Source organism: Qipengyuania sp. MTN3-11 (genome assembly GCF_042851825.1).
GTDB lineage: Bacteria > Pseudomonadota > Alphaproteobacteria > Sphingomonadales > Sphingomonadaceae > Qipengyuania.
Genome location: NZ_BTGM01000001.1, coordinates 278,715 through 392,315, shown reverse-complemented (window position 1 = coordinate 392,315; position 113,601 = coordinate 278,715). Strand labels below are relative to the sequence as shown.

General features: G+C 66.9%; 104 protein-coding genes (2 of these 104 running past the window's edge). 51 read left to right on the top strand and 53 right to left on the bottom strand.

The features are described 5' to 3' along the window. Positions 1-554, bottom strand: partial view of a CDC48 family AAA ATPase gene (locus ACGHN1_RS01910; RefSeq protein WP_390547861.1) — the 5' end (the start) only. 1,783 nt of this gene lie to the left of the window's left edge; only the first 554 of its 2,337 coding nucleotides appear in the window; it begins with the start codon at positions 552-554; its stop codon lies beyond the left edge, outside the window. Between the two features lie 328 nt (positions 555-882). Here ACGHN1_RS01910 and ACGHN1_RS01905 point away from each other — a divergent pair, with 328 nt between their 5' ends. Genes ACGHN1_RS01905 through ACGHN1_RS01885 form a run of 5 tightly spaced genes read left to right on the top strand, consistent with a single transcriptional unit; the run spans position 883 to position 4,776 of the window. Next, positions 883-1,590 (top strand): CoA transferase subunit A, encoded by a 708-nt coding sequence (locus ACGHN1_RS01905; RefSeq protein WP_390547859.1) that lies wholly within the window; start codon positions 883-885, stop codon positions 1,588-1,590. Further along, a complete protein-coding gene (locus ACGHN1_RS01900; RefSeq protein ID WP_390547858.1) occupies positions 1,587-2,426 on the top strand; it encodes a hypothetical protein in 840 nt (279 codons plus the stop codon). The genes ACGHN1_RS01905 and ACGHN1_RS01900 overlap by 4 nt, the downstream gene beginning before the upstream one ends. Then, the gene (locus tag ACGHN1_RS01895; protein ID WP_390547856.1) at positions 2,416-2,952 is read left to right on the top strand and encodes a hypothetical protein; all 537 of its coding nucleotides are present in this window, start codon (positions 2,416-2,418) and stop codon (positions 2,950-2,952) included. Before ACGHN1_RS01900 ends, ACGHN1_RS01895 begins: the two co-directional genes overlap by 11 nt. A gap of 1 nt (position 2,953) precedes the next feature. Further along, complete coding sequence (locus ACGHN1_RS01890; RefSeq protein WP_390547854.1) at positions 2,954-3,613, top strand: CoA transferase subunit B; 660 nt, start codon at positions 2,954-2,956, stop codon at positions 3,611-3,613. Between the two features lie 5 nt (positions 3,614-3,618). After that, complete coding sequence (locus ACGHN1_RS01885) at positions 3,619-4,776, top strand: CaiB/BaiF CoA transferase family protein (RefSeq protein WP_390547852.1); 1,158 nt, start codon at positions 3,619-3,621, stop codon at positions 4,774-4,776. A gap of 3 nt (positions 4,777-4,779) precedes the next feature. On the opposite strand, the gene metK is transcribed toward ACGHN1_RS01885, so the two are convergent. The 6 genes from metK to hisS all read right to left on the bottom strand — a co-directional run bounded on the left by metK (position 4,780) and on the right by hisS (position 12,035). Then, positions 4,780-5,988 (bottom strand): methionine adenosyltransferase, encoded by a 1,209-nt coding sequence (gene metK, locus ACGHN1_RS01880; protein ID WP_390547850.1) that lies wholly within the window; start codon positions 5,986-5,988, stop codon positions 4,780-4,782. Positions 5,989-6,031: 43 nt separating this feature from the next. Then, positions 6,032-7,615, bottom strand: a complete 1,584-nt coding sequence (lnt, locus tag ACGHN1_RS01875) for an apolipoprotein N-acyltransferase (protein WP_390547848.1) — start codon at positions 7,613-7,615, stop codon at positions 6,032-6,034. Positions 7,616-7,646: 31 nt separating this feature from the next. Next, entirely contained in the window at positions 7,647-8,348 is a 702-nt protein-coding gene (locus tag ACGHN1_RS01870) for a DUF4167 domain-containing protein (RefSeq protein WP_390547846.1), read from the bottom strand. Positions 8,349-8,578: 230 nt separating this feature from the next. Continuing rightward, positions 8,579-9,397 (bottom strand): peptide chain release factor N(5)-glutamine methyltransferase, encoded by an 819-nt coding sequence (gene prmC, locus ACGHN1_RS01865; protein WP_390547844.1) that lies wholly within the window; start codon positions 9,395-9,397, stop codon positions 8,579-8,581. A gap of 28 nt (positions 9,398-9,425) precedes the next feature. After that, positions 9,426-10,493, bottom strand: a complete 1,068-nt coding sequence (gene prfA / locus ACGHN1_RS01860; protein WP_390547842.1) for a peptide chain release factor 1 — start codon at positions 10,491-10,493, stop codon at positions 9,426-9,428. Between the two features lie 267 nt (positions 10,494-10,760). After that, the gene (gene hisS, locus ACGHN1_RS01855) at positions 10,761-12,035 is read right to left on the bottom strand and encodes a histidine--tRNA ligase (protein ID WP_390547840.1); all 1,275 of its coding nucleotides are present in this window, start codon (positions 12,033-12,035) and stop codon (positions 10,761-10,763) included. Between the two features lie 80 nt (positions 12,036-12,115). On the opposite strand from hisS, the gene ACGHN1_RS01850 reads away from it, so the two are divergent. After that, positions 12,116-14,056 (top strand): M61 family metallopeptidase, encoded by a 1,941-nt coding sequence (locus tag ACGHN1_RS01850; protein WP_390547838.1) that lies wholly within the window; start codon positions 12,116-12,118, stop codon positions 14,054-14,056. Between the two features lie 82 nt (positions 14,057-14,138). Beyond that, positions 14,139-14,690: an inorganic diphosphatase gene (gene ppa, locus ACGHN1_RS01845; protein WP_390547837.1), complete on the top strand. Its 552-nt coding sequence runs from the start codon at positions 14,139-14,141 to the stop codon at positions 14,688-14,690. Here the strand turns inward: ppa and ACGHN1_RS01840 are convergent, their stop codons facing one another. From ACGHN1_RS01840 to ACGHN1_RS01830, 3 genes are read right to left on the bottom strand one after another with little or no spacing between them, the layout of a single operon-like run. After that, on the bottom strand, positions 14,691-16,076 hold the full coding sequence (locus tag ACGHN1_RS01840; protein WP_390547835.1) for a mechanosensitive ion channel domain-containing protein: 1,386 nt from the start codon (positions 16,074-16,076) through the stop codon (positions 14,691-14,693). Then, the gene (locus ACGHN1_RS01835; protein ID WP_390547833.1) at positions 16,076-17,422 is read right to left on the bottom strand and encodes a TldD/PmbA family protein; all 1,347 of its coding nucleotides are present in this window, start codon (positions 17,420-17,422) and stop codon (positions 16,076-16,078) included. The genes ACGHN1_RS01840 and ACGHN1_RS01835 overlap by 1 nt, the downstream gene beginning before the upstream one ends. Positions 17,423-17,478: 56 nt before the next feature. After that, a complete protein-coding gene (locus tag ACGHN1_RS01830; RefSeq protein ID WP_390547831.1) occupies positions 17,479-17,859 on the bottom strand; it encodes a hypothetical protein in 381 nt (126 codons plus the stop codon). A 189-nt stretch (positions 17,860-18,048) separates the two neighbouring features. Here ACGHN1_RS01830 and lptB point away from each other — a divergent pair, with 189 nt between their 5' ends. Together lptB and rpoN are read left to right on the top strand one after the other, a co-directional pair. Beyond that, the gene (gene lptB, locus ACGHN1_RS01825) at positions 18,049-18,867 is read left to right on the top strand and encodes an LPS export ABC transporter ATP-binding protein (RefSeq protein ID WP_390547829.1); all 819 of its coding nucleotides are present in this window, start codon (positions 18,049-18,051) and stop codon (positions 18,865-18,867) included. A 26-nt stretch (positions 18,868-18,893) separates the two neighbouring features. After that, positions 18,894-20,366 carry an RNA polymerase factor sigma-54 gene (rpoN, locus tag ACGHN1_RS01820; protein ID WP_390547827.1) on the top strand — a complete coding sequence of 491 codons (1,473 nt, stop codon included), beginning with the start codon at positions 18,894-18,896 and terminating at the stop codon, positions 20,364-20,366. On the opposite strand, the gene ACGHN1_RS01815 is transcribed toward rpoN, so the two are convergent. The 4 genes from ACGHN1_RS01815 to ACGHN1_RS01800 all read right to left on the bottom strand — a co-directional run bounded on the left by ACGHN1_RS01815 (position 20,363) and on the right by ACGHN1_RS01800 (position 23,212). Next, a complete protein-coding gene (locus ACGHN1_RS01815; protein ID WP_390547825.1) occupies positions 20,363-21,001 on the bottom strand; it encodes a hypothetical protein in 639 nt (212 codons plus the stop codon). The two genes, rpoN and ACGHN1_RS01815, sit on opposite strands and share 4 nt — an antisense overlap. A gap of 81 nt (positions 21,002-21,082) precedes the next feature. Continuing rightward, positions 21,083-21,709, bottom strand: coding sequence for a hypothetical protein (locus ACGHN1_RS01810; protein WP_390547823.1), 627 nt, complete (start codon positions 21,707-21,709; stop codon positions 21,083-21,085). A gap of 52 nt (positions 21,710-21,761) precedes the next feature. Continuing rightward, positions 21,762-22,577, bottom strand: coding sequence for a DUF1295 domain-containing protein (locus ACGHN1_RS01805; protein ID WP_390547821.1), 816 nt, complete (start codon positions 22,575-22,577; stop codon positions 21,762-21,764). Further along, complete coding sequence (locus ACGHN1_RS01800; protein ID WP_390547819.1) at positions 22,574-23,212, bottom strand: 1-acyl-sn-glycerol-3-phosphate acyltransferase; 639 nt, start codon at positions 23,210-23,212, stop codon at positions 22,574-22,576. The genes ACGHN1_RS01805 and ACGHN1_RS01800 overlap by 4 nt, the downstream gene beginning before the upstream one ends. 101 nt (positions 23,213-23,313) lie before the next feature. Here ACGHN1_RS01800 and ACGHN1_RS01795 point away from each other — a divergent pair, with 101 nt between their 5' ends. Further along, a complete protein-coding gene (locus tag ACGHN1_RS01795) occupies positions 23,314-25,029 on the top strand; it encodes a bifunctional metallophosphatase/5'-nucleotidase (RefSeq protein WP_390547817.1) in 1,716 nt (571 codons plus the stop codon). A 1-nt stretch (position 25,030) separates the two neighbouring features. Here the strand turns inward: ACGHN1_RS01795 and ACGHN1_RS01790 are convergent, their stop codons facing one another. Genes ACGHN1_RS01790 through ACGHN1_RS01780 form a run of 3 tightly spaced genes read right to left on the bottom strand, consistent with a single transcriptional unit; the run spans position 25,031 to position 27,470 of the window. Then, complete coding sequence (locus ACGHN1_RS01790) at positions 25,031-26,638, bottom strand: carboxyl transferase domain-containing protein (protein ID WP_390547815.1); 1,608 nt, start codon at positions 26,636-26,638, stop codon at positions 25,031-25,033. Beyond that, positions 26,635-27,348, bottom strand: a complete 714-nt coding sequence (locus tag ACGHN1_RS01785) for a TrmH family RNA methyltransferase (RefSeq protein WP_390547813.1) — start codon at positions 27,346-27,348, stop codon at positions 26,635-26,637. The genes ACGHN1_RS01790 and ACGHN1_RS01785 overlap by 4 nt, the downstream gene beginning before the upstream one ends. Further along, positions 27,339-27,470, bottom strand: coding sequence for a hypothetical protein (locus tag ACGHN1_RS01780; RefSeq protein WP_390547811.1), 132 nt, complete (start codon positions 27,468-27,470; stop codon positions 27,339-27,341). The genes ACGHN1_RS01785 and ACGHN1_RS01780 overlap by 10 nt, the downstream gene beginning before the upstream one ends. 57 nt (positions 27,471-27,527) lie before the next feature. Here ACGHN1_RS01780 and ACGHN1_RS01775 point away from each other — a divergent pair, with 57 nt between their 5' ends. Further along, positions 27,528-27,863, top strand: a complete 336-nt coding sequence (locus ACGHN1_RS01775) for a DMT family protein (protein WP_390547809.1) — start codon at positions 27,528-27,530, stop codon at positions 27,861-27,863. A gap of 4 nt (positions 27,864-27,867) precedes the next feature. On the opposite strand, the gene ACGHN1_RS01770 is transcribed toward ACGHN1_RS01775, so the two are convergent. After that, complete coding sequence (locus ACGHN1_RS01770) at positions 27,868-29,037, bottom strand: acyl-CoA dehydrogenase family protein (RefSeq protein ID WP_390547807.1); 1,170 nt, start codon at positions 29,035-29,037, stop codon at positions 27,868-27,870. Positions 29,038-29,186: 149 nt separating this feature from the next. Here ACGHN1_RS01770 and ACGHN1_RS01765 point away from each other — a divergent pair, with 149 nt between their 5' ends. The 4 genes from ACGHN1_RS01765 to ACGHN1_RS01750 are packed head-to-tail and all read left to right on the top strand — an operon-like array spanning position 29,187 to position 33,506. Then, entirely contained in the window at positions 29,187-30,707 is a 1,521-nt protein-coding gene (locus ACGHN1_RS01765; protein ID WP_390547806.1) for a sensor histidine kinase, read from the top strand. Positions 30,708-30,727: 20 nt separating this feature from the next. Beyond that, positions 30,728-31,207 (top strand): hypothetical protein, encoded by a 480-nt coding sequence (locus ACGHN1_RS01760; RefSeq protein WP_390547804.1) that lies wholly within the window; start codon positions 30,728-30,730, stop codon positions 31,205-31,207. Beyond that, positions 31,204-31,971, top strand: coding sequence for an ATP-binding cassette domain-containing protein (locus ACGHN1_RS01755; protein ID WP_390547803.1), 768 nt, complete (start codon positions 31,204-31,206; stop codon positions 31,969-31,971). The genes ACGHN1_RS01760 and ACGHN1_RS01755 overlap by 4 nt, the downstream gene beginning before the upstream one ends. After that, a complete protein-coding gene (locus tag ACGHN1_RS01750) occupies positions 31,968-33,506 on the top strand; it encodes an ABC transporter permease/substrate-binding protein (protein ID WP_390547801.1) in 1,539 nt (512 codons plus the stop codon). The genes ACGHN1_RS01755 and ACGHN1_RS01750 overlap by 4 nt, the downstream gene beginning before the upstream one ends. 6 nt (positions 33,507-33,512) lie before the next feature. Here ACGHN1_RS01750 and ACGHN1_RS01745 read toward each other — a convergent pair whose 3' ends face one another. From ACGHN1_RS01745 to lgt, 3 genes are all read right to left on the bottom strand, one after another. Next, a complete protein-coding gene (locus tag ACGHN1_RS01745) occupies positions 33,513-33,929 on the bottom strand; it encodes a DUF2147 domain-containing protein (RefSeq protein WP_390547799.1) in 417 nt (138 codons plus the stop codon). Positions 33,930-33,960: 31 nt separating this feature from the next. Next, positions 33,961-34,968, bottom strand: coding sequence for a class I SAM-dependent methyltransferase (locus ACGHN1_RS01740; protein ID WP_390547797.1), 1,008 nt, complete (start codon positions 34,966-34,968; stop codon positions 33,961-33,963). Between the two features lie 79 nt (positions 34,969-35,047). Beyond that, positions 35,048-35,944, bottom strand: a complete 897-nt coding sequence (lgt, locus tag ACGHN1_RS01735) for a prolipoprotein diacylglyceryl transferase (RefSeq protein ID WP_390547795.1) — start codon at positions 35,942-35,944, stop codon at positions 35,048-35,050. A gap of 177 nt (positions 35,945-36,121) precedes the next feature. On the opposite strand from lgt, the gene ACGHN1_RS01730 reads away from it, so the two are divergent. The 3 genes from ACGHN1_RS01730 (at position 36,122) to ACGHN1_RS01720 (ending at position 43,433) form a co-directional block, all read left to right on the top strand. Continuing rightward, complete coding sequence (locus ACGHN1_RS01730) at positions 36,122-37,813, top strand: class I adenylate-forming enzyme family protein (RefSeq protein ID WP_390547794.1); 1,692 nt, start codon at positions 36,122-36,124, stop codon at positions 37,811-37,813. A 21-nt stretch (positions 37,814-37,834) separates the two neighbouring features. Continuing rightward, entirely contained in the window at positions 37,835-40,594 is a 2,760-nt protein-coding gene (locus ACGHN1_RS01725; RefSeq protein ID WP_390547792.1) for a [protein-PII] uridylyltransferase, read from the top strand. A gap of 148 nt (positions 40,595-40,742) precedes the next feature. Next, positions 40,743-43,433, top strand: a complete 2,691-nt coding sequence (locus ACGHN1_RS01720) for a TonB-dependent receptor (protein ID WP_390549733.1) — start codon at positions 40,743-40,745, stop codon at positions 43,431-43,433. Positions 43,434-43,496: 63 nt separating this feature from the next. Here ACGHN1_RS01720 and ACGHN1_RS01715 read toward each other — a convergent pair whose 3' ends face one another. After that, positions 43,497-44,159, bottom strand: coding sequence for a YggS family pyridoxal phosphate-dependent enzyme (locus ACGHN1_RS01715; RefSeq protein ID WP_390547790.1), 663 nt, complete (start codon positions 44,157-44,159; stop codon positions 43,497-43,499). Here ACGHN1_RS01715 and ACGHN1_RS01710 point away from each other — a divergent pair. Beyond that, the gene (locus ACGHN1_RS01710) at positions 44,143-44,733 is read left to right on the top strand and encodes a thiamine phosphate synthase (protein WP_390547788.1); all 591 of its coding nucleotides are present in this window, start codon (positions 44,143-44,145) and stop codon (positions 44,731-44,733) included. The genes ACGHN1_RS01715 and ACGHN1_RS01710 overlap by 17 nt on opposite strands. A 33-nt stretch (positions 44,734-44,766) precedes the next feature. Further along, on the top strand, positions 44,767-47,094 hold the full coding sequence (locus ACGHN1_RS01705; RefSeq protein ID WP_390547786.1) for a DNA translocase FtsK 4TM domain-containing protein: 2,328 nt from the start codon (positions 44,767-44,769) through the stop codon (positions 47,092-47,094). Here the strand turns inward: ACGHN1_RS01705 and ACGHN1_RS01700 are convergent. The 5 genes from ACGHN1_RS01700 to ACGHN1_RS01680 are packed head-to-tail and all read right to left on the bottom strand — an operon-like array spanning position 47,091 to position 52,642. Further along, entirely contained in the window at positions 47,091-47,633 is a 543-nt protein-coding gene (locus ACGHN1_RS01700) for a GDYXXLXY domain-containing protein (RefSeq protein WP_390547784.1), read from the bottom strand. The genes ACGHN1_RS01705 and ACGHN1_RS01700 overlap by 4 nt on opposite strands. Further along, positions 47,630-48,781: a DUF2157 domain-containing protein gene (locus ACGHN1_RS01695; protein WP_390547782.1), complete on the bottom strand. Its 1,152-nt coding sequence runs from the start codon at positions 48,779-48,781 to the stop codon at positions 47,630-47,632. The genes ACGHN1_RS01700 and ACGHN1_RS01695 overlap by 4 nt, the downstream gene beginning before the upstream one ends. Positions 48,782-48,802: 21 nt before the next feature. Then, on the bottom strand, positions 48,803-51,316 hold the full coding sequence (ligD, locus tag ACGHN1_RS01690; RefSeq protein WP_390547780.1) for a DNA ligase D: 2,514 nt from the start codon (positions 51,314-51,316) through the stop codon (positions 48,803-48,805). Continuing rightward, positions 51,303-51,785 (bottom strand): MgtC/SapB family protein, encoded by a 483-nt coding sequence (locus ACGHN1_RS01685; protein ID WP_390547778.1) that lies wholly within the window; start codon positions 51,783-51,785, stop codon positions 51,303-51,305. The genes ligD and ACGHN1_RS01685 overlap by 14 nt, the downstream gene beginning before the upstream one ends. Next, a complete protein-coding gene (locus ACGHN1_RS01680; RefSeq protein ID WP_390547777.1) occupies positions 51,785-52,642 on the bottom strand; it encodes a Ku protein in 858 nt (285 codons plus the stop codon). The genes ACGHN1_RS01685 and ACGHN1_RS01680 overlap by 1 nt, the downstream gene beginning before the upstream one ends. A 135-nt stretch (positions 52,643-52,777) precedes the next feature. On the opposite strand from ACGHN1_RS01680, the gene ald reads away from it, so the two are divergent. Both ald and ACGHN1_RS01670 read left to right on the top strand, forming a co-directional pair. Continuing rightward, the gene (ald, locus tag ACGHN1_RS01675; protein ID WP_390547775.1) at positions 52,778-53,893 is read left to right on the top strand and encodes an alanine dehydrogenase; all 1,116 of its coding nucleotides are present in this window, start codon (positions 52,778-52,780) and stop codon (positions 53,891-53,893) included. Between the two features lie 77 nt (positions 53,894-53,970). Then, a complete protein-coding gene (locus tag ACGHN1_RS01670) occupies positions 53,971-55,686 on the top strand; it encodes a diguanylate cyclase (RefSeq protein WP_390547773.1) in 1,716 nt (571 codons plus the stop codon). Here the strand turns inward: ACGHN1_RS01670 and ACGHN1_RS01665 are convergent. From ACGHN1_RS01665 to ACGHN1_RS01655, 3 genes are read right to left on the bottom strand one after another with little or no spacing between them, the layout of a single operon-like run. Further along, the gene (locus ACGHN1_RS01665; RefSeq protein WP_390547771.1) at positions 55,671-56,084 is read right to left on the bottom strand and encodes an acyl-CoA thioesterase; all 414 of its coding nucleotides are present in this window, start codon (positions 56,082-56,084) and stop codon (positions 55,671-55,673) included. The two genes, ACGHN1_RS01670 and ACGHN1_RS01665, sit on opposite strands and share 16 nt — an antisense overlap. Continuing rightward, positions 56,081-56,698 (bottom strand): HAD family hydrolase, encoded by a 618-nt coding sequence (locus ACGHN1_RS01660; protein WP_390547769.1) that lies wholly within the window; start codon positions 56,696-56,698, stop codon positions 56,081-56,083. The genes ACGHN1_RS01665 and ACGHN1_RS01660 overlap by 4 nt, the downstream gene beginning before the upstream one ends. Then, positions 56,695-58,848 carry a S9 family peptidase gene (locus ACGHN1_RS01655; RefSeq protein WP_390547768.1) on the bottom strand — a complete coding sequence of 718 codons (2,154 nt, stop codon included), beginning with the start codon at positions 58,846-58,848 and terminating at the stop codon, positions 56,695-56,697. The genes ACGHN1_RS01660 and ACGHN1_RS01655 overlap by 4 nt, the downstream gene beginning before the upstream one ends. A 155-nt stretch (positions 58,849-59,003) precedes the next feature. Here ACGHN1_RS01655 and ACGHN1_RS01650 point away from each other — a divergent pair, with 155 nt between their 5' ends. The 6 genes from ACGHN1_RS01650 (at position 59,004) to ACGHN1_RS01625 (ending at position 64,855) form a co-directional block, all read left to right on the top strand. Continuing rightward, complete coding sequence (locus tag ACGHN1_RS01650) at positions 59,004-60,821, top strand: aminopeptidase P family protein (protein ID WP_390547766.1); 1,818 nt, start codon at positions 59,004-59,006, stop codon at positions 60,819-60,821. Positions 60,822-60,889: 68 nt separating this feature from the next. Further along, entirely contained in the window at positions 60,890-61,285 is a 396-nt protein-coding gene (locus ACGHN1_RS01645; protein WP_390547764.1) for a VOC family protein, read from the top strand. A gap of 10 nt (positions 61,286-61,295) precedes the next feature. Next, positions 61,296-61,694, top strand: a complete 399-nt coding sequence (locus ACGHN1_RS01640; RefSeq protein WP_390547762.1) for a cupin domain-containing protein — start codon at positions 61,296-61,298, stop codon at positions 61,692-61,694. Positions 61,695-61,890: 196 nt separating this feature from the next. Continuing rightward, positions 61,891-62,610: a hypothetical protein gene (locus ACGHN1_RS01635; protein ID WP_390547760.1), complete on the top strand. Its 720-nt coding sequence runs from the start codon at positions 61,891-61,893 to the stop codon at positions 62,608-62,610. Positions 62,611-62,667: 57 nt separating this feature from the next. Beyond that, a complete protein-coding gene (locus tag ACGHN1_RS01630) occupies positions 62,668-63,411 on the top strand; it encodes a response regulator (RefSeq protein WP_390547759.1) in 744 nt (247 codons plus the stop codon). A gap of 4 nt (positions 63,412-63,415) precedes the next feature. Further along, positions 63,416-64,855, top strand: coding sequence for an ATP-binding protein (locus ACGHN1_RS01625; protein ID WP_390547757.1), 1,440 nt, complete (start codon positions 63,416-63,418; stop codon positions 64,853-64,855). Here the strand turns inward: ACGHN1_RS01625 and ACGHN1_RS01620 are convergent. Beyond that, entirely contained in the window at positions 64,852-66,378 is a 1,527-nt protein-coding gene (locus ACGHN1_RS01620) for a helicase HerA-like domain-containing protein (RefSeq protein ID WP_390547755.1), read from the bottom strand. The genes ACGHN1_RS01625 and ACGHN1_RS01620 overlap by 4 nt on opposite strands. Positions 66,379-66,485: 107 nt before the next feature. Here ACGHN1_RS01620 and pabB point away from each other — a divergent pair, with 107 nt between their 5' ends. The 5 genes from pabB (at position 66,486) to ACGHN1_RS01595 (ending at position 70,405) form a co-directional block, all read left to right on the top strand. Continuing rightward, positions 66,486-68,324: an aminodeoxychorismate synthase component I gene (gene pabB / locus ACGHN1_RS01615; protein ID WP_390547753.1), complete on the top strand. Its 1,839-nt coding sequence runs from the start codon at positions 66,486-66,488 to the stop codon at positions 68,322-68,324. Further along, entirely contained in the window at positions 68,321-68,983 is a 663-nt protein-coding gene (locus tag ACGHN1_RS01610) for an RluA family pseudouridine synthase (RefSeq protein ID WP_390547751.1), read from the top strand. Before pabB ends, ACGHN1_RS01610 begins: the two co-directional genes overlap by 4 nt. Continuing rightward, complete coding sequence (arfB, locus tag ACGHN1_RS01605; RefSeq protein WP_390547749.1) at positions 68,983-69,387, top strand: alternative ribosome rescue aminoacyl-tRNA hydrolase ArfB; 405 nt, start codon at positions 68,983-68,985, stop codon at positions 69,385-69,387. Before ACGHN1_RS01610 ends, arfB begins: the two co-directional genes overlap by 1 nt. A 108-nt stretch (positions 69,388-69,495) precedes the next feature. Continuing rightward, on the top strand, positions 69,496-69,663 hold the full coding sequence (gene rpmG / locus ACGHN1_RS01600) for a 50S ribosomal protein L33 (protein ID WP_067682697.1): 168 nt from the start codon (positions 69,496-69,498) through the stop codon (positions 69,661-69,663). Between the two features lie 76 nt (positions 69,664-69,739). Then, positions 69,740-70,405 (top strand): outer membrane lipoprotein carrier protein LolA, encoded by a 666-nt coding sequence (locus tag ACGHN1_RS01595; RefSeq protein ID WP_390549731.1) that lies wholly within the window; start codon positions 69,740-69,742, stop codon positions 70,403-70,405. Positions 70,406-70,620: 215 nt separating this feature from the next. Here ACGHN1_RS01595 and ACGHN1_RS01590 read toward each other — a convergent pair whose 3' ends face one another. Continuing rightward, positions 70,621-72,048 carry an alkaline phosphatase gene (locus ACGHN1_RS01590; protein ID WP_390547747.1) on the bottom strand — a complete coding sequence of 476 codons (1,428 nt, stop codon included), beginning with the start codon at positions 72,046-72,048 and terminating at the stop codon, positions 70,621-70,623. A 108-nt stretch (positions 72,049-72,156) separates the two neighbouring features. Here ACGHN1_RS01590 and xth point away from each other — a divergent pair, with 108 nt between their 5' ends. The 3 genes from xth to ACGHN1_RS01575 all read left to right on the top strand — a co-directional run bounded on the left by xth (position 72,157) and on the right by ACGHN1_RS01575 (position 74,832). Next, positions 72,157-72,954, top strand: a complete 798-nt coding sequence (xth, locus tag ACGHN1_RS01585; protein ID WP_390547746.1) for an exodeoxyribonuclease III — start codon at positions 72,157-72,159, stop codon at positions 72,952-72,954. Continuing rightward, the gene (gene ribA / locus ACGHN1_RS01580; protein ID WP_390549729.1) at positions 72,951-74,021 is read left to right on the top strand and encodes a GTP cyclohydrolase II; all 1,071 of its coding nucleotides are present in this window, start codon (positions 72,951-72,953) and stop codon (positions 74,019-74,021) included. The genes xth and ribA overlap by 4 nt, the downstream gene beginning before the upstream one ends. A gap of 160 nt (positions 74,022-74,181) precedes the next feature. Beyond that, complete coding sequence (locus tag ACGHN1_RS01575) at positions 74,182-74,832, top strand: tetratricopeptide repeat protein (protein ID WP_390547744.1); 651 nt, start codon at positions 74,182-74,184, stop codon at positions 74,830-74,832. Here ACGHN1_RS01575 and ACGHN1_RS01570 read toward each other — a convergent pair. The 4 genes from ACGHN1_RS01570 to recQ all read right to left on the bottom strand — a co-directional run bounded on the left by ACGHN1_RS01570 (position 74,829) and on the right by recQ (position 78,875). Then, on the bottom strand, positions 74,829-75,812 hold the full coding sequence (locus ACGHN1_RS01570) for a right-handed parallel beta-helix repeat-containing protein (RefSeq protein WP_390547742.1): 984 nt from the start codon (positions 75,810-75,812) through the stop codon (positions 74,829-74,831). The genes ACGHN1_RS01575 and ACGHN1_RS01570 overlap by 4 nt on opposite strands. Positions 75,813-75,879: 67 nt before the next feature. Further along, positions 75,880-76,077 carry a toxin-antitoxin system HicB family antitoxin gene (locus ACGHN1_RS01565; RefSeq protein ID WP_390547740.1) on the bottom strand — a complete coding sequence of 66 codons (198 nt, stop codon included), beginning with the start codon at positions 76,075-76,077 and terminating at the stop codon, positions 75,880-75,882. Between the two features lie 18 nt (positions 76,078-76,095). Further along, a complete protein-coding gene (locus ACGHN1_RS01560) occupies positions 76,096-77,010 on the bottom strand; it encodes an SPFH domain-containing protein (protein WP_390547738.1) in 915 nt (304 codons plus the stop codon). 65 nt (positions 77,011-77,075) lie between these two features. Continuing rightward, positions 77,076-78,875: a DNA helicase RecQ gene (recQ, locus tag ACGHN1_RS01555; protein ID WP_390547736.1), complete on the bottom strand. Its 1,800-nt coding sequence runs from the start codon at positions 78,873-78,875 to the stop codon at positions 77,076-77,078. A 119-nt stretch (positions 78,876-78,994) separates the two neighbouring features. Between recQ and ACGHN1_RS01550 the strand changes: the two genes are divergently transcribed. Genes ACGHN1_RS01550 through phhA form a run of 6 tightly spaced genes read left to right on the top strand, consistent with a single transcriptional unit; the run spans position 78,995 to position 84,140 of the window. Continuing rightward, positions 78,995-79,291: a hypothetical protein gene (locus ACGHN1_RS01550; protein WP_390547735.1), complete on the top strand. Its 297-nt coding sequence runs from the start codon at positions 78,995-78,997 to the stop codon at positions 79,289-79,291. Next, the gene (locus tag ACGHN1_RS01545) at positions 79,288-79,503 is read left to right on the top strand and encodes a hypothetical protein (protein ID WP_390547733.1); all 216 of its coding nucleotides are present in this window, start codon (positions 79,288-79,290) and stop codon (positions 79,501-79,503) included. Before ACGHN1_RS01550 ends, ACGHN1_RS01545 begins: the two co-directional genes overlap by 4 nt. Then, positions 79,490-80,683, top strand: a complete 1,194-nt coding sequence (locus ACGHN1_RS01540) for an acyl-CoA dehydrogenase family protein (protein ID WP_390547732.1) — start codon at positions 79,490-79,492, stop codon at positions 80,681-80,683. The genes ACGHN1_RS01545 and ACGHN1_RS01540 overlap by 14 nt, the downstream gene beginning before the upstream one ends. Positions 80,684-80,687: 4 nt before the next feature. Continuing rightward, positions 80,688-81,932: a CoA transferase gene (locus tag ACGHN1_RS01535; protein WP_390547730.1), complete on the top strand. Its 1,245-nt coding sequence runs from the start codon at positions 80,688-80,690 to the stop codon at positions 81,930-81,932. Further along, positions 81,929-83,161 (top strand): acetyl-CoA C-acetyltransferase, encoded by a 1,233-nt coding sequence (locus ACGHN1_RS01530; protein ID WP_390547728.1) that lies wholly within the window; start codon positions 81,929-81,931, stop codon positions 83,159-83,161. Before ACGHN1_RS01535 ends, ACGHN1_RS01530 begins: the two co-directional genes overlap by 4 nt. 37 nt (positions 83,162-83,198) lie before the next feature. Next, positions 83,199-84,140, top strand: a complete 942-nt coding sequence (gene phhA, locus ACGHN1_RS01525; protein WP_390547726.1) for a phenylalanine 4-monooxygenase — start codon at positions 83,199-83,201, stop codon at positions 84,138-84,140. A gap of 72 nt (positions 84,141-84,212) precedes the next feature. Here the strand turns inward: phhA and ACGHN1_RS01520 are convergent, their stop codons facing one another. The 6 genes from ACGHN1_RS01520 to ACGHN1_RS01495 form a co-directional block, all read right to left on the bottom strand. After that, a complete protein-coding gene (locus ACGHN1_RS01520; RefSeq protein WP_390547724.1) occupies positions 84,213-84,488 on the bottom strand; it encodes a hypothetical protein in 276 nt (91 codons plus the stop codon). Positions 84,489-84,601: 113 nt separating this feature from the next. Then, on the bottom strand, positions 84,602-84,850 hold the full coding sequence (locus ACGHN1_RS01515; protein WP_390547722.1) for a hypothetical protein: 249 nt from the start codon (positions 84,848-84,850) through the stop codon (positions 84,602-84,604). A gap of 87 nt (positions 84,851-84,937) precedes the next feature. Continuing rightward, positions 84,938-85,204 carry a hypothetical protein gene (locus ACGHN1_RS01510; RefSeq protein WP_390547720.1) on the bottom strand — a complete coding sequence of 89 codons (267 nt, stop codon included), beginning with the start codon at positions 85,202-85,204 and terminating at the stop codon, positions 84,938-84,940. Between the two features lie 98 nt (positions 85,205-85,302). Further along, positions 85,303-86,097, bottom strand: a complete 795-nt coding sequence (locus ACGHN1_RS01505) for an undecaprenyl-diphosphate phosphatase (RefSeq protein WP_390547718.1) — start codon at positions 86,095-86,097, stop codon at positions 85,303-85,305. A 71-nt stretch (positions 86,098-86,168) separates the two neighbouring features. Then, the gene (locus ACGHN1_RS01500) at positions 86,169-88,364 is read right to left on the bottom strand and encodes a M13 family metallopeptidase (RefSeq protein ID WP_390547716.1); all 2,196 of its coding nucleotides are present in this window, start codon (positions 88,362-88,364) and stop codon (positions 86,169-86,171) included. 157 nt (positions 88,365-88,521) lie between these two features. After that, a complete protein-coding gene (locus tag ACGHN1_RS01495) occupies positions 88,522-90,330 on the bottom strand; it encodes an ABC transporter transmembrane domain-containing protein (RefSeq protein ID WP_390547715.1) in 1,809 nt (602 codons plus the stop codon). A 152-nt stretch (positions 90,331-90,482) separates the two neighbouring features. Between ACGHN1_RS01495 and ACGHN1_RS01490 the strand changes: the two genes are divergently transcribed. Continuing rightward, a complete protein-coding gene (locus ACGHN1_RS01490; protein ID WP_390547713.1) occupies positions 90,483-91,730 on the top strand; it encodes a polyhydroxyalkanoate depolymerase in 1,248 nt (415 codons plus the stop codon). A 51-nt stretch (positions 91,731-91,781) separates the two neighbouring features. On the opposite strand, the gene ACGHN1_RS01485 is transcribed toward ACGHN1_RS01490, so the two are convergent. The 7 genes from ACGHN1_RS01485 to ACGHN1_RS01455 all read right to left on the bottom strand — a co-directional run bounded on the left by ACGHN1_RS01485 (position 91,782) and on the right by ACGHN1_RS01455 (position 99,296). Further along, positions 91,782-93,092: a PepSY-associated TM helix domain-containing protein gene (locus ACGHN1_RS01485; RefSeq protein WP_390547711.1), complete on the bottom strand. Its 1,311-nt coding sequence runs from the start codon at positions 93,090-93,092 to the stop codon at positions 91,782-91,784. Between the two features lie 11 nt (positions 93,093-93,103). Then, a complete protein-coding gene (locus ACGHN1_RS01480; protein WP_390549727.1) occupies positions 93,104-95,098 on the bottom strand; it encodes a TonB-dependent receptor family protein in 1,995 nt (664 codons plus the stop codon). A gap of 110 nt (positions 95,099-95,208) precedes the next feature. Next, a complete protein-coding gene (locus ACGHN1_RS01475; protein ID WP_390547710.1) occupies positions 95,209-95,652 on the bottom strand; it encodes a hypothetical protein in 444 nt (147 codons plus the stop codon). Between the two features lie 244 nt (positions 95,653-95,896). Then, entirely contained in the window at positions 95,897-97,075 is a 1,179-nt protein-coding gene (locus ACGHN1_RS01470; RefSeq protein ID WP_390547708.1) for an acetyl-CoA C-acyltransferase, read from the bottom strand. Positions 97,076-97,170: 95 nt separating this feature from the next. Then, positions 97,171-97,620 carry a MaoC family dehydratase gene (locus tag ACGHN1_RS01465; protein WP_390547706.1) on the bottom strand — a complete coding sequence of 150 codons (450 nt, stop codon included), beginning with the start codon at positions 97,618-97,620 and terminating at the stop codon, positions 97,171-97,173. Positions 97,621-97,735: 115 nt separating this feature from the next. After that, positions 97,736-99,124, bottom strand: a complete 1,389-nt coding sequence (locus tag ACGHN1_RS01460) for a putative O-glycosylation ligase, exosortase A system-associated (RefSeq protein ID WP_390547704.1) — start codon at positions 99,122-99,124, stop codon at positions 97,736-97,738. Continuing rightward, positions 99,117-99,296 (bottom strand): hypothetical protein, encoded by a 180-nt coding sequence (locus ACGHN1_RS01455; protein ID WP_390547702.1) that lies wholly within the window; start codon positions 99,294-99,296, stop codon positions 99,117-99,119. Before ACGHN1_RS01455 ends, ACGHN1_RS01460 begins: the two co-directional genes overlap by 8 nt. Before the next feature lie 89 nt (positions 99,297-99,385). Here ACGHN1_RS01455 and ACGHN1_RS01450 point away from each other — a divergent pair, with 89 nt between their 5' ends. From ACGHN1_RS01450 to ACGHN1_RS01430, 5 genes are all read left to right on the top strand, one after another. Continuing rightward, the gene (locus ACGHN1_RS01450) at positions 99,386-100,633 is read left to right on the top strand and encodes a TIGR04063 family PEP-CTERM/XrtA system glycosyltransferase (protein WP_390547701.1); all 1,248 of its coding nucleotides are present in this window, start codon (positions 99,386-99,388) and stop codon (positions 100,631-100,633) included. 13 nt (positions 100,634-100,646) lie between these two features. Continuing rightward, complete coding sequence (locus tag ACGHN1_RS01445) at positions 100,647-101,516, top strand: hypothetical protein (protein WP_390547700.1); 870 nt, start codon at positions 100,647-100,649, stop codon at positions 101,514-101,516. A gap of 218 nt (positions 101,517-101,734) precedes the next feature. Next, positions 101,735-106,363 (top strand): glutamate synthase large subunit, encoded by a 4,629-nt coding sequence (gene gltB, locus ACGHN1_RS01440; protein WP_390547698.1) that lies wholly within the window; start codon positions 101,735-101,737, stop codon positions 106,361-106,363. 12 nt (positions 106,364-106,375) lie between these two features. Continuing rightward, positions 106,376-107,812 carry a glutamate synthase subunit beta gene (locus tag ACGHN1_RS01435; protein WP_390547696.1) on the top strand — a complete coding sequence of 479 codons (1,437 nt, stop codon included), beginning with the start codon at positions 106,376-106,378 and terminating at the stop codon, positions 107,810-107,812. A gap of 121 nt (positions 107,813-107,933) precedes the next feature. Further along, the gene (locus ACGHN1_RS01430) at positions 107,934-109,175 is read left to right on the top strand and encodes a carbohydrate porin (RefSeq protein ID WP_390547694.1); all 1,242 of its coding nucleotides are present in this window, start codon (positions 107,934-107,936) and stop codon (positions 109,173-109,175) included. An 18-nt stretch (positions 109,176-109,193) separates the two neighbouring features. Here ACGHN1_RS01430 and ACGHN1_RS01425 read toward each other — a convergent pair whose 3' ends face one another. Continuing rightward, positions 109,194-109,874 (bottom strand): uracil-DNA glycosylase, encoded by a 681-nt coding sequence (locus tag ACGHN1_RS01425; RefSeq protein WP_390547693.1) that lies wholly within the window; start codon positions 109,872-109,874, stop codon positions 109,194-109,196. Between the two features lie 82 nt (positions 109,875-109,956). Between ACGHN1_RS01425 and ACGHN1_RS01420 the strand changes: the two genes are divergently transcribed. From ACGHN1_RS01420 to ACGHN1_RS01410, 3 genes are read left to right on the top strand one after another with little or no spacing between them, the layout of a single operon-like run. Next, the gene (locus ACGHN1_RS01420; protein WP_390547691.1) at positions 109,957-110,589 is read left to right on the top strand and encodes a ribonuclease D; all 633 of its coding nucleotides are present in this window, start codon (positions 109,957-109,959) and stop codon (positions 110,587-110,589) included. Positions 110,590-110,616: 27 nt separating this feature from the next. Further along, entirely contained in the window at positions 110,617-111,291 is a 675-nt protein-coding gene (gene lptC, locus ACGHN1_RS01415) for an LPS export ABC transporter periplasmic protein LptC (RefSeq protein WP_390549725.1), read from the top strand. Then, positions 111,291-111,860 (top strand): LptA/OstA family protein, encoded by a 570-nt coding sequence (locus ACGHN1_RS01410; protein ID WP_390549723.1) that lies wholly within the window; start codon positions 111,291-111,293, stop codon positions 111,858-111,860. Before lptC ends, ACGHN1_RS01410 begins: the two co-directional genes overlap by 1 nt. Before the next feature lie 3 nt (positions 111,861-111,863). On the opposite strand, the gene ACGHN1_RS01405 is transcribed toward ACGHN1_RS01410, so the two are convergent. The 3 genes in view from ACGHN1_RS01405 to leuS are tightly spaced (at most 22 nt apart) and all read right to left on the bottom strand, a layout consistent with a single transcriptional unit that may run on beyond the window. Then, positions 111,864-112,901, bottom strand: a complete 1,038-nt coding sequence (locus ACGHN1_RS01405; protein ID WP_390547689.1) for a DNA polymerase III subunit delta — start codon at positions 112,899-112,901, stop codon at positions 111,864-111,866. Between the two features lie 22 nt (positions 112,902-112,923). Beyond that, positions 112,924-113,421 (bottom strand): LPS assembly lipoprotein LptE, encoded by a 498-nt coding sequence (lptE, locus tag ACGHN1_RS01400; RefSeq protein ID WP_390547688.1) that lies wholly within the window; start codon positions 113,419-113,421, stop codon positions 112,924-112,926. Next, positions 113,421-113,601, bottom strand: the 3' end of a protein-coding gene (gene leuS / locus ACGHN1_RS01395) for a leucine--tRNA ligase (protein ID WP_390547686.1). It continues 2,333 nt past the right edge of the window; 181 of the gene's 2,514 nt are visible here — the last part of the coding sequence; its start codon lies beyond the right edge, outside the window; the stop codon is at positions 113,421-113,423. Before leuS ends, lptE begins: the two co-directional genes overlap by 1 nt.

The following is a 113,601-nucleotide window of genomic DNA, read 5'->3' as shown; positions in this document are numbered from 1 at the left end:
GTGTTCTCGTCGATATGGACGATGCCCTTGGGGCTGGTCGAGACCACGTTGAGGCGAATCTGGGTGAGCGCATAGGCCGGGGCGTTGAACATCCGGCGGACCTGCGGCGGCATGTTCTGGACCGGCTGCTGGCCGGTGGTGGCGACGAGATCGCCCGCGACCACCGGCTTGCGGAAGAAATTGCGTTTGAGCGCCTGGGTGGGACCCTGGAGCCGCATCTCCCGGCTGGCAGGCGCAAAGACCACCCGCGTCGCAGGGCGCGATTCGGCGACCGAGATATGGACGTGCTCGCCCGATCCGCATTCGGCATTGTTGCGCTGGAGGCCGTCGAGGCGCACGACGTCGAGCGACTGGTCTTCGTCGTAGGCCGGCATCGCCACGGCGACGGTTGCGCGTTTGCCGACGATCTCGACCACGTCGCCCTCGGTGATCCCGAGCTTCTGGAAGGCCGAACGCGGGAGCCGGGCGATGCCCTGACCCGATTCTTCCTGCCTTGCTGCCGCGACTTGCAGCCTCACGGTCTTTTCGTCGCTCGCGACATCGGCTTCGGCCATGCGGAATTCCCGTCCTCGTTCTCGTCCAAGTGCGACACAGGTAGGAACCGCCGCCCTGCCTTGCAAATGAGCGGGGAGGGGCTGGGGTCCGATAATTCGCTTCGGACAAGAAAAAGGCCCGGCTGGATAAACCGGCCGGGCCTGAAAGTTTGGGAGAGGATGCCTGAAAAGGCACGCTCTATGTGCATGTGCAGCATCTTTTGTGCAAATGCGAAAAGAACATCGTCAGTTGCATGTCAAGCAACTGCATTGAAGTTTTCGCATTTTCAGAAGGGGTGACTTGCCCCGTGCCCCGGCCTAACAGCGGCGATGCCGTAACGGAGGTCCGATGAACAAGCTCTATCCCGATGCCGCCGCCGCCCTCGAGGGGCTGCTCAAGGACGACATGCTGATTGCCAGTGGCGGCTTCGGCCTGTGCGGCATACCCGAGCGGCTGCTCCAAGCGATTCGCGATTCGGGCGTGAAGGGGCTGACCTTCGCCAGCAACAACGCCGGGATCGACAACGAAGGCATCGGCATGTTGCTTCGCACGCATCAGGTCAGAAAAATGATCTCTTCTTACGTCGGCGAGAACAAGGAGTTCGAACGCCAGTTTCTTTCCGGCGAGCTGGAGGTCGAATTCTGCCCTCAGGGTACTTTGGCCGAGCGCATGCGCGCCGGCGGTGCAGGCATCCCTGGCTTCTACACCAAGACCGGCTTCGGCACGCAGGTGGCCGAGGGCAAGGAGATCAAGGAGTTCGACGGAGAGCAATATATTCTCGAGCGGGGGATTTTCGCCGATCTCTCCATCGTCAAGGCATGGAAGGCGGACGAGACCGGCAACATCGTGTTCCGCAAAACGGCGCGCAATTTCAACCTCCCCGCCGCCACCTGCGGCAAGGTCTGCATCGCCGAAGTCGAGGAGATCGTGCCGACCGGGTCGCTCGACCCGGACTGCATCCACCTGCCCGGTGTCTATATCAACCGGATGATCGTGGGCGCACCCTACGACAAGAAGATCGAATTCGTCACCACGAGGCAGCGCGAGGCCGCGTGATCCCGCGCCGCATCCTCGGCGCTGCGGCGCTGGTTCTTGCGGCGGGCTCGCTCGGCGGCTGCGTCGCCGCCGCGATCCCGCTGGCGGCTGCCGGAATGATGGCGAGGAGCCAGCTCGACGGTGGTAACGAAGTCGCCGAACCCGCGGTGCCGAAGAGGACGGCACTTGCCCCGTTGCCATCGGCGTCCCCGGTCTCCATCCCCGGCTACCGGGTGATGGCCGACATGACCGAGCTTCCGCCACCCTCGCCCGGCCCCGCGGGCTCCGGCGAGGCGGTAACCCGGTTCTCCGTTTACGCCCTACAACAGGCGATGCAGGACCCTGCGCGCGAGCCGCGCCTCGGCGCGCTGCTGGCCGAGCCCGGCAGTTTGCGGCCCGCCCGGCAGGAGTGTGGGACACGCCCCCCGGCCATCCTGATCGATGTCGACCCGGGCCGCGCCACCTTCGACCCGCTCGGCGCGCCGCGCCCGGCTCCCTCGCTCGCCCCGGCGCTACTGTCGCTGCGGGAACAGGGCGTCGCCATCGTCTGGCAATCGCGCCTCGGCGAGAATTTCGCCGAACCCGTGCGCGCGGTCCTGCGCGAAACCGGACTCGATCCGTTGGGCCGGGACCGCCTGCTGCTGGCGGATTCGGTCGAGGATCGCAAGCAGACGCTGCGCGACGATCTCGCCGCGAATCTCTGCGTGGTCGCCATTCTCGGCGACGAGAGGGCCGATTTCGACGAACTCTATCTCTATCTCAAGGACCCCGACGTGGCACTGCCTCTGGAGTCCATGATCGGCCGGGGGTGGTTCCTAGCCGATCCGATCATTGAGGAGGCCGGCAATGGCGGTTGACGTGAGAGCGATCGCGGCGCTGCTGTGCCTTGCATCGTGCACATCGGTGCAACAGGAGGGCGTGGCGCTGAACGGGATGACGACGGCCCGGTCCGGCGACCTTGCCGCAATCGACGCCGCGATCGACGGTGTCTACGCGGTGATTTCCGGTCCGGTGGGCCAGCAGCGGGACTTCGCGCGGATGCGGAGCCTCTTCATGCCGGACGCCCGGCTGAGTTCGATGACCGCTTCCGGCATTCGCGGCGGCACGCTCGAGGATTACATCGCCCGCAGCGGGCCGGGGCTGGTCTCCAGCGGCTTCACCGAGCGCGAGCTGGATCGCAGGGTCGAAATCTACGGCGATATCGCCCATGCGTGGTCGTCCTACGAGGGCAGCTTCACGCAGGGCGACGGCACGCGCGGCACGGTGCGCGGCATCAATTCCTTCCAGCTCGCCAGGCAGGACGGCCGGTGGCTGGTGCAATCGATTTTCTGGCAAGCGGAGAGCCCTGAATTTCCGCTGCCGCAGGACATGGACGGAGAATAACATGGCTGAGGAAACCACCGGCTGGGATCGCAACCAGATGGCCGCCCGCGCGGCCAGGGAGCTGGAAGACGGCTATTACGTCAATCTCGGGATCGGGATCCCGACGCTGGTCGCCAACCATATCCCCGAAGGCATGCATGTGACGCTGCAGAGTGAGAACGGCATGCTCGGCATCGGTCCCTTCCCCTACGAGGGCGAGGAGGATGCCGACCTGATCAATGCGGGCAAGCAGACGATCAGCGAACTGCCGCACTCCGCCTATTTCGACAGCGCGACGAGCTTCGGCATGATTCGCGGCGGGCACATCGATCTCACCGTGCTCGGCGCGATGGAGGTGGCCGAGAACGGCGACATCGCCAACTGGATGATCCCCGGCAAGATGATCAAGGGGATGGGCGGCGCGATGGACCTCGTGGCCGGGGTCAAGAAGATCATCGTGGTGATGGACCACACCGCCAAGGACGGCAGCCCCAAGCTGATCCCCGAATGCACCCTGCCGCTGACCGGCACCAATGTGGTCGACATGGTGATCACCAATCTGGGCGTGTTTCACCGCGCCGATCACGACAGCCCGTTCCGCCTGATCGAGATGGCGCCCGGCGTGACCGAAAGCGACATCGCGGCGCAGACCACGGCGCGCTACGAGGTGGCGCTGAGCTGAGCACGGTGACGGCGCGATGGCTCGACGAACCGCGCAACCCGCGATCTCCGCTCGCGGGAGTGAAAGTGCTGGAACTGGCGCGGGTGCTGGCCGGGCCCTTTGCGGGACAGATCCTCGCCGATCTCGGGGCCGACGTCATCAAGGTCGAGGCACAGGATGGCGACCAGACCCGCCACTGGGGCCCGCCGTGGATGGGCGTCGATGAGGAGCGGACTGCCGCCTATTACCACGCCTGCAACCGCGGCAAGCGCAGCGTGATGGCCGATTTCAACGATGGCGACGATCTCGGGCGGGTCGCGAAGCTCGCCGGCGAAGCCGATGTCGTTCTGGAAAACTTCCTCCCCGGAAAGCTGACCCGCTTCGGTCTCGACCATGCGACTCTCGCGCGGGACAACCCTGCCCTCGTCTATTGCTCCATCACCGGCTTCGGGCAGGACGGTCCACGCCGCGACGAGCCCGGATACGACTTCGTGATCCAGGCGATGAGCGGGTTCATGTCGCTGAACGGCGAGCCCGGGGGCGATCCGATGAAGTTCGGCCTGTCGATCTCCGACCTCGCCTGCGGACTATGGGCGGCGAACGCGATCCAGGCGGCGCTGCTGATGCGGCACCGGACCGGACCGAACCAAGGCAAGGGCCAGTGGATCGACATGAGCCTGCTCGACTGCTCGGTCGGCCTGCTCGCCAATCAGGCGGCGAGCTTCTTCGCCACCGGCGAGAACCCGCCCCGTATGGGGAACGCGCATGCCCAGGTCAGCGCCTATGGGGTCTTCCCGACGCAGGACGGTCCGGTGGTCTTGGCCCCGGCGAACGACCGCCTGTTCCGCAAGCTGATGACAGTGCTCGATCGCGACGACCTGATCCGGGACCCGCGCTTCGCCTCCAACGAATCCCGTATCGCCCATCGGTCGATGATCGACGCGATCATCGCAGAAGCGACGGCCGATTGGACGCGCGATGCGCTGTTGCGGCGCTGCGCCGAGGCCGGAGTTCCGGCGGGGCCGATCAACACGCTCGACGAAGTCTTTGCCGATCCCCAGGTCGAGGCCCGCGGAATGGCAATCGAACTCGGCGGCGTGCCGGGCGTCCGCAGCCCCTTCCGCTTCTCGCAGGCGGAACTCGCGCTCGACCGGCCCTCCCCCAAAAAGGGGGCGGACGGCTAGGCCTCAGCCCAGCGCCGCCTTCAGTGCATCGACCAGATCGGTGCGCTCCCAGGGGAAATGGTCGCCCTCGACGTCGCGGCCGAAATGCCCGTAGGCGGCGCTCTTGCGATAGATCGGCTTGTTGAGACCGAGGTGGGTGCGGATGCCGCGCGGGGTCAGCCCGCCCAGCGCATCGATCGATTTGATCGCATCCTCGAGCGCGGCGTCGTCGACCGTCCCGGTGCCGTGCGTGTCGACATAGATCGACAGCGGCTCGGAAATGCCGATCGCATAGGCGAGCTGGATCGTGCAGCGCCTGGCAAGACCTGCCGCGACGATGTTCTTGGCCAGATAGCGCGTGATGTAGGCGGCCGAGCGATCGACCTTGGTCGGATCCTTGCCGCTGAATGCACCGCCGCCGTGCGGCGCCGCGCCGCCATAGGTATCGACGATGATCTTGCGCCCGGTCAGGCCGGCATCGCCGTCCGGTCCGCCGATCTCGAAGGCTCCGGTCGGGTTGATATGCCAGACGGTCTCGTCGCTCAGCCAGCCCTTGGGAAGGACGTCGGCCACCGCTCGCTTCACATAGGCCTTCAGCTCGGCTTCCTTCTCGCCCTCGTCATAGCCCTTGGCGTGCTGGGTGGAGACGACCACGGCGGTGCAGGCCACCGGCTTGCCGTCGCGGTAGCGCAGGGTCACCTGGCTCTTGCTGTCGGGCTGAAGGAAGGGGGCCGCGCCGCTCTTGCGGTCCTGCGCCAGTCGGAAGAGAATCTTGTGGCTGTAATCAAGCGGTGCCGGCATCAGATCGGGCGTGTCGTCGCACGCGAAGCCGAACATGATACCCTGGTCGCCGGCGCCTTCGTCCTTGTTGCCGCTGGCATCGACACCCTGGGCGATTTCGCCGGACTGCCCGTGGAGATGGTTCTCGAAGATCAGCGTCTCCCAGTGGAAGCCGCCCTGTTCGTACCCGATCTCGCGCACCGTTTCGCGGACCAGCCGTTCGATCTCGTCGCGCTTGCCTGCCACCCAGTCGCCGTTCTCGTAGACGCCGCGGGCGCGGATCTCGCCGGCGAGGACGACGCGCTGAGTCGTCGTCAGCGTTTCACAGGCCACGCGTGCCTGGTCGTCATGGCGCAGCATGTAGTCGACAATGGCATCGGATATCTGGTCGGAAACCTTGTCAGGATGCCCCTCCGAAACGCTTTCGGAGGTGAAGAGATAGTCGGTGCGCATGCTGGATTTTCCGATATAAAGATGTCTTTATGTGTCGCTCGGACTAGCTTTTCGCGAGGCGTCTGGCAACCAGCGATGCGGCGATCAGGGCGATCCCCCAGACCAGCGTCAGCCAGTGACCCAGTCGCGCGAACCATGTCGGCGGAGCGGCCGGCGGGACCAGTCCGTCGATCCGGTCCGCGCGGCGCATTGCGATGTGCGAACGGACCACACCTCGGGCATCGATGACGGCGCTGATCCCGGTTGTGGTGGCACGCAGCACCGGTAGACCTTCCTCGATCGCTCGCATCCGCGCCTGGGCGAGGTGCTGCGGGGGACCGAAGGCACCGAACCAGCCGTCGTTCGAGGGGTTGAAGATGTAGTCGGGACGGTTCTCGCGATCCGCGACCTCGCCCGAGAACACGATCTCGTAACAGATCTGCATCCCGGCCCGGCCCCAGGGACCGAGGTCGAGCGTTTCCGGCCCCGGACCGGGAATGAAGTCCAGCGTCCCGGCAACGAGCCGCGAGAAGCCGAGCGGTTCGAGCAGGGCGCGCATCGGCAGGTATTCGCCATAGGGCACCAGATGCGCTTTCGAATAGCTCGGACCCAGCGCCCCGTCGGGATAGATCGCCGAAACGGAATTGCGGGCGCCCGTGGCCCGTTCGTAGCCGGCGACCTCCTCGATCTCGAGATGGACCACCCCGGTCAGCAGCAGGCTGTCCTCGCCGATCACCCGGCCGATGCGCGTGCGGGCGAAACCGGGATCGCCGCCCGCAGTCATCTGGTCATAGTAGCGCTGGGGATAGCCGGGCTCGAGATAGTCGGGCACCGCGCTTTCCGGCCACAGCACCAGCCGCGGGCCGTTCGCGTCCCGGCGGGGCAGGCTGAGCCGGGCGATGGTGAGGAACTGTTCTTCGAACTTCGTCGGATCGTTGAGCACCTCCTGCCGCAGGTCGGGCTGAACAAGCGTGAACCGCAAGGTGCCCTCCTCCGGCGCGCCGGCGGGCCAGTACATCGCGGCCGTGATCAGAGCGGCAAGCCCGGCCAGCGGCAGCCAGCGCCGGCGCAGCGCAGCCCACAGCAGCAGGCTCGCCAGAACCACCGCCAGGCCGGACAGCGCATAGGTCCCGGCAAGGGGCAGCAGCCGCGCCGCGCCCGGCCGGTCGAAGGGGCCGAGCAGCATCAGCGACAGCGGCCCCCAGGCATAACCGGTGAAGAGCCAACTGCGCACCCATTCGGCGGCGATCCAGGCCGCCCCCAGCGCCAGCCCGAATGGGAGAAGCCGTGCATCGGAACGCATGCCCCGCGCCAGCGCTGCGGCTGCGGCGGGGAATACGGCAAGGTAGAGCGAGAGGAGGGGCACCGCCGCCCAGCCCAGCAGTGCGGGCATTTCCGCCTGATAGGTGAAGGCGGTGGCGATCCAGTTGTTGGTGAAAGTGAAGTGCGCGACGCCGAACAGCCAGCCGCGCAGGAAGGCCTCACGCCAGCCGGTGCTCTGCCACACGAGCCACACGAGCCCCGCCACACCGACCAGAGCCAGCGGCCAGAGATGGAGCGGCGGGAAGCCGCAAGCCGCGAGCAGCCCGCACCCGATCGCGAGCCATCGCGGATGCCGTTCGGGGACCAGCGCGATCCGCTGCAACATGCGCTCGCCCCGTTGCCCGGTCAGTCCGTTGTCAACCGACCGCGCTCAGCTTGGAACCGGCCGCGGGCCGACGCCGGCGAGCCTTGGGCTTTTCCTCGTCGCCCTCCTCGTCGGAGAAGGACGGCGGCAGCGCAGCTGCATCGATCCCGTGGCCGCCATCTTCGGCAGCGCCGTTCGCTTCCTTGCGGCGGCGGGGCGCCCGCTTCTTGGGCGGCTCGGCGTCCGGCCCGCCGTCGGCCGCGAACGGGTTGTCTGCGGGCGCATAGCCCTCGCCCTCGGCGCGCTCCTTGCCCTCGCGAGGCGCACGGCGGCGCTTGGGCCGCTCGTCCTCGTCGTCCCGATCGTCGTCGTCGCTACGGGCATCGCCGTGCTGATGGTTGTTCTGACGGTCGTCGCGACGGCCACGAGGCTTCCTCGCGGGGCGGCGGTTGTCGTCGCCGTCATCATCGTCGTCGTCGTCCTGGTCCGACCCGTCCTGGCGCTTGCCGCGGGCCTCGTCCTGACGGGCCTTGTTGTCGGCGATGACGCGGAAGTAGTGATCCGCGAACTGCAGGTAGTATTCCGCCTGCACCCGATCGCCATTGTGCTGCGCGTCCTGGGCCAGCTTCTTGTACTTGTCGAGCAGCTGGGGCGCATTGCCGCGCGCGCGACTGTCGATCCGGTTGGCCTGGTTGCCGCCGCCCTGGTTGCGATTGCCCCGGCCGCGACGCCGGTTGTTCCGATTGTTGTTCAAGGGTATTCTATCCTTGTCTGTCGCGCTGTCGGCGGTTCCCCGACGCTTGCGCATGACCCCTTGCCGCGTGGGATCATCCCATCGCGGGTGCCCCTTGCCCTTCCCGAAGTTCGGCACGGTGCCGAGACAGGTCATGCAAATGTCGGAGCTGGACCGCAAGGTGGGCTGCACGCCCTGTCCACGGGTCCTGTCACCACGAGTTAGTGGGTCGAGCGCGCTTTGCCAACCCCCTAAGTCAGAACCAGCACGCGCTCCCGCCCGCCGAGATCGCGGCGTGCCGCGACCGCGAAGCCGTTGTCGCGGCCGATGGTGCTCACGGCTTCGGCCTGCCGGTGGCCGATCTCCAGCACCGCGATGCCCCCATCGGTCATCAATTCGCGCAATTGCGGAACGACGATGCGGTAATCGCCCAGCCCTTCCGGACCCGCGAAGAGCGCGCCAGCCGGTTCGAAGTCGCGAACGTTCGGTTCGAGGTCGGCTCCGTCCTCGACATAGGGCGGATTGCAGAGGATCAGGTCGAAAGCGCCGAGGCCGGCGGTCCAGCCTTCCGCGCGCCAATCGCGCCGTTCGAAGCTGGCGCGCGCCGCCATGCCCAGTCCGAGGGCATTCTCCCGCGCCACAGCCAGAGCGGGTTCGGACCGATCGGTGCCGATGCCCGCGGCCCCGGTTTCGGCCAGCACGCTCAGTAGCAGCGCGCCGGAGCCCGTGCCCAGATCGAGCACGCGCGATGCCCGGGGTGCGATTTCGAGCGCCGCATCGACCAGGACCTCGCTGTCGCTGCGCGGGATCAGCGTGTCTCGCGTCACCCGGAACCTGCGGCCGTAGAACTCCTGCCATCCCAGGATATGCGCGACGGGCTCACGTGCGGCCCGGCGATCGATCAGCCCGTCGAAACTGCCGGGCGCTCCCTCGCCCATCCCCCGCAGCAGCATGTCCGAACGCGAGATCCCGAGCGCGTGCGCCATCAGCAGTTCCGCATCGAGCCGGGCGGTGTCGCTGCTCGCGGCCAGCCGTCCGGCGGCCGCGCGCAGCGCCTCGGCGACCGTCATCGCCGCCGCCCTTGCCGCCGCATCGCCCTCACTCCGCCAGCGCCGCCAGCCGCTTGGCTTGGTCCTCGGCGATCAGCGCGTCGATCAGTTCGGCGAGGCCCGGCCCGGCCACGATCTCGGGCAGCTTGTGCAGGGTCAGGCCTATCCGGTGGTCGGTCACCCGCCCCTGCGGGTAGTTGTAGGTGCGGATGCGTTCGGAGCGGTCGCCCGAACCCACCATCGCCTTGCGTGCCTCGGCTTCCGCCCCCTGTGTCGCCTCGCGTTGCGCGTCGTAGAGGCGGGTGCGAAGGACCTGCATCGCCTTCTCGCGGTTCTTGTGCTGGCTGCGGCCGTCCTGGCAGGTCACGACCGTACCGGTGGGAAGGTGCGTGATGCGGATCGCGCTGTCGGTGGTGTTGACGTGCTGGCCGCCCGCGCCGCTGGACCGGTAGGTGTCGATCTTGAGATCGCCCGGATCGATCTGGACATCGACCTCGCCCGGCTCGGGCAGCACCGCTACGGTGGCGGCGCTGGTGTGGATGCGCCCGCCGCTCTCGGTCTCGGGCACGCGCTGGACCCGGTGGACGCCGCTTTCGAACTTGAGCTTGGCAAAGACCCCAGTGCCGGTGACGTTGGCGACGATCTCCTTGAAACCGCCGACTTCGGACGCGCTGATGCTGACCGGTTCGACTGTCCAGCCCTGCTCGGCGGCGTAGCGTTCGTACATGCGAAAGAGGTCGCCCGCGAACAGCGCCGCCTCGTCGCCGCCGGTGCCCGCGCGGATCTCGAGCATCGCAGGGCGCGCATCGGCGGCATCGCGCGGCAGCATGGCGACGGCGAGCCGGCGCTCGGCCTCGGGCAGGCGCTTGCGGATCCCCGCCAGCTCCTCTTCCGCCATCGCCTTCATCTCGGGGTCGGCGAGCATCGCTTCCAGCTCGGGCATTTCGGCGCGCATCGCCTGCACCTCGCCCGCGACCTTGGCCACCGGCTCCAGTTCGGCATAGTCGCGGCTCGCCTGGACGAAGGCCTCACCCTCGAGCGTGCCCGAGGCCATCCGCGCCTCGAGTTCGGCGAAGCGATGGGCGATCTGGTCGAGGCGTTCTGCGGGTATCAGCAAGGTTCGGGCTCGGTTGTCTGAACAGGTGTTACAGGTGTTACACGGTCCAAGGGAAGAAAGCGGGCGGGGTCGAAAAGGGGAGAGAAGCGGCTGTCAGAACTGATCCAAGGGCGATCATGGCCGACCCGTTAGCGCGCGAAGGGCCGAGTAGGAAAGAACCAACCCCTACGCCCGTCATCCCGGCCCCCGAGCCGGGATCCCGCTTACTTCTGTCCCGCCGTCAGAAGGAAGCGGGACCCCGGATCAAGTCCGGGGTGACGTCGTAATTTAGTTTCGCGGTTTCGCATCCAAACCCGGCAAACCTGCCGCTACAAGTTTGCTATGGACTTCTTCATCGCAGCGGATGAGCATATTGGGAACTCCATCCTTGTAGTCATACGAGATGATCGCCTCGGCTCCACTTTTGGCGGCTTTGTCGAAACGCTTGCGCTTGCTTCCGGTCGCCCAGACTTCCGCGCTCAGTCCGTTGCTGCGAAAAGTGGAAGCTGCCCTAGTAGCCGGCTCCAGCAAATCATCGTGTTCAACAACCAATGCGACATCGTAACCATCTTCACCCCGCTCCCCACACAGCATCGCGAGCCGCTCGATCCCCGCAGCCCAGCCGACCGCCGGGGTCGCCGCGCCGCCGAGGCTTTCCATCAGCCCGTCGTAGCGGCCGCCGCCCAGGATCGTGCTCTGGCTGCCGAGCTTGCCGGCGGCCTCGCTGCCCTCGTCGGGGATGAATTCGAAGGCGGTGTGGCGGTAGTAGTCGAGGCCGCGCACCAGGCTTGACGCGCGCTGCCACTTCACGCTTGCCGCATCGAGGCCGCCGGTCACCGCGTCGAAGAAGGCGCGCGCGTCGGCGGAGAGGAACTGGTCGATCTTCGGGGCGTCGGCGACGAAGCGCTGGTCGCGGCGATCCTTCGAATCAAGAATCCGCAGCGGGTTCTTCTCCAGCCGCTCCTGGCTGTCTTCGCTGAGCTCGTCCTTTACGCTACGGAAATGCTCGACCAGCGCGGCGCGCCAGGCCTCCCGGCTGTCGCCATCGCCCAGCGTGTTGAGGTGCAGCGTCACGCCCTCGATGCCGAGCTCGCGGATCACCTGGTCGGCCATCGCCAGCAGCTCGACATCGGCCTGCGGTTCCGCCGCGCCGATGATCTCGGCGTCGATCTGGTGGAACTGACGGTAGCGGCCCTTCTGCGGGCGCTCGTAGCGGAACAGGGGCCCATGCGTGGCGAGCTTGACCGGCGCGTGCTGCTGCCAGCCGTTGGTGAGGTAGGCGCGGGCGATCCCGGCGGTGAATTCGGGACGCAGCGTCAGTGATTCCCCGCCGCGATCCTCGAAGGAATACATCTCCTTCGACACCACGTCGGTGGTCTCGCCGATCGCGCGGCTGAACACTTCGGTGCGCTCGAACACCGGCATCTCGGCGCGGCGGAAGCGGTAGAGCTTGCGCACCCGTTCGAAGGTCTCGACCACGAAGGCGAAGGCTTCGGCATCGGGTCCGAAGATATCCTGCGTGCCCCGGATCGCCTGCGGCGTGGACTTGCTTGTTGCGGCCATGGCCCGCGCGCTTAATGGCGCCCGCCCCGCCGCGCAATGCCGCCATTGCCTCGCCGCGCGCGATCCGGCAGGGACGGGCCATGCGCATGTTCCCCTGGGTCGCCCCGCTCGCCATTCTCGCCGCTCCTCTCGCTTTGCCGCTGGCCGCGCAGGAGGCGGAGCGATCCTCGCCCCCCGTTACCGCAACGCAGGATGCGAGCCCGCTGCCGCCGACCCGCGACGTCGCCTTTCCCGGCACGATCCGCATCCACGTCGATGCCAGCGACACGCGCTCCAAGGCCTTCCGCACCACCCAGCAGATCCCCGTACCCGCCGGCATGCGCGAGATGGTGCTGGTCTATCCCAAATGGCTGCCCGGCAATCACGCCGCCTCGGGCCAGATCCAGCGCGTCTCCCGTCTCACCTTCAGCGCCGACGGCGCGCCGGTCGAATGGCAGCGCGATCCGCGCGAGCCCTATGCCTTCCGCCTCGCGCTGCCCGCCGGGGCGCGCGAGGTGACGGCGGAGCTGATCTACACCTCGCCGCTCGATCCGGGCGACTGGCGGGTGCTGATCACGGACGAGATGCTCAACCTCCAGTGGGAGAAGATGACGCTCTATCCTGCCGGGCATTACGTCCGCCGGATCGCGGTGGAGCCGAGCGTCACCCTGCCCGCTGGCTGGGAGGTCGCGGGGGCGCTCGAAGATGCGCGGCGGGAGGGCGACCGGGTGACCTTCGCCGCCACCGATTACGAGACGCTGGTCGATTCGCCGCTGTTCGCGGGCGCGCACCACCGGCGCTGGTCGCTCGTCGACGACGTCGATCTCGAGGTCTTCGCCGACCATGCGCGCGATCTCGAGGCCGACGACAAGGCCCTGCCCGCCCACCGCGCCATGGTCGCCGAGGCGCTGGCGACCTTCGGATCGCGCCATTACGACCATTACGATTTCCTGCTCGGCCTGACCGACCGGCTCGGCGGGATCGGGCTCGAACACCACCGCTCGAGCGAGAACACGCAGGAACCCGGCAATCTGCGCGAGTTCGCAAAATACACCTACGAGAACGCGCTGCTGCCGCATGAATTCGCGCACAGCTGGAACGGCAAGTTCCGCCGCCCGGCGGGGCTGTGGGCGCCCGACTATCACCAGCGGGTCGAAAGCGCGCTGTTGTGGATGTACGAGGGGCAGACGCAGTTCTGGGGCGTGGTCCACGCCGCGCGTTCGGGGATGATGCCCAAGGATCAGGCGCTGGGCTGGCTGGCGCAGCAGGCCGCCTATTATTCGGTCCAGGCCGGACGCGAATGGCGCAGCGTCGAGGATTCGACCTTCGATCCGATGCTCGGCTACCGCGCCGACCGGCCCTTCCCCTCGCTCAGCCGCAACCGCGACTATTACAGCGAGGCGGCGCTGGTGTGGCTGGAGGCCGACCAGATCATCCGCCAGGGCACCCGCGGCCGCCGCAGCCTCGACGATTTCGCGAGGCGCTTCTTCGGGATGCGCGACGGCGACTGGGGCGTGGTGACCTACGAGTTCGAGGACATCGTCGCCGCGCTGAACGCGGTCCATCCCTACGACTGGGCAGGCTTCCTCGACATGCGGATGCGCCAGGCGAGCCAGCCCGCGCCGCTCGCGGGAATCGAGAAGGGCGGATACCGGCTGGTGTGGAAGGACACGCCCAACCCCTACACCAAGGCGGCGGGCGACGGCGCGGCCGGCAATTTCTCCGGCTCGCTCGGCCTCTCGCTCTCGTCCGAGGGGCGGGTCGGCGGGGTGCTGTGGGGGCTGCCGGGGTTCGAGGCCGGGCTGGTCGAAGGAACCACGGTGGTCGCGGTGGATGGCATGGCCTTCACCCGCGAGCGGATGGCCGAGGCGCTGCGCGAGGCGGCGGCGAGCCGCGAGCCGATCGAACTGATCGTTCGCCGCGGCGATGCCTTCGAGACCATCGCCCTGCCCTATTACGACGGCGTCCGCTATCCTTGGCTGGAGAAGACCGGAAGCGGAACGACCGGGCTCGACCGCACGCTGGCGCCGCGGCGCAAATAAGCGCGCGGCGCTTGCGGGCCCGGACCCGAGCCTCTAGGGGCGCGCGGGTCCGGGGAGGGGCAACCTGCAACGCGAGTATCTGATGCGCATCGACAAAATTCCCATCGGCGACAATCCGCCCGAGAGCCTCAACGTCATCATCGAAGTCCCGACCGGCGGCGAGCCGGTGAAATACGAATTCGACAAGGATTCGGGCGCGCTGTTCGTCGACCGCATCCTGCACACGCCGATGCGCTATCCGGCGAACTACGGCTTCGTTCCGCATACGCTGAGCCCCGACGGCGATCCGCTGGATGCGCTGGTGATCGCGCGCAGCCCGTTCATTGCCGGCTGCGTGGTCCGCGCCCGGCCGATCGGCGTGCTCAACCTGGAAGACGAGCATGGCGGCGACGAGAAGCTGGTCTGCGTGCCGATCGACACCACCTTCCCCTATTATTCCGACGTCGCCGAGACCAAGGATCTGCCGAGCATCATCTTCCAGCAGATCGAGCACTTCTTCACCCACTACAAGGACCTCGAAAAGGAGAAGTGGGTGCGGGTCGGCGCATGGGGCGATGCCGCCGAGGCGCGGCGTATCGTGCTCGAAAGCATCGAACGCGAGAAGGATTCGAAGAATTCCGGCGTTGGGCGCTGATCACTCCACCGGGCGAGAGTGGTCGAGCAGGTCCTTTTCCCGACCCTCGCCACCTTCACGGCGTTCCTGATCGACCATCTCGGCAATCTCGTTCGCCGGTCGGAGATCTTCTTCGGATCGTGAGGTCGGCGTCGCTCGGGTGCGCGCGGTGGGTTCGTCCCGTCCGCGCGCGGCGTCGGCGATGTTCTCGAACGGCACGCTCGCCGACCGCGGATCGAAGCGCAGGCGGTAGATCGGTTCGGGCAAGCCGAAGCCCGCATCCTCCAGCGCCTGCTTGACCGCCGGGATCGCGCGGCTCTGCGCCTTCCACCAGTCGGTCCGTTCCTGATCGATCCACGCGAGGAAACGGATCACGACATTGCTGTCGCCGACCTCGACGATGCGGGCCTCGGGCGGCGGCTCGGCAAGCACGAAGTCCATCGCCGCCAGCGTCTCGCGCCCAAGATGCCGCGCCGCGACCGCATCGTCGTCGGCATCGACGCCCAGATCGAACTGGAACCGGCGCTGCGGATTGCGGGTGAAATTGGTGATCACCGCCTTGAACACCTGCGCGTTGGGAATCCGCAGATGGTTGCCGTCCAATGTCATCAGGATCGTCGCCCGGCTGGTAAGGCGGATCACCCGCCCCTCCAGCGCGTCGATCAGCACCCAATCGTTGGCGCGGAAGGGCTGGCGCAGGCTGAGCATCAGCGAGGCGACGTAATTCTCGATCGTGTCGCGCATCGCGAAGCCGAGCGCGATGCCGATCACGCCCGCCCCGCCGAGCACCGCGCCCATCAGCGCCCCGGCACCCACCATGTCGAGCGCGATCACCACCCCGCCGACGACGAAGACGAAGCGGATCGCCGAGGCGATCAGCTCGGCGAGGAAGGAATTGGGCGCGAGGCGGTGCCACAGCCCGGTCAGGCCCGCGATCAGATAGCCGAGGACGGCGATCGCCAACGCCACCAGGAACGCCACGCCGATCAGCGGCAGCAGCGCGAGGAAATCGTCGAGCCGGTCCTGCAGCCCGGCGACCCCGCCGAGCCCGGCATCGACCGAGATGTCGCGTTCGAGCGCGTTCTCCACCGTGACCACGCCGGTCACGCGCTCGGCGATCGCCTGCGCCCGATCGACATCCGCCGCCTGCGGCACCGTGCCTGTCAGCGTGACGACGCCCTGCCGGACGGCGACTTCGACATTCCGGAAGGCCGGAAGTTCGGAGAAGATGCCGCGCATCCGCTCGGCGATGCGGGTGTCGGCGCCCTCGTCCTGCGTGTCGGCGATGGTCTGGCCGGGGGTCGCGGGGGTCGCCTGCGTCTGGGGTGCGGGGTCCACGCTCGGCAACATCGCCATGAGCGGCGCTGCCCACAGCAGCGCGACGATGGCAAACCAGCGCGCCGGCATCAGCTGCCCGCCACCGTCATCCCGTCGATTCGGAGGGTCGGGACATTGGTGGCGTATTCGAAATCGAGATCGTTCGCGGGGGTGAGCGAACGGAACATGTCGAGCAGATTGCCGGCGATGGTGATTTCCGACACTGCCCCGACGCGCTTGCCGTCGACGATGCGGAAGCCGTTGGCACCGCGGCTGTAGTCGCCGGTGATGCCATTAACCCCCTGGCCGAAGACGCCGGTGACGTAGACCCCGTCGGCGATGTCGGCGATCAGTTCATCGGGCGAGACCAGGCCCGGCTCCATGTGGAGGTTGGCCACGGAAACCCCGCCACTGCCGGCGCCGCCGCGCGCCGCATGGCCGGTCATCGGCTCGCCGAGCTGGCGCGCGCTGGCGGCATCGGTGAGCCAGCCGAAGATGCGCCCGGTCTCGACCAGCGCGCGGGGCACGCAGGCCACGCCCTCGCCATCGAAGGCGCGCGAGCGCAGGCCCCGCCGGCGCAGCGGATCCTCGAGAATACGGATCGCGGGATCGAACAGCAGCTCGTCCCGGCGGCCGATCAGGAAGCTCGCCTTGCGCGCCACCGCCGGGCCGCTCATCGCATCGACCAGATGGCCGAGCAGGCCGTTGCCGAACCGCGGATCGAACACCACCGGCATCGGCTTGCTGGGCAGCGAGACCGAATTCAGCCGGGCCACCGTGCGCTCGCCCGCCCGCCGGCCGATCTCCGCCGCGCTCGGCAGATCGTCGCGATGTCGCGCGGTGCGAAAGGCGTAGTCCGTCTCCATCTTTCCGCCGCTGCCCGCAACGACGCTCGCATGGAGCGAATGGCCGGTCGCGCCGTAGCCCTGCGCGAAGCCGTGCGAGGTGGCGAGCGCGACCACCGCGCGGCTGAAGCCCGCGCCGCCGCCATTGGAATTGGTTACCCCTGCGACCGCCCGCGCCGCATCCTCGGCCTCCAGAGCGGCGGCACGCAGAGTCTCGGGATCGGGCTCGCCGGTGTCCGACAGGTCGAGATCGGGGACGGCGCCGGAGAACAGCTTGTCTTCGGGAGCGAGCCCCGCATGCTCGTCCACCGGGGCCAGCCGCGCCATCGCCACCGCGCGCTCGACCAGTTCCTCGAAGGCTGCGGCGGAGAAATCGCTGGTGCGGATCGAGGCGGACCGCTGGCCGACGAAGACCCTGAGCCCGATGGATTCGCTTTCCGAACGGTCGACCTCCTCGAGTTCGCCGAGGCGGACGGATACGCTTTCGGAGGAATCGGCGCGGGCCACGGCATCGGCGGCATCGGCCCCGGCCCGGCGGGCGCGTGCGACGAGATCGCCGCACCGCTCGAGCGCTGTATCGCTGTCGATCATGCCGGGGCGGTTAGGTCAGCGTCCTTGCCAAGGCAAGCGGCCTGCCGCCGCCCGGTTCAGCCGAAAGCCAGCGTGAACAGTCCGGTGAGGAGGAAGGGCAGGCCGATCGCCAGCCCCCAGAGCATCGCCAGATCGCGCCAGAACGCGCCGCGCAACGCGGGATCGCTCGCATCGGCGTCCGAAATCCCGAGCCAGCGCCGCTCGAACCAGCGGCAGGCCGGGATGATGCCCGCGACCAGCACGACGAGCGCGAGATAGGGAAGGATGTTGGGCAGACCATCCTGCAGGGCGTGGACGGTGACGAAGATCTGCAACGCGGTGTAGACGACCAGGGCGAGCGCGACATTGTCGCTCATCCACTTGCGCCAGTCGATCGGTTTCGCGGCATCGCCGCGGCCGGCATCGCTCTTGATGCGATCTTCGTATGCCTTCGCCATAAGCAGGCGTCTCCCCTTCGGCTCCTGTCCCGATTCCGCAATATTTCAGAAGTCTGCCGGCAAATCAAGCGCGCCGGGCCGGCGTGCCGCGGTGACACATGCACGAATCTTGCCAAAGCCATCGACTGGAAGGGGTGTCGAAGCCCTTCGGGGTTTTCACCCGCGTCCGCCGTGCTAAAGCCGCGAGCCATGAGCGAAGTCGATCCTGCCGACCTGACGAGTGCCGCACGCGAGCGCGAGGAGCTGGCCGAGGACGCGCTTCCCGATGCCGCGCCGCCGATCCCGCAGGGCGGGCTCGAAGTCATCTCGATCGCCAAGAGCTACGACAAGCGGCAGGTGCTCTCCGACATCTCGCTGAGCGTCGGCAAGGGCGAAGTGCTCGGCCTGCTCGGTCCCAACGGGGCCGGCAAGACCACCTGTTTCTATTCGATCATGGGCCTCGTCCGCCCCGATTCGGGCCGCATTCTCATGGATGGCGAGGACGTGACCAAACTGCCGATGTACCGCCGCGCGATCCTGGGCCTGGGCTATTTGCCCCAGGAAACCAGCATCTTTCGCGGCATGACGGTCGAACAGAACATCAATTGCGTGCTCGAGATGGTCGAGCCCGATCCGGATACCCGCGCGCAGGAACTGGAGCGGCTGCTCGGCGAATTCGGGCTGACGCGGCTGCGCGCGAGCCCGGCGATGGCGCTGTCGGGCGGGGAGCGGCGCCGCGCCGAGATCGCCCGCGCGCTCGCCGCCAAGCCCTCGATCATGCTGCTCGACGAGCCCTTCGCCGGGATCGACCCGCTGTCGATCAGCGACATCCGCGATCTGGTGAAGGATCTGAAGACGCGCGGCATCGGCGTGCTGATCACCGATCACAATGTCCGCGAGACGCTGGAGATCGTCGACCGGGCCTGCATCATCTATGGCGGGCAGGTGCTGTTCGCGGGTACGCCGCAGGCGCTGGTCGCGGACGAGAACGTCAAGCGGCTCTACCTCGGCGAGAGCTTCACTCTGTGACGGTTTCGCGCGACAGGATCTGATCTATGGCGCTGGCTCCGCGTCTCGACCTCAGGCAGACCCAGTCGCTGGTGATGACGCCGCAGTTGCAGCAGGCGATCAAGCTGCTGGCGCTGTCCAACCTCGAACTGGAAACCCATGTCGCCGAGGCGCTGGAGAGCAATCCGCTGCTCGAGATCGGCGAGGTCCGGCGCGAGGCGGGGGAGGACGACGGACCTCCCCAGGGCGAACACGAAAGCGATCCCGGCACCGACGGCGAGGCGGCGCTGGACATCGCCGACCACGCGCTCGACCCGGAACGGGCACCGGGCGACGGCCCGCCGGACGACGGCGACTGGTCGCGCGCCGCGGGATCGGGCGGCGGGGCGGAGGACCATCCCGACCTCGAAAACCGCGCTGGCGACGGGCCGACGCTGGCTCAGCATCTTTCCGCCCAGATCGGCGCGGTGGCGGGGGACGCGCGCGAGGCGCTGGTCGCGGCGCGGGTGGTCGGCGAGCTCGACGAGGCGGGATATTTCACCGGCGACCTCAGAGCGCTGGCGGAGGAGCTGGGCGTGCCGCTGGCCGAGGCGGAGCGCGGGCTCGAGCTGGTCCAGGCGCTCGACCCCACCGGCGTCGGCGCGCGCTCGCTGTCGGAATGCCTGGCGCTGCAGGCTCGCGAGGCCGACCGCTACGATCCGTGCATGGCCCGGCTGATCGACAATCTCGAATTGCTGGCGGCGGGCGACATCGCGCGGCTGAAGCGCATGTGCGACGTCGACGACGAGGATTTCTCCGACATGCTCGCCGAACTGCGGCGCTACGATCCCAAGCCCGGGTTGCGGTTCGGCGGGGGTGCGGAGGCACCGGTCGTGCCCGACGTGCTGATTGCTGCGAAGGACGACGGCAGCTGGGACATCCGCCTCAACGCCGACACTCTCCCGCAACTCGTCGTCAATCGCGAATATTACCTCGAGCTCAGGGACGGGTGCACCGACAAGTCCAGCCGCACGTGGCTGGGCGAGCATCTCACCGAGGCGAACTGGCTGATCCGCGCGCTCGATCAGCGGGCGAAGACCATCCTCAAGGTCGCGGCGGAGATCGTCCGGCGGCAGGCGGGGTTCTTCCGCGAGGGCGTCTCGGCGATGAAGCCGCTGATCCTGCGCGAAGTGGCCGAGGCGATCGAGATGCACGAGAGCACGGTGAGCCGGGTGACGAGCAACAAATATCTTGCCTGCCCGCGCGGGACCTTCGAGCTCAAGTACTTCTTTTCGAGCGGCGTCGGGTCGAGCGACGGCGAAGGTGCGTCGTCGCAAGCGATCAAGGCGCGGATCAAGGCGCTGATCGATGCGGAGGATGCGGCCAAGGTGCTGTCCGACCAGGCGCTGGTCGACACGCTGAAGGCGGAAGGCTTCGACCTCGCCAGGCGCACGGTGGCCAAATACCGCGAGGCGATCGGCCTGGGATCGAGCGCCCAGCGACGGCGCCAGAAGAAGCTCGCCGGGCTGCGGAGCGGCTAGCCCGGCCGCACCGGCCTGCCGAGCGGAGACTGCGAGATGGTCCCGCCCTCCTCGCCGAAAGCGGCCCCGGGCGTTGCCGACTGCGGAAGCTCGTCGGATCCGGTCCCGGCGTCGCGAACCAGTTCCTCGTAGAGCGTCTCGTAGTTCTTGACCGCGCGGCGCATCTCTTCCGTGGTCGCCGCATCCTTCTTGACCGCGACGTCGTGGCCTTCGCGGTAGTGGCGCGCCACCGTGCCGTGATCAACGGTCAGATCCTCGTATCGCCGATCGAAATCGCCGACCGGGAAACCTCTTGCCTCCATCATCGTACCGAGCAGGCGATCGCTCCGGAGGACGGCCTCCTGCGGGCTGTCGACGAACAGCGCCTTGGCCTCCTGCCATTCTTCGGAGAAGCGATCGCGCTCGGCGATCGTCAGCGGCCGGATGGCGAACTCGGCGACGCGTTTCTCGCGCTCTTCCAAGTTCCTTTCGGCCTCGCCGCGCCCGTGCTCCGCGACCGTCCGGTCGTATTCCTCGCCGAAGCGTTCGCGCAGATGCTCGGTGCGCTTGCGGCGGGTCACGTACCAGACGGCCACCGCCGACAGCACGAGGACCGCAGCCACGATAAGAATGAATGTCGTTTGGTCGCCTTGCATCGGGCCTGTCCTCTCGCAACCCGCCCGTACCGGGCATTGCAGAAGAATACGCGCCGCGCGCACCCGCGTTCCTCGGCTCGCTCAGGCGGCGCGGAGACCCTTCACGCCCTGGCTGCCGCCGTCCCGCGCGGAAAGCCCGGCGAACATGGTGTCGACGATCGCCGCCAGCTTGTCTTCCGACAGCCGGTGTTCGATCAGCGGCAGGAGATCAGGCACGGTGTAGCAGGCGACCATCTGGTTGATCAGCGTCAGCGCGCGGTCGATCTCCAGCCCGGCGAAATGGCCCGCGTCCTGCGCCTCGGCGATGAGTTCGCAGAGATAATGGTCGGCAAGGTCGATGTTGGTGCGGGCATGTTCGAAATGGCGCGTGCCGAGATCGCACATCGTCCGGTAGAACACCGGGTCGGCACGGAACAGGTCGCGGACGTGGACGAACCGCCGGGCGAAGAATTCGTAGAGTTTGCGGTTGACGGGGAGATCGCTGGCGAGAACCTCCTCCATCATTGCGTTGAGCGGGGCGAACCAGATCTCCGCGACTGCCTCGAACAGATCGCTCTCGTCGGGGAAGACCGCCTGGAGCCGATGGCGCGAAATGCCGGCCTCGTGCGCCAGCATTTCCGCCGAGGGCTCGCCGCCGGTGCGTGCGATGAGGTCCCACGCCACCCGGGCCAGCCGCATGCGCTCGCCTTGCCTGTCGTCCGCCGTCACCACGCCCTTCGCCTCCTGTCGCGCGGACAGATTAGAACAAGCGGTTTTCGGTTTAAAGACCCTCGTCGCCGATACGGCGCTTCGGCGGGCGCGGGAAGAAGGCCGACACGCGCCGCTGGTAATCGGCATAGTCGGGGCGGCTTTTCTCCATCCCCTTTTCGAGCAGCGCGGCGCCCGACCATTTCATCAGCGTGAAGGTGAGAAATATCGGCCCGATCACGGTCGCCGCCGCGACCCACCAGCCCGCGCTCGCCGCGGCGATCCAGATGCCCCACCACACGCAGGCGTCGCCGAAATAGTTTGGATGGCGGGTCCAGCCCCACAGGCCACGGTCCATCACCTTGCCCGCATTGGCGGGGTCGGACTTGAAGCGCGCGAGCTGCCAGTCTCCGATCCATTCGAAGGCGATGCCGACGGCCCACAGCGCCAGGCCGAGGAGCGCGAGACCGCTGATCTGCTGTCCGGTCCCCGCCTCGAGAATGCCGTATTGCGCGGGGCTGGAAACGATGAACAGCAGCACAGCCTGGGCGAGGAAGACCTTGACCAGCGCGGCGCTTGCCCAGCGCCCCTTCTCGCGATCCTTGCTGAGCAGCCGTTCGTAGCGCTTGTCCGGCCCTTCGCGCCGCCAGCGCAGGAACAGGTGGATCGCCAGCCGCAGCCCCCAGATCGCCGTCATCGCCAGGATCAGCGTGGCGAGGTATCCCGGTGCGGCGAGCTGGCGCCAGCTGATCAGCGCGAGCAGCACCATCCCCGCGCCCCAGACGCTGTCGATGAAGGAGACGTCGCGGATCTGCACCGCGATCACCCACAGGATCAGCATCACGCCGAGCAGGATCGCGGCATTGGCCAGCAGCGCTTCGAGGATCATTCGCCCGTCTCCATCGGTCTTTCCATTTCCTTCAAGGTCTGCGCGCTCCTTTCCAGAGCGACGAAGCGATCGCAATCGGGACGTTTCTCCCGGTAGAATGCCGCGAGCCGGGCAAGGTCGGCGCGGTAATCGCCCGTCGGCATCATCGCCAGGCCGATCCCGCCGCGCATCGTGGCGTTGTTCACCCAGGCGGGAACGATCGGCACGCCCGCGGCCATGGCGATGTGATAGAAGCCGGTGCGCCAGCTGCCCTTGAAGGTGCGCGATCCCTCGGGCGCGATCACCAGCGCCAGATCGTCCGCCTCGGCGAAGGCACGCGCCAGCTGCTCGACGTAGTTGCCTTTTTTCGAGCGATCCACCGGCACCCCGCCCATGTCGAGCATGAAGCGCCGCTGCGGCCCGTCGAACAGCGACTGCTTGCCCATGAAGCTGGGCCGGATGCCCAGTTCATGCGTGGCGCCGATGAAGAAGACGAAGTCCCAGTTCGAGGTGTGCGGCGCGCCGAGGATGACGAATTTCCGCGCCGCCGGCGGTTCTCCCTCGATCCGCCAGCCCTTCCAGCGATAGAGCGCGATGAGGCCGCGCCGGACGATCCGCGAAAGCAGCGATGGCTGACGGTTCGCGCGTCCCGGCACGATCTCTCCTCTTCCCGGCCAGGACTTAACATATGTTCTGGCGATGACGAGACCCTTCGCGAAGACTTGAATCCGTCATCTGCCCGGCGCATCGCGCGGGCATGATACGCAAAGCTGTTCTCGCGCTCCTCGCCCTGCCGCTGGCCGCCTGTGCGACCGCCCCGCCCGCCGCCGTGGCCCCGCCGATGGATGGGAATGCGACGGTCACGGTCGGGATCGTCGGGCTGAACGATTTTCACGGCAATCTGGAACCGGTGCAGCGCGCCCTGCCGGTCGAGGATGAAACCGAGGTCCAGGCAGGCGGTGCCGCTTATCTCGCCAGTGCCATCGACGCGCTGCGCGCGCGGCAAGAACACAGCCTGGTGATCTCCGCGGGCGACCTCATCAGCGCCAGCCCGCTGGTCTCCTCGCTGTTTCTCGACGAGCCGACCGTCGGGGCGATGAACCGGATGGGCCTCGATTTCAACGCGGTGGGAAATCACGAATTCGACCGCGGCTGGCGCGAGCTCGTTCGGCTGGCCGAGGGCGGGTGCGCAAAGCTGACCCTGCGCGAACCCTGCGCGGTCGAGCCCGATTACGCCGGCGCCGAGTTCGGCTTCCTCGCCGCCAATGTCCGCGCCACGCCCGCGATGGGCCGGGGCGAGACGCTGTTCCCCGGCACCGCTATCCGCCGCTTCGGCGAAGGCGAGAATGCCGTCGCGATCGGCATCGTCGGGCTGACGCTGGAAGGCACGCCCGGTCTCGTCACGCCCCAGGGGATCGCGGGCCTCACCTTCGCCGACGAGGCGGAAACGATCAACGCCGCGATACCCCGCTTGAGGGGTCAGGGCGCCGACGCGGTGGTGGTCGCCATCCACCAGGGGCTCGCGCCCGACGATCAGCCCGATGTCTTCGGCTGCGCAGCGATTTCGGGCCCCTTGCGCGAAATCCTCGACCGGCTCGATGGCGGCGTCGACGTGGTGATCTCCGGACACACGCACCGGCCCTATGTCTGCGACTACGCCAGCGTCGATCCCGCGCGCCCGATGCTGGTGACCAGTGCGGCATGGGGCGGACAGATGCTGACCGATATCGTGCTCACCATCGATCCGGCGCAGGACCGCGTCGTCGCCAAGCGAGCGCGCAATCTGGTGGTCGCCAACGAAGCGGGCGATCCTGTCGAGGGGATCCTGCGACCGGCGGCGCGCGCGGACATCGCGGCCTATGTCGCACGCTATGCCGAGGCCGCGCGCGCGGCGGAAACGCGGCCCGTCGGCCGGCTTGCCGGACCGGCACGGGAAGAGGGGATCGAGAGCCCGCTCGGCAATCTCATCGCCGATGCCCAGCTCGCCGCGACGCGGAACGCGGGGGCGCAGATCGCGCTCATGAATCCCGGCGGCATCCGCGGCGACCTGATTCCCGCAGCCGACGGCACGCTGACCTTCGGCCAGATCTACACGGTCCAGCCTTTCGGCAACACGCTGATCACCAAGAGTCTCACCGGCGCGCAACTGCTCGCTCTGCTCGCCAGCCAGTTCGGCGAGGGGCGCGAGGTGATCTTCGCCGGGTCCGAAGGGTTCCGGCAGGTGCTGGCGCGGGCGGGAGACGGTTACCGCTTCGTCTCCGCCACGCTCGATGGCCGGCCGATCGACCCGGACGCCACCTACCGCGTCACCATGAACAGCTTCCTTTCCACCGGCGGCGACGGTTTCGCGGTCTTTGCCGAAGGCAAGGACGCGGTCACCGGCCCGGTCGATCTCGACGCGATCGAGACCTATCTCGACGGCGAGGCAGTGCGCGCGCTGCCGGCGACCGGGCGCATTGTCGTGACGGGCTGAACTACATCCGGAAGACGCCGAAGGCCGGCCGCTCCGCGATCGGGGCCTCGAGCGTCGCGGAAAAGGCCAGGCCGAGGACATCGCGGGTCTGCGCGGGGTCGATCACGCCGTCGTCCCATAGCCGCGCGGTGGCATAATAGGGGTTGCCTTCGTCCTCGTATTTCTGGCGGATGGGGGCCTTGAATTCCTCGGCCTGTTCTTCGGTCCATGAGTCCGCGTCGCGGTGGACGGTGGCTAGCACCGAAGCCGCCTGCTCGCCGCCCATCACGCTGATGCGCGCATTGGGCCAGGTGAACAGGAACCGCGGCGAGTATGCCCGCCCGCACATGCCGTAATTGCCCGCGCCGAAGCTGCCGCCGATGACCACGGTGACCTTGGGCACGGTGGCGGTGGCGACGGCGGTGACGAGCTTGGCGCCGTGCTTGGCGATGCCTTCCGCCTCGTATTTCCCGCCGACCATGAAGCCGGAGATGTTCTGCAGGAACAGCAGCGGGATCCGCCGCTGGCAGGCGAGTTCGATGAAATGCGCGCCCTTCACCGCGCTTTCGGAGAACAGCACGCCGTTGTTGGCGAGGATCGCCACCGGCATTCCCCAGATATGCGCGAAGCCGCACACCAGCGTGCTGCCGTAATGCTGCTTGAATTCGTGGAACTCGCTGCCGTCGACGATACGCGCGATGACCTCGTGCACGTCGTAGGGCGCGCGGACGTCGTCGGGGATCAGCGCGTAGAGATCCTCGGCATCGAATTTCGGCGGACGCGGCTCGCGCAGTTCGACCGCCTTGGCCGCGCCGGTGTTCGCGCCGAGATGGCTGACGATATCGCGCACGATGGTGAGCGCGTGCTCGTCGTTCTCGGCGAGGTGATCGACCACGCCGCTCTTCTTCGCATGGAGATCGCCGCCGCCGAGGTCCTCGGCCGAAATCTCCTCGCCCGTCGCGGCCTTCACCAGCGGCGGCCCGGCGAGGAAGATCGTCCCCTGCTCGCGCACGATCACCGTCTCGTCGGACATCGCGGGAACGTATGCCCCGCCAGCGGTGCAGCTGCCCATGACGCAGGCGATCTGCGGGATGCCGAGCGCGGACATGTTCGCCTGGTTGAAAAAGATGCGCCCGAAATGCTCGCGGTCGGGGAACACCTCGGCCTGGTAGGGCAGGTTCGCCCCGCCGCTATCGACGAGGTAGATGCACGGCAGGCGGTTCTCCTGCGCGATCTCCTGCGCGCGCAGGTGCTTCTTGACCGTCATCGGGTAGTAGGAGCCGCCCTTCACGGTCGGATCGTTGCAGACGATCATCACCTGCCGGCCCGAGACCCGCCCCACGCCGCAGATCATCGAAGCGCCGTTTACGTCGCCCTCGTACATGCCGTTGGCGGCAAGCTGCCCGATCTCGAGAAACGGCGAGCCCGGATCGAGCAGCCGCTCGACGCGCTCGCGCGGCAGCAGCTTGCCGCGCGACACATGGCGCTCGCGGTGCCGCTCCGAACCGCCCAGCGCCGCCTCGGCGACGTTGGCGCGCAGCTCTTCGGCCAGCGAGCGGTTGTGCTCGAACCGCGCCTTCGCATCCGCGCCCTCGCGGTCGAGCTTGGTGGTGAGAACCGGTGCGGTCATGATTGCATCTTCCCAAGATTTTTTGATTGGGGCCGTGCGTTTTCTTCGCGCCCCATGACAGTAGGCAAGGGTTCGCGCCGCGCTCCGCGCCTATCTCGTTTGCGATATTTGCTCTGATACTCTCGGCGTTGTTTCGTGACTTCATACAGAACAATGCCGGAAGAGGTTGCAAGGTTGAGACTTTCGACCATACCGAACATGGGGATCGCAACGCACGCATCGCTGCGCTCTACTGCGCGGTCGCTAATGCCTCGTTTCTCATTACCGAACCACACAGCCAACTTCGAATGTTCGGTAAAGTCTCCCTCGTGCAACCATACGTTACGCTGGCCCTTGACGTGAGGAGAAGTGACCACCGAATGAAAATTGTTTTTTTCCAGATGGTCGAAGCAATCGTCCGTGCTGTCGAAGCGCTTCACGAAACTCCATTTCACAGCGGAAACCGATGTCTTTGAAAGCGCCCGTCCATCCCTCATTTCTTGCCAATCGTCGGGAAGGGCGCGCCGCGGATCGACAACATAGACCTTCTCGCAGCCGAGTGCATTAACGTTGCGAATAACGGTGCCTACGTTCTTAATGTCGGACGGGGCCTCGATGACAGCGATGAGGTTCTTGCAAACGAACGGCTTGATCGCATCCGCCCGCGCGCGAACGGATGGTTTGGAACGTTCGCTTGCATTTTCGCCTTCGACCACGGGCATCAACCCCATGCCCCGCTCCGTCCACGCACGATCGGCATGCGCTTCACTTCGCTTGGCTTCGCACCTCGGTCGAACAACTCGCTATCCGCGCCCTCGCGGTCGAGCTTGGTGGTGAGAACCGGTGCGGTCATATTGCCGCTCCGTGCGGCAGCGCGCATGATCGGCGCAAAGGGAGGTCTCGCGCGCTCATGGTCACCGTCATACTCCTCGCCATCTCCAACATCTTCATGACCATCGCCTGGTACTGGCATCTCAAGGGCGGCAACACCAAGCCGCTGATGGTCGTGATCCTCATCAGCTGGGCAATCGCCTTCGTCGAATATTGCTTCGCCGTGCCCGCCAACCGCATCGGATACGCCAGCGGCTGGACGCCGGGCCAGCTCAAGATCACCCAGGAAGCGATCGCGCTGATCGCCTTCGGCGGGTTCATGGTGGTGTTCCTGGGCGAGCCGCTGCACTGGCGCCATTTCGCCGCCTTCGCCTGCATCATGGCCGCGGTCGCCTTCCTTTTCGTGGGGCGGTAAGAGTTCACCCCGCTGCCCCGATCAGTTCGCGGCCGATCAGCATGCGCCTGATCTCGTTGGTGCCTGCCCCGATATCGAGCAGCTTGGCATCGCGCATGTAGCGTTCCACCGGCCAGTCGAGCGTGTAGCCCGCACCGCCCAGCGCCTGGACGCTTTCGGCGGCGACGCGGAACGCGTTCTCGCTCGCCAGCAGGATCGCGCCGGCCGCATCGAACCGCGTGGTGTTCTCCGCGTCGCAGGCCTTGGCCACCGCGTAGGTGTAGGCCCGCGCCGATTGCAGCGCGACATACATGTCGGCGACCTTGGCCTGCATCAGCTGGAAGGACCCGATGGGCTTGCCGAACTGGGTGCGCTCGCGAAGATAGGGGATCACCGTGTCGAGGCAGGCCTGCATGATCCCGAGCTGGAGCCCGGCGAGGACCACGCGCTCGTAATCCAGCCCGCTCATTAGCACCCCGACCCCGCCGTTGAGCGGACCCATGATGCGATCTTCCGGAATGTGGCAATCGTCGAACACCAGCTCCGACGTGGGCGAACCGCGCATTCCGACCTTCTCGATCTTCTGGCCGATCGAGAAGCCCTCGTCCCCCTTCTCGATCAGGAAGGCGGTAATCCCCCGGCTGCCGGCGTTGCCATCGGTCTTGGCATAGACCACCAGCGTATCGGCATAGGGCGCGTTGGTGATCCAGAACTTGGTGCCGTTGAGCACATAGCCGCCCTGCACCGCCTCGGCCTTCAGCTTCATCGAGACGACGTCCGAACCGGCGGAAGCTTCCGACATGGCGAGCGAGCCCACGTGCTCCCCGCTGATCAGGCCGGGCAGGTATTTCGCCTTCTGCTCCTCGTTCCCCCAGCGGCGGATCTGGTTGACGCAGAGGTTGGAATGCGCGCCGTAGCTGAGGCCGAGCGAGGCGCTGGCGCGGCTGACCTCCTCGACCGCGATCACATGCTCCAGATAGCCGAGCCCGAGACCGCCGTCCTCCTCGCCCACGGTGATGCCGTGCAGGCCTAGCTCGCCCATCGCCTGCCACAGCTCGTCCTTGGGAAACCAGTCCTCGCGGTCGATCTTCTCGGCCAGCGGCGCGATCTGCTCGTCGGCGAAGCGCGCGGTCGTCTCGCGGATCATCTCCGCGGTTTCGCCAAGCTGAAAATCGAAATCGGGGGTCGCGCGCATGCTCTCTCCTGAAGAAATGGGCCGGGACGAAGCGGGCCGCGCGAGGCGGGGCCGAGAGAGCCCCTAGCGAAGCGTCGCCCGCCGGGCAAACGCCCATGCCGAAAGACTTTGTGCCCGGGCGAATTTTCACCTAAGCCCCCGAATTCGGGATGTTCCGCACCATTCGCGATCTCTGGCCCCGTGGCGACGCGCCGGCCGCCGCCTTCTGCGGCGAGGACGAGCGCCTGTCCGTCATGGCGAGCTTCGGCCTCGACGAACTCGAGGGCGATGCCGACCTCCAGAGGCTGGTGGGATTCGCCGCCCGGCTTTGCGAGACGCCGATGGCGATGGTCAGCATCGTCGAGGATGCCCGCCAGCGCTTTCTCGCTCGCGAGGGTCTCGACATTCCCGAAACCCCGCGCTCGACCAGCTTCTGCGCGACGACCATGCTCCACAGCGAGCCGCTGGTCGTTCCGGACGCGACCGAGGACGAACGCTTCGCCGCCTTCGCTGTGGTCACCGGGGCGGAAAACGTGCGTTTCTATGCCGGCGCGCCGCTAATTTCCTCGGAAGGCGCACCATTGGGCGCGCTGTGCGTGATCGATACCGAGCCGCGCCAGCAGGGACTTACCGACCTCCAGCGCGAGGGGCTGGAGGTGCTTGCCGACGCGGTGATGCGCCGGCTCGCCCAGCACCGGCTCGACATCGCCGCCTCCGATGTAATCGCCGAGCGCGAAAAGCGGCTCGAATCGATCATCGACAGCGTGCCGGGCATCGCCTGGTCGGCCGACCACAAGGCCAATTTCGATTATTTCAATGCCCGGTGGAAGGACGTCACCGGCTCCGAACCGCCGCAAATACCCGCCGACTGGCGCGATTTCGTCCATCCGGACGACTTCGAGAAAACGCATGCGGGACTGTCCCATGCGGTCGAGCAGTCCATACCGTTCGAAAACGAGTTCCGGATGCGCCAGGCCGACGGCTCCTATCGCTGGATGCTCAGCCGAGCGGTGCCGCTGACCGGCATCGGCCCGACGCCGCGCTGGTTCGGCACGCTGTTCGATATCGACGAACAGTATCGCCTGTCCGAATCGCGCGAACTGCTCGCCGCCGAACTGTCGCACCGGATCAAGAACATCTTCGCAGTGGTTTCCGGCCTGGTCGCGATCAAGGCACGCAACCATCCCGACGCGAAGGATTTCGCCGAGGATCTTTCCAACACGATCAAGGCGCTCGGGCTCGCGCACGACTACGTCCGCCCGGTCGAGGGACGCCGCGGCGAGAGCCTGCGCGACCTGCTTGCCGACCTCCTCGCCCCCTATCAGGACAGTGCGGGCGAGCGGATCACGGTCGAAGGCGCCGACAGCGCCATCGGCCACCGCGCGGCTACGCCGCTGGCCCTGATTTTCCATGAACTCGCCACCAACTCCGCCAAATACGGCGCACTATCCTGCGAGGAGGGCCGGATCGGCATCGTGCTGCGCGAAACGGAGCAGGACGAACTGTCGATCCGCTGGGAGGAATTCAGCGAAGCCTGCGAGGAGGCCGTCGACGAGAGCCACGAGGGTTTCGGCTCGCGGATGCTTAGGCTGTCGATCGAGGGACAGCTCGGCGGCCGGTTCGAACGGAGATTCTCGAAAGAGGGCCTGGTCTGCGAGATCGTCGTGCCCCGCAAGTCGCTGACCAGCTGATGCTTGGAAGGGCAAGCCCGATGGATTGCGAATTCGCGCCGGCCCTCCTGGCACTCGTTCTGGGGACATTGATGGCAACGGGCTGCTCGGCCCCGGCCCCGTCCGACCCGCAGGAAGGCGGCCCCAAAGGGACGAACGCGTCCGCCGCCGAGGCCATGGCGGACGTGCCGGACGGCAATGATGCCGAATTGCCGGCCGAGTTCGTCAACACCGCATGGCGCGCGATTGCCGAGGATGGCGCGCGCTACACCACCTTTCTCGACGAAGGCGGGCGCTACCGCGATTTGCGCAACGGCGACCCGTGGCAGGAAGGCGGCTGGGAGATCGACAGCCAGGGCCAGATCTGCTTCCTCCCCGATGCCGAGGGTGCGGTCCTGCGGTGCTGGCATCCCGACCGGATGCAGAGCGCGGAGCGCATGATCGCCTCGAGCGACAACGGCATGCGCATCCGGCTCGAACGCGTCGATTACAGCCCGCCGGCCGATGCAGCCGACGGGTGAACCGGCCGGCCGCACCCTTCCTCGAATTCCGCGACATCGTCAAAAGCTACGGTTCGGTCACCGCGGTCGACGGAGTCTCGCTGGCCATCGATCCGGGGGAATTCGTCGCTCTGGTCGGGGCATCGGGTTCGGGGAAGTCGACCCTGCTCAAGACCGTCAATCGCTTGGTCGTCCCGGATAACGGGGCCGTGATGCTGGAGGGCGAGGATGTCGCCACGCTGACCCCGCATGCGCTGCGCCGCCGCGCCGGCTACGTCTTCCAGGGGATCGGCCTGTTCCCGCACATGACGGTGGCGGAGAACATCGGCATCGGACCGCGGCTCGCTGGCGAGCGGCCGGGGCGCGAACGGATCGCCGAATTGCTCGAACTGGTCGAGCTCGATGCGGAGATGGGGGGGCGGATGCCCGACGCGCTGTCGGGCGGCCAGCGGCAGCGCGTCGGGGTGGCCCGGGCCTTGGCCGGCGAACCGCACCTGCTGCTGATGGACGAACCCTTCGGCGCGCTCGATCCGATCACTCGCGATTCGCTGGGCGAACGGATCGCCCGGCTGCACGAGCGGCTCGGGCTGACCACGGTCATGGTGACTCACGACATGGCCGAGGCGCTGTTGCTTGCCAGCCGCGTGCTGGTGATGGATTCGGGCCGGATCGTAGCCGACGAGACACCGCAGGCGCTGCTCGAAGGCGCAGGCGGAACCATCGCGCAGGATCTGGTGGCGGTGCCGCGCGAACAGGCACGGCGCCTCGCGGGGCTGACGGCATGAATGCGCTGGGCCAGGCACTGCTCGATCTCGGCGACAAGCTCGCCGCGCATGTGCTGCTGTGCGCCGCGGCGATCACGCTCGGGGTCGCGGTGGCGCTGCCGCTGGCGGTGTGGGCGAGCCGCAGCGCAGCAGTCGCACGAATTACGCTGGGATTCGCCAGCCTGGTCCAGACCATTCCCGCGCTAGCCCTGCTGGCGTTGTTCTTCCCGATCCTGCTAAGCCTGCGGGCCGTTTTCGGAGAGAATCTCCCGACGCTCGGCTTTCTGCCCGCGCTGCTGGCGCTGTCGCTCTACGCGTTGCTGCCGATCCTCAGGAACGCCGTGACCGCGCAGGCCAATCTCGACCCCGGGGTGATCGAGGCGGCGGACGGCGTGGGCATGACCGGATGGCAGCGGCTGCGGCTGGTCGAGGCGCCACTCGCCGCACCCTTCTTGATGGCGGGGATCCGCACCGCGGCGGTGTGGACCATCGGCGCGGCGACGCTCGCCACCACGATCGGCCAGACCAGCCTGGGCGATCCGATCTTCGCCGGATTGCAGACTCAGAACTGGGCACTGGTGCTCGCCGGCTGCATCGCCAGCGCCGGACTGGCGCTGGTCGCCGACGGGCTTCTCGGCCTCGTCGAGCGCGGGTTTCGCGAACGCCGTCGGCCGCTCTGGCTTGGGGGCATGGCGGCGGTGATGCTGGGCGTGGGCGCGGCGCTGTGGTCGAGCTTCGCCGGCGCACCCGAAGACGACCGGGTGGTGATCGGCGCCAAGGGCTTTTCGGAGCAGTACATCCTCGCACGGCTGATCGGCCAGCGGCTGGAGGCCGCCGGCTTCGCGGTCGAATATCGCGACGGGCTGGGTTCGGCAGTGGCGCACAACGCCGTGGCGACCGGCGCGATCGATGTGCTGGTCGACTACACAGGGACCATCTGGACCAACCAGATGCAGCGCAGCGACACGCCCGACCGCGACACCATGCTGGCGGCGATCGCCGAATGGGAACGGCGCACCAGCGGTGCCCGCGTGCTGGGGCGGCTGGGGTTCGAGAATGCCTACGGTCTCGCGGTTCCCGCCGAGCGCGCGCGGACCTCCGGCCTCGAATCCATCGCCGACCTCGCCCGCGTGGCCCCGCAGCTCACCATCGGCGGCGATCCCGAATTCTTCCAGCGCCCCGAATGGGTCGCGGTGCGCGACGCCTACGGGCTGCGCTTCGGCGAATTGCGCAATTTCTCCCCGACATTCATGTACAACGCGCTGCGATCGGGGGAGGCGCAGGTGATCGGCGCCTACACGTCCGACGGGCGGATCGCTGCGGACGATCTGGTCATCCTCGACGATCCCCAAGGCGCCTTTCCCAATTACGACGCCATCCTGACCCTCGCGCCAGACATCGCCGACGATCCCCAAATCGTCGCCGCGCTCGAGCCGCTGATGGGTGCGATCGATGTCGAGGCAATGCGCGATGCGAACTACGCGGTCGACCGCGAGGAGAACAAGATGACACCGGCCCAGGCTGCGCGGATGCTCGCGGAGCGGATCGGTCTCTAGACCGGCCTAGTTTGCCCGGCTCCAGTTCTGGGTCTGGCAGATCGGGCCGAGGCAGCCCTTGACCTCGAGCCGCGAGGCGCTCTGGCGCCGCACCACCGAACGGTAATCCCTGCCGCTCTTGGGATCGTAGATCCGCCCGCGCCACAGGTCGCCGTCTTCGGAAAAGGAGAACAACACCGGCAGGCCCATCAGCTTGCGCGAGCGCTTGGCCGGGTCGGGATTGTTGACGTCGCGCTGGTCCGGCCCCTGCGGCGGCGCGACGAGGAAGCGGGAAATACGCCCGCAATAGGACGACCCGCACTTGGCGATGGTGACCACCGCGTCCTTCTCCTCCGTCACCCAGCGGCCCGTGATCGGATCGGCGGCCCAGGCGGGCGCGGCGCTTGCAAGCGCGGAGAGGACGATAACGGCGAGCATCTTCATCGGCAGGCTTCCTTCTTGCGAGTGGTCTCTATCAGCTCGGGTCCGCCGTCGCCACGGGAAAACCCGCCCCGACCGGCCAGCCCCCGCCGGTCAGCGCCATGACCTTGAACAGCTCGCCCATCTCCTCCGCGTCGGTCAGCCGCCTGAGAGCGAGATCGGTCTCCCGCTCGCGGTCCGGAGCCGCTGCGGCGAGCGCGCGGGCGCGGGTGTCGATGCCGAGAGCGGTCAGGAACTCGCCCTGGGTGGCAGACTGGATCGCGACCGCGTGTTTCGCCGCCACTTCGGCAAGCGTCGCGAAATCGACATGTGCGGTCAGGTCCGCATCGCCCGGACGGTCGAGCACGCCGATCTTCCTGTGGCGCCGCATGGCCTGAAGAGTCGAGCCGGTGCGCGGCGAAAGATGGCCGTAGTCGACGAACAGCGCCGCGCCGCCCTGCGATGCGATCCGGGCAGCGACCTCGCCCATCACGGTGGCGGCGGCGGGGGAGGTTTCGACGATCGTTCCCGGCGGCAAATCCCTTCGCCTGGGCGGCAGCGCCTCGTCCATCGGCTGGTCGCCGGCGACGAACACCAGCTGCCCATCCAGCATGCCCACCATCCGCTCGCGCCAGCCGCTCTCTATCCGCACGAGCTGGCGGACCGGCAGGGCGTCGAGGAATTCGTTCGCCACCAGAAGCAGCGGCATCTCCTCCGGAAGGTCGGCGAGATCGTCATGGAACTGCGCACCCGGGACCCTTTCCTCCTGGACCCCGCGCAGCACGGGCGAGGCCTCGACGAAATGGACCTCCGGGGTCAGACCCTGCCGGTTCATCGCCCGCAGGGCATCGATCGCCAGGGTGGCACGGCCGGGGCCGAGCTCGACATAGGCGATCGCCTGCGGCTGTCCGGCGCGGTGCCACAGATCGGCGCACCACAGCCCGATCATCTCGCCGAACATCTGGCTGATATCGGGAGCGGTGACGAAATCGCCGCCTTTCGTCCGCTTGGGCGCGCCCAGCGGATCGCGGCTCGCATAGTAGAGCGCGTTGCTCTCGCCCATGAAGCGCGCGACCGGAATCGGCCCGTGCGCCTCGATCAGCCGGCGAAAACGCCGCGTCGGATCGCCCTGTTTCGCGCGATCAGGCAGCGGCAGGAGCCTTCGTCTCGCTCGCCGGCCGACGGGTCAGGCTGTAGGCGATCACGCCGAGACCGACCGCGATCATCGGGAGCGACAGCCATTGCCCGCGCGAAAGACCGCTTTCCGCGACGACATAGGCGAGATGGGCGTCGGGTGCGCGGAAGAACTCGTTCACGAAGCGCGCCGCGGCGATCCCGGTGGTGAAGACCCCGACCAGCAGGCCGGGGCGATAGCGCGCCCGCGTGTACCAAAACAGCGGCAGCAGGATCGCAATCATCAGCGCGCCTTCGAGCGCTGCCTGATAGAGCTGGCTCGGATGCCGCGCGAGGCCCAGCGGATCGGAAGGAAAGACCATCGCCCAGGCAACGTCGGTCGGCCGTCCGTAGAGCTCTCCGTTGACGAAATTCGCGAGGCGACCGAACATCATGCCGAAGGGCACGTTGACCGCGATATAATCGCACACCCGCAGCCAATTGAGCCCGCCGCGCAGGCTGACCCAGGCGATCGCCGCCAGCACGCCGATGACCCCGCCATGGAAGCTCATGCCCCCGTCCCAGAGACGTAGCAGACCCCAAGGCATGAGGCCCCCGTGGCTGAAGTCGGCGAACAGTTCGGGCCGGTAGAACAGCGCGTAGCCGAGCCGGCCGCCGAGAATGATGCCGAGCGTGCAGTAGAAGAACAGATCGTCCGCGTGGCGCTGCGCCATCGGGCTGCCAGGCGCCTTCACCATCTTCGACAGATGCCAGTACCCCAGCACGATCCCGGCGAGATAGGCGAGGCTGTACCAGCGCAGGGTGAAGAAGCCGAGGTCGATGCCCGGAGTCAGCCCCAGCTCGGCCCATTGGATCGGCGTCCCGGGTGCCGCAACGGCGAGGGTGGCGGCGAGTAGTGACAGCAAGGGGTTATCCTTTTAGAGACGGGTGGCTGTCCGCAACCTGTTTGGCAACGAACGCGTCGCGGATGCGCTTTTGGCATAGCAGGCGATTTGGGGAAACCCTGCGATGGAATGCCGGCCGCGAGGCGCGAAGATGCGCGTCCGCGGTGAACGAAGACAAAGAGAGGATGACCGACCGACATGCCGACCCAGCTCGACACGACACTCGATGCCATCATGGACAGACTGACCGCCCCCGGCGCCCCTGCCGAGACGGTTTCCTTCACCCGCAACGGTGTGGAGATGCCGGCGCTGAAGAACGCGCCGCCGAGCATGGCGCATTATTTCGCGCATTACTGCAACGAGCACCGCGACGCCGACTTCCTTATCGACAGCGCCCAGCGTCTGACCTTCGGCGAGACCTACGCCGCCGCGCGGCACGTCGCCGCCGGCCTGATCGCCGATCACGGCATGCAGCGCGGCGACCGGGTGGCGATCGGTGCGCGCAATTCGGCCAACTGGATCGTCGCCTACATGGGCATATTGATGGGCGGGGGCTGCGCCACGCTGCTCAACGGCTTCTCGACCGGCGAGGAACTGGCGGAACAGATCGACATGGTCGAATGCAAGCTGGTGCTCGCCGACGACCAGCGGATCGCGCGGCTGGACGGTCATGCCCATGATGCGAAGCTGGTGCGGATCGACCACGATGCGCCGCCGGCTCAGGGGCTGTCCGCAGTCTGGCGCGACCCTGACGGTGTCGAACTCCCGGCGCTGGGTCCCGACGACCTCGCCACCTTGCTCTACACCTCGGGCTCGACCGGGCGCTCCAAGGGGGCCTATTCGGACCACCGCGGCGTCGTCCACGGTTCGATGAGCTATGCGTTGCAATCGCTGATGGCCTTCACCTATCTCGATTCGACCGGAGATGCGCCGTCGAGCCAGGCCTGTGCCCTGCTCGCGGTGCCGCTGTTCCATGTCACCGGGGAAGTGCCGCTGTTCCTCCAGAGCTTCGCGCTCGGGCGCAAGATCGTGCTGATGCCCAAATGGGACGCCCGCGAAGCGCTGCGGCTGATCCAAGACGAGAAGGTCAGCTATTTCGCCGGGGTTCCGCTGATGACCTACGAGATGGCGACCCACCCCGAGCGGGAAAAGTTCGACGTCTCCAGCTGTTCGGGTTTCGCCGCCGGCGGCGCGCCGCGCCCGGTCGAGCACGTCACAAAGATCAAGGATGCCTTTCCGACCGGCAACCCGCTGCTGGGTTACGGCCTGACCGAAACCAACGGCGTCGGCTGCGGCAATTTCAACGAGAACTACCTCGCCAAGCCGGCAAGCACCGGCAAGCCGAGTCGCCCGCTGGTCGACCTCGCTATCCTCGACGACGACGGCAATCCGGTGCCGCAAGGGCAGATCGGCGAGGTGTGCCTTCGCACGGTCTGCAATTTCCTCGGCTACTGGAACAACGAAGAAGCGACCAGGGCCGCCTTCACCGACGACATGTATTTCCGCACCGGCGACCTCGGGCGGCTGGACGAGGACGGCTATCTCTTCATCGTCGACCGCAAGAAGGACATCATCATCCGCGGCGGCGAGAACATCACCTGCATCGAGGTCGAGGATGCGATCTACGCCCATCCCGACGTCGCCGAATGCTCCGTCTTCGGCCTTCCGGACGAGCGCTATGGCGAGATTCCCGCCGCTGTGTTCCTCCCGCGCGAGGGCACCTCGCTCGATGCCGATGCGCTGCGCGATTTCCTCGAGGGCCGGATCGCTCCGTTCAAGGTGCCGGTGCATTTCTGGCAGGCGGAGGACAAGCTCCCCCGCCTCGGTACGCAGAAGGTCGACAAGCGCGCGGTGCGCGACAACTTCGCGCGGGAACACGCAGCGGCATGACGGCATCGGGTTGACCCCTCGATGAGCCTTCAGGCGCTCACCGACCGGCGCGCGATCATCGAGCGCAGGACTCTCGCTGCGCAGATCGATGCTCTGGTCGAGGCCGAGGGGGCCAATGCGCGTCCCGCGATCCTCGCCGCGCTCAGGGAGACGCTCGATGCCGGACGCGCCGAGCTTGCGCGCCGGCTCGAGAACAAGCCCAGCGCCGGCCACGCCATCGCCGCCGGCCACGCCTATCTGATCGACCAGCTGGTGCGAGTGATCCACGACCACACGGTGGCCCACCTCTATCCCGCGCCCAATCCCTCCAGCGCCGAACGGATTACCATCATGGCGGTGGGCGGATACGGCCGTGCCGAGATGGCCCCCCATTCCGACGTCGACATCGCCTTCCTCACCCCGCGTCGCCACGCCCCTTGGTGCGAACAGGTGATCGAGGCGATACTCTACCTCCTCTGGGATCTGGGCCTCCAGGTCGGCCATTCGAGCCGTACGCTCGACGATGCGATCCGCATGGCGAAGGAGGATTTGACGGTGCGCACCGCCTTGCTCGAAGCGCGCTACGTCTGGGGCGACGAGGCGCTTTTCGACGAAGGCGCGCGCCGCTACCGCAGCGAAGTGGTGATCGGCACCGAGCGCCAGTTCCTGCGCGAAAAGCTGGCCGAACGCGACGCCCGGCACAAGCGGATGGGCGACAGCCGCTACGTCGTCGAGCCCAACATCAAGGACGGCAAGGGCGGCCTGCGCGATCTGCAGACGCTCTACTGGATCGGGAAATACATCCACCGCGTGAACGTCGCCGCCGAACTGGTCGATGTCGGCCTGTTCACCCAGGCGGAATACCGCCGCTTCCGCAATGCCGAGCGCTTCCTGCTCGCGGTGCGCGCCCATCTCCACACGATCACAGGGCGCGCCGAGGACCGGTTGACCTTCGATTACCAGCGCCAGATCGCCGAGCGAATGCGCTTTGCCGATCGCCCCGGCAAGAGCGCGGTCGAGCGCTTCATGCAGTTCTATTTCCTCCAGGCGAAGCACGTCGGCAGCCTGACCGGCATCTTCCTTTCGCATATCGACGAGGAGTTCGCGCAGAAGAGCAATCGCAGCGGTTTCTTCGCCGGCTTCCGCAGCCGTTCGCGCAGCGTGAAGGGCTTTACCGTCCACGGCGGCCGCATCGCCGCCCCGTCCGACGACTGGTTCCGCAAGGACCCTTCGCGGTTGATCGAGCTGTTCCAGCTGGCAGAGGCGGAAGAACTGGAAATCCATCCCGAGACCATGCGGCTGGCGCAGCGCGACAGCGGTCTGATCGACAATACCCTGCGCGAGGACAGCCGCGCCAATGCCCTGTTCCTCGACCTGCTGACGGGTCGCAACAATCCGGAGACGGTGCTGCGCTGGATGAACGAGGCGGGGGTGTTCGGGCGCTTCGTACCCGATTTCGGCCGGGTCAACGCGCAGATGCAGTTCGACATGTACCACCACTACACGGTGGACGAGCATACCATCCGCGCGATCGGACTGCTCAACGCCATCGAGAAGGGCCGGCTGGCGGAAGATCATCCCCGCGCCACCCGGCTGATCCACAAGCTTGCCAGCCGGCGGGCGCTGTTCGTGGCGGTGCTGCTGCACGACATCGCCAAGGGCCGCGGCGGCGATCATTCCGAGCTCGGTGCCGAGGTGGCCTACGAACTGTGCCCGCGCTTCGGCCTGACCGAGGCGGAGACCGAGCTTGTCGCCTGGCTGGTGCGCTATCATCTGCTGATGAGCTCCACTGCGCAGAAGCGCGACCTCGCCGATCCCAAGACGATCGAGGATTTCGTCGCCCGGGTACAGAGCGCCGAGCGGCTGAAGAACCTCGCCATCCTGACCGTGGTCGATATCCGCGCCGTGGGGCCGGGGACCTGGAACAGCTGGAAGCGGCAGCTGATCGGCAATCTCTACGACCAGGCGCAGGAGCGGCTCCGGCTCGGCCATGTGCGCAACGGCCGCGACGAGCGGGTCGCGGCGAAGCAGGCGGCGGTTAAGGAGCGCATCGGCGCGCAGGGGGAACTCGTCGATCGCTATGCAAGGAGCATGGGCGATGCCTACTGGATCGCCGAGCCCGCCGATATCGCTGCCCGCAACGTCGTCCACTATGCGGCGGCGCGCGAGGCCGGCGACAAGCTGTCGATCTTCAGCGAATATTACGAGGCGCGCGGGGCGACGCTGGTGACGGTGATCGCCAGCGATCATCCGGGGCTGTTCTATCGCATCGCCGGCGGCATCCACCTTGCCGGAGGAAACATCATCGACGCGCGCATCCACACAACGCGCGAAGGCTGGGCGATCGACAATTTCCTGGTCCAGGACCCGCAGGGCCGGCCCTTCCGCGAGCCTCCCCAGCTCGAACGGCTCGAAAAGTCGATCGCCGACGCACTTGCCAACCGCATCGACCTCGCCCCGCGCCTGGCGCAGAGGCCGTTGCCCCACGGCCGTTCGAAGGCCTTCGACGTCGATCCGCGCGTGGTCTTCGACAACTCCGCTTCCAATCGCTTTACCGTGATCGAGGTCAACGCCCGCGACCGTTCGGCGCTGCTCAACCGCCTGGCCCGGGCGCTGTTCGAAGAAGGGCTGGTGGTCAATTCCGCCCACATCACGGCCTATGGCGAGCGGGCGGCGGACACCTTCTACGTCACCGATGTCACGGGTGCGAAACTGACCGGGGAAGCGCGCATCGCGAGGCTCGAGGCGGCACTGCTCGAAGCGGCCAGTGATGCATTACAGGCACGGTTGGAAGACGCTTGACGCCTGTTGGTCGGTCGACTGTTGCAACTTTGTTGCTCTCGTATAATCGGTTTCATCGAGAGATTGAGAGGAGAGGACATATGAAAACGGGTTACGCATCTCTGCGCGTTCTGGCTTGCTTGGTGCCGGGATCGCGCTCACACCGCAGATGGCACTGGCACAGGATGCCGACGCCGGCGACGACCTGATCGAGAACGCCGATGTCGAAGATCAATCCGTCATCGTCGTCACCGCCCAGGGCCGCGAACAGATACTGGCCGACGTTCCCGTTGCTATCAACGCGGTCTCGGCCGAACAGCTCGAGCGCTCGGGCACCAACGACATTCGCGAATTGACGCAGGTCGCGCCCTCGCTTCTGGTTTCCTCCACGGGCAACGAGGCAAATGGCTCCGCGCGTATTCGCGGCATCGGCACGGTAGGCGACAACCCGGGCCTTGAAAGCTCGGTCGCGGTCTTCATCGACGGCGTCTATCGCTCGCGTTCCGGCAACGCGCTGAGCGAGCTCGGCCCGCTCGACCGGATCGAAATCCTGCGCGGTCCGCAGGGCACGCTAGGCGGCCGCAACTCTTCCGCCGGCCTGATCTCGATCTACACCGCAGAGCCGGAATTCACCTTCGGTGGGCACGGCGCGTTCACCTATGGCAATTACGACGCCCTGCGTTTCGAAGGCGGCCTGACCGGCCCGCTCAGCGATACCATCGCCGCCCGTGTCGACGGGGTCTATTTCCGGCGCGACGGTTTCTACAACGACGTCGTCAACGACACCGACATCAACAACCGCGATCGCTATCTGGTGCGCGGCCAATTGCTGTTCGAACCGAGCGAGGACATCAGCTTCCGCCTTGTAGGCGATTATTCCAAGAAGGACGAAGCCTGTTGCGCCGCGACCTTCGTCCAGACCGACTTCGCGCCGCTGGCGCGGCTGAGCGACGACATCCCGGCGCTCTCCGCAGAAGCGAAGTTCGACTATCCGGGTTCCGCCACGCCGGCCCTGACGAGTACCGCGAACCCGATCATTCCGATCCTGATCGGTCTCGGCCAGAACCCGATCGCGCTCAACAGCGGGACCTTCAACCGGAACATCTATGTGACCCCGGGTCGGACCTTCGAGGGCGAAACCGAGGATTACGGTGTTTCGGGCGAACTGAACTGGAACTTCGGCACGACGACGCTGACCTCGATCACCGGCTATCGCGAATATTCCAACAATCAGGCGTCGGACACCGACTACACGCAGGTCGACATCCTCTACCGCGCTCCCGGCGATGATGCCGGCGCACGGCAGTTCAAGACCTTCACCCAGGAACTGCGGCTCGCGGGGAGCGCTTTCGACGATCGGCTCGACTGGCTGGTCGGCGGTTTCTTCGCCAACGAGAAGCTTCAGGTGCGCGACAATCTGCGGTTCGGCACGCAATACGGCCGCTTCGCCAATTGCCGCCTCGCCAACGCGCTCCAGCCTTCGCTTGGACCGCTCGGCATAACGGTGCCCGATACCACGCGCGCGAACTGCTTCAGCCCGACGGCGTTCGGCGCGATCCAGAGCGGCGCGGTGTTCGGTGCGGCCACTCCGGCGATCGTCGCGGGGATCAACAATCTGGCCACGCTCAACGATCTGGGCGGGACCGGCGACGTTTACAATCAGGAAAGCCAGAGCTTCGCGGTCTTTACGCACAATATCTTCCACATCACGGACCGCCTCGATCTGACCCTCGGGCTTCGCTACACCAACGAAACCAAGGATTTCGACGCCACCTTCGGGAACGACAACACCGTCTGCCCGGCCAACCGGGCGCTGCTGGCACCGTTGCTCGGCGTGCCGTCGCTGGCGGCTTTCGCCGGCGGCATCCTCGGTCTCTCCTGTCAGGGCAATTCGACCTCTGAGCTCGACGGGGTGTCGCTGTCGGACAGCCGCGACGAGAACGAGTTCACCGGCACCGCGATCCTGAGCTACAAGCCGATCGACGATCTGATGGTCTACGCATCCTATTCGCGGGGCTACAAGGCCGGCGGTTTCAACCTCGACCGTTCCGCCCTGGCCCAGCCGGTGGCGCTCAACGTCAACAACATCAACGTCGGCAACCTCCAGTTCGACCAGGAGACGGTCGATGCCTTCGAACTGGGCGCGAAGTATTCGACCCGGGAGTTCGGCCTCAGCGTCGCGGCCTTCCGTCAGGAGTTCAGCAATTTTCAGCTGAACACCTTCAACGGCACGGTCTTTCTGGTGCAGAACATCAACGCTTGCAGCGACAGCCTGGGCGGGGCGGACAGCGATCCCAGCGCCGCCACCGGGGCCTGTGCCGCCGACAACATCGCACCGGGCGTCATTGCCCAGGGTTTCGAGATCGAAGCGGCGCTCAACCCCGCTCCCGATTTCGGGCTCAACGTGGGCCTGACCTATTCCGACACAAGCTTCGAGAACGATCTGATCGGCAACGATACGGGCGCTCCGCTCGATCCGGCCTTGAGGCTGCTGCCGGGCGACAATCTCTCGAATGCGCCGGAAATCACGGTGACGAGTTCGGTGTCCTGGACCCCGCCGATCGGCAACAGCGGGATGCGTGGCCTGGTGTTCTTCAACAGCCGCCTGGTCAGCGATTACAACACCGGCTCCGATCTGCTCTACGGCAAGGAGCAGGACAGCTACTTCATCGTCAACGGGCGCATCGGCCTGACCAACATCGCCGACCGCTTCGCCATCGAAGGCTGGGTGCAGAACCTGTTCGACAAGGACTACACGCAGGTTGCGTTCAACACGCCCTTCGTCGCCGAACAGCAGACCTACTCGGCCTTCCTCGCCGAACCGCGGACCTACGGCATCACCGTGCGCGGCGAGTTCTGAGGCTTTCGCGCAGACTGATCGGAAGGGGCGTCCCGCAGGGGGCGCCCCTTTTCGTTGGGGCGTCTAACCGCGCCCGCCGAACAGCGCGGTCCCGACGCGGACATGGGTCGCGCCGAGCATGATCGCCGCGGGGTAATCGGCGCTCATCCCCATCGAGCGTCCTTCCAGCCCGTGATCGCGCGCCAGCTTGTCGAGCAGCGCGAAGAACGGTGCCGGGTCGATGTCGAAGGGCGGGATACACATCAGTCCGGCGATAGGAATGTCCGCATCGCGCGCGCGGTCGAGCAGCGAAGCAAGCTCCGCAATCGCGCACCCCCCCTTCTGCTCCTCCTCGCCGACATCGACCTGGACGAAGCAGGACAGGCGGCGCCCTGTCTTGTCGAACGCTTTCGCCAGTGCCTTCACCAGGCTCGGCCGGTCGAGCGAATGAATGCAATCGAACAGCTTCGCGGCATCCTCCGCCTTGTTCGACTGGAGCTGCCCGACGAGGTGAAGCTGCGCGGCCGGGAACCGCTCCTTCAATTCGGGCCATTTGCCTTGCGCTTCCTGCACGCGGTTCTCGCCGAAATGCCGCTGGCCCTGTTCGAGCAGCGGGACAATCCGATCTGCCGGTTGGGTCTTGCTCACCGCGACGAGCGTGACTTCGCCGGGATCGCGGCGCGCGATACGGCATGTGCCCGCGATCTCGGCGCGAACCTTTTCGAGCGGTGTGTCTGCCTTTTCCATGGAGCGCGGCTATAACGCCGCCATGCCCGGCGTGAACCCTCTGCCAATGGTCTGGCTGTTCTCCGATGCGCGCAACGACGCTGCGCTGGAGAGCGCGCTGGAGGCATTGCCCGCCGGTTCCGGCTTCGTGTTCCGGCACTACCATCTCTCCCCAGCCGATCGCGCCGAGCGCTACCGGGCGCTGGCAGCAATCGCCCGGACGCGGGAGCACCGCATCGTGATCTCGGGAAATAATTCGCTGGCGGCACAGCTCGATGCGGACGGCATCTACGGCGCGGCACCAGCGCTGGGTCCGCCGACGGGGACAATGCTCCGCCTCGCCGCCGCCCATGACGGCGACGAGATTCAGGCGGCACTGGCCGCCGGGGCGGACGGTATCTTCCTTTCGCCGGTCTTCCCGACCGCATCGCATCCCGATGCACGGCCCCTGGGCATTCACGGCTTTCACGTCCTCGCGATGCAATCGCCGGTCCCGATCATCGCGCTGGGTGGGATGGATGCGCGGCGCGCCGAACAGCTCGCCTGGCCGCGCTGGGGCGCGATCGACGGACTCGCTTCACCGACTGGCGCTTGACGGGCGAGTCCTGCAGGATTCATACTGGCGCCCATGGCCACCCGCGCCCTCACTGTCAGCGACTGGAAAGCCGCCTTCCGCCGCTCGCTGCGCCGTGCCGCCCAGATCGGCGGTTCGGCCGTGCTCGCGCTCGGCACGCTGTTCCTGGCGCTGGCGCTGGCGAGCTACACCCAGACCGATCCGAGCTGGTCGACCGCCGCGTCGGGTCGGCAGATCGACAATTGGATGGGGGCAGGCGGTGCCTGGCTCGCCGACCTGGCGCTGATGCTGTTCGGCTTGACCGCCGGATTGCTGCTACCGCTGCTCTATATCGGCGCGCGCAAGCTGTGGAACGATATCGAGACCGACAACCAAGCTGAAGACGCGCACTGGCTGCGTCCGCTCGCACTGCTGCTCGTTGCCATGGTGTTGCTCGCGACGGTCATGGCGCTGACCTTCGAACCGGGCACCGGCAGCCTTCCCGCCGGGCTCGGCGGATTGGCGGGGCTGCTCGGCGAGGGTGCCATCACGGCGATTGCCGGGCGTTTTCCAGAAGCCGCCGGCGGATGGATCACGCTGGCCGCGGGCATCGCCGCGCTGGCCGGCGGCTTGGCGCTTGTCGGCCGGGTCTTCGCGATCGACTGGCGGCGCTTCCTGACCCTGCCCGATTTCGTCAAGCGCGCGCCGGCGCTGCCGGATGCGGTCGCGCTGCCGGTGCCGCGCCGGCGCAAGCGTGCCGAAACTGCCGACGAGGAAGAACCTGTCGCGATCGAGGCGGCACCGCGACGCGCCCCGATGATCCCCGATCCGGCCGTCTCCGCGCGGCCCGCAAGCCAGCCAAAGCCGCAGCAGCGCGACATGTTCGCCAGCTACGAGTTGCCGAGCCTCGAACTGCTGGCGGAAAAGGGGCCGGAGAAGGCGGTCAAGCTCGACAAGCTGGCGCTGGAACGCAACGCCCGCCTGCTCGAGAACGTGCTCGACGATTTCAACGTCAAGGGCGAGATCACCGCGGTGCGCGCCGGTCCGGTGGTGACGATGTACGAGCTGGAGCCCGCTCCGGGCATCAAGGCCAGCCGGGTGATCGGCCTCGCCGAGGACATCGCCCGCAACATGAGCGCGATCAGCGCGCGTGTCTCGCCGATCCCCGGCAAGACGGTCATGGGCATCGAGCTGCCCAATGCCGACCGCCAGATGGTCAGCTATCGCGAACTCGCCCAGAGCGCCGACTTCGCCGACCACAGCGGCAGCCTGCCGATGATCCTGGGCAAGGACATCGCCGGCGAGCCGATCATCGCCGACCTCGCCGCCATGCCGCATTTGCTCGTCGCGGGCACCACCGGATCGGGCAAGTCGGTCGGCCTCAACGCGATCCTGCTAAGCCTGCTCTACCGCTTCACGCCCGACGAGTGCCGTTTGATCCTGATCGATCCCAAGGTGCTCGAACTCAAGACCTACGACGATATTCCGCATCTCCTCAGCCCCGTGGTGACCGAGCCGCACAAGAGCGTGCGCGCGCTCAAATGGGCGGTCGAGGAGATGGAACGCCGCTACCGGATGATGTCGAGCGTCAATTCGCGCAACATTGCCGGCTTCAACGAGAAGGTGAAGACCGCCGCCGCCAAGGGCAAGCCGCTCGGCCGCAGGGTCCAGACCGGCTTCGATCCCGAGACCGGCGAGGAGATCTTCGAGGAGGAGCAGCTCGACTATCAACCCTTGCCGCTGATCGTGCTGATCGTCGACGAGCTCGCCGACCTCATGGTCACCGTCGGCAAGGAGATCGAGGTGCTGATCCAGCGCCTGTCCCAGAAGAGCCGGGCGGCCGGCATCCATCTGATCATGGCGACGCAGCGCCCCAGCGTCGATGTCATCACCGGCGTGATCAAGGCGAACCTGCCGACTCGCATCAGCTTCAAGGTGACCAGCCGCATCGATTCCCGCACGATCCTGGGCGAACAGGGCGCCGAGCAGCTGCTGGGCAAGGGCGACATGCTTTACAAGCCCAACACGGGCGCGCTGGTGCGCGTCCACGGGCCGTTCGTGAGCGACGAGGAGGTCGAGCGCGTCGCCGACCACTGGCGCGCGCAGGGCAAGCCCGACTACGTCGACGCGGTGACCGAGGAGCCCGAGGAAGGCGGCGGCTTCGATTTCGAGGACGAGTTCACCGCCTCCGACAATCCCGAAGAACGCAAGTACCGGCAGGCCTGCCAGATCGTGATCGAGAACCAGAAGGCCTCGGGCTCTTGGCTCCAGCGTCAGATGGGCGTTGGCTACAACACCGCCGCCAAATGGATCGAGCGGATGGAGGAAGAGGGATTGGTCGGCCCCGCCAACCACGTCGGCCGCCGCGAGATCTTCCGCGATCAGGACGGCAATCCGCTCTAGGGCGCTTCGATCCGCACCGGTGGCGGCACGGACTGCCGGCTGACCGGGCCCGGCGCGCGCGGGCGAAAGCCGATATCGAGGGGGGTTATGTGCCCGTCCTCGCGCACGCGGATGGTAACCACGCCTTGCAGCGCCGGATCGGCGAGGCGGCGTTCGAGTTCGGCGGCGCGGTCCTGCGAAACGTAGAGCCGCCCGCTCGCCAGGCCGCCGGCCGGATCGTTCCAACCGCTGCCGGCGCGCACGGCGCTGGCGCAATCGCTTGCCGCACCGGGGCGAGAAACGCGCGCGATGCGCGGCGCCTCGCCCTCGATGCACAGGACCTCGTCCAATGCGCGATTGGCGCGCCGCCCTTCGAGCCCGGGCCAGTCGTAGGTGTAGATGACGTAGTGCCCGCGCAGCAGGTCGCGGGGGTCGTAGCCCGCGATCGGAACTTCCCACACCGTGCCCCGCTGCGCCGCGACATGGGTGCCGGCCCAGCTCGCTCCGAGCCCGGCAAGCGGGACTGCCAGCGCAGCGGCGATCGCGAGCCGGCGGTTCATTCCGCGGCTTCCTTCGGCGGGGCCAGCGTGCGCGACACCCGTACCGCGACCCAGGCGACACCCAGGATCAGCAGACCCGCGGCGATCAGGCCGAAGCCGCTGGTGAGCAGGTCGCTGGCGAGTTCAAAGCTGAGGATCACCAGCCGAACCGCCACGGCACCGACCGCGAGCTGGAACACGTCGCGCCAGCCGCCGTGGAATGCGGCAGCGCCGATCGCGACCCACAGCGCGAGGAAAAGGAGCGCCGCGCCGAAATCGCTGCCGTCCACCACATGCGCAAGCAACAGCGTGAGCGCGGCGGCTGCGAGTGTCCCTGCCGTCCCGGCATCCGACGGATCGCGCCGTCCGGCCAGCGTCAGCGCTGCCGCCGCCAGACCGACACCGGCCTGCGTCGCCTGCGTCGTGAGCGTGAAGAAGGTACCGCTGTCGCCGCCGAAGCCGCCGAACCCGCTGACGATCGCCATCGCCGAGGCGCAGGTCAGCACATAGAGGAATCCGAGCTGCTCCAGCCGGCGCCAGAATGCGACTTGCGCAGCGACGCCCAGCCGCCAGGCACCGAGCGGAACCAGCAGGACCGGGAGGGCCGTCGCGAGCCCCATGACGAAGCCCGAGCGCCCCTCTGCCTCGAAGCCGAACAGCGGCTGTGTGGGGTTGGCGAAGTCCCAACAGGCGAAAATGAGCACACCGGCAAGCAGCAGCGCGGTCATCCAGCTGGCCCCGCGCAGCACGATCATCGGGCCGAACAGGGCAAGCCAAAGCGCCATCGGCTGCCACAGCGGCGAGCTGGTCTGGTAGACCTGACCCAGGTGTCCGAGGAAGCCTAGTCCCAGCACCGCGAAGACGACCAAAAGTGCTTCGTGCGACCACGGGTTCTTCGCCAGCAGCATCTCGCCGCGCAACCAGAGCGTCGCCGCAAACCCGCCCATCAGGGCAAAATGCAGCGCCAGCCGCACCGCACCGGGGATCTCGTCCCAGTTCGCCGCCACGACCGAGATCACCCCGAGCCCAACCGCAAGCGTTCCGATGCCGATGACCGCCCACAGCGCGAAGGGGCGCGCATTGGCATCCTCCCACGCCTCGATCGCCGCCGCCGTTCGCGCGTCGATCAGTCCGGCGCGTTGCCAGGCGGCGAGTTTGCGCTCGATCACGCCCATGAATCTATGCGGCGGTCAGAGATCGGGCAAGCGCTGTTCGGCAAAGCCCCAGCCGGCCAGCGCCTTCGACTTCGCCCGCGCATGGAGCCTCTTCGCCTCGGAGATCGAGAAGAGATGCGCATCCTCGAAGCCCTTCAACTCGTTCCAGGCGATCGGGACCGCGACCGGCGCTCCTTCGCGGGCGCGCGCCGAATAGGGCACCACCGCCGTGCTGCCGCGCTGGTTGCGCAGCCAGTCGATGAAAATCTTGCCCTTGCGCTTGGCCTTGCTCATCGTGGCGGTGAAGCGATCGGGCTCGGCCATGCTCAGGGCTTCTGAAAAGCGCCTGGCGAAATCCTTGTGCTCGTCCCAGGAATGGCCGGTGGTGAGCGGCACCACCACATGCACCCCCTTGCCGCCCGACAGCATGGCGAAGCTGGTGAGGCCAAGGTCGGCGAGCCGGTCGCGGATGTCGCGCGCGGCGCTTTTCACGTTGCCGAAATCGAGCCCTTCGTCCGGGTCGAGATCGAAGATCATCCGATCGGGTGCCTCGACATCGGATGACCGCGAGCCCCAGCCGTGGAATTCGATCGTGCCCATCTGCACGCATTGCAGCAGCCCGCGCGCGTCCTCGACGAAGAGATAATCCTCGGTGCCGCCGTCCTTCTCGGTGATGGGGACATGGTGGACACCGTCGCCGAAGCTGCCGCTGTCGTGCTTCTGGAAGAAGCATTTTTTCGCCCGCCCCTGGGGGCAGCGCACGAGGCTGATCGGCCGCCGCGCGGCGAAGGGCAGCATGATCGGGGCGACGGCCTCGTAATAATCGGCCAGTTCGCCCTTGGTCTGACCGCTTTCGGGAAAGATCACGCGCTCGCGGCTGGAGATCTTTACCGCCTCGTCCTTCTTCGGCGCGATCGCGGGCTTTTCGGGCGCAACCTCGGACGCTGTCTTGTCGCCGCGCAGGCCCAGAAAGCTGGCATGACGGACATTGCCGTCGGCGGTGAACTCGGCGAAACCGATCTCGGCGACCAGCTTCGGAGTCAGCCAGGTCACACCGCGCGAAGACGGCTTGTCGACTTCCGCCGGCGGGGTCTTGCGCTCCAGGGGCTTCATCTTCGCCGCCAGATCGTCGAGATCGTCGGCGGAAAAGCCCGTCCCGACATTGCCCTTGTAGACCAGATCACCCCTCTCGTGCTGCGCCAGCAGGAGCGAGGCGAAAGGGCGCCCCTTGGCCGAACTCTTCTTCCAGCCGATCACCTCGAATTCCTGCCGCCGGGTGCATTTGACCTTTACCCAGCTCTTGCTCCGGCGCGACGCATAAGCACCATCCACGGTCTTGGAGATGATCCCCTCCTGCCCGGCATCGCACATGGCGCGGTAGAGCTTCTCGCCCGCGCCGATGACGTGTTCCGCGAGAAGGATAGGCGGCTGTGCGGTGCCGAGCAGCGCCTCGAGCCGTTCCTTGCGCTCGATGTTGGGAAGGTACGTCAGTTCCTCGCCGCCCAGTTCGAGGAGGTCGAAGGCATGAAGCTGCAACCGGTCGTCCTTGCCCTGAGACCCATGTCCGCGCTTCAGAACCTGCTGCAGGGTCGAGAAATCGGGATTGCCCTTCGCATCGACCGCGACGATCTCGCCGTCCATCAGACAAGGTGGCAGATCCAGTTCCGCGACCGCGGACACCAGCGGCGCGAACTTGTCGGTCCAGTCCTTGCCACTGCGGGTATAGACGCGCACCGCATCGCCCTTCGCCGCGATCAGCGCCCGGTAGCCGTCGAACTTGATCTCGTGCATCCAGCGGTTGCCGGTGGGCACGGCATCGACCAGCGTGGCGAGCTGGGGCTTGCGGAATTTCGGTAGCGGTGCTGCGCGGCGGGGCTTCGCCTTCGCCTTGCCGGCGTTGCGCGACGAAGCCTTCTCCATCTGCGCAAGGAAGGCATCGTCCTTCTTGCCGGCGAGCGAATATTCGCCCTGCTTGTCGGCCGCGATCTCGGCCATCGACCGGCCGGTCAGCACACTGGTCAGCTCGTGCTGAACCAGCGCGTCGCCCTCCTGCGCGTGATCGTCCTGCAATTTGCGCAGCAGCCAGTTCTCCCGCTTTTCTCCCGGCTTTTTCTTCAGCCTTATCAACAGCCATTCGCCCTTCATCCGCTCGCCTTCAAGCGTAAAGTGGAGGTGGCCCTTGTCGATGTCCTTCGCGCTCTTGCCCGCGATCGGAGCCCATGTGCCGCGGTCCCACAGCATCACCGTGCCGCCGCCATATTCGCCCTTGGGAATGGTGCCCTCGAATTCGGCATAGGACATGGGGTGGTCTTCGGTCCGGACCGCCAGCCGCTTGATGTCGGGATCGGGCGAGGGGCCCTTGGTGACCGCCCAGCTCTTGAGCACGCCGTCCGCCTCCAGCCGCAGATCCCAGTGGAGCCGCGTGGCATCGTGCTTCTGGACGATGAAGCGGTTGCCCTCCTCGCTCGAATGCGCTTTTCCCGACGGTTCGGGGGTCTTCGCAAAGTCGCGCTTGGCGTTGTAGTCCGCAAGGCTGTCACGCTTCGCCATCGGTCTCGCCTTCGGTGTGAGGGAACAGTTTCTTCTCCGCGAACCCGAGCAGGGTCAGCATCACCACCGAGATCACCGCGGCTATGCCCACCAGCGGCCATAGCGCGGCCCCGCATGCGATCCCCACCACCGCCGTCAGCCACAGATGCGCGGCGGTGGTGAGGTTCTTCACCTCGCCCCTGCTGAACACGATCAGCCCGGCGCCGATGATGCCGACGAAGGCCCCGGTCGCCTCGAACAGCCGCAGCGGGTCCATTCGCGGTCCGCCGATCTGATAGTAGAGTGCGATCGTGGCGATGGTCATCGCCGCGCTGGCGAAGCAGATCAGCCCGTGCGTGCGCAGACCGGCGGCATGGCCCTGCCATTCCCGATCGAGCCCCAGCACCAGCCCCAGGAACGCCGCCGCGCCGAGCCTGGCGAGCAGATCGAGATCGATCCAGGGGCCGAGGATCGGATCGTTGAGCTCCATCAGGCGCTCTTGCGTTTCTTCGCGGCGGGTTTCTTCGCCGGAGCTTTCTTCGCTGCGCTCTTCTTGTCCTCGCCGACCGATTTCTTGAGCGCCGCCATCAGGTCGATCACGTTCGATCCGGAAGCGCCTTCGGTCTCGCCGCTATCCTCGATGATCGCCTTGTTCGATTTCGACCTGGCCTTCTTGTCGATCAGCTTGCGCAGCGCATCGACATAGCGATCCTCGAATTCGCCGGCATCGAAGGGGGCGCTCTTCTGTTCGATCAGCGCGCTGGCGAGATCGAGCAGTTCCTTCTTCGGCTTGGCATCGTCGATTTCGGTGAAGAAGGACTGCCCCTTTCTGACCTCGTCGGCATAGCGCAGCGTCTCGAGCAGCAGACCCTTGCCGCAGGGCTTGATCGCGACGAGCTTTTCCGCGCCGCGCACCGAGAGCTGTCCTAGCGCCACCTTCTTCGCCCTGCGCAGCGCCTCGCGCAGAACGATGAAGGCTTCCTCGGCCAGTTCGTCCTGCGGCGCAACGTAATAGGGCTTGTCGAAATAGAGCGGGTCGATCTCGCAGGCATCGACGAACTGGACCAGTTCGAGCGTGCGCTTGCTCTCTATCTTGACCGCTTCGATCTCCTCTTCCTCGAGCAGGACGTATTCGCCCTTGGAAATCTCGTAGCCCTTGATGATCTCGTCGCGGTCGACCGGGCCCACGCCGGGCACCACCTTCTCGTAGGAAATCCGCTTGCCGCTGGGCTCGTGGATCTGGTTGAAGCGAATCTTGGCACCGGACTTGGTGGCGGTGTAGATTTCCACCGGAATGCTGACCAGCGCCAGCCTGATCTGTCCCTGCCAATAGGCGCGTGCCGCCATCGGTTTTCTCCCCTTATGCGCCCGGACAGCGCGCCGAGTCAGCGCGCAGAGGCGAAAATCGTTTCCGTACCCTCGCTTGATGCAGTGCGGTTGCGGCTGTAACGGCCCTTTGCAAGACGAAGGAGTCCTCCCCCAATGCGCGTCGGCTGTCCCAAGGAAATCAAGAACCACGAATACCGCGTCGGTCTGACGCCGGAGAGTGTCCGCGAACTCACGCACCAGAACAACGAGGTGTGGATCGAGAGCGGCGCGGGGATGGGCATCGGCGCGACCGATCTCGAATACCAGGCGGCGGGCGCCACCATCGTCGAAGGGCCCGATCCGATCTTCGCCGAGTGCGAAATGGTGGTGAAGGTCAAGGAACCCCAGGCCGACGAGCGCGCCAAGCTGCGCCCCGATCAGATCCTCTACACCTATCTCCACCTCGCCCCCGATCCTGAGCAGACCGCCGATCTGGTGAAATCCGGGGTCACCGCGATCGCCTACGAGACGGTCACCGGCCCGGGCGGCCAGCTGCCGCTGTTGAAGCCGATGAGCCAGGTCGCAGGCCGGATGAGCGTGCAGGCCGGCGCGACCGCGCTGGAAAAAGCGCATGGCGGGCGCGGCGTGCTGCTGGGCGGGGTGCCGGGCGTGATGCCGGGCCGGGTGATCGTGATCGGCGGCGGCGTGGTCGGTTTCAACGCCGCGCAGATGGCCGCCGGGCTCGGCGCCGACGTGACGATCCTCGACCGCGACCCCGACGTGCTCGAAAAGGTCGGCACTCATTTCGAGGCGCGCGCCTCCACCCGCTTCTCCAACAAGGCCAATCTCGAAGAAGCCGTGTGCGAGGCGGACCTGATCATCGGCGCGGTGCTGATCCCCGGCGCCGCCGCCCCGAAGCTGGTCAGCCGCGACATGCTCAAATGCATGAAGCCGGGCAGCGTGCTGGTCGACGTGGCGATCGACCAGGGCGGCTGTTTCGAGACCAGTCGCGCGACCACCCATGCCGATCCGACCTATGTGATCGACGATGTGGTGCATTACTGCGTGGCCAACATGCCCGGCGCGGTGGCGCGCACCAGCACCTATGCGCTCAACAACGTCACTCTGCCCCATGCCCTGCGCATTGCACGCATGGGCTGGAAGGAAGCGCTGCGAGCCAATCCGCATCTCGCCGAAGGTCTCAACGTCCATGCCGGGAAGGTCACTTATCGGGCGGTGGCCGAGGAACTGGGCTACGACTATCTGCCGGTGGCCGAAGCGCTCGGCTGAGCAACCGAATTAATCCGCTGGAAACCACCCGGTCATAGTGTGGGCCGGTGAACCGGGTTGCGCGCCTTCTCAGGCTCTTGCTGCTGCATCTGGCCGCGTTTGCGGCCGCAGCTCCTTCGGTCGCCTCGGCGCAGGACGGGGTCAGCAAGGCAACCACCCATCCCAGCTGTTTCGCCGCGAGCGGAGACACGCGGACATCCTCGCAGATGGCGTCCTTCTCCACGCGCTGGACATGCGAGGGGGGCGGCTGGGATGCCAGCGCCCCGGTATCCTGGATCCGGTTCGAGAAGATCGACTGGCAGGGCGAGACACCGCCAGCGCTGTTCTTCACGCGTATTTCGCGCTTCGACGAGATCGAGCTGACCGCGATCGATGCCGATGGAACCACGCGCTCCAAGACCTACAGCGAAAACCAGGGCCGGCCGATCGCCGCTGGCCCGATCTTCACTCTCCCGCTTCCCGCCATCACCGACGAGACCCGGTCGGTTGTGGCGCGCATCGCCGGGCCGCACAGCGCCCCCATGGTGACCGAGGCGCGGCTGACCACATCGACCGCACGGACCGACTGGACCGTGATGCAATTGCTGTTCCTGGCGATGATCCTGGGAATGCTGGTCACCCCGCTGCTGTTCGACATCAACTTCTACTTCGTACTGCGCGAACGCTTCGTGGTTCTGCACGCCTATATGGCGCTCTCCATGGTGCTCTACGTCCTGTTCGCAGGCGGGCTGTTGCCGCTGTTCATCCCGGTCTCGGTCTCCGCCATGGCCATCGGGGCATCGCTGAGCTGGGCCGTCGGGGTCGCGGCCGCTGCCTTCTTCTTCAGCGCCTTCGTCGAGCGCGGAACCTTGCCGCCGCTCGTCGATCGGGCGCTGCGGGCATCCGGCTGGTGGACGCTGCTGGTGATCGGTTTCGCCTCGCTGCAATTCGACTGGTCGCAGAGCTTCGACAACACGCTCTATTTCATCAGCTTCGTTCCGGTGATCGCGATCTATCTCGCCGCGATCGTCGTCGCTCTCGTCAACGGGAGCCGGGCGGCGCGGTATGTGGCCGCTGCGTGGATTCCGCTCATCCTCGCCGCCAGCGAAAGATTGCTGCGCGGTCTGGGGGTATATGCCGCGCCCCCCTCTCTCGACCAGTTGCTGTTCGCCGCTCTGGCGCTCGAAGTGGTGATCGTCGCGCTCGGCATCGCCAGCAAATACGTCGCCATCCGCCAGGATCGCGACAGCGCCCGCGCCGAGGCGCGGATGCTGGAAAATCTTTCCGAGCGCGATCCCCTGACCGGGCTACTCAACCGCCGGGCGCTGGACGACCGCTTCGCCGCGCTTCATCGCAGCGGCTACGAGACGGTCGCGCTTTTCGATCTCGACCATTTCAAGCAGGTCAACGACACTCACGGGCACGAGGTCGGCGACAAGGTCCTCAAGGTCGTTGGCGACGTGCTGAACGCCGAACCGGACTCCGTCGCCGTGCGATTGGGTGGAGAGGAATTTCTGGTCCTGCTTTCCGGGACAAACGCCGAAATCCGTGTCGAGACGCTCCGCCAGACGATCGCGGTGCGTGTCGCTCGCGAGGTCGACGCGCTGAATTCGATCCTGACTGCCAGCGTCGGCCTGATCCATGTCCCCCTGGCAGGCAATCCCGTGGCCGATTTTGGCCATATCTATCGTCGCGCGGATGCACTGCTCTACGAAGCCAAGGCCGGCGGCAGGAACCTTTTGGCGAGCGATACGATGCACGCCCAGCCGCCCGGCTCCACGGTGACGGCCTTCGCGGCTCAGTCCGCAGCCTGATCTGCGGAAACGAACGGTGCCGCGATCTTGGCCCGGATGCGCTGGGGCCGCTGGGTCGCCCGGTCGATCATCGCCCAAGTCGAACGCACCGCGACCAGCAGCCGCCCGGCGGCATCGTGGAATTCCACGCAGCGATCGAACCGCGCGCCCTTGGGCACACCCGGAATCCAGGTGGTCGCGACGACTTCTTCGCCGGGTCCGACATTCCCGCGGTAATCGATTTCGTGCCGGATCACGACCCAGACATAGGCATCGACGAATTGGGGAGCCGCGACCGCGCGCCAGTGTTCCGTGGCGATATCCTGAACCCAGCGCACCCACACCGCGTTGTTGACGTGGCCGAGCTCGTCGATCGTGTCGGCCTCGGCCACGAAACGGCGTGCGTAGCGATCGCTCAAACCGCCACTCCGAGCGATCTTAGGTCCCTTTTTGCCTGGGCGGCATCCGTGAAAACGAAAGCGTGCATCCCCGCCTTGCGGGCTCCCTCCACATTGCCGGGCATGTCGTCGAAAAAGACGGTTTCCCCGGCCACGAGGCCGTTCGTCTCGAGCACATGCCGGAACATCCGGGGATCGGGCTTGAGCACGCCGATCTCGGCCGAGTTGCTGACGCCTTCGAACCGGCCCCACCATTCGTGCGTTTTTGCGAGATGGGCCACGATTTCGCGCACGTTATCGGTCAGCGCGAACAGGCGGAAGCCGGCCTCGGCCAGCCGCTCCATCAGCGGGGGAGTGTCGGCGAGGAGTTCCAGGCTGTCGTAAATCGCTGCGAAGAAGGGGTCCGCCTCCTCCTCGCTCAGCAAGCCCGCATAGACATAGGCGCGCTTGGCTTCCGCCTCGCTGTGCTCGCCGCGATTGAGCGCGCGCCAGATGTCGCTCTCGACGAACAGCGCCCGGCGCCGCGCCTCTGCCTCCGTGCCGGAGAGGCCGAAGGCGCTTTCGACGATGGTCGGCGGGTGCCAGCGGACGAAGACATTGCCGATATCGAAGACGACATTGCGGATCGCCGTCATTCGGCCTCGCCCATCTGGGTGAGGATGAAGGCGACCTCTTCCGCGGTTTCGTAGATCGACTGGAACCGGCCCGATTTGCCGCCGTGCCCGGCGCCCATATTGGTCTTGAGCAGCAACGTGTTGTCGTCGGTCTTCATCTCGCGCAGCTTCGCGACCCATTTCGCCGGTTCCCAATAGGTGACGCGCGGGTCGTTGAGCCCGGCGGTCACGAGCATCGGCGGATAGTCCTGCGCAATCACCTGATCGTAGGGCGAATAGCTGAGGATATAGGCGAAGGCCTGCTTGGAGCGGATCGGATCGCCCCATTCGGGCCATTCGCCAGGCGTCAGCGGCAGGTCTTCGTCGAGCATGGTGTTGAGCACATCGACGAAGGGCACATGCGCCGCCACCGCACCCCACAGGTCGGGATCGGTGTTCACGACCACGCCCATCAGCTCGCCGCCCGCCGAACCGCCCGAGATGCTGATCCGGCCCTTTTCGGTGTAACCCTGGGCCACCAGCCCCTTCGCCACGTCGACGAAATCGTTGAATGTGTTGGTGCGTTCGTTGAGCTTGCCCTGGAGATACCAGTTGCGCCCCAGATCGTCGCCGCCGCGGATGTGCGCGATGGCATAGGCATAGCCGCGATCGACGAGGCTCAGCCGCGAGCTCGAGAAACCGGGCGGCACCGCATAGCCGTAAGCGCCATAGGCATAGAGATGCAGCGGCCCGGCGCGTCCTTGCGTCTTCTGGGGCCGATCCCTGCGCATCACGACGCTGACAGGCACCATCGTCCCGTCGCGTGCACGGATTTCGACCCGTTCGGTGACGTAGAGCGAGGGATCGTAACCGCTCGGGATCTCCTGCCGCTTCAGGAGTTCGAGCTCGCCGGTGGCGACATGATAGTCGTAGACCGTGTCGGGCGTGACCATGCTCTCGTAGGCCAGCCGCAGCCGATCCTGATCGTATTCGGGATTGTTGGAAAGCTCGGTGGTGAAGCTCGGCTCGGCGAAGGCCACGGGCTTCACCAGATTGGGATCGGCGTAGGAGCGGATCTGGATCTGGTCGAGCCCGGCGAGCCGTCCTTCTGTGACGTAGAAATCCTTGAACAACGAGAAGCCGTCCAGGTAGAATTCGTCCGATCCCTCGATCAGCGTTGTCCATTCGCCTGGTCGGTCGAGCGATGCGGTGGCGATGCGGAAATTGACGTGATCGTCGTTGGTGTGGACCCACAAGGTGCCGTCGCGCACGTCGACGTCGTATTCGACGCCCTTCTTGCGCTCCTTGACCAGAATCGGTTCGGCGGTGGGATTGTCGGCGGGAACGAGCCGGACCTCGCTGGTCTCGTTGTCGCCGGTCGCAATCACCAGCCAGTCTTCCTGCGCGGTCAGCCCGGTCCCGACGCCGAAGCCCTCGTCGCGTGTCTCGCGGTAGAGCTCGACATCCTCGCTCACCGGCGTCCCGATCACGTGGAGCGTCGCTTCCTTGGTGCGCCAGTTGTCGTCGGCCATGCCGTAGACCAGCCCCCGGTCGCCCATTACCCAGGTAAGGCCGGTGCGCGTGCCCGGTATGGTGTCGGGCAGCAGATCACCGGTCTGGAGGTCCTTGATCCGTGCGGTGTAGCGTTCCGACCCGTTGTCGTCCGCCGAATAGGCGAGATAGCGTCCGTTCTGCGAGACCGAGAAGGCGCCGAGCCGGAAATACTCCTTGCCTTCGGCCAGTTCGTTCTCGTCGAGGATGAGCACCGGGTCGCCCCCGGCAACCGGTTTGCGGTAATATTTGCGGTATTCCGCGCCTTCCTCGAACTCGGACCAGTAGAGCCAGTCCCCGTCCTTCTGCGGAACGGTCGATTCGTCTTCCTTGATCCGCGCCTTCATCTCCTCGAACAGCGTGTCGATCAGTGCTTGATGCGGCTTCATCTGCGCTTCGAACCAGGCGTTCTCGGCCTTCAGATAATCGAGCACGTCCTCGTCGTCGACCGCTGGATAGCTCTTGTCGTGCAGCCAATTGTACGGATCGGCGATGGTGATGCCGTGATGGCTGTAGGAATGGTCCCGTTTCTCGGCGACGGGCGGCGCGGTCGGTTCGGTCAATTGGTTGTCCTGTGCGTTGGCGTTGGCGGCCAGGGCGGCGGCTCCGGCGGCCAGAAGGGCGATCAGGCGGTTCGGCATGGCAATCGGTTCCTCCCGGCGGACGGAGCGCGCAGGCACGGGTGGAAAGCCCGGGCGCGCCCCTGTATGATGCGGCGCATGACTATGCGGGCACGGGGCATGCCGCAAGCGCCGTTTCGCTCCCCGGCAACCGCCCATACGAAAGGACTATCGTCATGCTGATGCAGACACACGAAGCCCGGCTCGATGCGCTGAGGCAGGAACTCAAGCGCCGCGACCTCGACGGCTTCGTCGTCCCGATCTCCGACGAGCACATGAGCGAATATGTCGGCGACTATGCCCAGCGCCTGCAATGGCTGACCGGGTTCAAGGGCAGTGCCGGGAGCGCGGCGGTGATGGCCGACCGCGCCGCGATCTTCACCGACGGGCGCTACACCGTGCAGGTTCGGGAGCAAGTCGACGGCAAGCTGTTCGACTATGAGGACGTGCCCGCCACCAGCCCCGCAAAATGGTTGGCGAAACACGCCCGCGAAGGCATGCGGATCGGCTACGACGCCTGGCTCCACGGGGTGGAATGGGCGGAAGATACGGCGCAGCTGCTCGCCAAGAAGGGGGCCGAACTGGTGGCGGTCGAGAGCAATCCGATCGACGCGGTGTGGGCCGACCGCCCCGCCCCCTCCGCCGCCCCCGCGGTGCCCTATGCCGACGAACATGCCGGGCGTTCCAGCGCGGAAAAGCGCGCCGAGATCGCCGATTGGCTCAAGGAAGAGGGCTACGACGCAACCATCGTCGCCGCGCTCGATTCGGTCGCCTGGCTGCTCAACATGCGCGGGGCCGATGTCGCCAACACGCCGGTGGCGCTCTCCTATGTCACGGTCCATGCCGACGGGACGGCCGAGCTGTTCATCGCGCCGGAAAAGGTCTCGCCCGAACTCGCCCAGCATCTGGGCAATGCGGTCAAGGTCCGCGACCGGAGCGAATTCGAAGGCGCTCTTGGAACGCTGCAGGGCAAGACCGTGGCCGTCGACACGAACCACGCGGTCGCCGGCATCTTTCGGGCGCTGGAGGATGGTGGGGCCCGAGTGGTGCGCACCGACGATCCGACCGTGCTCGCCAAGGCGATCAAGAACGAGGCCGAGCAACGCGGCCACCGCGAGGCACAGGCGCGCGACGGGGCGGCGGTGTCGCGCTTCCTGCGCTGGCTGAGCCTGGAGGCCCCCAAGGGCGGGATCGACGAGCTGACCGCCGCGGCCAAGCTGCGCGAGTTCCGCGGGCTCGATCCGGAAATGCGCGATTCGAGCTTCGACACGATCAGCGCCGCCGGCCCGCATGCCGCCCTGCCGCATTACAAGGTGGACGAGGACAGCAACATCCCGATCCCGCCCGGCAGCATCTATCTCGTCGATTCGGGCGGGCAATATCTCGGCGGCACCACCGACATCACGCGTACCGTCTGGATCGGCACGCCGGATGGATCGGGCAAGCCCTCGCCCGAAATGATCGACCGCAACACGCGCGTGCTCAAGGGGCATATCCAACTGGCGCTGGCGACCTTCCCCATGGGCACCAACGGCGGACAGCTCGATACGCTGGCGCGGATGCACCTGTGGCAGGCGGGGGTGGATTTCGGCCACGGCACCGGCCACGGTGTCGGCAGCTACCTGTCGGTCCACGAAGGGCCCCAGCGCATTTCCAAGCCGGGCGGGGCCTTTGCGGGCACCGGCACCGAACTTCACGCCGGGATGATCCTCTCCAACGAGCCGGGCTATTACAAGCAGGGGCACTACGGCATCCGAATCGAGAATTTGATCCTGACCGTCCCCGCCCAAATCGAGGGCGCGGAGGGCGAGTGGCTCGGTTTCGAAACGCTGACCTTCGTGCCGCTCGACCGGCGGCTGGTCGACAAGGCGATGCTGACCCCGACCGAAATCGACTGGTGGAACAGCTATCACGCCACGGTGCGCGAGGTGCTGTCGCCGCGGCTCGAAGGCGATGATCTCACCTGGCTCGAAACGGAGTGCGCCCCGCTCTGAGGCTCTTGCGAGCGTACGTTTGTTCCGGTAATGTTCTTTTGGTCGCGAATCGTCAGGGAGAATGTTCGATGCTGGGATATGTGACTGTCGGGACCAACGATCTGCCGCGCGCCGCCAAATTCTACGATGCCATAGCCGCCGAAATGGGTGTCGGGCGAATGATGGATTTCGAGAGCTTCATCGCCTGGGGCGCGTGGGGCGGCCCTCCCGGGATTGCCGCGACCACGCCTTTCGACGGCAAGCCGGCGTCGGTCGGCAACGGCATGATGGTGGCGCTGGAAGCGAAGGATCGCGATCAGGTCCACAAGCTGCACGAGATCGCGCTGACGAACGGCGGCAGCGACGAGGGTGCGCCCGGTCCTCGGGGCGAAGCCGACGAGAACGGCATGGTATTCTATGCCGCCTATTTCCGCGATCCGGACGGCAACAAGCTCAACGCCTTTGTGATGGCGAAGACGGAATGAGGGAGGCAACATGAGCGGCGCGCGCAGCCTTTCGGACAGCTTCGTCCATCTGGGGCTCGGCGCAAGTGCCGTGCCCCAGCCGCCCTTCGACGGGATGGCGTGGTACGAGGCCTATGGCGAACGCCACGCCGCCGACGGGTTGGAGGGGCGGCTGGTCGCCCAGCATCGCTTCGAGGAGGGTTGGCCGAGCTGGGAGATGCATCCGCTCGGCAGCGAGGTGGTGATCTGCACCGAGGGCAACCTGCTGTTGACTCAGGAATTTCCCGACGGGCGGCGCGAACGGATCCGGCTCGGCCCCGGGGACTATGCCATCAACCCGCCCGGCGTCTGGCATATCGCCGACGTCGAGGAACCGGCGACGGCGATCTTCATCACCGCGGGCGAAGGGACGCAGCACCGACCGCGCTGACTTGCGCGGCAATGAACGGCCGCTCGATCGCGATACAAACCGCGACAAATTTCACCGCCGCCGGCAAATTGCTGCGACAATCCGTGCCTAGAAAGGCTGGCATGAGTTGCGGCGGGCGGGTGTCTTCCTCCCCCCTCTCCCCTTCCGGGGCCCCGACCCGTCGCAACTCTCCCATCTACATTCCGGGAGTATCGACATGCAGAAATTCACCCTCACCCTGTCCGCCGCGGCGCTGGCGCTGACCGGCGCGACCATGGTCATCGCGCAGGACCGTGCGACGATGGTCAAACCCGACGGCAATGGCGACGGCACCCTCACCCGCGCCGAGATGCAGGCACATGGCGCGGCGATGTTCGCGCGCATGGACGCCAATGGCGACGGCGCCATCAACGCGGCCGACCGTCAGGTGCGTCAGGCCGAACGATTCGCGCGGATGGACCGCAACGGTGACGGCGAACTCACCGCGGCCGAAATGGAGGCCAACCGAACCGAACGCCGCGAGCGCATGGAGCAGCGCCGCGCCGAGCGCGCCGAGCGCAGCGGCGACCGTCGCGAGCAGATGTTCGACCGCCTCGATGCCGACAACAGCGGCGGGCTTTCCCAGGCCGAGCTGGCGAGCGCCCGCGAAGCCCGCAGTGCCGATCGCGGCCAGCGGGCCGGCGCCGCCGACGCCCAGCGCGGCAAGCGCATGGGTCGCCGCGGCCATCGCGGTGGCGGCATGATGATGGGCATGGCGCGCCGGGCCGATACCAATGGCGATCAGTCGATCACCCGTGCCGAATTCGATGCCGCCCAGGCGCAGTATTTCGCGCGTATGGACACCGACGGCAGCGGATCGATCACCCAGGCCGAACGCCAGGCAGCGCGCGAGGCGATGCGCGCCCGCATGGCGGAACGCCGCCAGAGCGCCCAGTAAGCCAGCCGGTGAGCTTGCCGTTGGCGGCGACCGTAAGCTAGGCGCGGGTTCGCGATCATGAGCGATACCGCGCCCACCACCCTGCTGCTCGTCGACGACGAGCGATCCCTGCGCGAACCCCTGGCGGAATATCTGACCCGCCAGGGGTTCGCCGTGCGTGAAGCCGAAAGCGCCGCCGCCGCACGCGCGGCGCTGCTCGAACATCGACCCGACATCGTCCTGCTCGACATCATGATGCCGGGCGAGGACGGGCTGTCGCTTACCCGCCATCTGGTCGAGACACGCGACCTGCCGGTGATACTGCTCACCGCCCGAGGCGAGACGATGGACCGGATCGTCGGCCTCGAGATCGGGGCGGACGACTATGTCACCAAGCCATTCGAGCCACGCGAGCTTGTGGCGCGCATCCGCACCGTGCTGCGCCGGGTCGAGCGGGGGGCGGATGCGACCGCTCTCGAAGCCGACGACCTACTCTATGCCTTCGAGGGCTGGACGCTCGATCCGCTCAAGCGCCGCCTCGTGGATCCGGAGGGCGCGGTGGTGTCGATCTCGACCGCCGAGTTTCGCCTGCTGCGCGCCTTTTGCGACCATCCCCGCCAGGTGCTCGACCGCGACCGCCTGCTCGACATGGTGCAGGGCCGCGAGGCGCATCTGTTCGACCGCGCGGTCGACAACCAGGTCAGCCGCTTGCGCCGCAAGATCGAGGAAGACAGCCGCAACCCGCAGCTGATCCAGACTGTGCGCGGCGGCGGCTACCGGCTCGCCGCCGATGTCGTCCGCAGCCGCCGGGCGGAAGGCTGAATCGATGCGGCTGTGGCCGAAGAGCCTGCTCGGCCAGACCTTGGCCGCGACCGCGCTGGCCCTGCTGGCGACGCAGCTCTTGTCCTCGGTCCTGCTGTTCCGCGCCGCCGAGGAGCGGCGGGAGACCGCCCTGCTCAACGCCGCCGCCTTCCACCTGATCGGCGGCGCGCGTTGGGGCGGGCCGGAGGGCATTCGCGAGGGGGCGCCCCGGGCGCGGTCCGCGCCGCGGTTCGGCCGCGAGCCGGGTTCCGACCGGCGCGGGCGCCGGGGCGGGCGCGACGGCCTGCCGCGCCGCCTCAACTACCGGCTGGCCGATGCCGCTCCCCTGCTACCCGGCGAAACCCGCGATCTGGCGCGCGAGGCGGCGCTGCGCGCGCTTCTGACCCGGCAGGACATCGCCGTCGCCGATGTCGTCGTCACGCACCGCAGTCTGGACGCCGATCCGGTGGCGCGCGAAATGGCCGCGCGCGTCCCGCGCCTGCGCGCCCGGCTGGCTCGCAAGGACCGCGAACTGCTGGTCGCCGGCCTACGGCGCGAGGGCATCTCGCAATGGGAGGTCGCGCGGGTGCCGATCCGCGAGCGCGAGAACCGGGTGGTCTCGGCGATCGTCCTTCAGACTTTGGTGTTGTTCGCCATCCTCATGGTGCTGCTGTGGCTGATCCTGCGGCGGATCACCCGCCCGCTCGCCGAACTGCGCGCACGGACCGAGACCTTCAGCATCAGTGGCGCACCGTCCGAGCCGCTTTCCGCGCGCGGGCCGTCCGACATCGCCTCGCTGATCGCGGCGCACAATGCGATGGAAGCGCGAATCGGCGCCATGCTCGACGAGAAGGACGTGATGCTCGGGGCGATCGGCCACGATCTCAAGACGCCGCTGGCCGCGCTGCGCGTGCGGATCGAGGGGGTCGAGGACGATGAGCAGCGCGCGCGCATGGCCGCCACCATCGACGAGCTGGCGCGGACTCTCGACGAAATCCTCGAACTCGCCCGGGTCGGCCGCGCCGATGCGCCGCCCGAACGCGCCGAACTGACCGCGCTCGCCGCCTCGGTGGTCGAGGAGTTCGAGGACATGGGCGAGCCGGTGACCCTGGCCGAGGGACCGCGGATCAACGCGCCGGTCCATATCACTTGGCTCAAGCGGGGCCTGCGCAACCTCGTCGCCAACGCCCTGCGGTACGGCGGCGGCGCGCATGTCGCGGTGCTGCGCGAGGGCGATACGATCGTGCTGCGGGTGGAGGACGAGGGCCCCGGCATACCCGAGGACCGGATCGCGACAATGCTGGAGCCCTTCGTGCGCGGCGAGGCGAGCCGCAACCGCGAGACCGGCGGCGCGGGCCTCGGCCTCACGCTGGCGCGGGCGGTGGCCGACCAGCACGGCGGAAGGCTGGTGCTGGCGAACCGTGCGGAAGGCGGGCTGCGCGCCGAGCTGCGCATTCCCGCCTAGCGCATCAACCCGCCGAGAATATTGCGGACGAAAGCGGTCGCGCCGGTGCGCAGGGGATCGGCGCTCGATTTCCTGCCGAGCGCCTTGGCGACGGCGATCGAGGCGACCGAGCCCGCCGCCGCGCGTATCGCGCTCTTGCCGGCCGTCCCCCAGAACGAGGTCGATTTCCGCGCCCGTCTGCCGACCTCTTCGCGGCCCTTCGCCTCGACCTCTTCCGCCGTGGCGGCGGCATCGGCGGCCTTGGCGGCGAGCACTTCCTCCGCGCTCTCGCGGTCGACCCGCTCCTCGTACTTCCCCGCGTGCGGGCTGACCGAATTGACGATCGCGCGCTCCTTCGCCGTCAGCGGGCCGAGTCGGCTGCGCGGCGGGGCGATCAGCGTGCGCTGGACCACGGAAGGCGCGCCGTCGGGCAACAGGGTCGAGACCAGCGCCTCGCCGACCCTGAGCTCGGTAATCGCCTGCTCGACATCGAGTTCCTCGTTGATCCGGAACGTCTCGGACGCCGCCTTGATCGCGCGTTGATCGCGCGGGGTGAAGGCGCGGAGCGCGTGTTGAACGCGGTTGCCGAGCTGCCCCGCGATCTCCTCGGGAATGTCGATCGGGTTCTGGGTGACGAAATAGACGCCGACACCCTTCGATCGGACCAGCCGCACCACCCGCTCGATCGTTTCGTGCAGCGCCCTGGGCGCATCGTCGAACAGCAGATGCGCCTCGTCGAAGAAGAAGACCAGCTTCGGCTTCTCCGGATCGCCGACCTCGGGCAGCGTCTCGAACAGTTCGGCGAGCAGCCAGAGGAGGAAGGTCGCATAGAGCTTGGGGCTTCGCATCAGCCGGTCGGCGGCGAGCACGTTGACGATCCCGCGCCCCCGTTCGTCGAGCGCGAGGAAATCGTCGATCTCGAGCGCCGGCTCGCCGAAGAACTGCCCCCCGCCCTGGCTGTCGAGGCCGAGCAGCTGGCGCTGGATGGTGCCGACGCTGGCCCTGGTGACGTTGCCGTAGCGCGCGCTGAGCGCCTTCGCGTTCTCGGCGGTGTGGGCCAGCACCGCCTGCAGATCCTCGAGATCGAGCAGCAGCAACCCCTCCTCGTCGGCGAAGCGGAAGGCGACGTTGAGCACGCCCTCCTGCGTCTCGTTGAGGTCGAGCAAGCGGGCGAGCAGCAGCGGGCCCATCTCGGAAACCGTGGTGCGGATCGGATGGCCCTGCTCGCCGTAGAGATCCCAGAACACCACCGGATTGTCGGAATAGGCGTAGTCCGCCATCCCCAGCTCCCGCGCACGGCTTTCGAGCTTTTCGGCGTGCTTGAACGTCGGCGAACCCGGCATGGCGATGCCGGAGAGGTCGCCCTTCACGTCGGCGACGAAGACCGGAACGCCGCGAGCGGAAAAGCTTTCGGCGAGGCCCTGCAGCGTCACCGTCTTGCCGGTGCCGGTCGCTCCCGCGATAAGCCCGTGGCGGTTGGCCTGGGCGAGGCGGAGGTGCTGGCGCTCGCCATTGGCGGCGAGGCCGAGGAAGATATCGTCCAAAGCAGGGCTCCCGATTGCATCAAGCGATCCTTCCACGCGGTGTGGCCCAGCGCGACCCGCCGGGTCAACGCTCGACATGACGGGACTGCGCGCTAAGACGGGCGGCGATGGTCACGCGCACGCCCCTGGTCCTGCTCGACGACGCGCGGGATGAGGGCGCGGCGGATGCGCTGCTCTTCGAAAATCCGCGCGCGATTTTCGTCGCGCGGCGGCCGGAGGAAGTCGCGCCGGCTCTGGAGGCGGCCGATGCCGCACTACGCGCCTCGGCAGGGGGCGGCGGGACACTCGCCGGCTATCTCGCCTACGAGGCGGGGCTGGCCCTCGAGCCGAAGCTCGCCCCGCGCGCCGCCGCCCGGAGCGGCGCGGCGGGACCCCTCGTCTGGCTGGGGCTGTTCGAGGATTGCACCCGGATAACGGCGGCGGAGATGCCCGAATGGCTGGCCGCCCGCGCGCCCGGACCGGCCGGGCTGGGCCCTCTCGATCCGCAAATCTCTCCCGGTGCCTACGAAACCATGTTCGCCCAACTGCAGGAAGCGATCCGCGCAGGGGACATCTATCAGGCCAATCTCACCTTCCCGCTGGCGGGCGGGTTCACGGGCGACCCCGTGGCGCTCTACGCGGCGCTGCGCCCGGCGGCGAAGGCCGGCTACGGCGGGCTGGTGTTCGACGGGTCGCACTGGCTGCTCAGCCTCTCGCCCGAACTCTTCGTCTCGCTCAGGGGCCACGCGGCCAGGACCAAGCCGATGAAGGGCACCCGCCCGCGCAGTGCCGATTCGAAGACCGACGCCGCGCTGCGCGACGATCTGGCGCGATCGGAGAAGGACAAGGCCGAGAACCTGATGATCGTCGACCTGCTGCGCAACGATCTCAGCCGGGTGGCGGAGCTCGGCAGCGTCCGGGTGGACGAGCCCTTCGCGGTCGAGAGCTATCCGACCGTCCACCAGATGGTGAGCACCGTGCGCGCCGATCTGGCCGCGGGGAAGACCGCGGTCGATCTCGTCCGTGCGCTGTTTCCCTGCGGTTCGATCACCGGCGCGCCGAAGATCCGCGCGATGGAATTGATCGACGCCATCGAGCGCGATGCCCGCGGGCCCTATTGCGGCGCCATCGGGCGGATCGGACCACCGGACGATAACGGAGGCGGGAATGCCGCCTTCAACGTCGCGATCCGCACGCTGCGGCTGACCGAGATCGAGAACGGGCGCGGCAAGGCGGTGCTCGGGGTAGGCGGCGCAGTGGTCGCCGACAGCGATGCGCGGGGCGAATGGCGCGAGGCCTTGCTCAAGGGCGGTTTCGCCCGCGCCGCCGGTCCGGAACTGAAAGCCGCGAATTTCGACCTGATCGAGACCATGCGCTTCGATCCGGACGGCGGGATCGCCCGGCTCGAATTGCACCTCGCCCGGATCAGGGACAGCGCGGCGGCACTGGGCTTTTCCTTCGACCGGCACGAGGCGCGAAATTGCCTCCACGCCCTGTGTTTCGATCTCGACAGCCCGATGCGCATCCGCCTGCGTGCCGCGCGTCGCGGAGCCATCGCGGTGGAGGCCGGGGCACTGCCCGATCCGTGGCCCGACCCGGCGGAGGCGGTAATCCTGCCGTTGCCGGTCGATCCGGGCGACTGGCGGCTGCGGCACAAGACTTCGGACCGCGGCTTCTATGATGACGCCCGCGATGTCGCGGCGCTCCAGGGCGCACAGGAGGCGATCCTGATCCGCGAGGACGGCCTGCTGACCGAAGGCGCGATTGCGAACATCTTCGTGCGCGATGGCGAGGGAATGCTGCTCACGCCGCCGGCTGCGCGCGGCCTGCTGCCCGGCGTGCTGCGCCAGGCGCTGCTGGAGAGCGGCGAGGCGCGCGAGGCGGACCTGACGCCGGACGATCTGGCGGAAGGCTTCTTCCTCGGCAATTCGCTGCGCGGGCTCGTTCCCGCCAGGCTGGCGTCGTGACCGCGCCCGCGATCCTGTTCGAGGACGGCGAGGCGCTGGTCATCGACAAGCCCGCCGGGCTTGCCGTCGAACGTCCGCGCAAGGGCGGGCGGAGCCTCGAGGATCACGTCGAGGCTTTGAAGCTCGGCTTCCAGCGCGCCCCCGTGCCGGTCCACCGGATCGACACCGACACCAGCGGCTGCCTGCTGCTGGCGCGCAACCCCAAGGCGCTCAAGCGCTTCAATCTCGCCTTTGCGGAACGCAAGGTGGAAAAGCGCTATCTCGGCGTGCTCGACGGGGTGCCGAGCGGGACGGAGGGGACGATCGAACTCGCGCTCGCCAAGATCAGCAGCGCCGAGAAGGGCTGGCGGATGATCGCGGCGAAGAAGGGCAAGCCGGCCATCACCCACTGGCGGCTGATCGAGGAACGCGATGGACGGACGCTGATCGAGTTCCGCCCCGAGACCGGGCGCACGCATCAGATCCGCATTCACGCGCTCGCGGGTCTGGGCGCGCCGCTGCTCGGCGACCCGGTCTATGGCGCAGGACGGGGCGCGGCGCGCACCACGCTCCATGCCGCCGAGCTGACCGTTCCACGCGAGGGCAAGCCGCCCATCGCGGCAACGGCCCCGCTCCCTGCCGATTTCGCGGCGCTCGGCTTTGCCGATGGCCAGGGCTGATGGGGCGCATTGCCGACCGCGCGCTGGAGATCGCCGAGGAGAAGTTCGTCGCCGGGTCGGGGCCGGGCGGGCAGAACGTCAACAAGGTCGCGACCACCGTCCAGCTCCGGGTCGACGTCTTCGCGCTGGGACTGGACCCGGAAGCCTTCGCCCGGCTCAAGGAGATCGCCGGCAGCAAGCTGACCAAATCCGGCGAACTGCTGATCGCGGCCAACGAATATCGCACGCAGGACCAGAATCGCGAGGCGGCGCGCACGCGCCTGCTGGCGATTCTCGACCAGGCGCTGACCCCGCCGCGGAAACGCAAGAAGAGCCGGCTCAACCGCGTCGGCAAGGTCAAGCGGCTCAAGGCCAAGAAGGAGCGCGGCGCGGTCAAGGCCAGTCGCGGACCGGTGAAGCTCTAGCGAGCCATCCCGGAAATCTTGACTTGCCCCCCGGAATCGCCCATGGGGCGCGCCGGAACGGCGGTGCTGCTCGCGCCGCCCTTATTTTTTCAGACTCAGGAATTCACGATGGCGAAGCCCGCAACCGTCAAGATCAAGCTCGTCTCGACCGCAGACACGGGCTTCTATTACGTGACCAAGAAGAACCCGCGCAACATCACCGAGAAGATGACCTTCCGCAAATACGATCCCGTCGCGCGCAAGCACGTCGAGTTCAAGGAAGCCAAGATCAAGTGATCTGAAACCCGGGGCTGAATGGCGGGAACGCTTGCAGTTCACGGGTGGTTCAATGCTCCGATCCTACAGCTGGAGCATGAAGAAATTGCGCATTCCGCTTAGCACATCGTTCGGTTCGGCCCTGGCGCTCGCCATGGTCGCCGCCGCCCCCGCAACCTACGCGCTCGCCCCCGCGCCTGCCGTGGCCCAGTCCGCCGCCGATCTCGATCGCGCGGTCGAGGCACTGCGCGGCATCTCGACGATGAAGGCGAATTTCACCCAGACCGACCGGCAGGGCCGGACCATCGGCGGGGTGCTGACGCTGAAACGGCCGGGCAAGATCCGCTTCGAATACGAAAAGAGCGCCAACATGCTGGTCGTCTCGAACGGCAGTTCGCTCTATCTCGTCGATTACGAGGTCGATCAGGTCCAGCGCTGGCCGATTAGCAATTCGCCCTTGGGCGCGCTGCTCGATCCGAGCCGCGACGTGAAGCGGTACGGCAAGCTGGTTTCCAGCGGCAATGCCAATGTCGTCGCCGTCGAGGTGCGCGATCCCAAGCGCCCGGAATTCGGCGTCATCACTCTGATCTTCACCCGCGACGCCTCGGCGCCCGGCGGGCTGCAGCTGACCAATTGGGTGGCGCTCGATTCGCAGAACAATCGCACCACCGTGCGGCTGTCGAACCAGCGTTACGGCGTCTCGGTGGCGGACAGCGCGTTCACCTTCCGCGACCCGCGCCGCTCGTCCCGCCGACCGGGTTGAACGGCGCGCGGACGAACGGTTTTCCCGTTGCGGCAAATCGCGCGGTCGCGTTCATAAAGGGTCAATCCCGCCGGGCCTATTTCTACTCGCACAGGACGGATGAAGACGGGTTCCCCCCTGTTGCCTGTCATTCGGTACCCGACCTGTTCAAAGCGTGACGAACGCGAAAAGGAACCCTCGTGCCAATGCCCCCGGCACGAGGGTTTTTTGTTGTCTCACTCCCAGCCGAATGCGCGGCGGATGATGTCGTAGATCCGGTTCTGCTCGATCACGCCCTTCACCGCGTCGGCACCCGGTCCCTCGGCATAGAGCGCGACATCCTCGCCACCGTGGGTTTCCGAGCCCAACGGCACCAGCGCCTGCTGGCGCGCATCCACGCCGGTTTCGGGCACCGGACGCTCTCCGGCGACCGCGCCGGGGCCGTTGGCGTAGCCGAGCGTGGTGTACGGCTTGCCGTCCTTCGCCAAAACGGGTCCTTCCCCGGCCGGCCCGTCCTCGCCGCCGCCCTCGGGCGCTTCGACGAGGCCGAGGATCCGATTGCCGCGTCTGGGATAGCCGGCGATGGTGAAGACGTGGCTGTGATCGGCGGTGACCATGATCAGCGTCTCGTCGGGATCGGTGTTGTCGATCGCGTACTGGATCGCGTTGGCGAACTCGACCGCCTCCTCCAGCGCATAACCCGCCTGGCCCGCGTGGTGGGCATGGTCGATCCGCCCGCTCTCGACCATCAGGTAATAGCCTTCGGGATCGCGGCGGAGCCGCTCGATCGCCGCGGCGGTCATCGCGGTGAGGGTCGGCTCGCTGCTGTCGGCGGTGCGATCAACTGAATAGGTCATGTGACTGGGCGAAAAGAGCCCGAGAACCGGCCGGTTGGCCGGTGCCGCTTCGAGCGCGGCCCCGGTGGCGACGACCGTCCCGCCCGTCCGCGCCGCCCATTCAGCGGGCAGATCGTCCGCCTCGCGCGTGCGACCGCCCTGGCCGGCGGACCCGTAGAAGGTCCCCCTGCCCCCGCCGAGCGCCAGGTCGAAATCCGCGTCGACCAGCTGGCGGGCGATGTCCCGGCAGCCGAAATTGGCCTGTTCCGACGGGATTTCCCCGTCCATTTCCCAATTGCGATCGACGCTGCGGGCATAGACCGAGGCGGGCGTGGCATGGGTCAGCCGCGCGGTGCTGACGATGCCGAGCGCAAGGCCCCGGCGCTTCACCTCCTCGCCGAGCAGGGGCAGGTGATGCTCCTCGCCGACGCGGCAATCCCCGCGCGGTGCCTCGGGCCCGATGCCGAGCATGCCGATCCGGGTCTTGACGCCCGTGTGCATCGCGCTCGCCGTGCCGGCGCTGTCCGGCACCTGGGCATCGGTGTTGTAGGTCTTGACCAGAGCGACGTGATCGAAGGTTTCGAACGGCAGGACATGTTCCTCGCCGCTCTGCCCCAGCTTCTGGCCGGCATAGATCCGCGCGGCGGTGATGGTGGAGATGCCCATCCCGTCGCCGATGAAGAGGATCACGTTCTTCGCGCGCGGCGCATCCGCCTCTGCCGAAGCGACCATGCCGGCACCGGCACCCCCTGCCCCGGTGGTGGTGCAGCCGCCGAGCAGCGGCCCGGTCGCGGCGATGATGGCGAGGGCGATAGGGAAGCGGATCATGGCGCGATTTCCTTGGCGATTCGGAACTATGGCGCGCCTACATGCAAGCCGGAAATGACGAAACCGGGAAGCTTGCCGCAGCCTTGCCCGGCCCCTAGGTGATCGGCCATGCTTTCTATCGCCAGCTGGAACATCAATTCGGTGCGCCTCCGCATGCCGATCGTCGAACGCTTCATCCGCGAGCAGGCGCCCGACGTGCTGTGTTTGCAGGAGATCAAGTGCCAGGAGCACCAGTTCCCCTACGAGGCGTTTCGCGCGCTCGGTTACGAGCATTTCGCGGTCCACGGGCAGAAGGGCTATCATGGGGTGGCGACGGTGGGTAAAGTGCCGTTTCGCGATTTCTCCAGGCACGACTGGCAGGACAACGGCGAGGCGCGGCATGTCGGGGTGGAGCTGACCGATCCGGCGCATCAGGGCGCGATCGTCGAGAACGTCTACATCCCCGCCGGCGGCGACATTCCCGACCGCGAGCAGAATGCGAAATTCGGCCAGAAGCTCGATTTCCTCGAGCGGATGGCGCGCTGGGCCGACGGGATCGACCGGCCGACGCTGATCGTCGGCGATTTCAACGTCGCCCCGCTCGAAAGCGACGTGTGGAATCACAAGCAATTGCTCAAGGTGGTCAGCCACACGCCGATCGAGGTCGAATCGCTGCAGCGGTTCATGGATGCGCACGGCTGGGCCGATATCGGCCGCCAGCACATTCCCGACCCTCGGCGCTATTACAGCTGGTGGAGCTACCGCGCCAAGGACTGGAAAGCGAACGACCGCGGTCGGCGGCTCGATCACATGTGGGCCAGCCCCGCGCTGGCGGCACAGGCGGTCGGCCACAGCGTCCACGAGGATGCCCGCGACTGGGACAAGCCGTCGGATCACGTCCCGCTGGTGACGGAGTTCGACCTCTGAGCGAGGCGGAAGGATCGGCCAGAAGCGCCGCGCAGGCGGTCGATGCGCTGCGCCACGGCTGGCCGATCGCCGTCGACGACGCTCCGCCGCTCCAGCCGATCGAGACGCTCTATCGCCCGGACCTTCGCGCAGAGACCCTGCTGATCTCCGCCAGCCGCGCGGCGACGCTCAAGCTCGCCAACCAGTGCGCCGCCGCGGTGCCGGGCGAGCCGGTGCTGCTGCGCGGGGCCGAGACCTTCGATCCCGACGCGGCGCTGGCGGTGGCGGACCCCGCGCTCGATCTCGCGCGTCCGCTCAAGGGCCCGTTCAAGGCGCTCGACTGCGCTTGGCAGCAAGCGGCGCGCACCGCGCTCGAACTGGCCAGGATCGCCGGCATCCTGCCTGCCTTCATGGTCGATCCCGACAACGTGGATGAGGCCTTGAGGGTAACGAGCGCCGATTGCGCCGCCTTCGCGGACCCGGCCGCGCTGCAGATCGCCAGCCGGGCGCGCCTGCCGGTAAGCGCGACCGCCGATGCCGAGATCGTCGCCTTCCGCAGCCCGGCGGACACGCGCGAGCATGTCGCGCTGGTGATCGGCACGCGCGATCCCTCGCGCCCCCCGCTCGTGCGCCTCCATTCCGAATGCCTGACCGGCGATGTTCTCGGCAGCCTCAAATGCGATTGCGGGCCGCAGCTCGACGGCGCGCTGGCGGCGATGGCGCGTGAGGCACGCGAGAACAATGGCTGGGGGGTGCTGCTCTACATGCGGCAGGAGGGTCGCGGGATCGGGCTCGTCAACAAGCTGCGCGCCTACCGGCTGCAGGACCAGGGGTTCGACACGGTCGATGCCAACACCAGGCTGGGCCTGCCCGAGGAGGCGCGCGATTTCCCCACCGCGGCGCGGATGCTGAAGCTGCTTCGGATCGACGCGGTCCGGCTGCTGACCAACAACCCCGCCAAGCTCGATGCCCTGGCGGCGCACGGGATCACCGTGACGGAACGCGTGCCGCACGCGCTGCCGGACAACGCACATAATGCGCGCTACCTCACCACAAAGCGCGACCGTTCGGGACATCTGCTGCCCTGATCGCCCACCGCTCCGAGCGGTCCGAAACCTCGCCCCGCAGGTTTCGCGCCCGGCTTCATCGCCAACCCGTTGGTCATTTTTGGAAAGAATGCGCGACCTCGTGCGTTGTCGAACAAATCCCGCAAGGCTGCGGGACAAGACAAAACCCGAGGTTCGACCCATGCGTTCGCTTTTCATCCGCCCCCTGCTCTCGCTCGCCGCGGCCGCGGCGCTGATCGGCAACACACCGGCCGAAGTCGATGGCCCGATCGTCGGCGGCGAGGATGCGCGGGGCTTCGCTTCGGCGAAGGGCGATGCCGAGACAGACGCTGCCGAGCTGTTCCGGGCCGGTGCCGAGAAGGGCGACGCCTATTCGCAATGGCGGCTGGCGGTGATGATCGACGAAGGGACCGCGCAAGGCACGCTGGAAGAAGCCGTTGCCCTGTTTCGCAAGGCCGCGGGACAAAAAAGCTCCGACGCGATGGTCGGGCTCGCGGTGATGCACGCGACCGGGCGCGGCACCGCGCGCGACCACGCAGCGGCGATGCGCTATTACCAGGCGGCCGCCCGCATGGGAAACGCACATGGATTGCAGGGCATCGGCGTGCTTTACGCCAATGGCGAGGGTGTCGCGCAGGATCTCGACGAAGCGCTGGCCTACTGGCTGGTCGCGAGCGCGGCGGGCGACGAGAATGCGCAGGTCTTGCTGCTGGAACACATGCCGCAGTCGGGCAACGATATCTCGGACGAGACTCTGGTGCGGGCCGATCGCATTGCGCGCAATTACAATGTCCCGGCGCGCTTCGAGATGGCGTCCGGGAACGGGTTCTAACGCCGCTCCAGCCGGGTCAGCCCGCTGCCGAGCGTGTTGCCCTCGATCACCAGCCGGTCCCCGGTCCAGTCCGCAACGAAGGCGCTCGACCGGCGCAGACCGGGCACGAAGCGCGCGTCGTTGCCGACGATACGCAGACCGTCGGAGCTGTAGCTCGCCCCTTCCGCACCGACCGCGACGAAGGCGGAGTAATTCTCCTTGTCGCGCCCCTGCACGAAACGGTTGTTCTCGACCGCTCCGGTGCCGCCATTGGGCAGATCGACCATGTAATTGGTCGCCTGGCCGCTGCTGTCGTCGAAGCTGCTGTCGCGCACCACCGTGCTCTGCGCGCGCGATTTCAGGTAATGCCCGCCGGTCCCGCGTTCGAAGCGGGTGCGGGTGACCACCACCTCGCCGAGCTCGCCGGCATAGATCGAATGGGCGCAGCCGCCCGAATACTCGCAGGTGCCGAGGCCGGAGAAGGTCGATTTGTCGATCGTCAGCCGCCCGTCGGGATCGCCCGCGGTGAGGATGCCCTGCTGGCTGTCGCGGAACCAGCTTTGCGAAACGGTGACGTTGCCGCGCTCCATGCGGATGCCGGCGCCGTTGCCGTCCTCGACCGCCATGTCGGTGAAGACGATGCCTTCGACGAAGGTGCTCTCGCCGCGCAGGACGAGCGCGGCCTTGCCCTCGCAGGTCACCCCATCGAACACGGTCTGGCCCGGCACGCTGGCGCGGATCGCGGTGCGTCCAGCCTCCTGCACCGCGCATTCGCGGTAGGTTCCGGGGGCGACCACCACCGAGCCGCTGCCGGAGCCGATGGCGTCAAGCGCATCCTGCAGCGAAGAGTAGGCGCGGCCGGTTTCGGCGACGGTGAAGGGAGCGCTTGCCGGCTGTGCGAGCAGCGCAGCGGCGGGAAGCGCGGCGATCGCCAGACCCGCCAGCAGGCCGACCATCCAGACGGATGGTCGCGAATCGACATGAGGCGCGCGCGAAGGCATGCGGTCGATCTAGTCGGTATTGGTTAAACCGTCGCTAAGGCAAAACGGCTGTCCCGTTGCGGGACCGTCATTCCTCCCGGGCGGGAGGCCGGCCCCGGCGGGGCGGGCGCGCCGAGGGCACCTCGATCCCCCGGCGCGCCAGTGCCTCGCGCAGCAACACCTCGATCTCGGCATTGGCACTGCGCAGTTCGGCGGCCGCGAGCCGCTCGACCGCGGCGTGGACCGCCGGGTCGAGCCGCAGGGCAAAGGCTTTCTTCTGGGGCACAAGTCCGGCCGTTGCTCCCTACTGGTAGAGCGTGCCGGCGTTGACCACGGGCTGGGCCTCGCGCTCCCCGCACAGGACCACCATCAGATTGGAAACCATGGTCGCGCGGCGTTCGTTGTCGAGATCGACAATTCCGTCCTGGCTCAGCTTCGTCAGGGCATCCTCGACCATGCCGACCGCACCGATCACCAGCTTGGCACGGGCGGCGATCACCGCCTCGGCCTGCTGGCGGCGCAGCATGGCCTGCGCGATCTCGGAGGCATAGGCGAGGTGGGTGAGGCCGGCTTCGTCGACCACGATACCCGCCACCTTCACCCGGTCGTTGAGTTCTTCCAGAAGTTCGTGGTTCACCACCTCGCCGCTGCCTCGCAGCGTGGTCGCCTCGCCCTCGAAATCGTCATAGGGGTGGCGCGATCCGACCGTGCGCAAACCGGCCTCGATCTGGATGTTCACGAATTGCTTGTAATCGTCGACGTCGAAGACCGCCTGGGCTGTGTCGCGGACACGCCAGACGACGTTGCAGGCGATGTCGATCGGATTGCCGCGCAAATCGTTGATCTTGACCCGTTCCGAATGGATGTTGTGCGCGCGCACCGAAATCTTCTGGCGCATGATCCAGGGCCATACCCAGCGCAGCCCCTCGGTCCGTTCGGTCCCTCGGTATTCGCCGAACAGGGTGAGGACGGCGGCTTGGTTGGGCTGGATCATGAAGAAGCCGAGCAGCACCAGCAGAAACAGCAGGGATGCCCCCACCAGGACCGAGACGAACAGTGCAACCGGCGCTCCGCTCGCGCCGCCATCGGGCAGCCAGGCGGCAAAATCCCATGCCGCGAGCGCGAGCAGCGCCAACAGAACGAGAAGCCAGGGATAGCCGCTCATGGTGGAGCCGGCGGTTTCCCTGCTGGTGTTCATGCCCTTGAGTTCGATCGTCATCGCGAATCACCTCCTGCCTGTCGATATAATTATGATATCGTATTTATATCGGACCGGGGAAGCGGTCAATTGTCGGCGATGACCTTGAGGAACCGCGCTCCGTAGGCGTCGAGTTTCTTCGCCCCGATGCCCGCGATCGAGCCGAGGTCCGCCAGCGAGGCGGGGCGTGCGGCAGCCATTTCGCGCAATGTCGAATCGTGGAACACGACATAGGGCGGCACCCCCGCCTCTTGCGCCAGTTCGCGGCGCAGATCGCGCAGCGCCTCGAACAGCGGATCGTCGACCGGATTGGGGGCGCTGTCGCGACGCCGGCGGCCGCTCCCTTCGCGACCGGCGGGATGGACGACGATCTCGACAGGCTTCTCCCCCTTCAGGATCGCCTGGGCATCGCCGCCGAGCGCCAGCCCGCCATGCTCGGTCGCGACCAGCGCGCCGCGGGCCTGCAGCGCGCGCGACAGGGGACGCAACAGTGCGGCCTGCTCGTCCGCGACGATCCCGAACACCGAGAGCCGGTCGTGTCCGCGCTGGCTCACGCGCGAGTCCGCGGCCCCGGTCAGCACCTTCTGGACATGACCGAAACCGAAGCTCTGCCCGGTGCGATAGACCGCCGAGAGCAGCTTGCGCGCCAGTTCGGTGACGTCGGTGACGCCCGGCTGCTCGAGGCAATTGTCGCAATTGCCGCATGCCTCGGGCGGGTCCTCGCCGAAATGCCGGAGCAGCACCGCCCGCCGACAATGCGGCGTCTCGACCAGGCCGGCCAGGGCATCGAGCCGGGCGCGCTCTCCCGCCTGCCGCGAACCCTCGACCTCGCCCAGCCGCTGGCGCGCGGTGGCGAAATCGCCCGCGCCCCAGAACATCGTCGCCAGCGCCGGATCGCCGTCGCGGCCCGCGCGGCCGGTCTCCTGGTAATAGGCCTCGATCGACTTGGGGATCCCGGCATGGGCGACGAAGCGCACATCGGGTTTGTCGATCCCCATGCCGAAGGCGATGGTGGCGACGACCACCATGTCCTCCGACGCGACGAAATCGGCCTGGTTGGCGGCACGGGTCTGCGGATCGAGTCCCGCGTGGTAGGGCCGCACCTCGCGCCCCGTCGCCGCGGCGAGCTTTTCGGCAAGATCCTCCACCTTCCGGCGCGTCGGCGCATAGACGATCCCCGGCCCCGGCTGCCGCCGCATCAGATCGGCGATCTGGCGCACCGGATTATCCCGGTGCCGTATGGCATAGCGGATGTTCGGCCGGTCGAAGCCGGCGAGCACCAGTCCGTCCGCCGGAATGCCGAGCTGTGCCAGCACATCCGCCCGGGTCTGCGCGTCCGCCGTCGCCGTGAGCGCGAGGCGCGGGACCTGCGGGAAGGCATCCATCAGCGGGCGCAGCTGGCGATAGTCGGGGCGGAAATCGTGCCCCCATTCGGACACGCAATGCGCCTCGTCCACCGCGAACAGCGCCGGCGGCGCGGCGGCGAGCAGATCGCGGAAACCGGGCTGGCTCGCTCGTTCGGGCGCGACATAGAGCAGGTCGAGTTCGCCGGCGCGATAGGCGGCGATCGTCTCGCGCCAGTCGTCGTCGACGCTGGTCAGGGTCGCCGCGCGGATGCCGTTGGCCCGGGCGCTGCGCAGCTGATCGTGCATCAGCGCGATCAAGGGGCTCACGACGACGCAGCACCCCTCCAGCATCACCGCCGGCAACTGATAGGTCAGCGACTTGCCCGCTCCGGTCGGCATCACCGCCAGGGTGGAAAGGCCCGTCAGCGTTCGTTCGACGACTTCGGCCTGCGCCCCGCGGAATTCCTCGAACCCGAACACCCGGCGAAGCTCGGCTCGCGCGGGGGCTAGAACATCTGCTGTATCGATCGCGGCAACCATGCGTGGGGCCCTGGCAGAACGGCCCGGTGAAATGAACGGGCTCAGACGCATTTTCCCCTTGGCCGGGGCTCGTGCGCGGTATTAGGGTCGCCGCGATCAGACCTCTGAGGAGAACCCCGATGAAATTCCGCCTTGCCCTCGCCGCGCCCGCCATCCTCGCCCTCGCCGCCTGCGGCAGCGCCGACGATGCCTCGACCGAGGCCGAGGCCGATACCGTCGAGATTCCCGCCAACGAAGCGCTGGAAGGCATCGACGACGCGCCGGTGATCGATGCCGACGCCACCGTGACCACCGAACCTTCCGACGTCGACCCGGCCGAGGAAGCCGCCGCCGAGGCGCAGAACATCGAGGATGCCGGCAACAACGCCGCCGACACCGCGGCCGAAGCCATGGACGCGATGGACGAGACCGAGTGATCGTCGCGCGGGCACTCCCGCTTCCGGCCCTCCTCGCGCTCGCCGCCTGCGGCCCTGCCGAGACCGACCCCGGGCCGGGCGGGGTGACCGTGGGCGAAGCGCGCGCGCTCGACGAGGCCGCCGCGATGATCGACCAGCGGCGCACCCCGGCCGAGGCGCTGGACGAGGACGAACCGGTCGAAGAGGAGAGCGCCGAGAATGCCGGTGAGTGACAGCCAGACGAACGAAGGCATGGATGCCGAGACCTTCGCGCAGTTCCACGAGCAGCTCGAACGCTACGTCCGCGAACGGCTGATTCCCGCCGAACCCGATGTCATCGCGCACGACAAGGTCCCCGACGACATCCTTGCCGAGATGAAGGAGATGGGCCTGTTCGGCCTGACCGTGCCGGAGGAATTTGGCGGCGCGGGTCTCAACATCACGCAATATGCCAAGATCGTGAAGACCATGGCCTATGCCGCCCCGGCCTTCCGCTCGATCTTCTCGATCAACGTCGGCATGTTCAACTCGGCGATCAAGAACGGCGGCACCGAGGCGCAGAAGGCCCAGTGGTGGCCGCGGATTGCCGAGGGCGCGATCGCCTGCTTCGGGCTGACCGAGCCGGGTTCGGGCAGCGATTCGGCGGCGATGCAGACCACGGCACGGCCCGATCCGGCGGGCAACGGCTGGATCCTCAACGGCACCAAGCGCTACATCACGAACGCCCCGCACGCCGACGTCGGACTGATCATGGCGCGCACCGAAAAGGATGCGCTGCCCAAGAACGCGCATGTCAGCGCCTTCGTCGTCCCGATGGACACGCCGGGCGTCAGCGTCGGCAGCCCCGACAAGAAGATGGGCCAGGCGGGCAGCCACATCGCCGACGTCATGCTCGACGATGTCCACGTGCCCGGCGAAGCGCTGCTCGGCGGCGAGACCGGGCAGGGCTTCCGCTTCGCCATGATGAGCCTCGACAACGGCCGCATCTCGGTCGGTGCGGCGAGCGCCGGCTATGCCCGCCGCGCGCTCGATTCCGCGGTGAAATACGCCAGCGAGCGTCAGGCCTTCGGCGAACCCATCGCCAACTTCCAGCTGATCCAGCAGATGCTCGCCGAAAGCTGGACCGAGATCTACGCCGCCGAGGCGATGATGGCCGACGTCACCGCCCGGGTCGACCGCGGCGAGAACACGGTCAAGCACGCTGCCGCCTTCAAGGTCTTCGCCTCCGAAATGTGCGGCCGGGTGGTCGACCGGGTGGTGCAGATCTACGGCGGCGCAGGCTATCTCGCCGAATACGATGCCGAGCGCTTCTTCCGCGATGCCCGCATCTACCGCATCTACGAGGGCACGACGCAGATCCTCCAGCTGCAGATCGCCAAGCACATGCTGCGCGACTTCGCCGCGGGGCTCTGAGCGCTTGTACAACCTCCTCGACGGCCTGAGCATCATCGAAGCATCGAGCTTCGTCGCCTCGCCCACCGCCGGGCTCTATTGCGCGCAGATGGGCGCGGAGGTGATCCGCGTCGATCACAAGGAAGGCGGGCTCGATTACGATCGCTACATGCTGACCCGCGAGGGGCGATCGCTGAGCTGGGAGAACCTCAACCGGGCGAAGAAATCGGTCGCATTGGACCTCAGGAGCGACGAGGGGCGCGAACTGCTGGTCGAGCTGGCGGCCAAGACGGGCAATCTGATCACCAACCTGCCCGAGAAGAGCTTCCTCTCCCACGGGGCGGTGGCGGAAAGGCAGGTTTCGGGCGCTCCGGACCTCGTCAGCGTTCGGATCATGGGCTGGCACGACGGGCGGCAGGCGATGGATTTCACCGTCAACGCCGCGAGCGGCTATCCGCTGATGTGCGGGCCGGAGGACTGGGACCAGCGCACCGCGCCGCCGGTCAACCAGGTGCTGCCCGCCTGGGATTTCATCACCGGTGCCTATTGCGCTTTCGCCCTGCTCGCGGCGATCCGCCACCGCGACACCACAGGCGAGGGCAGCGAGATGCGCGTCCCGCTGGGCGATGTCGCGATCGGGACCATGGCGAACAGCGGGGCGATGGCGGAGATGCTCTATCGCGGCGGGGATCGCGAGCGGCTCGGAAACGCGATCTGGGGCGCGTTCGGGCGCGATTTCCGCAGCCGCGACGGGGTGCGCTTCATGGTCGCCGCGCTGACGGCGAAGCAGTGGCGCGGGCTGGTGGCGGCGTTCGGCATCACCGTGGAGATCGCCGCCCTCGAGGCGGATACGGGCGCCGATTTTTCCACCGGAGACCGCCCGCGCTTCGAGCACCGCCATGCACTCTTCGCGCTGTTTCAAGACAGGGCGGACCAGTTCGATTGGGCCGAACTTTCCAGCCGTCTCGCCGCCGAGGGCACCACTTTCGAACGCTACCGTACCATGCACGAGGCTGCGAACGACGCCGCGCTCGTGCGCGACAACCCCCTCTTCGGCCCATCACCCGCCAACCCCAGTGACTTTGCTTATCCGGCCCCCCGCAGCTTCGCCAACATTCCCGATCGCGCTGCCGGCGATCCCGCCCCGGCACCCTATCTCGGCCAGCATACCGAGGAGGTGCTGGCCGAACGTCTCAGCCTCGCCTCGGGTACCATCGGTGCGCTCGTGGACCGCGATGTCGCCCGTCTCTCCGACAAGGAAAAGCCATGACCGAATTGCGCCGTGTCGCCATCTGCAAGCCGCTCCGCACGCCGGTCGGCACCTTCCTCGGCAGCCTTGCCCCGCTCGAGGCCGGCGCACTCGGCGCGGCGATTATCCGGGCGCTGGTCGAACGCAGCGGAATCGATCCGGAGCGGGTCGACGACGTGGTGTTCAGCCAGGGCTACGGCAGCGGCGAGGCACCGGCGATCGGGCGCTGGAGCTGGCTTGCCGCCGGAATGCCGATCGATGTGCCGGGCATGCAGCTCGACCGGCGCTGTGGCTCGGGCCTGCAGGCGGTGGCGACGGCAGCGATGATGGTCCAGACCGGCATGGCCGATTGCGTGCTCGCGGGCGGGGTCGAGAGCATGTCCAATGTCGAGCATTACACCACGAAGGCGCGGCACGGGGCGCGGCTGGGCGACATGGTGCTGTGGGACCGGCTGACGCGCGGTCGGCTGATGAGCCAGCCGATCGAGCGCTTCGGGGTGATCACCGGCATGATCGAGACCGCCGAGAACCTCGCCAAGGATTACGGCATCACGCGCGAGGAGGCGGATGCCTTCGCCGTCCGGAGCCACCGCAACGCCGCCGCCGCGTGGGAGACGGGCAAGTTCGACGAGCAGCTGGTCCCGGTCGAAATCCCCCAGCGAAAGGGCGATCCTTTGGTGTTCGCCAAGGACGAGGGCTTCCGTCCCGACGCCAGCATGGAAAGCCTCTCCGCGCTGCGCCCCATCGACGGCAAGCGCGATCCCGATGCCATCGTCACCGCTGGCAATGCCAGCCAGCAGAACGATGCCGCCGCCGCCTGCCTGGTGGTGGCGGAGGACAAGATCGCGGAGCTGGGTCTCGAACCCATCCTCTGGTTCCACTCCTGGAGCGCTGCGGGCTGCGATCCGGCGCGGATGGGGATTGGCCCGGTTCCGGCGGTGGAGCGGCTATTCGCCAGAAACGGCCTCGGCTGGGACGACATCGGGCTGATCGAACTCAACGAGGCCTTCGCCCCGCAGGCGCTCGCCGTGCTCAAGGGCTGGGGCTTTGACGAAGGCGACAGCCGCCGCGACATCGTCAACGTCAACGGCTCGGGTATCTCGCTCGGCCATCCGATCGGCGCGACAGGGATCCGCATCCTCGCCGACATGGCGTACGAGATGCAGCGCCGCGAAGTGCGCTACGGCCTCGAGACCATGTGCATCGGCGGCGGCCAGGGCATGGCCGCGGTGTTCGAACGCGCCGCCTGATTTGTAACTTCACGGAAAAAACCCTAAATCGCGCACCATGGCTACACTCGCTGAACCGAAACAGGACTTCACCCGGTTGCCGGACCTCGATCCGGCCGTCTTTACCGCGCCGCTGAAACGCCCGGATCATGTCGGGGAAGACTGGCTCGAGCCTAAGCAGACCGAATACGACAGCGAGGACGATGCGATCTGGGACGATCTCTTCGCCCGGCAGATGGAGGTCCTGCCCGGCCGCGCCGCCACCGCCTTTTTGGAGGGCACCGAGAAGCTCGACCTCGGCCGTGGCGGCGTCCCCGATTTCGGGGTGCTGAGCGAGGAACTCGACAAGCTCACCGGCTGGAGCGTGGTGCCGGTGCCGATGCTGATCCCCGATCACGTGTTCTTCTGGCATCTCGCCAACCGCCGCTTTCCGGCCGGCAATTTCATCCGCACGCGCGAGACCTTCGACTACATCCAGGAGCCCGACGTCTTCCACGACGTGTTCGGCCACGTGCCGATGCTGACCGACCCGGTCTATGCCGATTACATGGCCGAATATGGCAAGGCCGGATGGAAGGCGATGCGCCACAATCGGCTGAAGGCACTGGGCGCGCTTTACTGGTACACGGTGGAATTCGGCCTGATCGAGGAAAGGCCGGGCGATATCCGGGCCTACGGCGCCGGCATCCTCTCCGGCCCCACAGAGGTCGTCTACGCGGTGGAGGCGGAAAGCCCCAATCGCATCATGCTCAACGTCGACCGGGTGATGCGCACCGATTACGTCATCAGCGATTTGCAGCCGACCTATTTCGTGATCGACAGTCTCGAGGATCTCTACCACCAGACCGTGGAGCGCGATTTCGACCGGCTCTACCGCCAGCTCGACCCGGGCTTCACCTATGCCAATACTGCGGTGATCGACGTCGATCACGTGGTCAATCGCGGCACGCTCGAATACACTTTGCGCGGCGGTCGCGGGAGCGGAGCCAAGCCCGTCTGACCGCATGGTTCCGCACACGAAAAACGGCCCCGGAATCGCTTCCGGGGCCGTTCTAGTTCTCGAACCGGATGATTACATCGGCTCAGCAGCGTCTTCCGTGCCTTCGTCCATCGCCTCGCCGGTCTCTTCCATGGCGTCGGCCTGGTCTTCCGCCTGGTCGACCATTGCGTCTTCCTCGGCGTCGCTGATCATGCCGGCATCTTCCATGGCATCCGCCTGATCGTCGACCATTTCGGCGTTCTGTTCGCCGGCGTCTTCCATCGCGTTTTCCTGCGGGCCATCGCAAGCTACAAGGCCGAGGCTGAGAGCGGCGGCGGAAGCGATAAGGGTGGTCTTCTTGAAATTCATGATCTGGGTCCTTTCGGTGCATTCGCCTCGTCGCGGACTCTGGCCCGAAAGGAGGACGAATATGGCAAGAATGTGTCAGGCAGAGAACGGTTCCCGCCCCGTTGCAGAGCGTCTTAGTTGACGGCCTCTTCCATGTCGCCGGTCATCGCGTCGGTGTCGCCCTCGGCGGCATCTTCGACATTGTCGGCTTCTGCTTCCATCGCATCGGCCTCTTCGTCGGTGATCATGCCCTGATCTTCCATGGTGTCGGCCTGTTCCTCCATGGTTTCGGCCTGCTCCTCGGCAGCCTCTTCCTGCGGACTGTCGCAGGCGGCGAGCGAAAGGCCGAGAGCGGCGACGGAGGCGATGGCAAACTTCTTCATTACGTCTTCCCCTTGGTAATGGAGAACGCGGCATAACAGGGGCCAACCGTCGATGTAAGTCCGAATTGTGGCAGCGCTGCGTGCTGGTCAGGGCCGGGCACCGTCCCCGAGCCGGGTCGCGATCAGATCCGCCAGCGCAATTGCAGCCAGTGCGCCGATGAGGGCCCACAGCAATTGCATCGGGCTTATGCCCGCAAGCAGCGGCACATTGCCAGACAGCGCTCCGCCGGCGAGCGCGCCGGCCACGCCCGCCCCGACGCAGGTCCAGATACCCGTTCGATGCTCGCGCTGGATGACGATCGAGCCCAGCCAGCCCAGAAGCACACCGGTAATGACGAGGATCACGAGGCCCATCGGGCAAAATTCCTGTGTCGTTTCGCCATTTCAAGGCGCGGTCGGACATTTCGTTCCGGCGATTGCGACGAAGCGATGACGGCGAATGGCGTCACGTGTCAGAAAAGCAACAGCAGCGCCACGCCGAGCAAGACGCGATAGATCACGAAGACCATGAGCGATGCGCGCTGGAGGAAACTCATCAGGAACATCATGGTCGCAATGGCGGCCAGGAAGGTCAGGACCCCCGTAACCACCGCATCCATCTGCATCGCCACAGAAGCCTCGGCAAGATCGAGTGCCGCGAGAAGGCCCGCCCCGGCGACTGCCGGGATCGCCAGAAGGAACGAGAAGCGCGCGGATTCGGCACGCTTGTAGCCAAGTGCCCGGGCGGCCGTCATCGTCGAGCCGGAGCGGCTGGTCCCCGGGATCAGTGCCAGCGCCTGTGCCAGCCCGACCAGCACAGCATCGCGCAGGGTCATGTCCTCATAGCTCTTGACCTGCTTGCCGAACCGGTCCGCGAGCCCCAGCAGGACGCCATAAACGATAAGGTTGACCGCGACGAGTTCGGTGGTCCGGAAGCTTTCGAGATAACCGCCGAGCTTGAGGAACAAGCCCAGCGCCACCGCGGGGATCGTACCTGCCAGAATGTACCAGAACAGCCGCCGCTGCGCCGGATCGTTACCGAGACCGACCGCTGCGAACCCGCCACGCGCGAGGCCCATCACATCCTTGCGGAAATAAAGGATGATCGCCAGCAGCGAGCCGATGTGCACCGCGACGTCGATCAGCGGACCCTGGTCGGGAAAATCGGTGACATAGGGGATGAGGATCAGATGTCCCGAGGAGGAGATCGGCAGGAACTCCGTGATCCCCTGGACGATGGCGATGATCAGCTGCTGCAGGAACGTCATGGCCCGCGCCTCTCGGAAGAAGCGCGGGCCAAGTCAATTTGCTTTTTGCGCCCGCTTACGGGCGCCGGGGCTCAGAAGATCGTGATGCGCTCCTCGGGCGGCAGGTACATCTCGTCTTCCGGCGTCACATCGAAGGCATCGTACCAGGCATCGAGATTGCGCACCACGCCGTTGACGCGATACTCCTCCGGGCTGTGCGGGTCGGTGCGCAGCCGCTGGCGGGCCGCATCCTCGCGCTGCTGCGAACGCCATACCTGCGCCCAGGCGAGGAAGAAGCGCTGATCGCCGGTGAGACCGTCGATCACCTTGTCCTCCTTGCCGTCGAGATGCAGCTTGTAGGCGCGGTAGGCCAGCGCGAGACCGCCGAGATCGCCGATGTTCTCGCCCAGCGTCAGCCGTCCGTTGACGCAGGTTTCCCCGCCATCGAGTGGACAAAAGGCGTTGTATTGTTCGACCAGCGCGTTGCCGCGGGCATCGAAGGCTTCGCGGTCGGCGTCGGTCCACCAGTTGCGCAGCATGCCGGTGCCATCGGACTTGGAGCCCTGATCGTCGAAACCGTGGCCGATCTCGTGCCCGATCACGCCGCCGATCCCGCCGTAATTCACCGCCGGATCGGCTGTGATGCCGAAGAACGGCTGCTGCAGGATGCCGGCCGGGAACACGATCTCGTTCTTGGTCGGGTTGTAATAGGCGTTCACCGTCTGCGGCAGCATGCCCCATTCCGTGCGGTCGATCGGACCACCGAGCTTGGACAGCATGTCGTTGTACTGCCACTGCGCCGCAGCCATGCGGTTGGCGAGCGGGCCATCGGCATCGATCGCCAGCGTGTCGTAGGTCTCGAGTTCGTCGCGATAGCCGATCTTCGGGTCGAAGGCGTCTAGCTTAGCGAGCGCTTCCATCTTGGTCGCAGGACTCATCCATTCGATGTCGTCGATGCTCTGGGCCACCGCCTTGCGCAGATTGGCGACCAGATCGACCATCGCGGCCTTGTTCTCGGCCGGGAAGTAGCGCTCGACGTAGGAGGCGCCGACCAGCTCGCCTAGCAGGCCTTCGGTCTCGTCGATCGAACGCTTCCAGCGCGGACGCTGCTCCGGCGTACCGTTGAGCGTGGTGCCGTAGAAGGCGAACTGCGCATCGTCGATCGCGGAAGGCAGCACGGCGGCATTGGAATTGAGGAAGCCCTTCACGGTCCAAGCCTGGAGTACGTCGAGCGGGGTCGCCTGGACCAGCTTCATCATCGCCGGGGTTCCGCCGCCGATCTTGTCGAGCGTCGCCTGGTCGAGACCGAGTTCCTGCGCGCGCGCGGCGCTGGGCGGAAGGTCGGACACGATGAAGCGATCGGTTTCGTCGAAGCCCGCGGTAGTCAGCATGGCGTCGAGCGGGAACCCGCCCGCCATTGCCTGCAGCTCGGCCGGGGTCAGCGCGTTGTAGGTGAGGTCGCGATTGCGGCGGGTTGCGCGATCCCAGGTCACCGTGCGGGCGATCTGATCCTCGAAGGCATAGACCTTCTGGGCCATCTCGGCGGGATTCTGGTATCCGGCCTGCTGGTAGAGGAAGGTCAGGTAGTCGCGATACTTGGCCTGGATGTCCAGGCCCTTCTCGCTGGTGTCGAGGTAATAATCGCGGTCCGGCAGGCCGAGACCGCCCGAGCCGAGATAGACCGAATAGCGGGTCGGCTCCTTGGCATCGACGCTGACATAGCCGCCGAGCGGGCTCGAATAGCCGGGCTTCGACCACAGGGTCACCAGATCGGCCAGCGTGTCCGCGCCACGGATTTCGGCGAGGTAGGGCTGCGCCGGGGCGAGGCCCGCGGCATCGATCGCCGTGTTGTCGTTATAGGCATTGTAGGCCGCAACGATGCGCTTCTCGTCCGCACTCAGGCTGGCTGCATCCTTGGCTACCAGCTCGTCGACCAGCGCCTTGACGTCGGACGTCGATTTCTCGCGCAGCAGGTTGAACGCGCCGAAGCGGCTGTATTCGGGCGGAAGCGGATTGGCATCGAGCCATTTCTGGTTGGCGAAGGCGAAGAAATCGTCGCCCGGATCGATGCTGGGCGACAGGGTCTCGGGATCGAAGCCCCACGTGCCGAAGCTCATGGTCGGAGTCGCCACCTCGCCTGAAGCGGAAGCGGCATCACCCTCTTCGATATGGAAGGCTTCGTGGATACCCTGCGCATCGTGGCTGGCGTGCGCGTCATGCGCGGCGGCCGGAGCGGCGACGGTAAGGGCGAGCGCGCTGGCGCCGGCGGCGAGAAGGTTACGAATCATCTGTGCAGTCTCCCGGAAGAACGCGCGCATGCCCCTTTAAACGAGTCCACGGGGCACAGCGCTGCTGACGCGTCATAGCACATCGGCGCGCCTGACGATGTCATTGGTCGGTCGGATAAGTCTCTTTATAGGATATTCGACTGAACAGGGGCTGAAATCAGGCGGTTTCGCGCCCGAACTGGAGATCCGCCAGGCGCGAATAGAGCCCGCTGCCCGCCGAAAGCTGGGCGTGAGTACCCTGCTCGACGATCCGCCCGCCATCCATCACCACGATCCGGTCGGCCTTGCGCACCGTCGCCAGCCGGTGGGCGATCACCAGCGTGGTGCGATCCCGCATCAGCCGGTCGAGCGCATCCTGCACCAGCCGTTCGCTCTCCGCATCGAGCGCGCTGGTTGCTTCGTCGAGCAGCAGAATCGGGGCATCGCGCAGCAAGGCCCGGGCGATCGCGAGGCGCTGCTGCTGACCGCCCGAGAGGCGGGTTCCATCCTCGCCGAGATAGGTGTCGAGCCCCTCGGGCAGGCCGGCGAGGAAATCGGCGGCGTTGGCTGCGCGGGCCGCTTCCTGAATCGCCTCGTCGTCGGCATCCCAGGCGCCATAGCGCAGGTTGTCGCGCGCATTGGCGCTGAACAGCACGCCCTCCTGCGGGACGTAGGCGATACGCTCGCGGATGTCCGCCGGATCGGCGCTGGTGAGGGGAATGCCGTCCAGCCGGATCGTGCCGGCCTGGGGATCGTAGAAGCGTTCCGCGAGCTGGAAGATGGTCGATTTACCCGCACCCGATGGCCCGACGATGGCGACCGTCTCGCCCGGCTCCACCTCGAGGCTGAAATCGGAAAGGGCGGCGACCTCGGGGCGGGTCGGGTAGCGGAAGGTGACATTGCGGAAGGACAGGCTGCCGCGCGACGGTACGGGCAGCGCCTGCGGGCGGGCGGGCGGCGCGATGGCCGGCGCTTCCTGCAGCAACTCGCCCAGACGGCTTGCCGCTCCGGCCCCACGCAGGAGGTCGCCGAAAACCTCGGTCAGCGCCCCCAGCGCCCCGGCGGCGATCACGCCGGCGAAGACGAAGGCGCCGATCGTGCCGCCGGTGATCTCGCCCTGTTCGACCAGCACCGCGCCGCGCCACAACAGCACGGTGATCGCACCGAAGATCAGCACGATCAGCAGCGCCGTCATCACCGCCCGGATGAGGATGCGGCTCTTCGCGACCGCGAAGGTGCGCTCCACCGCCTCCGCGAACCGGGTGCTCTCGCGCGGCTCCTGGTTGAACGCCTGGACGATCTTCATCGCCGACAGCACTTCGGTGACCATTGCCCCGACATCGGCCACGCGGTCCTGGCTGGTCCGGCTGATCCGCCGCAGCTTGCCGCCGAAGATCACCAGCGGCACCAGGATCACCGGAATGCCGATCAGCAGGTTCACGGCCAGTTGCGGAGCCAGCCAGAAGAGATAGCCGATCGAGAGGACCGCCATGATTATATTGCGCAGCGCGATCGACAGCGTGCTGCCCACGACCTGTTCGATGATCGCGGTGTCGGCGGTCATCCGGCTGGAGATTTCCTTGGGACTGTTCTCCTCGAAAAAGGAGGGCGCGAGGCGCAGCAGGTTGCGGTAGGTGGCGGCGCGGATGTCCGCCACAACGCGCTCGCCCAGCCAGCTGACGAAATAGAAGCGCAGCGCCGTCCCGATCCCGAGCACGCCCACCAGCAGCAGCAGATAGCGGAACCAGCGCCCGATATCCGCCCCGCCGACCCCGCCGGCACCGAAGCCGCGGTCGATGATCAGCTTCAGGGCCGAAGGCAGCGCCAGCGAGGTTATGATCGCGGTGACGAGCAAGGCCAAGCCGGCGAAGGCGAGCTGGGCGGGATAGGCACCGGCGGCGCGAAAGATCATCGCCAGCGGCCTCAGCGAACGGACCTTGCGTGTCCCCTCGCCCGTTTCTTGCGGTTCCTCGTCCATCCCGGCCATCGCCGCCGCCTAGCTCCGCCCACGAGCAAAATCCACTGGCTCCGAACCTTGCTTCGGAAATTGTGCGTTGCACAATCGCGGGGAAATCGCCACCTTGGGAGAGAAAACAACGAATACCGCCGCCAACGATGCGGCACCGCAGGGGACCCGCATTGCTGTATCACGCCTATGAACTCCAGCGCAGCTGGCTCAATTCCGCCAGCGCCTGGGCGTCGATCGGAGCGGAAATGCTCTCCAATCCGGCGCTTCCGATGGGTTACATGGGCGGATATCTGGGCCTCGGCCCGATGGCTGCGAGCGCGCTGGAGGTCTTCGCCCACGCCACGATCACTCGTGGCAAGCCGGCCTGGAACATCGAGACGGTGACGGTCGACGGTGCGGCGGAGACGGTGGAAGAAGCCACCGTGCTCAACAAGCCGTTCGGCGATCTCAAGCGCTTCCGCCGCGACGGCCTGCCCGACGATGCGCCCAGACTGCTGATCGTCGCGCCGATGAGCGGCCACTACGCCACGCTGCTACGCGGCACGGTTGAGCGGATGATCGAGAGCGCGGAAGTCTATGTCACGGACTGGGCCGATGCGCGGACCGTTCCGCTCAAGGAAGGGCAGTTCGATCTCGACGACTACATCGACTACCTCGTCGAGTTCCTCCAATTCATCGCCGAAGCGAACGAGGGCAAGGCGGCGCACATGATGGCGGTGTGCCAGCCGTCCGTCCCGGCCTTCGCCGCCACCGCGATCATGAACGGCCACGACGATCCCGCCGCGCCCAGGACGCTGACCATGATGGGCGGCCCGATCGACACGCGCGAGTCCCCCACCGGGGTCAACGATCTGGCGATGGACCGTCCGATCGAATGGTTCCGCCATAACGTCGTCGCCACCGTGCCGATGCAATATCGTGGCGGCGGCCGCCGGGTCTATCCCGGGTTCCTCCAACTTGCCGGTTTCATGAGCATGAACCTCGGCAATCATCTCATGAGCCATTACGAGATGTTCAAGCATCTGACCGTGGGCGACGAGGAAAGCGCGCAGGCGACCAAGGATTTCTACCAGGAATACCTCTCGGTCTGCGACATGACCGCCGAATTCTATCTCCAGACTGTGGAGGAGGTGTTCCAGAAGCACTCGATCCCGAAGGGCACTTTCGCCCATCGCGGCGAGCAGGTGGATCTCGGCGCGATCGACACCACTGCACTGCTGGCGATCGAGGGCGAGCGCGACGACATCTCCGGGATCGGCCAGACCAAGGCCGCGCTCAAGCTCGCGCCCAATCTCGCCGAGGGGAAAAAGCGCCATTATATGGCCGAAGGCGCCGGGCATTACGGCATATTCAACGGCAGCCGCTGGCGCGAGAAGATCGCTCCGGTGGTCGAGGCCTTCATGGCCGAGCACGGTTGAACCCCCGGACCCGAAACAGGCGCGATCACGATGTTCGGCGGCCTCCCATCGCTATCGCACGAGAACTGTCCGGACCCGGTCGATCAGGTAAATCGCGATCAAAGATAGCCCGAACAGCGGCAGTAGCAGCGCCAGCACAAGGATGATGGGGGCGAATTTGCGGGAGACGCCCCTGCCCTGGCTGGGCGTACCCGATTGGCCCCTCGGCCTGCGCTTCAACCACATCGCCACGCCGAGCACGGACAGGGCGACGAGCGCCAGCGCAACGAGCAGACCCATGATCTGATTGGCGAGACCAAACAGCGCCCCCTCGTGCCAGGCGATGCCGATGTTGATCGCCCGGTCGATCGGATGCTTGTCCGCGAAGCCGCTGCGCGAAAGCTCGGCCCCGGTCCGCGGATCGTAGGTGACGGCGCGGACGAGCGGGCGGTTCTGCGCTTCCGACTTCACCGTCCAGACATCGCCGGTCGGCGGGCCGAAGCGTTGCGGCGCGTGGGGCGGCAGGACAAGCGCGGGGAAGGCCATGTTTTCCGCTTCCGCACGCTGGACGAAAGCGGCGAGCGGCAGGGATCGGACAGGCAATCCGGGTGCTGGCATGGCCTGCGGCTCTGCGCCGTGATCGTGCCCGACCGGCGTCGCGACGGCGGCTTCCTCGGCTCCGGTGCTCCATTCCTGGACGCCCTCGACGAGCCCGAGTTCGGCCCGAGCCCAAGCGAAGGCGCTGCCCCAGGTCCCCGCCCAGGGAAGTCCGCTGGCGAGCATGAGCAGCACCAGCCCCGCGATCCAGAAGCCTGTCACCCGATGGAGGTCCTTCATCAGCGCTCGCCCTTTGAGCGAGAAGCGCGGCCACAGCGTTCCTCCCGCGCGAAACGGCCTCGGCCACCACAGGTAGAGCCCGGTCAGGATCATCACGATGGTCCAGCTCGCCGCCAGCTCCACCAACCGGTCGCCCCAGTCGCCCATCATCAGAGAGCCGTGAAAGCGCGCCACGATGTTGGAAATCCGATCCGCCGGATCCAGCGTCCCGAGCACCTGAGCCTGTGGCGAGACGAACACTTCGACCAGCGAGCCGTCGGGCAGGCCCATTTGCACCATCGCAGCATCGCCGGAATGTTCGGGCAATCGATAATGATGAAACGACGCGGAGGGGAAGGCGGCCTTGGCCGCCTCCAATTGCCGGTCGGCCGATACTGCGCCCTCCAGCGCGAGGCCGCGATAATCGCGCTCCTCCCACCGGTCGATCTGCGGCTTGAACAGATAGATCGCGCCGCTGATCGACAGCAGCAGCACGAAGGGCAGCACGAACAGCCCGGCATAGAAATGCCAGCGCCAGACGGTGCGATAGGTCGCGGTATCGGCCATCGTCGCGCCTCCTAGAACCGCGCCCGCATGCCGCCGAAGACGGCGCGGCGCTCGACCGGATAGAAGATCGCCGAGGCGGGGGTGGCGGTGATCGCGGCGCTGATGTCGCCCACCGCCTTTTCGTCGAAGAGATTGCGGGAATCCACGAACAGGTCGATCCCCTCCGCCACCGTAGCTCCGGCGGTGATCCCGACCAGCGCGTAGCCATCGACCTGCAAGGTGTTGCTGTAGTCGGCGAAGGGCCCGTCGGGCACCCATTCGACGTTGGGCGCAATATGCAGCGTGTCCGTCCCGAGGCGCAGTTCGGCGCGATAGACGTGCTCGGGCACCACCGGCAGGCGATTGTCGCCATATTGCGGGTCATCCTCGAACCGGAAGTCGCTGTAGGTGTACACCTGCCGCAGGCGTGCCCACGGCGCGAGATCGATCGAGAGCGCCGCTTCGATACCCTGGTGATAGGTCTCATCCGCATTGAAGGTCGAGGCCGGGATGTCCGGCCCGACATTGAACTGCAACAGCTCGCCTTCGATATCGGCGCGATAGGCGGCAAGATCCCATTCGACGATCCCGGCGCGCCCGCGCGTACCGATCTCGGCGGTCCATGCGCGCTGGGGATCGAGGCTCACGAAGCTGGCGATCTGCGCCACCTCGATGAAGCCGGGAAATTCGACCGACCGGCTGTAGTTGGCGAAGAACTGGATGTTCTCGTTCGCTTCGAACAGCACGCCGAACTTGGGTGAGAACCCGTCGAATTCGGCGCGCCCGGTTATTCCGGTCGCCCCGCCCGCGAAGCTGTTGAACAGCTCGCGCTGCTCGCGGAAACCATCGGCGTAGATCGCGCCCGCGATCAATTGCAACGGCTCGATCGGGCGGAAACGGACCTCGCCATAGATGTTGGACGTCGAGGCGCGCTGGTCCGCATCGAAGGTCGGTGCGCCGCGCGCGCCGTTAAGGTTTACAAAGCGCTTGGCCTTGGTGTCGCCAAAGCGTGTCTCGCCCCCCAAGGTCACTTCGAACGGGCCGGTCGCGTAGTCGAACCGCGCGTAAACGCCGCGATCGGTCGATTCCTGATCCACCACCTGGAAGATCGGGTGATAGAGCGATTTGGCGTTGACGAACCCGCCCACGTCGAACTGCCCTCCGGCGAACGAGAACCGCGTGCGGTTCTGCAGCCGGATCGAGTCGATATCGCGTGCCTGGTCGCCCACGAAATTGCCCGTCCGGGGTGCGTTCAGCACCGTGGCAAGATCGAGCGCACCGGGTATCTCCTGGTCGATCGAGTTGACGCTGGCGTAGAAGCGGTTCTCGATATTGTTGGCGATCTGCAGACCGACATTGCCATGGAAGCGCAGCGAATTGCGCTGTGCATGGTCGCGATCGCCGTTCGAATTGTCGTAGCTGATCGCCGCCCAGGCATCGCCCGGTCCGCTTTGCACGCCGTAGGACACCAGTCCGCGATAGGTTTCGAAGCTGCCGACATCGCCGCGCAGATAGAGGCCCGCTGCGGTCTCGCCCGTAGGGGTCACGCCGTTGACCGCGCCGCCTAGCGTGCCCGACCCGAAGCGCAGCGCGTTGGCGCCGCGATAGACTTCGAGATATTCGAAGAAGATGGGCTCCAGCTCCTGGAAATCGCCGTTGTCGTCGGCGAGGTTGATCGGCACGCCGTCCTGCAACAGCGTGAGCCCGCGCATGTGGAAGCCGCGCGAGAGGCCGGAGCCGCGGATCGAGATGCGCACTTCCTGCCCATAGCGCGGCTGGAGGTAGACCCCGGGCGAGAAGGCCAGCGCATCGCGCAGGCTCATGAGCGATTTGTCGGCATACTCGTCGTAGGTGACGACATCGGTGCCGCCGGGGGTTTGCGCAGCCCGTTCCTCTGCTTCGTTGGCAGCGCGCTCTCCGGTCACGATGATCGTGCGGTCGCGATCGTTCGGCGAGGCGGTGTCTGGGGTTGCGTCGACAGATGTCTCTTCGGTGTCCGCAAAGGCGGGCGAGGCGCCGGCCAGCATGGCCGCGCCCAAGGCAAGATGGGAAATCTTCACAACAATTCTCCGGTGCGCGGCGCGAGGGGGCTATCCTGCCCGGGTGCAGCGCGCGTGATCTGAATGGAGTGGCGGTATCAGATCGCCGAAGGTGGTCCCCGCAAGGGCGGGCGCAGATAGGTCGGCGGGCGGAGCGCAAGGGGCCGGTTCGACGCGAGGCCGATGAGGACGGCGTAAGCCATCTCCTCCGCCAGCAAATCGTCGCCGATCGTTTGAATGGCGAGCTGCGCCACGCCCGCCAGCGCGCAATCCTCGTCTGGGGTTGCGGACGAGCGCTCGTCCCCCTCATCCGCATGGCCCATTCGCGCATGAGCATCCGTCATATGGTCCATGCCGGCATGATCCGCCCGCGAGTGGCCCTTCATCGCATGTTGCTCGCGCGAGGCGGCGATGGCCCGGACCAGCGGATGGGTCTCGGGACAAACGCTCACCGTCGGCAGGCCGTGCTCGCCGGGCGCGATCATATGCCCGGCAGGGGCCAGCGCGTTGATCCCGAGCGCAAGCAGCAGGAGGACGAGCATCCTCCAGGGCGGCGATCGCCGTATATGGCTCGACGGGATCATCAGGTCGGCGGCCCTACTCTGCGACCGGGGTTACGTCACCACGAAACCGATGGACTGCAGGAAAGGCGATCATCGAAACCGCCACCATTGGCTGGTTCGCGCCGGACCGCAGCAGCGTCTTTGGACGTTGAGCGAGGTTATACATGGAAAGGGCGACCAGGATTGCCCCGGCCGCCCTTCCCCGATTGGGTTTGCCGGTCGATCAGAAGATCTCGAACAGTCCGGCCGCGCCCATGCCACCGCCCACGCACATGGTGACGACGCCGTATTTCGCCCCGCGGCGCTTGCCTTCGAGGAGGACGTGGCCGGTGCAGCGCGCGCCGGTCATGCCGTAGGGGTGGCCGATCGAGATCGAGCCGCCCGAGACGTTGAGCTTGTCGTTGTCGATGCCGAGCTTGTCGCGGCAATAGATGACCTGCACGGCGAAGGCCTCGTTCAGCTCCCAGATGCCGATGTCGTCGACCTTCAGGTCGAACCGCTCGAGCAGCTTGGGAATGGCGAAGATCGGCCCGATGCCCATCTCGTCGGGCTCGGTGCCCGCGACCGCCATGCCGACATAGCGGCCGAGCGGAGTCAGGCCGCGCTTCTCGGCCAGCTTGGCATCCATCAGCACGCTGGCCGAGGAACCGTCGGAAAGCTGGCTGGCGTTGCCCGCCGTGATCGTGGTGCCCTCGCCCATCACCGGCTTGAGGCTGTTGAGCCCTTCCAGCGTGGTTTCGGGCCGGTTGCCTTCGTCCTTGTCGATGGTGACGTCGCGGTCCGAAATCTCGCCGGTCTCCTTGTCCTGCACCTTGTGGGTGGTGGAGACGGGGACGATCTCGTCGTCGAAGCGGCCCTCTTCCTGGGCCTTGGCGGTGCGCTGCTGCGACTGGAGCGCGTATTCGTCCTGCGCCTCGCGCGAAATGCCGTAGCGCTGGGCAACCGTCTCGGCGGTCTGGAGCATGGGCATATAGATCGCCCCGTGCATCGCGATCAGCTCGGGATCGGGCATCACCCGCATGTCCTTCGTCTGCACCAGACTGATCGATTCCTGGCCGCCCGCGGCGACCACATCCATCCGGTCGGTAATGATCTGCTTCGCCGCGGTGGCGATGCTCATCAGGCCCGATGAGCACTGGCGGTCGATGGTCATGCCGCTAGTGCCGATCGGGCAGCCGGCGCGCAGCGCGACCTGGCGGGCGAGATTACCGGCCTGCGTGCCCTGCTGGAGCGCGGCGCCCCACAGCACGTCGTCGACCTCGCCGGGCTCGATCCCGGCGCGCTCGATTGCGGGCTTGAGCGAATAGGCACCGAGCGTCGGTCCCTTGGTGTCGTTGAACCCGCCCTTGTAGGCGCGGCCGATGGCGGTGCGGGCGGTGGAAACGATGACTGCGTCGCGCATTTTTGAACCTTTCGTCGCCCCGGCGAGCGCCGGGATCTGTCTCAGCTATGTCAAACGTGGTGGCGTGCAATCCCGGATCAAGTCCGGGAAGACGGCTACACGAAGAACTGCATGATCCATTCGGTGATCAGGGCGGGCTTGTCCTCGCCTTCGATCTCGATGGTGATCTCGTGGGTCTGCTGCCACTGGCCCGGGCGCTTCTCGACCAGTTCGAGCAGCTTCCAATGGCCGCGGATGCGCTTGCCGGATTTGACGGGCGAGATGAAGCGCGTCTTGTTGCCCCCGTAATTGACGCCCATCTTCACGCCGTCGACCTTCGGCAGGTCCGAATTGGCGCTGAGATAGGGGATCATCGACAGCGTCAGGAAGCCGTGAGCGATGGTCCCGCCGAACGGCGTCATCTTGGCCTTTTCCTCGTCGATGTGGATGAACTGGTGATCGCCGGTCGCCTCGGCGAACTGGTTGATGCGCTCCTGGCTCATCTCCACCCATTCGCTGGTGCCGATGGTCTCGCCGGTCTTCTCTGCCACTTCCTGCGGGGTCATGTCGCTCTCCTGAAATACGGGCCTGAAATGCGGGGCTGCGCGCGACTCCGGGCCGCGCGGATCGGCGCTTTCATGGCGGACGAAACCGACCCGCGCAACCGGCGCGGTGCCGCCGTTACGGCATGGCGGGATCGGGACGGGGCGAGGCGTTCCCGACGCCGCGGGAGACGCCGTGCCGGCGCGGTGCGGCGTCTGTTTCGGCATCGCGGCGGCGGCACCAGTTCCACAGCGCAACCTGCAGGCCGAGGAAGAGGAACACTACCGGCTGGTAGCCGATCCCCTGGAAGGTCGCCCCGACGAGATAGATCACCAGCCCCGACTGCAGCGCGGTGGCGAGCTGCGCGATGCTGGCATCGCCAGGGCCGTCGCGCTGGCGGTACCGGCGTCGTAGCCGTTCCATCTGCACCAGCCCCGATAGCATCAGCAGTAGCCAGATCGCGAAGCCGAAATAACCCTGTTCGCCGAGCAGTTCGAAATAGGCCGAGTGGAAGGCCCGCGCCTTGTCGGTAACTTCCACATACTGAACCGCGGCGGTGTTGCCCGCCTCGGTACGCACGGGCATCTCGTAGGTGAAGGAATTGGCGCGGTAGCTGTCGAATCCGCCGCCCATCGGATTCTCCGCGACGAAATCGAGCGTCCATTGCCACACCGCCACGCGGGTGGAGGCACTCTCATCCCCCTCGGCCGAGCCGATCGTCGCCATCCGCTCGTAGTAGGTCTGCGGCAGGAACGGCAGCGCCAGCACGCCGAGAAGCCCCGCCGCGACGATATAGGCGATCCGGTTCTTGACGCTGCGCAGGCTGAGCACCGCCAGCACCGCGATGCACAGCAGCCCGGTGCGCGCCTCGGTCCCCACCGGGATCAGCAGGCAGGCGAAGATCAGCGCGCAGCCGAACAGTTTCACGCGCCAGTCGGGTGGGAACACCGTGCCGTGCTTCATCAGCCACACTATGAGCGGGATCGACCCGATCGCCACCGTGGCAAGGGTCGAGCTTTCGTAGATGCCCGAGTTGTCGTTGACGAAGAAATAGAGGTTTTCGTAGCCGCCCCCGCCGCCCACCGTCTTGAGCCCGGTGGCGATCACGATTGCCCCCAGCGTCAGAACGATCGTCAGCACCACCGCCTCGATCCGGAGTCGGGTCGTGAGCGTGAAGGGCAGGAAGATCGCGAAAACCAGCGCCTTCCACACCCAGCTCCATTTGTGCGCCGCGTCGAGCGGGAATTGCGAAAGGCTGGTGGTGTACCAGCAATAGAGCAGCAGCAGCACCATCAGCCCCTGGCGGTAATGCGCCCTGAGGTCGCGCTTGTTGTCGACGAAGAGCCAGCCGGCGAAGGCCGCGACGAAGGCGATCAGCGAGATCGGCAGCGCGGGTGTCAGCGTCCAGCCGATCTTCTGGGGGGCAAGGATATCGATGTAGACATAGGCCAGCACCCAAAGGAACGGGCGCGTGATCCCGAGCGCGAGGATACCCATGACGAAGGCGAAGAGCGCCAAGTCAAGCACGGTTGCGGCGCCTCTGCCTGGCCTCGCGGCGGGTTTCCGCCTCCGCATCGTCGCCGAAATCGTCCGAGGGTACAAACTCGCCCTCGCTGTCGAGATCGCTCCGTCGCGCAAGGCGCAGCAGGGCGATCACGAGCAGGCCGTGCGTCAGGGCCAGGGCGAAATAGTCGATCAAGTGCGCATCCCGTGGGGCGGTGTGGACATCCGGCCTACCAGCGGCGTGGTTGACGCGGCGTTAAACCTCTGGTGGCAGAGCATAGGCCCATGATCCGCGTCTTGCACGTCCTCGACCATTCGCTGCCGCTTCACAGCGGCTATACCTTCCGCACCCGCGCCATCATGAAGGCGCAGGTGGCGAGCGGGCTGTCGGTGCGCGGTGTGACCGGGCCCCTCTACCATGCCGGCGAGACCGATATGCAGGAGCACGACGGCCTGACCTTCCACCGCACGGGAACGGCGGTTTCGGGTCCGCCGGGCCTGCGCGAATGGCGTGCGATCAAGGATTTTCGCCGCGCCATCGAGCGGGTGGTCGAAGACTGGCGCCCCCACATCCTTCACGCCCATTCCCCGGCGATCTGCGGCATGGCGGCGCTGGGTGCAGCCCGGCGTACCGGAGTGCCGCTGGTCTACGAAATCCGCGCCTTCTGGGAGGACGCCGCGGTCGGCAACGGGACCGGGCGCGTCGGCACGGCGAAATACCGGCTGACGCGCATGCTGGAAAACCGCGCGGTGGCGGGCGCCGACGCGGTCTTCACCATCGCCCGGGGCTTGCGCGACGATCTGATCGCACGGGGTCACGATGCGGAGAAGATCGGCCTCTCCCCCAACGGAGTCGATCTGTCGCTGTTCGGAGAGCCGCCGGAACGCGATGGGGCGCTGGCGGACACGCTCGGTTTGGCAGAGGGACCGATCATCGGCTTCATCGGCAGTTTCTACGACTACGAAGGTCTCGACGATCTCGTCGCCGCGATGCCGCGGCTTCGCGAACGGCATCCCGGCGCGAAGCTGCTGCTGGTCGGCGGGGGTCCGGTCGAGGATAGGTTGCGCGCGCAGGCGGCGGCATCCCCGGTGGATGATGCGATTGTCTTCACAGGCCGCGTCCCGCATGCCGAGGTCGAGCGCTACTATTCGCTGATCGACGTGCTCGCCTATCCGCGCAAGAAATCGCGGCTGACCGATCTCGTCACGCCCCTGAAGCCGCTGGAGGCGATGGCACAAGGGCGGCTGGTCGCCGCCTCCGATGTCGGCGGTCACCGCGAATTGATCGAAGACGGGCGCACCGGCGTGCTGTTCGCGCCCGACGATCCGGTGGCGAGCGCCGCCGCGTTGGCGGATTTGCTCGATGCGCCGGGGGGCTGGGGAAAGATGCGCGACGCCGCGCGGGACCATGTCGCGCGTGCGCACGACTGGGCGCGCAATGTCGAGCGTTATCGCGCCGTTTACCAACGCCTGCTAGGTGATCCGCCGGAAACCCCGGCGGCCTCGCCCGTCGGGTATTCGCGCAACGGGTAGGAATTCGAAAATCATGTCGCACGGTAACAAGCCGCTTTCGAGCCATCCGGCCTTCCGCTTCGTGGTCGCGTTGTGGTTTGCCGCCCTGCTCGGCTTCGGCACCTTCGTCCTGCCGGCCGGCGTGCTCGAGCGTGCCGCGCAGGCGTCAGGCCTCGCGAGCTTCCTGCCAAGTGCGGCCCCGCCGTTGGGCGACACCGCACGCCTCACCATCAGCATCGCCGCGGCGATGGTGGGCGCGCTGCTCGGCCTGCTGGTCGCCGGTCGCGCCTCGCGCGACGAAAATCCGGGCAGCGACCGCGAGGAGGTCGAGCTTCCCGCGCCCGAAACACCGAAGGCCGAACCCGAAACGCGCCGCCGCCCGCTGCTGGTGCGCGAGGATCTGGCGGTCGACTTCGGTTCGCCCGCTCCCGAGGAACCGGCAATCGCCGACGCCCCGGCACCCGAACCGGCCCTGCAGGAGGACCCCGCGCCGCTGGACGAGCCGGTACCGGAAGTCGAGGTGGCGCTTGGAGAAGACAGCGGCGCCTTTGAAGAAGAGACTGCCCCTGCCGACGACATACCGGACGAGTTCTTCGCCGCCGAACCGCCATCAACCGAAGACTACGGATCGCCATCCGAAGCGGATGCTCCTTTTTCCGCACCCGCCGCGGACGACGATCTCGCCGCACTCGGATCGAGACTGGAGGTCGCTCTGGAGGATTATCGCCGTAGATTCGCCCAATCGGGCAACGAGCCTACCGAAAGCCCGGGAAATGTGACCTTCCTTCGCCGCGATTCAGCAGGCACGAATGTCGCCATGGACGAGACGCACCCGAATCTGAACCCGCAGGCCCAGTTGCGCGAAGCGCTGGACAAGCTTTCCCGTCTCGGCCGGGATGGCTGATCCGGTCCGTTTCTGACCGGAGGATGTAAGGAAATATCGCAGACCTCGCTCGGCTTGGTAAAATTATTGCTTTCTTCGCAGTTGCAATGCGCGATCCCTCTCGTCATGAAGGGTCTTCACGCAATTCGCGCAGCGCCCTGACCGGCGCCGCCAATCCGGTCGTGTCCGGCGGGTCTAAGGAAAGGGCTTGCCGGGCGGGATCGCCCGAGGGAGCAACAGTGACGCCGCCCACCGGCCTTTACGATCCACGCAACGAGCACGACGCCTGCGGCGTCGGCATGGTCGCGCATATCAAGGGTGGCAAGAGCCACGCGATCGTTTCCCGGGCGCTCGAAATTCTCGGCAATCTCGATCATCGCGGCGCGGTCGGTGCCGATCCGCTCTTGGGCGACGGGGCCGGGATCCTGCTCCAGATGCCGGATCTCCTGTTCCGCAACTGGGCGCGGGACGCAGGCGTCGATTTGCCCGACCCCGGGCATTACGCCGTGGCGCAGTGCTTCCTGCCGCAAGACGCCCAAGCAGCGGATTTCGTTACCGAACAGCTGGAAAAGTTCGTCGCCAAGGAAGGGCAGCGCGTGATCGGCTGGCGCGACGTGCCGACCACGCTCGACGGGCTGGGCGAAGCGGTGATCGAATCGATGCCGGTGATGCGCCAGTGCGTGGTCGCGCGCGGAGCCAATTGTCCCGATGTCGACGCCTTCGAACGCAAGCTGATCGTCATCCGCAAGCAGACGTTGAACCCGCTCGCCAAACTTGCCGACAAGCACGATCTTCCCGGCCTGCCGCAAGCCTATATCCCGAGCTTTTCGAGCCGCACCATCGTCTACAAGGGGCTGTTGCTGGCGAATCAGGTCGGCACGTTCTACGACGATTTGCGCGATCCCGACTGCCAGAGCGCCTTCGGCCTCGTCCATCAGCGCTTTTCGACCAACACCTTCCCCAGCTGGCGGCTTGCCCACCCTTATCGCTTCACCGCGCACAATGGCGAGATCAACACGGTGCGCGGCAACGTGAACTGGATGCATGCACGCCGGCGGACGATGGAAAGTGAGCTGCTCGGCGTCGATCTGGACAAGATGTGGCCACTGATCCCGCACGGCCAGTCGGACACCGCCTGCCTCGACAACGCGCTCGAACTGCTTCTGGCGGGTGGATACAGCCTCGCCCACGCCATGATGATGCTGATCCCCGAAGCTTGGGGCAGCAACGATCTGATGGATCCCGAACGGCGCGCCTTCTACGAGTACCACGCGGCGCTGATGGAGCCGTGGGACGGGCCGGCGGCGGTGTGCTTCACCGACGGGCGTCAGATCGGCGCGACGCTCGACCGCAACGGCCTGAGGCCCGCGCGTTTCTGCGTGACCAAGGACGATCATCTGGTCCTCGCCAGCGAGAGCGGGGTGCTGGACATCGCCGAGGAGGACATCGTCCGCAAGTGGCGGCTGCAGCCTGGCAAGATGCTGCTGATCGACCTCGAGCAGGGGCGCATCATCGAGGACGAGGAGCTCAAGGCCGACCTCGCCGGGGCCCATCCCTATCAGGACTGGCTCGATGCCGCGCAGTACACCCTCGCCGATATCGAGCATATCGAGCCCGAACTGTCGGAAATTCCCGTGGCCGAAACCTCGCTGCTCGAGCGCCAGCAGGCCTTCGGCTACACGCAGGAGGACCTCACCCGCTTTCTCGAGCCGATGGCCCAGGGCACCGGCGATCCGGTCGGGTCGATGGGCACCGACACGCCGATCGCGGTGCTCAGCAACCGACCGCGGCTGCTCTACGATTACTTCAAGCAGAACTTCGCCCAAGTGACCAACCCGCCGATCGATCCGATCCGCGAGGAATTGGTAATGAGCCTGCTGTCGATGATCGGCCCGCGCCCCAATCTGCTCGGCCGCGACGCCGGCCTGCATAAGCGGCTCGAGGTCAGCCAGCCGATCCTCACCAACGAGGATCTGGCCAAGATCCGCTCGGTCGAACTCGCGCTCGACGGGGCCTTCCGCACTGCGACGATCGACTGCACCTGGGACGCCGCCACCGGCGCGGAGGGGCTGGCCCAGGCGCTCAAGGAAATGTGCTGGGCGGCGACCGAGGCGGTGCTGCAGGATCATAACATCCTGATCCTGTCCGACCGCGCACAGGGGCCGGACCGGGTGCCGATGCCGGCGCTGCTCGCCACCAGCGCGGTGCATCACCAGCTCGTCCGCCAGGGCCTGAGGATGCAGACCGGACTCGTGGTGGAGACCGGCGAGGCGCGCGAGGTGCATCATTTCTGCGCGCTGGCGGGATACGGTGCCGAAGGGATCAATCCCTATCTCGCGCTGGAGACTCTGGAAGAGCTGCGCGCGGTCAAGTTTCCCGACTTCGATCCGGTCGCGGTGCGCGACCATTACGTCAAGGGCGTGGGCAAGGGCATTCTCAAGGTCATGTCCAAGATGGGCATATCGACCTACCAGTCCTACTGCGGGGCGCAGATCTTCGACGCGGTCGGCCTGTCGAGCGAGTTCGTCGACGCCTGGTTCGACGGCACCTCTACCACCATCGAGGGGGTGGGCCTGACCGAGGTCGCGGAAGAGGCGGTGCGCCGCCACGCGCAGGCTTACGGCGACAGCCCGCTTTACAAGGACATGCTCGATGTCGGGGGCATCTACCAGTATCGCCTGCGCGGTGAGGACCATGCCTGGACGCCGGAAACCGTCGCCAATCTCCAGCATGCGGTGCGCGGCGAGCGGGCGGACAATTACGAAGCCTTCGCCAGAGCGATCAACGACCAGAGCGAGCGCCTGCTGACGATCCGCGGGCTGATGGAGCTGAAGAAGGCCGAGCAGCCGCTGGCTCTCGACGACGTCGAGCCCGCGGCCGAAATCGTCAAGCGCTTCAGCACCGGAGCGATGAGCTTCGGTTCGATCAGCCGCGAGGCGCACACCACGCTCGCCGTCGCCATGAATCGCATCGGCGGGCGCTCCAACACCGGCGAGGGCGGCGAGGAACCCGATCGCTTCGCGCCGCTCGACAACGGCGATTCGATGCGCAGCCGGATCAAGCAGGTGGCATCCGGGCGCTTCGGCGTGACGACGGAATATCTGGTCAATTCCGACGACATCCAGATCAAGATGGCGCAGGGCGCGAAGCCCGGCGAAGGCGGGCAGCTACCCGGCCACAAGGTCGACAAGGCGATCGCCGCGGTGCGCCACTCGACACCGGGCGTAGGGCTGATCAGCCCGCCGCCGCATCACGACATCTATTCGATCGAGGACCTCGCGCAGCTGATCCACGACCTCAAGAACGTCCAGCCCGGCGCGCGCATTTCGGTCAAGCTGGTCAGCGAGGTCGGGGTCGGGACGGTCGCCGCCGGCGTCTCCAAATGCAAGGCGGACCACGTCACCATTTCCGGCTACGAGGGCGGCACCGGCGCCTCGCCGCTCACCAGCCTCACCCATGCCGGCAGTCCGTGGGAAATCGGCCTCGCAGAAACCCAGCAGACGCTGCTCCTCAACGATCTGCGCAGCCGTATCGCGGTGCAGGCAGACGGGGGCCTCAGGACCGGGCGCGACGTCGCCGTCGCCGCGCTGCTCGGCGCGGACGAATTCGGCTTCGCCACCGCCCCGCTGATCGCGGCGGGCTGCATCATGATGAGGAAATGTCACCTCAACACCTGCCCGGTGGGCGTGGCGACGCAGGACCCCGAGCTGCGGAAACGCTTCACCGGCACGGCCGAACACGTGATCAACTATTTCTTCTTCGTCGCCGAAGAACTGCGCGGGCTGATGGCGGAGATGGGCTTCCGGACGGTCGAGGAGATGATCGGCCGCGTCGACCGGATCGACATGCGCCGCGTGCGCCGCCACTGGAAAGCGCACGGGGTCGACCTCTCCCGCCTGCTCGCCAATGTTCGTCCGGACGGGCCGCTGCGGCACACGCAGGATCAGGACCACGGTCTCGGCGCGGCGATGGACAACGAATTGATCGAGGCCTGCGCCCCCGCGATCCAGCGGCGCGAGCCAGTGGTGCTCGAGCGAGCGATCCGCAACGTCAACCGTTCGGTAGGTGCGATGCTCTCTGGCCGGATCGCCGCGGCGCATGGCCATGCCGGCTTGCCCGCCGACACCGTGCGGATCGCGTTGAACGGGGTCGCCGGGCAGAGCTTCGGTGCCTGGCTGGCCCACGGCGTCACGCTCGATCTCACCGGCGATGCCAACGATTACGTCGGCAAAGGCCTCTCGGGCGGGCGCATCGTCGTGAAGCCGCCTCGGGATGCGCCGCGCACGTCCGACGACAACATCATCGTCGGCAACACCGTGCTCTACGGCGCGGTCGCGGGCGAGGCCTATCTCGCCGGTGTCGCGGGCGAGCGCTTCGCGGTGCGCAACTCGGGAGCCATCGCTGTGGTCGAGGGCACCGGCGACCACCCTTGCGAATACATGACCGGCGGGGTGGTCTGCATCCTCGGGCGCACCGGTCGCAATTTCGGCGCGGGCATGAGCGGCGGGATCGCCTATGTCTACGATCCCGAGGGCGATTTCGATAAGCGGGTCAATCCGGCCCAGGTCGAAGTGCGCGCCATCGAGAACCGCCGAGACGAATACGAGGGCACCGGGCGTCCGCAGCAGCGCGGCAACGGTGTCGATCATTCCGGCATGGGCGATCCGCTCTATCACGATGCCGAGCGGCTGCGCATCCTGGTCGAGCGGCACCTGCTGCACACCGGGTCGGCGCGGGCCGAGGCGCTGCTCGGCGATTGGGACAACGCGCTGGGCCAGTTCCGCAAGGTCATGCCGCGCGATTACGAGAAGGCGCTCAAGGCTCTAGAGGCGGAGCGGGAGGAACACGCCATGGAAGCGGCCGAATGATGCGAAACGACAATGGGTAAGGAAACCGGCTTCCTCGAATACGACCGCGTCGAGCGCGGATACGACGATCCCGCCGAGCGGGTGACGCACTACAAGGAATTCGTGCGTCCGCATCCGCCAGAGGCGCTTCGGCAACAGGCGGCGCGCTGCATGAATTGCGGCATCCCCTACTGTCACAACGGCTGCCCGGTGAACAACATCATCCCGGACTGGAACCATCTGGTCTACGAGGACGACTGGAAGAACGCGCTCGCGGTCCTGCATTCGACCAACAACTTCCCCGAATTCACCGGTCGCGTCTGCCCCGCGCCTTGCGAAGCCGCGTGCACGCTCAACATCGTCGATCAGCCGGTGACGATCAAATCGATCGAATGCGCGATTATCGACCGCGGCTTTCGCGAAGGCTGGGTAGAGCCGCAGCCCGCCGAGACCAAGACCGGCAAGTCGGTGGCGGTGGTCGGCAGCGGCCCGGCCGGGCTCGCCTGCGCCCAGCAACTCGCCCGCGCCGGACATGCCGTGACGGTGTTCGAGAAGAGCGACCGGATCGGTGGCCTGCTGCGTTACGGCATTCCCGACTTCAAGATGGAAAAGCACCTCATCAACCGCCGCGCGGTGCAGATGGAAGCCGAAGGGGTTCAGTTCCGCACCAGTGCCGAGGTCGGGGTCGAGGTGAGCTTCCAGGCGCTGCGCGACAATTTCGATTCGGTGGTCCTCGCCGGCGGAGCGGAAGAACCGCGCCGGCTCGACATCCCCGGCTCCGAACTGCCCGGCGTGCGGCTGGCGATGGAATTCCTGACCCAGCAGAACAAGCGCAACGCCGGCGACGACGAGGTCCGCGCCGCACCGCGCGGCACGCTCACAGCCAGGGACAAGCACGTCATCGTGATCGGCGGCGGCGATACCGGGAGCGACTGCGTCGGCACCTCCAACCGCCAGGGAGCGAAAAGCGTCACCCAGCTCGAGATCATGGCCCGCCCCCCCGAGCGCGAGGACAAGGCGACGACGTGGCCTGACTGGCCGCTGAAACTGCGCACCTCCTCGAGCCACGAAGAGGGAGCGGAGCGCGACTGGGCGGTCCTGACCAAGCGGGTGGTCGGCGAGAACGGCGATGTTGCCGGGCTCGAATGCGTGCGGATCGAATGGAAGGACGGCAAGTTCGAGGAAGTGCCGGGCAGCGAGTTCACCCTCCCCGCAGATCTCATCCTCCTCGCCATGGGTTTCACCGGCCCCCGCCGGCGCGGACTGCTCGACCGCGCCAAGGTCGAACTGTGCGAGCGCGGCAATGTCGCCGCCGACACCCAGCGCTATCTCACCAGCGAGCGCGGGGTGTATTCCTGCGGGGACATGCGCAGAGGGCAGAGCCTGGTCGTCTGGGCGATCCGCGAGGGACGCCAATGCGCCCGCGCCGTCGACGAAGCCCTGATGGGGACGAGCGAACTGCCGCGCTGAACCGGTGTTGCCGTTCTGCCCCATTCGTCCGGAATGGAGCCTTTAACCGCGACGGCGCTTGAGATAGCGCGGCATTCCGTGAATATTCCTCTCAAATCGGGGCTTCCGGGGGGAGGATCTTTTGCGCGGAACGCAGATCGCAAAGTCGGCGACGATCGCGGCGCTGCTTGCGTCGCCCGTACCGCTCTGCGCGCAGCAAGCTCCCGCCGATCCCGCAGCGCAGAATCTGCCGGAGCCGCCACCGGCACTGCGCGATCCGCCGCCGCCCGAAATGGTGGGATTCAGACTGGTCGCCGCGCAGTTCGTCGACACGCCGCTGTCGGGCGATGCGGAGAAGGACATCGATTACGGCGGCAAGATCGATGCCTATATCGATGTGAAGGGCGGCGTTGCCGGGCTCGACAATTCGCTGAGCCTCCACATCCATCCCGAATTCCGCTTCGGTGCGAGCAGCAATGGCGAGATCGGTTTGCTGCCGTCCAATTCCGCGCTGTTCTATCCCGATAGCCAGGGCGAGGCGTTCGACCTTTCGGTCAATATCACCAAGCAGTGGGCTTCGGGCACCGCGCTGACCGTGGGCAAGGTCAATATCTTCGACCTTTCCGCACAGCTACCGATCACCGGCGGCGGGGGAATCGAGGGGTTCATGAACCTCGCCTTCGCGCTGCCGCCCAGCGCCATCGTTCCCAATTCGATCGTCGGCGCCCTGTTGAACGTGCCGACCGAGAAGGCGCTGTTCCGGCTCTGGATATTCGACCCCGATTCCGCCTCGCAGCGCAGCGGCATTCCTACCCTGTTCGAGGATGGCGTGGGCGCGCTCGCCTCGGTCACCGTGCCGACGACGATCGGCGGCAAGGTCGGCTATTACGCGCTCAAGCTCGCCGCCAGCTCGCGGCGAGGGATCAGCACGCTCTCGGTCCCGGAGGCGCTGGTCCCCCGCCCCGGCCTCGGCTTCGGCGAACAGCGAGGGGAATTTGCCGCGATCCTCGCTGGCAGCCAGTATATTTCCGGCGGGCCGCGCGACCCCGCCGGCGGGATCGGCGTGTTCGCGCAGGCCTATGTCAGCGCCGGCGATCCCACCTTCCTCGACTGGAGCGCGCAGGCCGGGATCAGCGGCAACACGCCCGGGCGGCCGCAGGATCGTTTCGGCCTCGGCTGGTTCCGCTATTCGATCACCGACCAGCTGGTCGGCGCACTCGCCGCCCGCGTACCGCTCGAGGACGAAGAGGGCGTCGAAGCCTTCTACACTCTCGCCGTCACGAAAGCCGTCCGCCTGACCGCCGACCTTCAATATGTCGACAGCGCCGTCGCCCCACGCGCCGGAGCGCTGCTCGGCCAGCTCAGGCTGGTGACGGCGTTCTGACCGCGGTGCCGAGCCGGGTCACGACGACCAGTCGATCCGCCCCCGCCCGATGGAGACCAGGAATTCGTTGGCTCGGCTGAAGGGACGGCTGCCGAAGAACCCCCGGTGTGCCGAGAGCGGGCTGGGGTGGGGGCTCGCGATCACGCAATGTCGGCCCTCGCGCAGCCCCTCGATCCGTTTCGCCTTGCCCTGAGCATGGCTGCCCCAGAGGATGAAGACGCTCGGCTCCTCGCGCGCTGCGACCGCCGCGACGCAGGCATCGGTCACCGCGTCCCAGCCGCGCCCGGCATGGCTGCCCGCGCGTCCCGCTTCCACGGTCAGCGTGTTGTTGAGAAGCAGTACCCCCTGCCGCGCCCATCCCGACAAGTCGCCGTGCGATGGCGGGGCCAAGCCGAGATCGCTTGTCAGTTCCTTGTGAATGTTCCGCAAGCTCGGTGGGATCGCTTCGCCTTGCGGCACGGAAAAGCACAGCCCCATCGCCTGCCCAGGCCCGTGATAGGGGTCCTGCCCGAGGATCACCGCGCGAACTTCGTCCAACGGAGTGAGTTCCAGCGCCCTAAGCCGGCAACCGCGCGGCGGATAAACCGTTTTACCCGCCGCTTCCTCCGCCTTCAGCCAGCCTCCCAGCCGCCGGGCCTCGGGCGTCGCCAGCACCGGGGCGAGGACCGGCCGCCAGCTTTCGGGAATGCAATCGGACATGACCCTCCCATGCCCCCGCCCGCTCGCCCGGGCCAGTCCGCCCTTCCCACTCATCCCCGATCGGACTAAGGCTGCCGCCCATATGGCCGTTCATTTCCACGAAGAAGACCTTCCGGCAGGCGTGCTCGCCCCCGGCACCGATGGCGGCGGCCCGATCGCCGTCGACACCGAGACCATGGGCCTCGTCACCCCGCGCGACAGGTTGTGCCTGGTCCAGATCAGCGATGGCGGGCCGGACGAGCATCTGGTGCGCTTCGGCCCCGACAGCGATTATTCCGCGCCCAATCTCAAGGCGGTGCTGGCTGATCCCACCCGACTCAAGCTCTACCATTTCGCGCGCTTCGATCTCGCGGCGATCGAGCATTATCTGGGCGTCACCGCCGCGCCGGTGTTCTGCACCAAGATCGCCAGCAAGCTCACCCGCACCTATACCGATCGGCACGGGCTCAAGAACCTCGTCGAGGAATTGCTCGGAGAATCGATCTCCAAGCAGCAGCAATCGAGCGACTGGGGCGGCCCCGTGCTAAGCGATGCCCAGCGCGATTACGCGGCGAGCGACGTGCGCTATCTCCACCGCCTCAAGGAAGTGTTCGACAAGAGGCTGGAACGCGAGGGGCGGACTGCGATGGCGCAGGCCTGTTTCGACTTCCTCCCGACCCGCGCCCGGCTCGACATCGCCGGCTGGGCCGATCACGACATCTTCAGCCACGCGTAACCCTGGAAGGGCCAAAGCGCAGTCATGATGGCCAGCAAGCGCAGGATCGAGACCGAGGCGGCAGCCCAGCGGCGTAGCCGCCGGCAGCATTTCGCCGCGCCCGGAGGCTCGCACGACAGGCTGGTCAAGCTGCTCGCCGCCGCGCTCCCGATGGCGGTGGGCGTTATCGCGGCGCTGATGGTCATCACTCCCCTGTCCCCGCGTGGCGAGGTCAGCTTCCTGCTCGACCGCGACAAGGTGGCGACGATCGACGAGCGGCTGCGCGTCGACAACGCGCTCTATCGCGGACAGGACAACCGCGGTCGGCCGTTCTCGCTGACCGCCGACGAGGCGGTGCAGCGATCGAGCGCGGAAGGTATCGTCCGGCTCGACGATCTGATCGCGCGGCTGCTGCTCGACGAAGGGCCGGCGCAGCTCGATGCCGGCAACGGCGCCTATGACATCGAGGACGAAATCGTGACGGTGAACGGTGCGGTGCGGATGCGCGCGGCAGACGGCTATTCGATGCTGCTGCGCGATGTCGCGATCAATCTCGCCACGAAACGCGCGGTGGGCGCTGGCGGCGTTTCGGGCGCGGTTCCCGCCGGGACCTTTTCCGCCAACAGGCTCGAGGTCGATCTCGACCAGCGCACCGTGGCGCTCGCGGGCGATGCAAGGATGCGGATGATCCCAGGTCAGCTCAATTCGATGAGGATGCCATGATGCTCCATGCTCTTTCCCGTCACGCCGACAGGGCCGCCAAAGGGTTTCTGCTGGGCTTCGCCGCCACCGCAGCGGCGTTCACGGGGATTCAGCTCAACGCCCAGGCCATCGCCGGCCACAATTCCAACGCCCCGGTCGATTACGCCGCCAACCGCATCGAGCTGCAGGATCGCCAGAACCGCGTTGTCCTTTCGGGCAATGTCGTGATCGAGCAGGCCGGGCTGACGCTCAACGCCGCGCGTACGCTGGTGAACTATTCCGATGCCGGCACCCTGCGCATCCAGCGGATCATGGCGACCGGCGGGGTCACCGTCAGTCGCGGAAACGAACGCGCGCGGGGCGACAGCGCGGTCTATGACTTCAACCGCCGGATCATCACCATGGCCGGCAATGTCCGCCTCAATCGCGGCAGCGACACGCTGAACGGCGGCCGGCTGGTGATCGACCTCAGGACCGGCGTCTCCAGCGTCGATGGCAGCGCCAGCGGCTCGTCGTCGGTGGAAGGCGTGGACGCGCGCGAAAGCGGCGGCCGGGTCACCGGCACCTTCTCGGTCCCCGACAGCGAATAGGCCTCAGCGCGCCGCGTAGCGGCAGATACGCGTCAGCCCCTGCGCCAGCAGCATTTCGGCCGCCTGGCTGTTGGTCAGCAAATCGCGGTGGAGCTCGGTCAGGCGCTGGGTCAGCAGGTCCAGCTTCGGGCCGCGCCAGTTCTGCGCCTGGGTGCGGATGTCGCGTTCCTCCTTCCAGAAGATGCCAAGCTGGGCCTTGTCGCCGCGCCCGAGATCCTCGAAGCGGCCGCGTGGGCCGAGCTTCGCCGCGATCCGCGCAAGCTGCGCTGCCCGCCGTTCGAAGGCGAGCAGGGTCCCGACCGGGTTGAGCCCGACCTGCCGCATCCGCGCAAGCTCCCCCGACAACCGATTGCCCTCGCCCCCCAGCACCGCATTGACCAGCGGCACGAACCCGTCTTCCTCGCACCCGGCCGACACTGCATCGCAATCCTCGGCCCGCGCCTTCTTGGGCGATTGCGGCGAAGCGTCGAGATAGAGCGCCAGCTTCTCGATCTCCGAGGCGGCGAGGCGGACATCGAGATTCGCGGCGCGGGCCACGCGCTCGGCCAGCCCCATGTCGAGATGGACTCCGGCGGCATCGCCCATCATCCGCACGCTCTGGGTCACCGAGGCAAGGTCGGGCGGATAAAACATCGCCACCAGCGAATCCTTGCGCTTCTCGAGTAGCTTGGCGGTACGCGACTTGTCGGTGGCAGACGTGGCGACGACGATGACCGGACAGGCCTCGCCCGCCCCCGCCTCGCCGGTCTCGATCAGCATCGCCAGCGCGTCGTGCGCCTCGTCGCCGGCGGCCCGCACCCAGATATGCCGGCTGTCGCCGAACAGCGAGGTGGAGCGCGCCTCGTCGCCGAGAAGCGCCGGGTCGGCACGAAGCTCGGCGCCGCCGAGTTCGACCTTCTCGCCGGCATCCGGGAGCGCGGCGATCAGGTCGCGGGCGGCGGCGCTGGCGCCCGCCTCGTCCGGGCCGCAGAAGAAGAATATCCGCGCCTGGCCGATCGCGCTCCTGGCCTTGGCGGCATAGTCGCGATTGGTCGCCTTCACTGCCGGATATCCGCTGCCGGGATCACGCCGGGCGGCGGAGGGTCAGCGCGATACGGGTCACCATCTGGTCGGCAATCTCGCGCGCGAGATTCTCCAGCGCGGTCTGCTCGGCGGCTATGGTCGCATATTCGCTGGAAACGACGTCGATCCCGGCATCCGAACCGGCGGTCGCGTCGAGCAGGATGGCTCCGGTCGTCAGATCGACCAACTGGTAGCGGCTGCGCAACACCCGGCGCTCGCGACTGACCGTGTTGTCCCCCACCACACCCAGCCCTTCGAGCTTGTCGTCCAGCCGAACATCGAGACGGTAGCGAGCCTCCGCATCGCCTCCGCTCGCTCTCGCCGCGGCGAAGCGATCCAACAGCGCGTTGCGGACCAGCCAGCCGTCTCGCCCCTCGATTGCCGGGACCTCGATCGCGGCGAGACCCTGCGCTACGACGCCGTTACCGCCGCCGGCGTACATCGGCTGGAGCGAACACCCGGGTAGCAGCAGGAGGGCAAGGGCGGCGAGAAAGCGCATCAGGTGACGATATTCACTAACCGGTCGGGCACCACAATGACCTTGCGCACCGCTGCGCCGTCGATGCTGCGCTGGACCTTCTCCGAAGCCAGGGCCATCGCCTCGAGATCTTCCTTCGCAGCACCCTTGGGGGCCGTCAGCGTATCGCGCAGCTTGCCCATGTGCTGGACGGCGATTGTG

Bases quoted from the DNA above. Each gene is read 5' to 3' on its own strand.
- ACGHN1_RS01485 (WP_390547711.1), bottom strand. From the start codon at position 93,092: ATGGCCGATACCGCGACCTATCGCACCGTCTGGCGCTGGCATTTCTAT.
- ACGHN1_RS01700 (WP_390547784.1), bottom strand. From the start codon at position 47,633: ATGAACCGCCGGCTCGCGATCGCCGCTGCGCTGGCAGTCCCGCTTGCC.
- lptB (WP_390547829.1), top strand. From the start codon at position 18,049: ATGAGCGAAGTCGATCCTGCCGACCTGACGAGTGCCGCACGCGAGCGC.
- ACGHN1_RS01470 (WP_390547708.1), bottom strand. From the start codon at position 97,075: ATGCGCGACGCAGTCATCGTTTCCACCGCCCGCACCGCCATCGGCCGC.
- ACGHN1_RS01725 (WP_390547792.1), top strand. From the start codon at position 37,835: ATGAGCCTTCAGGCGCTCACCGACCGGCGCGCGATCATCGAGCGCAGG.
- ligD (WP_390547780.1), bottom strand. From the start codon at position 51,316: ATGGCGAAGCGTGACAGCCTTGCGGACTACAACGCCAAGCGCGACTTT.
- ACGHN1_RS01595 (WP_390549731.1), top strand. From the start codon at position 69,740: ATGAAGAAATTGCGCATTCCGCTTAGCACATCGTTCGGTTCGGCCCTG.
- ACGHN1_RS01420 (WP_390547691.1), top strand. From the start codon at position 109,957: ATGGCCGTTCATTTCCACGAAGAAGACCTTCCGGCAGGCGTGCTCGCC.
- ACGHN1_RS01835 (WP_390547833.1), bottom strand. From the start codon at position 17,422: ATGATCGACAGCGATACAGCGCTCGAGCGGTGCGGCGATCTCGTCGCA.
- ACGHN1_RS01515 (WP_390547722.1), bottom strand. From the start codon at position 84,850: ATGAAGAAGTTTGCCATCGCCTCCGTCGCCGCTCTCGGCCTTTCGCTC.
- recQ (WP_390547736.1), bottom strand. From the start codon at position 78,875: ATGGTTGCCGCGATCGATACAGCAGATGTTCTAGCCCCCGCGCGAGCC.
- ACGHN1_RS01890 (WP_390547854.1), top strand. From the start codon at position 2,954: ATGGCTGAGGAAACCACCGGCTGGGATCGCAACCAGATGGCCGCCCGC.
- ACGHN1_RS01660 (WP_390547769.1), bottom strand. From the start codon at position 56,698: ATGACGGCGATCCGCAATGTCGTCTTCGATATCGGCAATGTCTTCGTC.
- ACGHN1_RS01730 (WP_390547794.1), top strand. From the start codon at position 36,122: ATGCCGACCCAGCTCGACACGACACTCGATGCCATCATGGACAGACTG.
- ACGHN1_RS01505 (WP_390547718.1), bottom strand. From the start codon at position 86,097: ATGACGTTCCTGCAGCAGCTGATCATCGCCATCGTCCAGGGGATCACG.
- ACGHN1_RS01715 (WP_390547790.1), bottom strand. From the start codon at position 44,159: ATGGAAAAGGCAGACACACCGCTCGAAAAGGTTCGCGCCGAGATCGCG.
- ACGHN1_RS01795 (WP_390547817.1), top strand. From the start codon at position 23,314: ATGATACGCAAAGCTGTTCTCGCGCTCCTCGCCCTGCCGCTGGCCGCC.
- ACGHN1_RS01905 (WP_390547859.1), top strand. From the start codon at position 883: ATGAACAAGCTCTATCCCGATGCCGCCGCCGCCCTCGAGGGGCTGCTC.
- prmC (WP_390547844.1), bottom strand. From the start codon at position 9,397: ATGACGGTCGCCGAGGCGCTGCGCGCGGCCGCCGGACGGCTGGCCGCG.
- ACGHN1_RS01840 (WP_390547835.1), bottom strand. From the start codon at position 16,076: ATGCCGGCGCGCTGGTTTGCCATCGTCGCGCTGCTGTGGGCAGCGCCG.
- ACGHN1_RS01625 (WP_390547757.1), top strand. From the start codon at position 63,416: ATGCGGCTGTGGCCGAAGAGCCTGCTCGGCCAGACCTTGGCCGCGACC.
- ACGHN1_RS01560 (WP_390547738.1), bottom strand. From the start codon at position 77,010: ATGACGATCGAACTCAAGGGCATGAACACCAGCAGGGAAACCGCCGGC.
- ACGHN1_RS01650 (WP_390547766.1), top strand. From the start codon at position 59,004: ATGCTGATGCAGACACACGAAGCCCGGCTCGATGCGCTGAGGCAGGAA.
- ACGHN1_RS01435 (WP_390547696.1), top strand. From the start codon at position 106,376: ATGGGTAAGGAAACCGGCTTCCTCGAATACGACCGCGTCGAGCGCGGA.
- ACGHN1_RS01575 (WP_390547744.1), top strand. From the start codon at position 74,182: ATGCGTTCGCTTTTCATCCGCCCCCTGCTCTCGCTCGCCGCGGCCGCG.
- hisS (WP_390547840.1), bottom strand. From the start codon at position 12,035: ATGGCCGCAACAAGCAAGTCCACGCCGCAGGCGATCCGGGGCACGCAG.
- ppa (WP_390547837.1), top strand. From the start codon at position 14,139: ATGCGCATCGACAAAATTCCCATCGGCGACAATCCGCCCGAGAGCCTC.
- ACGHN1_RS01780 (WP_390547811.1), bottom strand. From the start codon at position 27,470: ATGACCGCACCGGTTCTCACCACCAAGCTCGACCGCGAGGGCGCGGAT.
- ACGHN1_RS01815 (WP_390547825.1), bottom strand. From the start codon at position 21,001: ATGCAAGGCGACCAAACGACATTCATTCTTATCGTGGCTGCGGTCCTC.
- ACGHN1_RS01775 (WP_390547809.1), top strand. From the start codon at position 27,528: ATGGTCACCGTCATACTCCTCGCCATCTCCAACATCTTCATGACCATC.
- ACGHN1_RS01550 (WP_390547735.1), top strand. From the start codon at position 78,995: ATGAAATTCCGCCTTGCCCTCGCCGCGCCCGCCATCCTCGCCCTCGCC.
- lptC (WP_390549725.1), top strand. From the start codon at position 110,617: ATGGCCAGCAAGCGCAGGATCGAGACCGAGGCGGCAGCCCAGCGGCGT.
- pabB (WP_390547753.1), top strand. From the start codon at position 66,486: ATGGTCACGCGCACGCCCCTGGTCCTGCTCGACGACGCGCGGGATGAG.
- ACGHN1_RS01745 (WP_390547799.1), bottom strand. From the start codon at position 33,929: ATGAAGATGCTCGCCGTTATCGTCCTCTCCGCGCTTGCAAGCGCCGCG.
- ACGHN1_RS01655 (WP_390547768.1), bottom strand. From the start codon at position 58,848: ATGCCGAACCGCCTGATCGCCCTTCTGGCCGCCGGAGCCGCCGCCCTG.
- ACGHN1_RS01570 (WP_390547742.1), bottom strand. From the start codon at position 75,812: ATGCCTTCGCGCGCGCCTCATGTCGATTCGCGACCATCCGTCTGGATG.
- ACGHN1_RS01760 (WP_390547804.1), top strand. From the start codon at position 30,728: ATGGATTGCGAATTCGCGCCGGCCCTCCTGGCACTCGTTCTGGGGACA.
- ACGHN1_RS01785 (WP_390547813.1), bottom strand. From the start codon at position 27,348: ATGGGGTTGATGCCCGTGGTCGAAGGCGAAAATGCAAGCGAACGTTCC.
- ACGHN1_RS01740 (WP_390547797.1), bottom strand. From the start codon at position 34,968: ATGGGCGAGAGCAACGCGCTCTACTATGCGAGCCGCGATCCGCTGGGC.
- xth (WP_390547746.1), top strand. From the start codon at position 72,157: ATGCTTTCTATCGCCAGCTGGAACATCAATTCGGTGCGCCTCCGCATG.
- arfB (WP_390547749.1), top strand. From the start codon at position 68,983: ATGGGGCGCATTGCCGACCGCGCGCTGGAGATCGCCGAGGAGAAGTTC.
- ACGHN1_RS01530 (WP_390547728.1), top strand. From the start codon at position 81,929: ATGACCGAATTGCGCCGTGTCGCCATCTGCAAGCCGCTCCGCACGCCG.
- ACGHN1_RS01765 (WP_390547806.1), top strand. From the start codon at position 29,187: ATGTTCCGCACCATTCGCGATCTCTGGCCCCGTGGCGACGCGCCGGCC.
- ACGHN1_RS01410 (WP_390549723.1), top strand. From the start codon at position 111,291: ATGCTCCATGCTCTTTCCCGTCACGCCGACAGGGCCGCCAAAGGGTTT.
- ACGHN1_RS01465 (WP_390547706.1), bottom strand. From the start codon at position 97,620: ATGACCCCGCAGGAAGTGGCAGAGAAGACCGGCGAGACCATCGGCACC.
- ACGHN1_RS01425 (WP_390547693.1), bottom strand. From the start codon at position 109,874: ATGTCCGATTGCATTCCCGAAAGCTGGCGGCCGGTCCTCGCCCCGGTG.
- ACGHN1_RS01495 (WP_390547715.1), bottom strand. From the start codon at position 90,330: ATGGCCGGGATGGACGAGGAACCGCAAGAAACGGGCGAGGGGACACGC.
- lptE (WP_390547688.1), bottom strand. From the start codon at position 113,421: ATGCGCTTTCTCGCCGCCCTTGCCCTCCTGCTGCTACCCGGGTGTTCG.
- ACGHN1_RS01850 (WP_390547838.1), top strand. From the start codon at position 12,116: ATGCGCATGTTCCCCTGGGTCGCCCCGCTCGCCATTCTCGCCGCTCCT.
- ACGHN1_RS01685 (WP_390547778.1), bottom strand. From the start codon at position 51,785: ATGGAGCTCAACGATCCGATCCTCGGCCCCTGGATCGATCTCGATCTG.
- ACGHN1_RS01770 (WP_390547807.1), bottom strand. From the start codon at position 29,037: ATGCGCGCGACCCCCGATTTCGATTTTCAGCTTGGCGAAACCGCGGAG.
- ACGHN1_RS01500 (WP_390547716.1), bottom strand. From the start codon at position 88,364: ATGATTCGTAACCTTCTCGCCGCCGGCGCCAGCGCGCTCGCCCTTACC.
- lnt (WP_390547848.1), bottom strand. From the start codon at position 7,615: ATGTTGCAGCGGATCGCGCTGGTCCCCGAACGGCATCCGCGATGGCTC.
- ACGHN1_RS01480 (WP_390549727.1), bottom strand. From the start codon at position 95,098: ATGCTGGCCGGCGCCTCGCCCGCCTTTGCGGACACCGAAGAGACATCT.
- ACGHN1_RS01790 (WP_390547815.1), bottom strand. From the start codon at position 26,638: ATGACCGCACCGGTTCTCACCACCAAGCTCGACCGCGAGGGCGCGGAT.
- ACGHN1_RS01520 (WP_390547724.1), bottom strand. From the start codon at position 84,488: ATGAATTTCAAGAAGACCACCCTTATCGCTTCCGCCGCCGCTCTCAGC.
- ACGHN1_RS01635 (WP_390547760.1), top strand. From the start codon at position 61,891: ATGCAGAAATTCACCCTCACCCTGTCCGCCGCGGCGCTGGCGCTGACC.
- ACGHN1_RS01720 (WP_390549733.1), top strand. From the start codon at position 40,743: ATGGCACTGGCACAGGATGCCGACGCCGGCGACGACCTGATCGAGAAC.
- ACGHN1_RS01705 (WP_390547786.1), top strand. From the start codon at position 44,767: ATGGCCACCCGCGCCCTCACTGTCAGCGACTGGAAAGCCGCCTTCCGC.
- ACGHN1_RS01805 (WP_390547821.1), bottom strand. From the start codon at position 22,577: ATGATCCTCGAAGCGCTGCTGGCCAATGCCGCGATCCTGCTCGGCGTG.
- ACGHN1_RS01445 (WP_390547700.1), top strand. From the start codon at position 100,647: ATGTCGCACGGTAACAAGCCGCTTTCGAGCCATCCGGCCTTCCGCTTC.
- ACGHN1_RS01895 (WP_390547856.1), top strand. From the start codon at position 2,416: ATGGCGGTTGACGTGAGAGCGATCGCGGCGCTGCTGTGCCTTGCATCG.
- ACGHN1_RS01830 (WP_390547831.1), bottom strand. From the start codon at position 17,859: ATGGCGAAGGCATACGAAGATCGCATCAAGAGCGATGCCGGCCGCGGC.
- ACGHN1_RS01640 (WP_390547762.1), top strand. From the start codon at position 61,296: ATGAGCGGCGCGCGCAGCCTTTCGGACAGCTTCGTCCATCTGGGGCTC.
- rpmG (WP_067682697.1), top strand. From the start codon at position 69,496: ATGGCGAAGCCCGCAACCGTCAAGATCAAGCTCGTCTCGACCGCAGAC.
- ald (WP_390547775.1), top strand. From the start codon at position 52,778: ATGCGCGTCGGCTGTCCCAAGGAAATCAAGAACCACGAATACCGCGTC.
- metK (WP_390547850.1), bottom strand. From the start codon at position 5,988: ATGCGCACCGACTATCTCTTCACCTCCGAAAGCGTTTCGGAGGGGCAT.
- ACGHN1_RS01630 (WP_390547759.1), top strand. From the start codon at position 62,668: ATGAGCGATACCGCGCCCACCACCCTGCTGCTCGTCGACGACGAGCGA.
- ACGHN1_RS01475 (WP_390547710.1), bottom strand. From the start codon at position 95,652: ATGCTCGTCCTCCTGCTGCTTGCGCTCGGGATCAACGCGCTGGCCCCT.
- ACGHN1_RS01680 (WP_390547777.1), bottom strand. From the start codon at position 52,642: ATGGCGGCACGCGCCTATTGGCAGGGACAGATCAGGCTGGCGCTGGTC.
- ACGHN1_RS01645 (WP_390547764.1), top strand. From the start codon at position 60,890: ATGCTGGGATATGTGACTGTCGGGACCAACGATCTGCCGCGCGCCGCC.
- ACGHN1_RS01510 (WP_390547720.1), bottom strand. From the start codon at position 85,204: ATGGGCCTCGTGATCCTCGTCATTACCGGTGTGCTTCTGGGCTGGCTG.
- ACGHN1_RS01450 (WP_390547701.1), top strand. From the start codon at position 99,386: ATGATCCGCGTCTTGCACGTCCTCGACCATTCGCTGCCGCTTCACAGC.
- ACGHN1_RS01540 (WP_390547732.1), top strand. From the start codon at position 79,490: ATGCCGGTGAGTGACAGCCAGACGAACGAAGGCATGGATGCCGAGACC.
- ACGHN1_RS01590 (WP_390547747.1), bottom strand. From the start codon at position 72,048: ATGATCCGCTTCCCTATCGCCCTCGCCATCATCGCCGCGACCGGGCCG.
- ACGHN1_RS01750 (WP_390547801.1), top strand. From the start codon at position 31,968: ATGAATGCGCTGGGCCAGGCACTGCTCGATCTCGGCGACAAGCTCGCC.
- phhA (WP_390547726.1), top strand. From the start codon at position 83,199: ATGGCTACACTCGCTGAACCGAAACAGGACTTCACCCGGTTGCCGGAC.
- rpoN (WP_390547827.1), top strand. From the start codon at position 18,894: ATGGCGCTGGCTCCGCGTCTCGACCTCAGGCAGACCCAGTCGCTGGTG.